Below are 115,343 nucleotides of genomic sequence, written 5' to 3' on the forward strand. Positions count from 1 at the left end.
TGAATACATTGAAATTTGGTACAACAGAAAAAGGAGACATTCTGCTTTGAATTATGCAACTATTGAAGAATTTAACAATCAAATTAATTACAAAAATGTAGCTTAACTTAATGTGCACTTTTTATTTGCATATCCACTTACCATAATTTGAATTCGCTTCCATAACGATCTTTTTTATGTATCGCTATTTCAGGACCGGACATTTCCTTTGAACCTTATCAAAGTTAGTCATGTAATTAGATTTCATAATCTTGAAAATTACAGGTTAACTCTCCTTCACTATCCATAAGATTATGTTTAGTAATATCCTCAATCATTTAATCTTTGAGTAATTTCGTTTTAAAGAACTCTAAAAAATAATTTCCTGTTTTTAGTTTTTTATCTTCTTGTAATGTTTATGTTGTTTTATGTATTTTCAATTTAATGTTTTATACATCATAGCAGTGGCAATATTTGCTGCTCTTTGTTTTATTTCCGATGCTTTTTCTCCAATAAATAATTCATCAACCGTTTCGTCGAACAAGCTATTCCAATGTTGAAAATGCGCTTTTGTCATTGTACTTTTTTGATGTAATTCCTTGTGTTTGGCCATAGGATTTCCGACAAAATTACCTGTCGAAAACATAATATTTTCCCAGAAATCATACATTTTTGGCAAATGTTTCTCCCAATTTACCTGAGCTACTTCTGTAAAAAAATACCCAATTTTGGCGTCAATTTTTATTTTATCATAAAAAGCATTTATGAGCTTTTCAATATCGGCTCTGTTTTCTATATCTGTTTTCATCTGGAGATTTTATCCTTTAAACAATAAACACAAACTGTCTTCAATAGCTTCAACCGAATGCAAAACTGCTACTGGAATATCTTTTTCATCATATAAAAAGAGTTTTTCTTGCTGATTCAATTCTTGATAAATCACTTTTCCTTTTATCACTACTAATTTAGCGGGAACATCTGTTTTATGCGCTGCTAACGTCATTCCTTTTTTGAAAGCAATAACCAATACTTTACTGCAAGTCGTATTCTGAACAACTTGCGCTACTGGATTAACAGCATTTTCCAGTTTTTGAAGAATATCTTTAAACATTATAAATCTTTGTTTTTAAATTTGATTAATGAAATGAAAAATGGAATAACAATCCACAAACACAACAGCGAAAAAGAAAGTAGCAATCCCAAAGAAGTCCCAAAAAAATCTTTGAAAATAGCTCCGGTATACCCCATCATTGCGGAAACATCCAAATGTAACAAAATTTGAATTCGGGCTAAATCTATTGGACTTAGTGCCGTAACGCCTATCATTGCTTTCTCGATTGGATAATCTGAAAATTGAAACAACAAATACAAAATTATTCCATCAAAAAGCAATGCAAAATACAACCAGCCCATTATGGCAATTCCTATTCCTTTTGCTTTGTCTCTAGTCAGTATCGAACTTAAAAATGCCAAAGCCACAAAGACTAAAGTAATGAGACAACCGATAATCAGCATCATAACTCCTATTGTATCTGGCGCATTAATTAAAAGCGGAATTCCTGCCCCAATAAAAAAGGCTAAAACCATTGACAAAGACAATCCCAAGAATAAACTAAGCCATATTTTCTTTCTTTTAATCGGCTGGCTCAACAAAAGTTCTATGAACTCGGAACTATTGTATAAATAAATGGTCGCAAAAAGGATCGAAACTAAAGGAACGGTAAATAAAATAATATTTAAAATTGTCAGTAATCCTTTGGCAGAATTATCTTCCAGGCCAAATGAACTCCAGGAAAGAATGGCTAAAATAATTGCGTATGCCAGTATAATCTTGTTTTTCAGAATGTCTAAAAAAATGATTTTAATGATTCGATTCATTGCTTTTGTTTTTTAGAATTTTAGCAATTGCTTTGGATATTTTTTGTTCGTTTGTGGATGCCAATAAATCAGCGATGGTTTGATGAAAATGTACCGTTCCATCTTGCATATAAATGATTTGGGTAATCAAATCATCCAGTTCGCTCAAAAGATGGGACGTAATCAAAATGAGTTTTCCCTTTTCTTTTTCTTTTATAATTTTATCTTTCAATATTTCGGAAGCTAATGGATCTAATCCAGCTGTAGGCTCGTCTAAGATTAACACCTCAGGATTAAATAAGAAAGCCAACGTAGCACTTACTTTTTGCGTTGTTCCACCCGAAAGTGTCCGCATTTGTTTGTTCAGTATTTTTTCGAGTTCAAATGCTTGGACTAAATCTTCATCTAAAACTTGAACCGAATTTCGAATTTTTTTAATCATTTCAATGATTTGCCCCACTGTCATATAATCCGGATAACGGCCTATTTGCGGCATGTATCCTATTTGTTCCCGATATTTAAATTGTTGTAAAATTGATTTTTCATTGAATAAAATATCTCCTTTCGAAGGAATTACCATTCCCAAAATACTTTTTATCAAAGTTGTTTTTCCACAGCCGTTTGGACCAATTAAAGCAATGCATTCTCCTTTGCGAAAGGAAAGATTAATGTCATTTAAAACCTCTAATTTTCCGAATTTTTTATATATATTTTTTATTTCAATCATAATGGTAAAGAGTGCATTAATGGCGAATTGTCTATGAAATTATCTGGAGTTATACTGGGCAACACTTTCTCGGATTTATCCAAAAGCGTTATCATGAAACTCCGGAACAACAACATCGCCGAAGGGTTATATTCAACCAAAACCGCGAATAAACTCAGCGGATGATACGGCACATCGCCAACTCCATTTTTGTCTAAATCATATCCTTCGTATTTATCCCAATAATTGGTGTCGAACGTATTTAAAACTAAACTTCCGTTAGTTCCCATATCAAAAGTATTCCCTATAAAATTATTATTCACGATTTCATTGTCTACGCAACTGGCTAGGATTTTCATCGCCCAACCGTTGGCTTCAAATACATTTTTTTCAATTCGTATTCGATTGGTTCCTTCCATGTGAATTCCAGACGTGTTTTTAGAAAATTTATTTCCAATAATATGGCTGTCTGTGATTTCCTTGAGGAACAATCCATATGCACCATCGCCCCAATTTTCTTCGAAATAGTTATTGAACATCTTAACATTTTTGGTAAACATCACCGCAACTCCAGCGCCGTTTTTCTTAAAAATGTTAGTAATGTAAGAATCGTTATGAGAGAACATAAAATGCAAGCCATAACGGATATTGTTGGTCGAAATATTTCTCCAGATGATCGAATTGGTAACAAATTCAAAATAAATCCCATCCCGATGACCGGTAATCGTGTTGGCAATAATTTGGAGATTCTCACTTTTCCAACAATGAATTCCATTGCCTATTTGCTGTTCTTCTATGCCATACGCTGCAATGGTGTTGTTTTTTAACAGGCAGTTTTTACCATTTTGGATGTAAATTCCAAAGAAGTTATCATCTAGAATATTGTTCTGAATAATAACGTTATTTTTGTTGTACACTTTAATCGCACACGGATCTTCCAGTGTAGCATAACCTGATTTTATCACTTTAAAACCTTGTACAACTACGCTATCCGCTTTAATAGAAAGTACTTCGTATTTTTTTTGACCATCTAAAATTGGATATCCCTTACCCAGAAAAACAATTCTTTTATCGATGATAATATTGCCTTCGCGATAAACTCCTTTATGAACTAAAACGGTGTCGCCTGGTTTAGCCAGACTAAGGGCTCTTTTTATTGATTTTATAGGTTTATTAGCGCCTACTTCAATCAGATGCGCATGAAGGAATGAAGAAAAAAAAAGGAATATGTAGAGAATATTTTTCATTATTTTTAAATAGAAAACCATCTGAATCTAATTTATAAACACAATGTGTAATTTCTAAATGATTCAAAAAACGACTGGTTTATTTTGTAAGTACAGTTTCCCAAGTAATGGGTTTTGCGTTTAATTTTATTCCAAATTCCGTTGCTTCATTTTCAGAAGAAAAAGCGATAATTGAGCCTCTCATAGGACTCTGAATAGTGCCTCCGGAACGAAAAAAAGCGGTTTTGGCAGGAATTAAAACATTGTCTTGCGTGTAATCATTCACATAATAGACGGCTACTTTTGTACTGGAATTTTCTTTTCCATAATTAACCATACACATGATATCATCAAATTTATAGATACGACCTTTTTCAGTAATCGTTTCTGCCCCATATTTCCCGCTGGCTATAGTCATTTTACAGAAATCGCAGTCATCCACATTTAATTTTATGGGATCAGCTTTGGTAGAATTCGAACAGGACATAAAAAATAAAGACAAAAACAGTATTAGAACTGTTGCTGTTTGATGCTTTTTAAATTTTTGTAATAGATTAGATTCTTTGACTACAATTACAAACAATAAAAATCCTGAAATAATTAACATCCATCCTCCAATATCCGGAATAGAATAAGCGCCGAAATTCAGGAGTTGCTTGTATCCTATTAATGGCGGCTGATAAGACATGCCCGGTACTCTGATTGCCGCATTCGGATCCAGATTATGTCCGTATTCATAGTTCCAGCGGTAAAAATCTACTCCTGCTAATATTCCAAAAAGAATAAATGAAATGAATAACGCATAAAGTGCTTTTTTCTTAGCAATTATTGCAACTATTAAAGAACAAAATGCGAAAAAACCAATGATATAAGGCAATATGGTAAACTCGACAAAATCCTCTTTATGCAAGGTCTTCATTCCAATGTAATGGTTCAATCCATTAATAATCTCGACATCCCCAGCGATTTTATTAGCATGCAACTGCAATACTAAACCCTCAGGATATTGAGGAGCTGACAATTCAATTCTCCACATGGGAACAAAAACAGATGACACTAATAGCACCATCACCAACAAAAGCATCACTTTTGAAAGCGTTGAAATTTTTGAATTATTCATGATTTTTTGATTAAAAAAGGGAACAAACTAAATAATTTGTTCCCTCGTGAATTTGAAGTAATTCTTATTTAGCTGGCATATTGGTTCCTAAGCTAGAGACTAGGGGAACACTACTTCCTGCAGGAGAAACTCTCAGATATCCTGACATTTCCTGGTGTAGTGCACTGCAAAAATCAGTACAGTAGAAAGGAAAAATACCTACTTTTTTTGGTATCCATTTTAAAGTGGCTGTTTCACCGGGCATGATTAATAACTCGGCATTATCAGCACCTTTTATAGCAAAACCATGTGGCACATCCCAATCTTGCTCTAAATTAGTGACATGGAAATACACCTCATCACCTAATTTTACCCCTTCAATATTATCAGAAGCAAAGTGAGATCGTATAGAGGTCATATATACATGAATTTTTTTGCCTTCTCTGACTACTTTAGTTTCTTTTTCCCCTTTGGAAACATATGGGTGATTGTTTTCTTCAATTTTATAAAATTTCAACTGACCATTGTTTCTGATTAAATCAGCTGGCGCAGATTGTGCGTAATGTGCTTCACCAATAGTTGGATAATCCAGCAGAAGCTTCATTTTATCGCCACTAATGTCAAATAACTGGGCAGCTTGCGCTAATTCCGGGCCTGTTGGCAAGTATCTGTCCTTGGTTATTTTATTGTAAACTACCATGTATTTACCATATGGTTTTTTACTGTCTCCACCAGGAATAGAAAGGTGTCCAGGAGAATAATAAACAGGTACTCTGTCTAAAATTTTCAATGATTTAATATTCCATTTCACCACTTCTGAAGATACAAAGAAAGTCGTATATGCATTTCCTTTTCCATCAAACTCAGTATGTAAGGGTCCTAATCCCGGTTTTTTAACTTCTCCGTACAAAGCTGCCTCATATTTGATAACCGGAATACCTTCATAATCGCCATCAAATTGTTTTTTGGCAATAGCATTTTTCATTTTGTCAAAACTAAAGACAGGAATTAAAGCAGCTAGTTTTCCTGAACCTACTATGTATTCACCTGTTGGATCCACATCACATCCATGAGGTGATTTTGGACAAGGAATCATATAACAAATATCTTTTAACATTTTAGAATCCAATACTAATACTTCAGTTCTCATTTCAGATTTTGCTGTATGTGTTTTTTCATCCCATGTATTATGAACATATTTAGCCTTTATTTTTTTACCTTTTCCCGCTTTGATATATTCTTCGGCTTTTTTCCAGTTTACTGCCATTATAAAATCTTTGTCATTCTTTGAGGCATTCACTTCCAGCAAAGTATTGGCTTGTTCTGAATTATAGCAAGAGAAGAAGAACCAACCGTGAGATTTGCCTTTACCAGCATGACTTAAATCCCAGTTCAAACCAGGAGTTTCAATTTGGAAAGCAATATCCATCTGACCTTCCTTACCTACTTTTACAAAACTCAAATATCCTTTAAAATTTTCTTTGTAGGTGTTAATAGGCACATCCCCGTTAGCATTATCAGTAGGAACGCTAAATCGGGTTCCAGCTACTACATATTCTGTGTTTTCAGTAATGAACGGAGAAGAGTGATTTCCAGCACTATTTGGTAATTCAAGTATTTCAACTGTTTTGAACGTTTTTAAATCAACACGGGCAATTCTGGGAGTATTATTGGCATTGGCAAAAATCCAACGACCATCTACCTCACCATTAGTTTGAGACATATCTAGATGATGCTGATCGTCCCAAGGCACATAACCATGAGAGGTATTCAACATTGGTTTTGTTTCTTCGCTGTATCCATACCCACTTTGAGGATCTTGAGAAAATATTGGAACTACTCTCAATAATCGTGCACTTGGTAAACCATAAACGCTCATTTGTCCGCTAAAACCTCCTGAAACGAAATTATAGAATTCGTCATATTTTCCTGGAGCTACATAGACTTTTTGAGCTGCATCTCCACTTACAGCATCGCCTGTATCTTTAGGTCTGCAAGAACCAAAAAATGCACTTACCAAGACTATTGAAAGACTTGTTTTTATAAAAATATTGTTCATTTTATTTGGGTTAAATTATTTTACGCCGTCATTTTTACGCATAAACTCGAGTATATTTCTTGCGTCAATATCTGTCAAAGATTGATTTGGCATACGAACCAAACAAAGTTCCAATTGTGCTTGAAGTTTTGGATCTTTATCAATCATTGGGTCTGGATTAGTGATAAAATTCATAATCCATTCTGGTTTATTTCTCTCAGTAACTCCTTTCCATCCTGGACCTACTAATTTTTCATCAGTTAATTTATGACAAGAAGAACATTTAACAGATTGAATTTTTTCTCCTTCGGCTGCCATTGCCTGATCCAATTTATCGCCTAAATCAACTGATGTATGTTTTCCCAGACCTCTGTTTGGGTCATACGTGGATGGATCACTTGAAGTTGTCGCGGATTCCTCAGTAGGCGCGGCACTGTCTTTCGAAAAATCATCGTTGGTTTTGGTTTTATCACCACATGAAGTTAACATTACGAATGCAACTACAAAAAAAGTTAATTTGTACATATAAATTGTTTTAAATTTGTTTAACAAATGTGCGATTAGATCAGGGAATTAATTATGACTATAATCATACTTAACTATTTATTTTTCTTTTTAAAATTAATTAGTGCAGTAAAATTCGGGTTCTGTAACGTTTGTAAATAAATCTGATTGATTCATTAAATTTATAATTAGCGCTATTCTCCGTACCAATAAATACTGGGAAGGAAATTATACAAATCACAGGCTTTTAATATTTCACTACAGAAGAATATAATATGTGGTCAATCAAATCCATAAATAAAAAGTATATTGGCCTCAATAAAATAATAACTGGTAACAAACAATCCCCTCAACTACAACCATAACCATGAGAAAATTTTCAATCCTGCTACTGTTTTTAATACAAATACAATCTACAGTCGCTCAAAATGGAACAGAACCTATTACTATTACAGACATGTTGAAAATCAAAACTGTTGGTAATGTAACCTTGACACACGATGGAAAAAGAGCCGCTTTTACAGTGACTGCCATTGAAGCTGATGAAAATAATAGATTAGATTACAAGTATCGCACCCAAATTTTTACTACCGCTACCTTGAACAATTCTGTACCCGTACAACTTACAACAACTACAGATGGTGCTACTCGACCGGCATGGAGTCCCGACGGTAAACAAATTGCTTTCATCCGTTCTGTAGCGGACAAAATGCAAATTTTTATATTGTCGATGGAGGGTGGAGAACCCATACAATTGACAAAACATAAGTACGGTGCTGCCAATCCAAAGTGGTCGCCAGACGGTAAAAGCATACTTTTTTCATCAAGCATCCCACTACGAGAGTTCCTTCAAGACTCTGTTTTAAACAAATTAAATACAGTTCCTACATGGAACATAGAAAAACCTGGTTTTAGTAAAAATGAAGACTTATTACCAAATAAAGAGAAACCAAATCCTAATGGAAGTTTATCAGAGATAAGAGCTTATTTAGATAAAAATGCAACAGACAAAAAAGCAATTGTCTTGAACAAATTAAACTTTCAAAGTGAATCAAATGTTTCTTCAGAAATGAATTTCAATCACTTCTTTGAAATAAATGTTTCTAATGGTACAGAACCTCGTTTAATTACTAAAGGATTTTATAGTTTTAGTACTGCTGATTATACACCAAACGGGAAACAAATACTTTTATCTGGAGATGTCGACAGCACTGAAAATCCTGATCGGTCATTAGAAAGTGAGATTTTTATGGTGGATACCAATGGCGAAAATTTTAAGATGATTCTAGGCGAAAACGGGAAAAGATACAGTGGCGCCACGATATCTCCATCAGGGAAATGGCTGGCTTTCTTGTCCAGTACTACTTCTTTTATTAGTGTTCCTTCCTTGTCCATAATGCCTATGAATGGTACCGAAAAAGATATTGTAACAATCCCTTTTGATCGAAATAAATCGAATCTTATATGGAGTAAAGATGACAAATACCTGTATTTCACCTCTCAAATGAACGGTGGCAATGTACTGCACAGAATGGACCGATTAACAAAAAAAATAGATGCTTTATCCAGCGCTGATGCTGGTATTTCTAGTTTCGACATTGCAGATAATACGATTGTATATTCTAAAACTCAGGTGACAAATCCTTCTGAACTATATTTTGCTGATGCCAATTTTAAAAAGGAAAAAAAAGTAAGTAATTTTAATGAATGGGTTACAAATAAAAAAATATCCATTCCTGAAAAGAAAACATTCATCAATGATTTAGGAATGACTGTAGAATATTGGGTAATGAAACCATCCAATTACAAACCAGATGAAAAACACCCGTTATTGTTAGAAATTCATGGCGGCCCAGCGGCAATGTGGGGTCCTGGTGAAGAAAGTATGTGGCACGAGTACCAATATTTTTGTAGTAAAGGATACGGCATCGTTTATAGTAATCCAAGAGGTTCGGGCGGATATGGTTTGGAATTTTTAAGAGGCAATATCAATGATTGGGGCAAAGGACCTGCAAGTGATGTACTGACAGCGTTAGACAAAACCGTTGAAGAAGGTTGGGTAGACAGCTCCAAGTTACTTATTACAGGAGGGTCCTATGCTGGCTACCTGACCGCTTGGATCATAAGTCATGACAATCGTTTCAAAGCGGCTTGCGCGCAACGAGGTGTATATGATCTTAATACCTTTTTTGGAGAAGGAAACGCATGGCGATTAGTGCCAAATTATTTCGGAGGGTATCCATGGGAACCAAAAGTGAAAGAAATTCTCACTCGTGAATCACCCATAACTTATGTTCAAAACATCACAACACCGTTCATTATTTTTCATGGTGGCAACGATCGCCGAACCGGTTTTATCCAGGCAGAAATGATGTTTCGTAGTCTAAAAGTTTTAGATCGCCTAGTCGAATTTGTAGTACATCCGGGTGCAACTCATGAAATTACTCGAAATGGTGACAATCGCCAACGTATGGATCAAATGCTGCGAACTTATGAGTTTTTTGAAAGATCGATTGAAAAAAAATAAAAGCAACTGATGCTTATACGTGCATCTGTTGGAATTTAAATCTTAAATTTATAAAAAGCCCTGTACATTATAAAATTACAGGGCTTTTTTTTGCGTTCGAAAGAAAGGTAATACTGGTTTTTCATTTTTATTTCTGATGTCGTATTCGATTGTAAATCTTCTGCGTTTTCAATGAAGACATCTAGTAATAATTTAATGCAACCAAAATTAAATTTCGTGTAATTCAATTATTGTTTTTTTCGTGTTCACCATTCCTAAACTGAAATAATTTTGATTATTCTTATAATTAAAAAACATGCTCTCGTCAAAACAAGTTGTTTTGACTATCTTTAAAGAACTTTAATATTCAATCATGGAAAAACAATCATATAAAAATCATATCCGGTACTACCCACCTCATCATTTTGTATATTACCCGATAATAATGACATTGCTAGCTTTCAGCGTGTATTTTAGTTGCACTTCCGAAGACAAATTGATATGGACTTTTATTAGTGGAATCTTTGTCGTTCTTTTTTGCTTAGCCTTTATGTTGCGCCAACATTACGCGTTGACTTTGCAAAACCGAATAGTTCGGCTAGAGCTTCGGTACCGCTACTTTTCTATAACAGGAAAACGATTGGAGGATTTTGAATACCAATTAAATGATGACCAATTGTTTGCCTTGCGATTTGCACCAGATGAACAGCTTCCTACTCTTGTGGAACGAGCGTTCGATGAAGCGCTTTCAGGAACAGCAATTAAAAAAGCCATTAAGAATTGGAAAGCAGATTACGACCGAGTTTAATATTTTAAGAATATTTTTCTCGAATTCTGAATTGTTTAGCTACGGAATTTTGTTTCTTTGTTGTGCAAAAAAATTGTCTTAACCTTGAATTTAAAGCCTATAAATGCCCGAATATTTTCTAGATAATGAATACAAAAACCTCATTTATAACGAAGAAGAAGTCAATTTTAAGGAATTTGAGTGCTGCACATTTACCAATTGTAATTTCTCCCAATGTATATTTCTGGCAGTAACTTTTATTGACTGTACTTTTACTGATTGTACTTTTAGTAACGCCAAAATAAATTATGTAGCCTTTAGAACTGTGACTTTCAATCGTTGTGAAATCAAAGACGTCAATTTTTCCATGTGCGATAAATTAATTTTTGAGATTGCTTTTAATAATTGTATTTTGGATTTTTCCAAATTTTATACCTTAAAACTTAAAGGGACTTCATTCACTAATTGTAGTATTATTGCAGTTGATTTTATGAGCACTGATTTAACCGAAGTTCTTTTTGATAATTGCGATTTATACCGTTCTGAATTTGCAAAAGCAATTGCCAATAAAGCCAATTTCAGAACGAGCTATAACTATACAATTGATCCAAAAACAACAAAATTAAAAAAAGCGGTCTTCGCTTTAAAAGGATTAAAAGGATTGCTTTACAAGCATGAAATTATAGTGCAGTAGTTACAGCTTTTTTTCCATTTTGTAGTCTTCCATCAAGTACCCGTTGCCAATCTCAATATTTTCTTCGACAATGATTTCGAAACCTAATTTTTGATAGAAAGCTACTGCTTTATTTAAGCGATTTACGTTTAAGGAAAGTGATGTGGACTTATTTTCTTTGGCTAATTTTTGTATCGAATCTATTAATAATGTACCCATTCCTTTTCCTTGCGCTTCTGGCAAAATATAAATTTTATGAATTCGGGTTACAGCTGCATTCTTGTAATTATGTTCGATCGCAATAAATGCTAAAACTGAAGTGTTCTCATAAGCCACATAAAACAATTGCTCTTTTTTCTGAATTTGTTTAATTAAAGATTCATCTGAATAAATCAAATCCATCATATACTCTAATTGCTCTTTAGACAAAATTTCATGATATGTTATCGGCCAAGTTTTATTAGCAACATCTTGAATTGTACTTATATCTGCTATTGAAGCTTCTTTTAATGAAATCATTGTACTGTATTTACGTAAATTATTACAATTAAAGCAAATCTCCTTTTGGAAAAAAAACATAAAATTTAGCTCCAACATTTGGTTTTGCTTTTACTTTTATAAATCCTTTGTGATTCTCTACAATTCTACTACAAATCGCCAGCCCAAGTCCAGTTCCTGCATATTTAGGGTCGGTTTCTAAGCGCTTGAACAACAGAAATACTTTATCTGAATACTCTTGTTTAAAACCAATTCCGTTATCAGAAATAACAATTTTATAGTAATCCTGTTTACTAGCAATTTTATAATCCTGCATTTCTTTATCGGTGATTTTTTTAGCACTAATACTGATTTCGGGAGCAATATTTTCTTTACTATATTTAAGAGAATTAATAATTAAATTGATAAATAGCTGTTTAATCTGAAAAGGTATCCCTTTAATTACAGGTAAATTTCCAATTGTAATGTTGGCTTTTTTATCATCAATAGTAGAAGACAAATCTTGAAGTATTTCCTCTAGGACTGTGTTTAAATTAGTTGCTACAAAAACTTTGTCGCCTTTTATTGTTCTGGAATAATTCACTAAATCAATTAATAGTGTCTGCATTCTATTCGCCGTTACACGAATTTTAGAAAAATATTCTTTTCCTTGTATTGTAAGCAAATTCAATTCTTTTTCTTCTAATCTGGAAATAAACATTTGAATCTTGCGAAGCGGTTCCTGCAAATCGTGACTTACAATATTATTAAAAGCCTCAAGTTCTGTATTGATATATTTAAGTTCTTTATTGTTCGCTTCTAATTCAAGGGTTTTCTTATATTGATTTGTAATATCATAATTCACGCCTATTTTTATCAAATCTCCATTCCCATTCTTTGTAAAACTTCCAACGCCCATAATGTATTTAACATCCCCTGTTGGAGTCAAAAATCGAAATATCATAGAAGTAGATTGATGATTTATTAACGAATCAGTGTGTACTTTAGTCACATATGCTAAATCATCCGGATGAATATAAGGTATTACATTTACAACATTAGGTTCGAAGGAATTGGGACTGACTCCCATTAACCGAAAAAGATTATCCGAAAAAGTGTATTTATTCGTCCCTACATTGACCATCCAATGTCCAAAACCTGCTGTCATTTCAGCAGTATTGTAGGATTCATTCACTAATTTTAATTGGTCATTCGCCTTTTTAAGTTCTTCAATATCAACATTCATTTTTTGGAACGAAAGCAACAATATTAAAAGAGACAGAATCACTAATAAAAAAGCGGTAATGATTGAATCTTGCAATTCAAATTGATGATTGTTATTTTCAAATTCCGTTTTTGTACTTTCAGAGAATATTATTTTAGTGACGAAGGATTTCATCTTTTCAGTAATATGGCTGCTTTCAAGTAACATTTCGTTTAATGCTGCCGGGCTAGAATATTTACTTTTTGCTAGAAGTAATGTTTTCCTGAATAGTTTAAATCTAAGATCAATAAGTTTTTTTAACTGGTCTACATCTTTACCTCTGGCGGTATTATTTACGGTTAACAACTTTAGCTTTGTAACGCTTTCTTCAATTTTACCTCTACTTAAAAATCGGTCTTGCAGGTAGGTGTCTTCTTTTGTAATGATATAACTTCGCAGGCTCGTTTCGTAATTGCTGATTACGGCCAAAAGTTTTTCTAATTCGAGTTGTGTTTGATTTGAATTTGCAATTAATTCAACCGTTGAATCAAGCTTTTTCATTTGAGAATAAAACATCGAGGCTATATAGCAAACAACGACAATTGCAATCGCTAAAGCTATTTTAAAAACTTGTGAATTTTTATACAGTCCAAGAATTTTCATTTATTCCTTATTATATGCTAAAGAAAAAAGTTTCAATATTTAAACCTGAGGTATGAAATTGCCAATTCATATTTACTACCTCCTTGATTACTTTTTTTAGTTTAGAAAAATCATTGGGTTTTTTAATGTAGATATTTGCGCCTTCAATAAAAGTATCTTCAATATCTTTTTCAGAGGAAGAGGTCGAATATATTGCAATCGAAACATCTTTAAAACGAGTGTTTGATCTAATCTCTTTCAGGCAGTCAATTCCTGTTTTTCCTGGCATATTTAAATCTAGAAATAAAACATGAGGTAACTTAATTTCAGGATGTACTAAATAATCCATTAGATCATTACCATCTTTAAATAAAGTCAACTTATTGTTCATTTTAAGCTCCTGTATAGCTTCACTAAAAAAAGTGCGATCATCTTCGTCATCGTCAGCTAAAAGAATGTGCATTGAATCTTGGTGTGTAATCATAAAATATAGGGTGTTTTTATACTTTTATTTAATCGTTATTAGATAACTCTCTTTTTTTACCTACGATTCGTTTAAACGTTGAAGGTGTTAATCCGGTTACTTTTTTAAACTGAGTTGATAAATAAGCAACACTACTATAGTTTAATTCATGAGAAATTTCGGTTAACGTGAGTTTCTCCTCTATTATCAGTTTTTTGGCTCTTTCAATTTTTTGAATAATAATAAAATTCTCGATAGATGTAAATGTATATTCCGAAAAAACATTAGTAATATACCCGTATCTATAGTTTAGTTTATCCGATAGATATTGAGAAATTGTAATGTTTGGAAACTTCTCTTTTTCATAGACAATCTCAATTATCGCGTCTTTTATTTTTTGAATTAGTTGTCCTTTTGGATTATTAATAATTTGAATGCCATACTTTGATAAACTAACTTGAAGTTCTGATAAAACATCGTCAGGAACATTATCTCCAATTTCAATTTGTCCTAAATCCAACAGTTGATATTTAATATCGAATTTTTCTAATTGATCTTGCAATATTGCCTTGCAAGCAATATTTCCATCATAATTAAAATTGAGTTTCATATCAATAAACAAGTATTAGAGTTAAAATTAATTATAAATGTAAATCAAAAAAAATTAATGTGGTAACAAATAATTTAATTTATGAACAAAACAGTATTTTTTTTGGATCCATCAAATATAAATAACTAATTATTATGGCTCTTAAATGTTTTGTTTTTTGCTGATACTTAGCCCCTAAAGTATCCTTAGTAAAAATCAGCCATGAATTGTTTCATTTTTACCGTAATTTGTTATGATATTTTCTTCAAATTTAAGCCATTCTCTCCAGCGCATTTCAACGTCAATTCCTACACCATATTTCCTTGCATAGGTAATAAAAGTAGTGTAATGCCCTGCTTCACTCTCCATCAAATCTCTATAAAATACAGATAATTCTTCATCTTGAATATTTTCCGAAAGCACTTTGAAACGCTCACAACTTCTGGCCTCAATCATTGCTGAAAATAACAACCGTTCCACTAAACTGGACACTCTGCCTCCGTTACTGCTTTTTTTCATGTTTAAATACAATTCGTTCACGTAGTCATCTTTGCGTTCTCTCCCCAATTTTAAGCCGCGTTTAATAATGATATTGTGAACTTGCTCAAAATGATCAATTTCTTCTTTGGCCAAAGCCAACAAGTCCTTCACTAAATCTTGATGCTCTGAATTGTTCGTGATAATGGTAATGGCATTTGTAGCTGCTTTTTGTTCACACCAAGCGTGATCTGTCAAGATTTCCTCAATGTTTTTTTCTACAATATTAACCCATCTCGGGTCAGTTGGTAATTTTAATCTCAGTACTGACATAATTTTAATCTTAAAGTTAGAAAGTCGAATGTCATAAAGCTAAAAGAAAAGTCATAAAATCAATAATCAAAAAAGATAGAATTTATAATTCCACTTCAAGACATTCGACTTTATGACTTTAAAAACTTTAAGACTTATTTAATATACGAAAATAGCTCTTTCGCTCATCATTTCATTTACTTCATTTGCTACGGCCTCGATAACATCCTCGTTCGTATGGTCCATTAAAACTCTGTCAATTAAAGCTACAATAGTTTCCATATCTTCTTCAACTAGACCACGAGTGGTAATAGCCGGAGTTCCTACCCGAATTCCTGAAGTTACAAATGGTGATTTATCGTCAAATGGAACCATGTTTTTATTTACGGTAATTTCTGCTTTTACCAACGCATTTTCAGCATCTTTTCCAGAAATGTTTTTGTTTCTCAAATCAATCAGCATCATGTGATTATCCGTTCCACCAGAAATAATTTCATAGCCTCTTTTTACAAAAGCATCAGCCATCGCATTAGCATTTTTTTGTAATTGTAACGCATAGGTAAAAAATTCATCTTTCAAAGCTTCACCAAAAGCTACTGCTTTAGCAGCAATAATATGCATTAACGGACCCCCTTGATTTCCGGGAAAAACAGCCAAGTCCAATAAAGACGACATCATTCTAATTTCTCCTTTTGGAGTCGTTAAACCAAACGGATTTTCAAAATCTTTACCCATCAAAATTAAACCCCCACGAGGACCACGTAACGTTTTGTGCGTTGTAGTAGTAACAATGTGACAATGAGGCAATGGATCATTCATTAATCCTTTAGCGATAAGTCCGGCAGGATGAGAAATATCAGCCAATAAAATAGCACCTACACTATCCGCAATAACTCTGAAGCGTTCAAAATCCATATCACGAGAGTAAGCCGAAGCTCCTGCAATGATTAATTTTGGTTGTTCTTTTATAGCTATCTCTTGAATTTTATCATAATTTAACCTTCCTGTTTCTTTCTCTACACCATAAAATGAAGGTGTATATAAACGTCCTGAAAAATTAACTGGTGAACCATGGGTTAAGTGTCCTCCATGTGACAAATCAAAACCTAAAATTTTATCGCCTGGTTTGATACAAGCGTGGTAAACTGCGGTATTAGCTTGTGAGCCAGAGTGCGGCTGTACATTTGCATAAGCAGCGCCAAATAATTCTTTGGCTCTGTCAATAGCAATTTGTTCAACAACATCAACAACTTCACAACCGCCATAATATCTTTTGCCAGGATATCCTTCTGCATATTTATTGGTTAAAACAGAACCGGCTGCTTCCATTACTTCGTCACTTACGAAGTTTTCCGAAGCGATAAGTTCTAATCCGTGAATTTGTCTTTCTTGTTCTTCTAGAATAAGGTCAAAAATTTGTTCGTCGCGTTGCATTTTTTTGATTTTCGTTAATTTGATGCAAAAATACAAAAAAACGTTTGGTTAATAGTTAGATTATAATATATTTGATGAGTAATTTTTTAACAAAATAATTAACAAAATATGCCAATAACAGCGAACGATACCAATAGAAAATCCTGGCTAGAAGTACCTATCAATAGTGATTTCCCTATTCAAAATATTCCTTTCGGAGTTTTTCTTACCAAAGAAAATATAGTAACCGTAGGAACAAGAATTGGTGATTTCGCAATTGATTTGGGAGCTTTACAACAATTAAATTATTTTGAAGGCATTGAACTGACCGATGATATGTTCATACAGGACACTTTGAATGATTTTATTTCGGATGGCAAAAAAACATGGCGATTGGTACGAAACCGGATTGCCGATATTTTTGATGTGAAAAATTCGAAATTACAGGATAATACTAAAGACAGAGATATCATAATTTTCAACATGGAAGATGTAGAAATGCAATTGCCGGTGCTTATTGGCGATTACACTGACTTCTACTCCAGTAAAGAGCATGCTACAAATGTAGGAAAAATGTTTCGTGACGCCGAAAATGCATTATTACCAAACTGGCTGCATATTCCTGTGGGGTACCACGGGAGAAGCTCTACCATAGTTCCATCAGGAATCCCGGTTCACAGACCAATGGGACAAATGCTACCAAATGGAGAAACGACACCGGTTTTTGGACCTTCTCGTTTGGTCGATTTTGAACTTGAAACTGCGTTTATTACTACGGATGTCAACATAATGGGCGAAAACATTCCTATAAATGAAGCCGAAGATTATATTTTCGGAATGGTTTTGCTGAATGACTGGAGTGCCCGCGACATTCAAAAATGGGAATATGTGCCTTTAGGACCATTCTTAGCAAAAAACTTTGCTACTTCAATTTCACCATGGATTGTTACGATGGATGCTTTGGAACCTTTTAGAACCAAAGGACCACAACAAGAACCTACTCCTCTTCCCTATTTACAACAAAAAGGAAAACACTCTTTCGACATCAATTTAGAAGTGGCAATTCAACCTGAAAAGGCGCAACCAACTGTCGTTTCACAGTCGAATTTTAAATATTTATATTGGTCAATGTGCCAACAATTAGCACATCACACTTCAAATGGCTGTCGTGTAAATTCTGGTGATATGATGGGCTCCGGAACTATTTCAGGTCCAACAGAAGATAGTTTTGGTTCCATGTTAGAATTGACTTGGGGCGGTAAAAACCCAATAAAAATGAGTGACGGGACAGAGCGTAAATTCATCAATGATAACGACACCGTAATCATGAAAGGTTTTTGCCAAAATGGTCAGCTTCGAATTGGTTTTGGTGAAGTTTCCAGTAAGTTGCTTCCTCCGTTCGTGAGAAAATAAAAAATTAAAAAGATACTTTTCAAAGCCTAACATTTATACTATTTTTGTTAGGTTTTTTTTTGGAATTGATTTAAAAAAACAGCTAATCTGCTTTAAAAACAGCAGAAATTGTTTCAAGAAATCATATACTTAACAGTCGCTTTTATGAAAAAAATTACTCTTTTATTATCCTTGTTTTTTCTTGTTTTCGCTTGTGGAGTGAAACAAACCCAAAATTTACTAGGCTCTGGGAATTATGATCAGGCAATTGACAATGCTGTTTTAAATTTACGAACCAATAAAGATAAAAAAGGCAAGCAAGACTATGTTTACTTGCTTGAAGAGGCTTTCGCCAAGGCAAAAGATCGTGATTTGAATGCTTTAACTTTGCTTGCGAAAGATGCCAATCCTGCTCAATTGGAAAAAATATATAACACTTATTTACATTTGAATTCCCGTCAGGAAAAAATCAAACCGGTACTTCCTTTGAAATTAATTAACGAAGGTAGAAATGCAATTTTCCCATTTGACAATTATAACGATAAAATCATTGAGAGTAAAAATGCCTTATCAGCTTATTTGTATACCAATGCAAAAAAATTAATAGGAACTCGAGATAAAATGAATTATCGAAAAGCGTATGATGATATGGACTATTTAAACCAGATAAATCCAGATTATAAAAACGTTGTACAGCTTATGGACGATGCAAAATATAGAGGTTCTGATTACGTTTGGGTTTACACCCAAAACGAAACTAATACTATAATTCCTGCTCGTCTTCAAAATGACTTATTAGATTTTAGCACTTATGGATTGAACGACAAATGGACTATTTATCACAGTAATAAACAAAAAGAGATCGACTATGATTATGGAATGATAATCAATTTTAGACATATTTATATTTCGCCTGAGCAAATAAAAGAACGAGAGTTTGTAAAAGAACGCGTTATAAAAGATGGTGTCAAAAAATTAATTGATGCCAATGGTAAAGAAGTTCTGGACGAAAAAGGAAAAGTGGTGACCGTGGATAATATGAGAAATGCAACGGTACAAATTTATGAATTCAGACAGTTTAAATCCTGTCAGATTACAGCTAAAGTTGATTACATCACTATTGCTAACAATCAGTTATTACAATCATTTCCTATTACAAGTGAATTTATTTTCGAAAATATTTATGCTACTTTTAAAGGAGATCGAGGTGCGTCTGATGAGAATTATTTCTCATATTTTGATAAAAGAGCGGTAGCTTTTCCTACCAATGAAGAGATTGTTCATGATACCGGAGAAGATTTAAAGACGAAAATAAAAGATATTATCAGCAGAAACAGTTTTAGAAATTAATCAATATCAAAGCTATAGATTTCAGTAAAATCCCTGATTATTAAATAGATCGGGAAATTTTTTAATTAAAAAAAAAAACAACAATACTTCAATATTTTGTTACAAAACACAAAAGCAGTGTTGTGTTTTAAAAATAAGTGTACTTTTGTACCAATGAATAAATCAAGTTTACATATAACTTCTTTGTCGCGGACAAACAGACTTACCACTTCTCCCGAAGTACGGATGCTATCACTATAGTACCCAAGAGCTGTTTCGTATTTTTATTCATTTTTCATTTTCTCTGTTTTGAAATTACCATTATTTTTCATTGGATTAATAAATCCAAATTCCAATACTCAGTTATTACTATGCCAGTGTAGTTCAATTTATTGCACGACCATTAATTGTTTTAATATAGTATTTGAATTTGCCAAAAATGTGTTTCAAAAACAAATACAAAAATCATTTTATAACTCAAAATTCAGCTTTTGAAATGAATATTTCTATCATTATAACTCAGGAAGAACATTATAAGTATTCGCAAGAAATATGCGATACAATAGAATTATCCGCACTATTAAGAGGTACGGGAATTGCTAAAAGAACTCCTGATTACATCCAGAAAAAAATGGAGAATAAGGATGCCATTATCGCATTAGACAATGGGAAATTTGCCGGTTTTTGCTATATTGAAAGTTGGCAACATGGTAAATTTGTAGCACATTCTGGTTTGATTGTTCATCCTGATTACAGAAATTTAGGTTTGGCTAAAAAAATCAAATCAAAGGTTTTTGATTACTCCTTAGAGAAATATCCGGAGGCTAAAGTATTTGGAATCACAACTGGTTTAGCTGTAATGAAAATCAATTCCGATCTGGGATACAAACCTGTACCGTTTTCAGAATTGACCAGCGATCCAAGTTTTTGGAAAGGATGTCAAACCTGTACCAATTATGAAATCCTAAAAAGTAAAGACAATAAAATGTGTTTGTGTACCGGAATGCTTTATGATCCAAAAGAAAAACTTAAAGACCCGCCCAAACATCCATTTAACGTTAGAGTATTAAACCGCTTGAAATCAATTAAAGAAGCATTGTTCTTAAAAAAATAATCCCCTCCCCAGCCCTCCCCAAAGGGGAGGGAGCCAAAGAGAAAAATAAAAAATAAAATAATCATAACAAAAAATTCCCCTTTGCCAATTTCGGCTCCCCCTCCTTCGGAGGGGGCTGGGGGGAGGAAAAAAACAATAATTATGAAAAAAGTTGTACTAGCTTATAGTGGAGGATTAGATACCTCCTATTGCCTAAAATATTTAAAAAACGAAAAAGGATATGAAGTTCATACCGTTCTTATAAATACAGGCGGATTTGATGAAACGGAGCTAGCCGCTATTGAAGAAAGAGCCTACGAATTAGGAAGTGCACAACATACAAATCTTACCATCGTCGATAAATATTATGACAAAGCCATTAAATATTTGATTTATGGAAATGTATTAAAAAACAATACGTACCCATTATCCGTAAGTGCTGAGCGTGTTTTTCAAGCTATCGAAGCGATTAAATATGCAAAATCAGTTGGTGCCGAAGCAATCGCTCACGGAAGTACTGGTGCAGGAAATGACCAAATTCGTTTTGATTTAATTTTTCAAACCATTGCTCCCGAAATTGAAATCATCACTCCTATTAGAGATTTAAAATTATCAAGACAGGAAGAAGTTGATTATTTATCTAAAAATGGAGTTCATTATTCTTGGGAAAAAGCACAATATTCTATCAATAAAGGATTATGGGGAACAAGCGTAGGCGGTAAAGAAACATTGACGTCCAATCAAACTTTACCAAATGAAGCATATCCTTCGCAATTGCAAAAAACCGGAGAAGAGAAAGTGACTCTACAATTTGAAAAAGGACAATTAGTAGGCATCAATGGTACATTAAACACACCCACAAAAAATATCGTTGCCTTAGAAAAATTAGCCAGCGTATATGCGATAGGCAGAGACACGCACGTGGGCGACACCATTATCGGAATTAAAGGAAGAGTTGGTTTTGAAGCCGCCGCACCTTTAATCATTATCAAAGCACACCATTTATTAGAGAAACATACGCTGGGGAAATGGCAACAATACTGGAAAGAACAACTGGGAAACTGGTACGGAATGTTGTTTCATGAAGGACAATTCTTGGATCCTGTAATGAGAAACATCGAAGCTTTTCTGGAAGATACCCAAGCCACTGTAAACGGAACCGTTATCGTTTCTTTAAAACCATATCATTTTACATTGGACGGAATTGAATCTGAAAATGATTTGATGAATACCACTTTTGGTCAATACGGGGAAATGAACAACGCTTGGACATCTGACGATGCCAAAGGATTTATCAAAATTCTTGGGAATGCCCAAAACATATTTTCATCTGTAAATCATCAGAATTATGATTAATTGAAATTCTGAATTAATCAATAAATATAAAATTTAACCACATAGAAACATAGAAAAAAGAACTACATAGACCAATTCTTGGTTACACAAAGCTACATTTTACTCCAATAAAGTGAAACGCCTTATAAAATTAATAAAATCTATGTATCTATGTGGTTAAAAAATAATACAAATCGAATTACTCCAACAAGGATTAATTCTAGTACGTTTAAAAAATAAGATTATGATTAATATTGGAATAATTGGCGGTTCAGGTTACACTGCGGGCGAACTTATCAGAATATTGATGTTTCATCCCAATGCAACACTTAATTTTGTGTACAGCACGACAAACGCTGGAAAACCACTTTCGGTTGCGCATCATGATTTGATGGGCGATATCGAAATGAATTTTACCGATACTGTAAATCCAAATGTAAATGTAGTTTTTTTGTGCTTAGGACACGGTAAATCAAAATCATTTTTAGAGCAAAACCAATTTGCGAGTCATACCAAAATCATCGATTTAGGAAATGATTTTCGATTAACAAAAGACAAAGATTTCAATGGTAAATCTTTCGTTTATGGTTTACCTGAATTGAATAAAGCGGGTATCAAAAACGCTCAATTTATCGCTAATCCAGGTTGTTTCGCCACAGCGATTCAATTGGCATTATTGCCATTGGCCAAAAACGAAATGCTTACGACTGATGTTCATATCAATGCCACAACCGGAAGCACGGGAGCAGGAGTCTCACCTTCGGAAACGACGCATTTTAGTTGGAGATCAAATAATATGTCACATTACAAAGCTTTTGAACACCAACATTTGGGCGAAATAAACCAAAGCGTCAATCAATTGCAAGCGGATTATACAAACGAATTGATTTTTGTCCCTAACAGAGGGGATTTTGCAAGAGGGATTTTCGCAACATTATACACAACAATCGAAGAAAATTTAGAAGATGTAGTGGCAAAATATGAGGCTTTTTACAAAGACCAACCTTTCGTAACAGTTACGACCACTGAAATCAACATGAAACAAGTGGTTCAAACGAATAAATGTATTATTAGTTTAATGAAAAAAGGAAACCGGTTATTGATTACTTCAGTAATTGATAATTTAACAAAAGGAGCCTCCGGACAAGCCGTACAAAACATGAACCTAATGTTTGGATTGGATGAAACCACAGGATTACATTTGAAACCAAGCGGATTTTAATCCCCTCCCCAACCCTCCCCGAAGGGGAGGGAGACGAAATGCAAAAAATAGTATAAATATAAAAACAACACCCCCCGTTGCAAGTTTTTATTCCCCCTCCTTCGGAGGGGGTTAGGGGGAGGATTATTATGAACTTATTTGACGTTTACCCATTATACAACATCACACCTGTAAAAGCACTGGATTGTACTATTACAGATGAAGAAGGAGTGGAATATTTAGATTTATATGGTGGCCATGGAGTAATTTCCATTGGACACACACAACCGAATTATGTAGCCAAATTAAAAAATCAATTGGATAATATTGGATTTTATTCGAATGCGATTCAGAATCCATTGCAAGTAGAATTAGCAGAAAAATTAGGTAAACTTTCAGGATTGGAAAACTACACTTTATTCTTGTGCAGTTCTGGAGCTGAAGCCAATGAAAACGCTTTGAAATTAGCCTCTTTTCACAATAATAAATCTCGTGTAATTGCTTTTGATAATTCCTTTCATGGAAGAACTTCGGCGGCAGTTGCGGTAACAGATAATAAAAAAATTGTGGCGCCAATCAATGCACAACAAATCGTTACTTTTTTACCCTTGAATAACATTGAGTTGGTAGAAAATGAATTGAAAAAAGGAGATGTTTCTTCTGTAATTATTGAAGGAATTCAAGGCGTTGGCGGTTTAGACCAAGGAACAACTGAATTTTTTCAGGCATTAGAAAAAATATGTGCCGCTTACGATGCCGTTTTGATTTTAGACGAAGTACAATCAGGGTACGGAAGAAGCGGAAAGTTTTTTGCACACCAACATCATGACATCAAAGCAGATATTATTTGTCTGGCGAAAGGAATGGGTAACGGATTTCCTATTGGCGGAATCTTGATTTCTCCAAAATTCACAGCGAGTTATGGATTATTAGGAACTACTTTCGGTGGAAACCATTTGGCTTGCGCCGCTGGAATAGCAGTTTTGGATGTGATTGAAAGCCAAAAATTAATGGATAACGTAACTGACGTTTACGCCTATTTTTTAGAAGCAATCAAACAAGTTCCTGAAGTGATCCAGGTAAAAGGAAGAGGATTAATGCTAGGTGTAGAATTTGATTTTGACGTAAGTGATCTTCGTAAAAAAATGATTATGGACAAACATATTTTTACAGGAAATGCGAACAATAAAAACTTATTAAGAATTCTTCCGCCACTGACAATCAAGAAAGAAGCAATTGATACCTTTATTGTAGCTTTAAAAGAAAGTTTAATTGAATTAAAATCGTAGTAAGATTATTATTTAAATGATAAAGCAAAATCATTTGGTTTTTTTTAACCATATAAGAAATATAAGGACATATAAATCAAAATTTAAATACGCTTAAATGAACTTATATTCCTTACATGGTTTAAATTTTAATTTTATTAATTCGTCATTAACCAATAACCAAAAGCAATGAACCACTTATTACCAATAGAAAAACGAAATGCCGTTTTAAGCCGTATGTCCGAACTTTTGGAAGCAGAAAGAGGCAACCTTAAAACAGTGAATCAACAGGATATCAATAATTATTCTGGGAATGATTTGGCTATGGAAAAACGTTTATTAGTTGATGATGCCAAGATTGACGGCATGATTTTATCCATGCTACAATTAACAAGTCAGGAAGATCCTATTGGCGTGGAGCGTTTTAATTTCGACCATGAAAACGGAATGAAAATCATCAATAAAACAGCGGCTTTTGGAACTATAATGATTATTTATGAATCCAGACCCGATGTTACTGTTGAAGCAGGCGGAATCGCTTTTAAATCCGGAAATAAAATTCTACTAAAAGGCGGAAAAGAATCTTTGCAATCCAACTTGAAAATTGTGGAATTGTGGCACCAAGCCTTAAAAGAAAACAATGTATCAACGGAATGGGTGGAATACTTGAATTACAATCGGGAAGAAACGCAGGCATTTTTAGAGAAACCAACACAAAAAGTGGACTTAATCGTTCCTCGTGGTGGCGATAAATTAATCGCTTTTGTAAAAAAACATGCCACATGTCCAGTTATAATTAGTGGTCGCGGAAATAATTTTGTGTATGTGAATAAAGAAGCCGATTTAAAAAAAGCACTTGACATTATTATTAACGCAAAGACCTCAAATATATCGGTTTGCAATGCTTTAGATAAAGTTTTAATTGATACTAATCTTGAAAATTGGGAAGCTTTTGCAAAAAAAATAACTGAGGAATTACAACAAAGAAACGTTACTGTTTTGGGAGATGAAAATATCTCAAGAGTAACAAATGTTCCTCAGATTGAATCCGATTTAATTTGGTACGAAGAGTTTCTAGATTATAAAATTGTTATTGGAACAACCAACTCGGATCAAGAAGCGATTGACAAAATAAATAAATATTGTGGCGGACATTCCGCTTCAATAATCACAAAAAATGATGCAATTGCCCAGGAATTCATGGAAAATGTAGATACTGCAGCCGTTTATCAAAATGCCTCTACTCGATTCACTGATGGAGGACAATTTGGTTTAGGTGGCGAATTGGCGATCAGTACAGACAAATTACACCAACGTGGGCCTATTGGATTGCAACATTTAGTTACTAATAAGTGGTATATTTACGGGAATGGACAAATGAGAAAATAGTCATAAAGTCGAAAGAATGAAAAAAAGAAGGATTTAGAATAAAGAATAAAAATGGCAAAAAAAAGAATTTTATTAAAGTTAGGAAGCAATACCTTAACCAAGGAAACCAATCACATTTCGAGAGGAAAGATTGAAGATATTGGTATGCAAATAGCCGCTTTACAAGACGATTACGAGTTTATCATTGTGAGTTCCGGTGCGATTGCTGCGGCCAAACAATTTGTAAAATTGGAAAATCAAGACAAAGATGTTTTTGTAAAACAAGCGTTGGCTTCTATTGGCCAGCCACATTTAATGCGGATTTATCATGAAAATTTCAGTGATTTAGGATTACTGATTTCGCAGTGTTTGCTTTCGTATTCTGATTTCGAAAAAGAACAATCCAAAGTAAATATTGTAAACACAATCAATGTGTTGGTCAAAAACAGTTATATTCCAATTATAAATGAAAATGATACCGTGGCAACGGATGAGATCCAGTTTGGTGATAACGATAAATTAGCCGCTTTGACCGCCGTTTTATTAAATGTTGACATTCTGATTATCGCTACCAATACGAATGGGATTTACACCAAAGCATCCATCCATGATGCCGTTCCTGAAACTATTTCTTTGGTAACCGATTTAAAAGTATTGGAAAAAGAGATTGGCGATTCTAAATCTTCGCACGGAACTGGTGGAATGCAATCTAAAATAGAAGCATCGGCAATTGCCAAAGCCGCTAATATCGAAACCTGGATTGTCAATGGCTTGGAAGACAATTTTATTTTGAAAGCTTTAAAAAACGAAATTCCTTTTACGAAAATAATTTAATTCGAATATTGATTGTTAGATTTTTAGACAATTCATAACTCATAATTCATAACTCACAATTAAAATGAACTACATCTCCATACAAAACATAGATTCGCTCAACAAATGGGTGAAAGAAGCATTGAAAATCAAGAAAAAACCACTTAAAAACAAAAAACTGGGTAAAAATAAAACCTTGGGAATGTTGTTCTTTAATTCCAGTTTAAGAACGCGTTTGAGTACCCAAAAAGCAGCTTTAAATTTAGGAATGAACGTCATGGTAATGAATTTTACCAGCGAAGGTTGGACATTAGAATTTGAAGATGAAGCCATCATGAATTCCGGTGCTTCGGAACATATTAAAGAAGCGGCTGCGGTTGTTTCTCAATATTGCGATATTATTGCCATCAGAGCTTTTGCAGGATTAGTAGACAAAGAAAAAGACAATGCCGAAACGGTTCTTATGGGTTTCTTAAAATACGCCACTGTGCCAATTGTTAATATGGAAAGTGCGACAGGACATCCATTACAATCCCTTGCCGATGCGATTACTATGGCCGAACACAAAACAGAACACCGTCCAAAAGTAGTTTTGACTTGGGCACCACACCCTAAAGCTTTACCTCAAGCGGTACCCAATTCCTTTGTGGAAATGATGCAGTTACAAGATGCTGATTTTGTAATTACGCATCCTGTAGGCTACGAATTGAATCCGGAAATCACGAAAGACTCCAAGATTGAACACGACCAAGATAAGGCTTTCGAAAATGCCGATTTTATCTATGCCAAAAACTGGAGCAATTACAACGACTACGGTCAGATTACAAATTCCGACCCAAATTGGACCGTAAATGCCGATAAAATGAAACTGACTAACAATGCTAAATTCATGCACTGTTTGCCGGTAAGACGTAACATAATTGTTACGGATGATGTGATTGACAGTGAAAATTCAATTGTTATCGAACAAGCCAATAATAGAACCTATGCCGCACAACTAGTGTTACAGAAGATTTTAGAAAGTAGAAAGTAGAGAAAATATTTTTAAAATATTAAAAATGAGTCCAAAACCCAAAACCCAGAACCTAAAATCCCTTTCAATCATAAAAATTGGTGGAAATATTATTGACAACCCAACGGAATTAGCACAGTTTTTATCTGATTTTTCTAAAATTGAAGGGCGTAAAGTACTTGTTCACGGTGGTGGCAAATCAGCTACTAAAATGGCCGAAAGTATTGGTTTAGTTCCTCAAATGATTGATGGAAGACGCATTACCGATGCCGCTATGCTTGATGTAGTTGTGATGATTTATGCAGGTCAAATCAATAAAAATATCGTTGCTCAATTACAAGCTAATTCCACCAATGCGATCGGGTTTTCTGGTGCTGATGGGAATTTAATTCAATCGGATAAAAGAAACCATCCTACAATCAATTATGGTTTTGTGGGCGATGTCAAAAAAGTGAATACAAACTTGTTGGAAATATTGCTTTCTAATGAAATAGTTCCTGTATTTTGTGCGATAACACATGATGGTAAAGGACAATTATTAAACACGAATGCGGATACTATTGCCAGCGAATTAGCAATTGCTTTATCGGAAGTTTTTGATGTCACTTTGAATTATTGCTTCGAAAAACCGGGCGTTTTATATGATGCCGAAGACGATTCTTCGGTAATTGAGAACATAAATCAAGAATTCTATTCCAAATTAAAAGCCGAAAAAGCCATACATTCCGGTATGATTCCTAAATTAGACAACTGTTTTAACAGTTTATCTAAAGGAGTTCAAAAAATAAAAATTGGTCATCACCGAATGTTGAAAGATTCAAACGCAATTTGTACACGCATCAAATTATAAAAAAAGTTAAACACAAATTTCACAGATTTGCACAAAATTTTTTATTTCAATTTAAAAAAAAATCTATGAATCCGTGGCTAAAACAAGTATGAAAAACATAGAAATCCTTACACAAGAAGCCATTGCGCTATTAAAAGCACTGATTGAAACGCCTTCATTCTCAAATGAAGAAGATAAAACAGCTCTTTTAATCGAAAATTGGTTTACACAAAATAGTATCCCTTTCGAAAGAGAGAATAATAATGTTTGGGCTTTCAATAAGCATTTTGACAAGACTAAACCAACGCTATTACTGAATTCACACCACGATACCGTAAAACCAAACCAAGGCTATACCAACAATCCATTTGAAGCCATCGTAAAAGACGGAAAGTTATTTGGATTAGGAAGCAATGATGCGGGAGGTTGTTTGGTCTCGCTTTTAGCCACTTTTGTATATTTTTATTCGAATGATAACCTGCCTTACAATATTGTGATGGTCGCTTCAGCCGAAGAAGAAAGCAGCGGAAAAAATGGATTAAACAGCGTATTAAAAGATTTACCGGAACTGGAATGTGCCATTGTGGGAGAACCTACTTTGATGCAATTGGCCGTAGCCGAAAAAGGGTTATTGGTATTGGATGTCATCGTAAAAGGCACTGCCAGTCACGCCGCACACAACAATCCTGACAATCCTATTTACAATGCGATACCCGTTATCGAATGGTTTAACAGCTATCAATTCGAAAAAATATCGGAGGTTTTAGGTCCCGTAAAAATGACCGTAACGCAAGTTATTGCTGGAAAACAACACAATGTGGTTCCCGCGGAATGTCATTTGGTCGTCGATATTCGCGTGAATGATTGTTACAGCAATCACGAAATTTTAGAAACCGTAAAAAGTCATTTGACCGCCGAAGTCAATCCGCGTTCGATGCACTTAAACGCATCATCAATTCCTGTTGCACACGGATTAGTACAAGCCGGAATCGCACTGGGAAGAACCACTTATGGCTCACCTACCCTTTCGGATCAATCGGTTTTGAGTTGTCAATCCTTGAAATTAGGACCTGGTGAAACCCTACGTTCACATTCGGCAGATGAATTTATATTTATAAATGAAATAGAAGAGGGAATTCAGTTGTATATCAAAATATTAACTGCTTTTTTCAAACAATAAAAATTATCCTGAGCGCAGTCGAAGGAGGAGCTAATCCCGCTATCCGCTATATCTTTTCCTGGCTAAAAAAGCCAGAAAAAGGATGTCGCTTCTATCGGGGCTAAAAATCGAACAGTCTAAAAATCTAATTATCCACATATGAAACTTTGGGAAAAAGGAATACCAACCGATAAACAAATCGAACATTTTACCGTTGGAAACGACAGAGAACTGGATTTAGTTCTTGCAAAATATGATGCATTAGGTTCTATTGCACATGCAAAAATGTTGGGCCAAATCGGGCTTTTAACAGACTCCGAAACTGTTTCTTTGGTTTTGGCTTTGGAAGAAATAATAAAAGCCGTTGAAAACGGAAAATTCGAAATTGAAGACAGCTTTGAAGACGTACATTCTAAAATCGAATATCTGTTAACTGTAAAATTAGGCGATGCCGGAAAAAAAATCCATACCGCTCGTTCTCGTAACGACCAAGTTTTAGTTGATGTTAATTTGTATCTGAAAGATGTCGTAAAAGAATTAAAAGAGCAAGTAAAAAGCCTTTTTGATTTACTGATGGAATCAGCAGAGAAGCACCAAAATGTATTGTTACCAGGATACACGCACCTTCAAATTGCGATGCCTTCTTCTTTCGGAATGTGGTTTTCCGCTTACGCTGAAACTTTGATTGATGATATAACGCTACTGAATGCCGCTTTGAAAATTGTAGACCAAAATCCATTAGGTTCAGCTGCAGGTTATGGAAGTTCGTTTCCTATTGACAGAACATTTACGACTAAAGAATTAGGTTTTGAAACCTTAAAATTCAATTCGGTTGCGGCACAGATGAGCCGTGGAAAATCAGAAAAAACAGTGGCTTTCGCGATGAGTAGCGTGGCTGCTACCCTATCGAAATTCTCGATGGATGTTTGTTTGTATATGAGTCAGAATTTTGATTTTATCAGTTTACCTGCCCATCTTACAACAGGTTCGAGCATCATGCCACATAAGAAAAACCCTGATGTTTTTGAGTTGATCCGTGGAAAATGCAACAAGATTCAAGCGCTTCCATATGAAATTACTTTAATTACGAATAACCTCCCAAGCGGTTATCACAGGGATTTACAATTGTTGAAAGAAGGATTGTTTCCAGCAATTCAAAACCTGAAAGCGTCTTTGGATATTGCGATTTTTGCGATTAAAGACATCAAGGTTAAAGAACATATCTTGGACGATAAAAAATACGATTATTTGTTTACGGTAGATTCCTTAAACGAAATGGTGGTAGCCGGAATACCTTTTAGAGATGCCTATAAAGCGGTTGCTGAACAACTGGAAAATGGTACATTTCAATCTCCAAAAGAAACCAAGCACACTCACGAAGGAAGCATTAATAATTTGTGTTTAAAAGAAATTAAAGAAAAAATGACAAGAGCTTATTAAAATCAATAACCTCATCATATCAAAAAGCACTATAAATAATAGTGCTTTTATTACTTCTAACTTTAGAATGAAACAAAATTTAAAGAGTTAGATTTATAGAAACAAAATTAAAATATAGTTTGACAACTTGTTTGGTCAAGCAAATAAATTCAACTTTTAAAAATTAAAACTAGATTATATTTAAACTATAAAAAGAGCTTTTCAACTTGTAAAATTTACGACTGCGTTTATCTAATGCTCCCTTTTATTTACGTTCTAAAATATAAGTAGCAAAATAAACTTTGCTGTCTGTTATTCTATTTTTAATAATGAAATCGGTTTTGCTTAAAATTGCGTTTAAGATTGTATCATTATACTTTCTAGATATTTCCATCAAAATTTTTTCACCTTCATAAAAATCAAATCTTTTATTAATTTTAGTAATGTAAACTTGTTGCGCTTTGGTACTAACTAAAAAACTTTTAGCAATTCCTTCGCTCTCCTTATATTCGGGTTGATGTTTGAAGAATTTTAAATTAAAATTAGCTCCTAATTCTTTATTTATTCTCTCAAGTAGATTTAGATTAAAGGCGGCAGTAATTCCTTGATTATCATTGTAAGCTGGAAGCACGATGGAGGCCGGTTTAATTAAATCAACACCTACGAACAACCTATCCTTCTTTTGTAAATTTGCACTTAATTTCGACATAAAATTAGTAGCAACCTCATCAGACATATTTCCAATATTTGACCCTAAAAACAGAATAACTTTAGGTTTATGATTTTCGTTTAATGATTCTAAAACCTCAAAATAATCACCTTGTTTCTTACTAATAGAAAGGCTTGGCATTTCTCTATTTAAATCTTTCGCTAAGTTGTCTAATGCATTTTGAGAAATATCAACAGGCATATAATCAAACTTATAATTTAATCGGTTTAATTCTCGTAGGAGCTCTTTAGTTTTTAAACCATCTCCAGCACCTAATTCTATTAACTCAAAATATGTGTTGGGGTTCAATTGTAAAGCGTCAATAATAGACTGACTTTTTGTTTTAAAAATTTCATGTTCTGATCGCGTTACATAATACTCAGGTAAATGCATGATTTTAACAAACAGGGCATCGCCTTTCTTATCATAAAAATACTTGGATGGCAATGACTTGTTAATATTGCTTAATCCTTCCTCAATTTCTTTTTTGAAATAATCAACCGCAGTAGTGTCGTCCTCAATTTTCTTTATCGTTTTTATTTCAGTCATCTCTATTTAATATAATGTTTCTAATTTCCATGTGTAAGCACTTTATCAGTTCCCTTCTATTTTAATTGTTGATCCTTTATTTGCAATTATATTTTTAAAAAATGTAAAAATTATGCATCCGTATAAAAAACTAAAAGGTAAAGCCATAATGATCAATAAACTGCTAACACCATTCAGGAGTTCACTAGTTCCCAGAGCGGTAAGTCCAAGAGCCGTTGAAGTAATTATACATCCCCAGCCCAGTTTATGGCTCTTAGAAGGATTTTCATTTCCATTATCGCTAAACATACCCAGAACAAATATTGCCGAATCAATAGAGTTTATAATAGAAATAAGCACCAATAATCCTGCAACAAAAAATGTAATGGAGTAAAACGGAAAATGCTCTAGAAACACAAATAATGAAATAAAAACATTATCAAACTGCGTTTTATCCCCTAAAGCAAGAATCTCAAAAGCTGAGTTTGCAAATATTGAAAACCAAATAATAGTTGCTATTGTTGGAATAAAAATCGTTGTAATTAAAAACTCTTTTATCGTTCTACCTTTAGATATTCTTGCGATAAATATTCCGGTAAATGGAACCCAAGCTAACCAAAAAGCCCAATAAAAAACGGTCCATTCTTGTGTAAAGCTGGGAGCAGTTTTGTAGCTTCCAAGTGACAAACTCATTTCTACAAAATGAATAACATAATTATAAAAAGCTGCGGCAGTTTGATACAAAAAAGTCTTAAAATTGAGAAAAAAACCAATAAACAACATAAGTATAATCGAAAAGGTGAAGTCGAAATCAGCTAAAAATTTAATGACCTTGTTTAATCCTGTCAATGCCGAATATGTTGAAACAATTCCGATAAGAACGACCATTAACAATAAAAAATTTGTTCCATAATCTACTTTAAACGCATATTCAATACCATTTACAACTTGTGCAGTTCCTAATCCTAAAGAAGCTACAACACCAGTTATTGTGATTAATACAATGAATATTGTGGCGATGTATTTTACGGTTTTATTTTTAGTATAGGGGACTATGGCATCTAATAAATTGGGCGTTTTTTTTACATAAAGATTATATGCCACAATTAAACCAAACAAACTATACATGGCCCAAGGCGTGAAACCCCAATGAAAAAAAGTATACTGCAAAGCAGTAACCTTACCATTTACTGTTGCAACGGGAGGATTGTTTAAATAGTAAGTTGGCTCTTGCACTGCACGTAACAATAATCCTGAACCCATGCCCGTGCTATATAATAGAGCAACCCAACTAAAATAAGAGAAAGCGGGTTTTTCATTACCTAAACGTTGCTTTCGCAAAGGCATAAACAAAATAACCACTGCTGCGATAACGCTTATCAATCCCACCCACAAATAATAAGTACTAAAAAAAGATAATAAAACTTTGTTCACATTGTTCCAAACTTCCGTTAAAAAAGTGGGAGCAAATAAACCAGTCAGAAAGAAGAATAAGCCAAATGACGCTCCATAAAATAGCAAGCTGCTTTGACTTGAATGACCATATAATTTTTTAATCAAAACTTTATTCTTTAGTGATTGATGTCAAATTTTCTAGCATAGTAGGTATAAGTTCACTAACAGTAGGATGCAAGTGAATGGCATCTCTTAAAACCGTGTAAGGCTGTTCAGCATACATTAAATTAGTAATTCCGCTAATAATTTCATCACCACCAACACCTAAAACACAAGCTCCTAAAAACTGATTTGTTTCTGCATCAATTACCGCTTCCATAAATCCTTTAGTTTCTCCTTTTTCTTTGGCCCGACCTACTTTATCCATAGATCTATGCCCAATTAAAACAGAAAAACCTTTCTCCTTTGCTTCTTTTTTTGTCATACCTACTCTTCCTAATGGTGGATCAATAAATAATCCATAAGTAATAATTCTGTCGCTAATTTTCCTTTTTTTAGCTCCCAGAACATAGTCTTCTACAATTTGGAAATCATTATAAGAAGTATGAGTAAACGCACCTTTTCCGTTGCAATCTCCTATCGCAAAAATACCTTCTACATTAGTTTTACAATAATTATCAACTGTAATATACCCTTTCTCATCACAAATAATTGAAGTGTTTTTTACATGTAATGTGTCTGTATTTGGTAACCGACCGATAGCCAGTAATATATGGGTACCGCTAATTTCTTTATTGGTTCCATTTATCTTTACTGAAATTAGTTTATCATTTTGAGATACACTTAATTCTTTAGCATTACATTCTATAGTTATCTGTTCTTCTTGCAAAATTTCGGCAATAGCTTTACTTACATTTTCATCTTCCTTACTAATGAGTCGATCCCCGCTTTCAATTATGGTTACTTTGCTACCAAAACGCTTAAACATTTGACCAAATTCTAATCCTATGTAGCTTCCGCCAATGATTATTAAGTGCTCCGGTAGCTTTGTCAACTGTAAAATATCGACATTTGTTAAATAATCTACCTTCAAATACTCTTTAGGAATGATCGCTCTTGCTCCCACATTTATAAAGATTTGTTTTGCATTAATTTTGCAATCATCAACTTCAATTTGATAATTTGAAATAAAATAAGCTTCCCCCCTAAAAAGAGTAATTTTATCATTTTCAGCAATACTTTTCTCAATACCTTCACGCGAAGTGTTTACTAAAATCTCTTTTCTTGCTTTTATTTTCTCAAGATTGGCTTTTGCACCAGCTGGAATTTCGATTCCCATTTCTTCACCGTGTAAGCTATCCCATATTCGCCGTGCACTGGCAACATACGCTTTTGTGGGAACACAACCAGTATTAACACAAGTTCCACCAATAAAACTTTTTTCTATCAGTGCAACTGTTCCTTTTTTAGAAAGGCTAAAAGCCAAAGGTACTCCCGCTTGCCCACTGCCAATAATGATAAAATCGAACTCTTTCATAAGTTTATTTTAAGTAAAAAATTTATTCTTCGATTGTGACATTTTTCCAAAATGCTAGGTGCTCTTTTATTCCCATAACTGCCTCTTGGTTCTTTGTAGAATTAAGCAGCGTTATCACTTATTTCATCGTCAACTTTTATAGTGCAGTAAGAAGCCTTCCCTTTCCAAGGGCAAGTTGAATGGTTATTCGTTTCTGTAAAATAATCCTAATTCACGCTTGTAAAAGGAAAATAGTAATTTCCTTCAACGACCACAGTTTCTTGACTTTCAGCGATCACTACTTTGTTAAATATTGCTTTCATACTATTGATATTTAATTATTTTGCTAGTCGCAATCCGCTAAATTGCCAACGCATATCTGGCGGGAAAAAATTACGATATGTTTTCCTGCTATGTCCCTCGGGCGTTGCAACTGAACCGCCGCGAAGAATCATTTGATTTATCATAAACTTACCATTGTATTCGCCTAACGCGCCCGGTAATTTACTGAATCCCGGATAAGCTAAATAAGCGCTGTTTGTCCATTCCCATAGTTGCCCCCACTTGAATTTATCACTTGCGATTTCCCATTCAAATTCGGTTGGTAAACGGCAACCCTTCCATTCGCTAAAGGCAAAAGCTTCATAGAAACTAAGGTGCATTACTGGTAAATCTAGATCTAATTTCTGTAAACCATTCAAAGTATAGTTCCACCATTCCTTATCTATTTTATGCCAATACAATGGCACTTCAATCTTATTGCTATTTATCCAACTCCAGCCGTCATCGTGCCAAAAATCAAAGTTTATATAACCTCCAGCCACAATAAATTCTAAATATTCACGATTTGAAACTAGCTTGTCACATATTTCAAAATCAGCAACATATACTTTGTGACTACCCAATTCATTATCAAAACAAAAACCATTTCCTTGATGCCCTATTTCATACAAGCCAGCATTAAAGGGGATAAACTGGGCTGCTTGAGTTTCAAGTTTAGTTTTCAAACTATCTTGATAGACGGGAAAAGTAGGTTGGTTTCCAAAAATATATTTAATGTCACATACTAAAAGTTCTTGATGCTGCTCTTCATGATTGATTCCGATTTCTACTACAGCTAAAATATCTTCACTTGGAAGTGTATTTAAATAAGTAACCATAGCATCAGTAACGTACTTTCTATAACTGTAAACTTCAGCTACAGAGGGCCTAGACATTAAACCTCTTAACGGGCGTAAAACTCTTTTTCCTACATTATTGTAATAGCTGTTGAATAAAAAATGATAGTCTTCATTGTAAAGAATGTAATTTGTATCATATTTTGTAAGTACAAACTCTTCCCAAAACCAAGTAGAATGCGCTAAATGCCACTTTGGAGGCGATACAAATTCACTAGCTTGAAGAGAATAATCTTCAATATATAAAGGTTTACAAAGTTGCTCTGAATTTTCTCTGATTCTTAAAAAACGATCTATCATACTAAGTTAACTTATCTATAAAATTCATATGACAAGTTACTCAATTAATTTTGCGTAAAATTATATTATTAAAGTAATTTATTATATAATTTAGATCAAATTTTATGGATTAATGAGTGTGAATTATTATTAACTATGATTTTGTCATGTAAATTTAACATACACTTTTTAAGAATTGAAAGCGATGTATCTTTGCAAATAATTGTTTAAATGGAAAGGAGTAATCAAGTTTAGAAATATAATTTTACAAGAATAATTGAAATAAAAATAGTGAGGTGAGTAGATGAAAAACGAATGTAAAATAGTTCACATCGCGTAAAACTCTTCGATATAGAATTTTAAAATGCCACGAACTCCCTTAAAATACTTTATTAAGGGCTTTCATGGCAAATTATATAGCTTACAAGAAAATTATACTTTGGTATTCAAGGACTCAGCATCAATATCACTGTGCGAAACATTGTAAATAGCTTTTCCGTCCTTAATTAAAATCAATTGTGGAGATTGATGCGTCACACCAAATCGAACCGCAATAGCATTAGAAATATCGCGATGCGCTATTAAATCTAAAAAATAAGGTGTAACTTTATCTGAACTATTGAATTCATTTTCAAACTGTTTCAGCGCCATTCTACTAACACTACATCGCGTACTGTGTTTAAAAATAGCCACCGGTTTTTCATTCGAAATAGCGATAATTTCATCCAGTTGTACCACATCAGTTAGTTCATTCCAGTTGATTTTGTTTTCTTTAAAATCCTTGTCTTCTGAACTATTAAAAATATTTTTGAAAAAACTCATAATTGTCTTTTTTTAAGACATTTTGACTTTAAAGTATGATAACAATCATGAAGTTTCCGTCAATTTGTCTGTATTATTGTATTGGAATATATATTGAATATGATTCGCAAAGTTAGGTAAAAGCATTAAAACAATATACCATCATGAACATAAATAAATTTACAATCAAATCCCAGGAAGCCATTCAGCTTTCCCAGCAATTGGCGCAGAGCCAGGGGCAACAACAAATAGAAAACGAACATATTTTCAAGGCTATTTTTGAAGTAGATGAAAATGTGGCGCCTTTTATTTTAAAAAAACTGAATGTAAATGTGCCCCTGTTTCTTCAAATATTAAGCAGTACGATTCAAAGTTTTCCAAAAGTTTCTGGTGGCGAAATTATGCTTTCCAGAACTGCAAACACTACGCTGAACGAAGCGGAAATTATTGCCAAAAAGATGAATGATGAATTCGTTTCAATTGAGCATTTAATTTTAGCAATTTTTGATTCTAAAACAAAGACGGCTCAAATATTAAAAGATCAGGGAGTCACAGGAAAAGGATTGAAAGCCGCGATAGAAGAATTACGAAAAGGAGAACGGGTAACTTCGGCATCTGCTGAAGAAACGTATAATTCCTTAAATAAATATGCCAAAAATCTTAACGAGTTAGCTCGAGCAGGGAAACTTGATCCCGTTATCGGTCGTGACGAAGAAATTCGTCGAGTGTTACAAATTCTTACCCGTAGAACTAAAAATAACCCGATGTTAGTGGGAGAACCCGGTGTTGGGAAAACCGCCATTGCCGAAGGATTAGCACACCGAATTGTAGATGGAGACGTTCCTGACAATTTGAAAGATAAAATCGTGTATTCCCTTGATATGGGAGCATTGATTGCCGGTGCCAAGTACAAAGGGGAATTTGAAGAACGATTGAAATCCGTGGTGAAAGAAGTAACTGCTGCTGAAGGTGATATTGTTTTATTCATTGACGAAATTCACACACTTGTGGGTGCCGGTGGTGGCGAAGGCGCTATGGATGCTGCCAATATTCTGAAACCAGCGTTGGCTCGTGGTGAATTACGCGCTATTGGAGCCACAACATTGGACGAATACCAAAAATATTTTGAAAAAGACAAAGCGCTCGAAAGACGTTTCCAAAAAATTGTGGTCGAAGAACCGGATACTGAAAGTGCTATTTCAATCTTGCGCGGAATCAAAGAAAAATACGAAACACACCATAAAGTCCAAATCAAAGACGATGCGATTATTGCCGCTGTCGAATTATCACAACGGTATATTACGAACCGTTTTCTTCCGGACAAAGCCATCGATTTAATGGATGAAGCCGCTTCTAAACTGCGTATGGAAATCAATTCGAAACCCGAAGAACTCGATGTTTTGGATCGAAAAATCATGCAATTGGAAATTGAAATTGAAGCCATTAAACGCGAAAAAGACGAAAGTAAGCTTAAAATCTTAGGAATGGATCTGGCCAATCTCAAAGAAGATCGCAACGAAATCTACGCCAAATGGAAATCAGAGAAAGATGTCGTTGATAACATTCAAGCCGTAAAAACGGAGATTGAAGACTTTAAATACGAAGCGGAACGTGCGGAACGGGATGGCGATTATGGAAAAGTAGCCGAAATTCGGTATGGTAAAATCAAGGAAGCACAAGAACGTTTAGCCATTTTACTCAAAGAATTACAAGAAAACCAATCTGGAACTTCGTTGATAAAAGAAGAAGTTACTCGTGAAGACATTGCCGAAGTAGTGGCTAAATGGACCGGAATTCCAGTGATGAAAATGCTGCAGGGAGAAAGAGAAAAACTATTGAAACTGGAAGATGAATTGCATCACAGAGTGGTAGGACAGGAAGAAGCAATTCAGGCCGTGAGTGATGCCGTGCGCAGAAGCCGTGCCGGATTGCAAGATATGAAAAAACCGGTGGGTACGTTTCTTTTCCTTGGAACTACGGGAGTTGGAAAAACCGAATTGGCGAAAGCCTTGGCAGAATACTTATTTGACGATGAAAATGCGATGACCCGTATTGATATGAGTGAATACCAAGAACGCCACAGCGTAAGCCGTTTGGTGGGTGCACCTCCAGGATATGTGGGTTATGATGAAGGCGGACAATTGACCGAAGCCGTACGTAGAAAACCTTATTCTGTCATCTTATTGGATGAAATTGAAAAAGCGCATCCAGACACGTTCAACATCTTGTTACAAGTCCTAGACGAAGGACGTTTGACGGATAATAAAGGACGTTTGGCTGATTTTAAAAACACCATTATCATCATGACTTCTAATATGGGAAGTCAGATAATACAAGAGAAATTCGAAAACCTCAAAGGAAGTGTGGAAGCTGCCACTGAATTGGCCAAAGTAGAAGTTCTAGGGTTACTAAAACAAATGGTGCGTCCTGAATTCATCAATCGTATTGACGAAATAGTGATGTTCACGCCATTGACTAATGAAAATATAGCCCAAATTGTAGGTTTACAACTAAAAAGCGTGACCAAAATGCTGGCGCAACAAGGCATCACGATGGACGCCACTCCGGAAGCTATTGCGTATTTATCTGAGAAAGGATACGATCCGCAATTTGGAGCGAGACCCGTGAAAAGAGTGATTCAAAGAGATGTGCTCAATGAATTATCCAAAGAAATTCTATCCGGAAAAATAACCACTGACAGCATTGTATTGATAGATGCATTTGATGGCAAATTAGTTTTTAGAAACCAAACCGAGTTAGTTTCTAGAATCTAGAACATTCAAACTTATGAAAACACTGGCCGAAAGGCTGGTGTTTTTTTATGTCTTAAAGTTTTTTAGGGGTAAACCAGCTGATTGAATTACTGTTCTGTAATCCGTATCGCAAAACAGTAAAAATACGTAACCATTTTAATCTAGAGCTACAATTTCACATATTGGAAAGTGCAGAATTGGAAAATTGCACGAATTGGCTATAAAACAGAGTCGGTTTGCTTTTTTATGCAAGCTGAGTGCCTCCTCTATTTTTTCTTTGTTAGTAATACGAACTTTTGGATTCAGTTTAATGGCTATAAAACGGCCGCTACCGTCTTCCAAAACTTCAAGAGTTGCCTCGGCTTCGTCCGTATAAGACACCACTTCGATATCATTTTGTTTACAAACATACAAGTAAGACATCATGTGACAGGAGACCACACTACTCAACAATAGGTCTTCAGGATTATACAAAACTGGATCTCCTTTGAAAGCTTTGGCAGCCGAAACATTTAAAACAGCCTTACCGTCGATAGTTATAGTATGACTTTTAGTGTACGTCGTCGATTCATTTTTGGAAAAAAGCCAATCTAATTTAGCTTTAAATAGATGTTTAAATCGCATACTTATTTTTATTTCAAAAGTAATTAAAAACAGTATTGCTACTACAGAAAGATTATGGGTGAATATTAACTAAAAATTTACCCTTTTTATAAATAGAGTAAATCAAAAAGCAGTAGCTTCGCATCTATAAACAATCAGTACGCGCAGATTAAATTTCAGTATAGCAATACCAAAATCCACGCAGTTTAAAAACAATCAAAATGGCATCAGGTTTTTTCGCACTATTAGATGATATCGCAGCAATCATGGATGATGTTGCAGTAATGAGTAAAATTGCAGCCAAAAAAACGGCGGGTATTTTAGGTGATGATTTGGCCGTAAATGCCGAAAAAGCGTCCGGATTTATTTCATCCCGAGAACTTCCTGTATTATATGCAATTGCAAAAGGTTCTTTCGTTAATAAAATAATCATTTTACCCATCGCTTTTCTATTGAGTGCTTTTTTACCTGTGGCTGTTATTATAATCTTAGTGCTAGGCGGACTGTATTTAGCGTACGAAGGTGCTGAAAAAATATACGAGTACATATTTCCTCACGAGCATTCCCAGCTCGAAATTTCGTTGGAACCGATGACCGAAGAACAAATTTTAGCGTTCGAAAAAGAAAAAATAAAATCAGCTATAGTAACCGATTTTATTTTATCCGTAGAAATCGTAATTATCGCGTTAGGTACGGTAATTGGAAAACCCATTTCATCACAGATACTTGTTGTTTCTCTCATTGCAATAATAGCAACAGTGGGTGTTTATGGCATTGTAGCCTTAATTGTCCGAATGGACGAAGCAGGTTTGAAACTGATGCAACTGAGCACTAAAGAACGTAGTTTTACAAAAACAGTAGGCAATATCTTGGTGCAAGCGCTGCCTAAAGTCATCAAAAGTTTATCCGTCATAGGTACCATTGCATTGATCTTAGTAGCAGGAGGTATATTTGTACACAACATTAATTTTTTACATGATGTTTTACCCCAATTACCCTCCATTGTAACCGAATTTATAATTGGACTCGTAGTCGGACTCCTTGTTTTGGGAGTTGTAAAACTGTTCAAAAAGATCATTGGCAAAAAGTAAGCAACAAAAAATTGAAGACATTTCAGTCCCGCTCGTGAACATTAACAAAAGTGAATAACTATAAATTTGTAGTAGGCACGAGCCGCATGCTTCTGATTCATACAAAGTACAGTTCTAAATAATTTAAGATTATGATATCCTAAAACAACTTATATATTCTGTGAATTGGAATCATCACACCTTGCTTTAAGATAACATTCTTGTCCGTAACACCCCAAACCGTGGTATCTACTATTTTTTTGGATTCGATATCTTCAAAGAAAATTTTAATTTTTGAATGCTCTAAATTACCCAATGATAAAGCCCTATTAATAGCACTTATTCTAGTTTTTATTTCGTCAACATCGCTTAGAACATCTGTTTGTGGAAATTTAAGAAAAGCTATGTCTTCTTTATCGATGATTTTGAATTCCTCTGTCATAATTGGAAAATTTAAATTATAAATTACAGTATTATTGCAAAACTTAACCAGTTTTATCGTCTATTATACTTGATACAAAAATAAACCCTCCGTGACATTGTGAGTGCCAATTATATATTAATTTTTACGCCCCTCGAAGTCTTGATAGAAATGAGAAATATTCTTTATAGCCACGAGACAAGTACGCTCCCCTTCAGTGTAGCTTTTAAAAATGCAAAACAATGGATCCCTAAACTATTTAAAATCTAAAAAACACTTAACTCCCATTTTCTACTCTTTATAAAATTCACTATTTTTGCGGTATAAAATTTTAGTCATGCCAAACAAAAAATACAAAATAGCGGTCCTTCAATTGAATCTTAATGATATTGCCGAAAACAACTTGAAAAAATGTATCAGTTGGGTTCGTGATGCCGCCAACCGTGGTGCCGAAGTAATTTTGTTGCCGGAATTATACAGCAGTCATTATTTTTGTCAAAGCGAAGATGTAGATAATTTTGCTTTGGCAGAACCATTATATAGCACTTCGTTTATTGCTTTTAGCGCTTTGGCCAAAGAACTAGGCGTGGTAATTATTGTTCCTTTCTTCGAAAAAAGAATGTCAGGAATATACCATAACAGTGCATACATCATTGACACTGATGGTTCAGAAGCAGGATTGTATCGCAAAATGCACATTCCGGATGATCCACATTTTTATGAAAAATTCTATTTCACCCCCGGTGATTTGGGCTTTAAAACAATTCCAACTAAAAAAGGAAAGGTTGGCACGCTGATTTGTTGGGACCAATGGTATCCGGAAGCGGCTCGTTTAACTGCTTTGCAAGGTGCAGAAGTGTTATTTTACCCAACAGCAATTGGCTGGCATCCAGGTGAAAAAGATGAATATGGAGTAAACCAACATGGTGCTTGGATGAGTGTGATGAAAGGTCACGCCGTTGCAAATGGCGTTTATGTGGCAGCGGCAAACAGGATCGGTTTAGAACAATACTTGCCTGATACGGCGGGAATTCAGTTTTGGGGATCTTCGTTTATTGCGGGACCACAAGGCGAAATTTTGGCGCAAGCCTCACACGATAAAGAAGAAATTCTTATTGCCGAAGTAGATTTAGACTTACAAGAAAATGTGCGTCAGAACTGGCCTTTCTTTAGAGACAGAAGAATAGACGCTTTTGGTGATATTACAAAAAGAGCGATTGACTAATTATGAAAACGAGTAACAACAGAAGATTCCCTGCTGAGTGGGAAAAGCAACAAGGAATTTTACTTTGTTTTCCACACAACGGCAAGGATTGGCCAGGAAAATATGAAGCGATTCAATGGGCTTTTGTGGAATTCATTAAAAAAGTGGCTACTTTCGAGCACGTGTTTTTAGTAGTTGCGGATGAAAACCAAAAAGAAAAAGTCAATACGATGTTAGAAACAGCTCATGTTGAATTGATTAATGTTTCGTACATTATTCATAAAACCAATAGAAGTTGGATGCGTGATTCGGGCCCAATTGTTGTAAAAAACGGAACCCATAGAGAAGCTTTGAATTTTAATTTTAATGGCTGGGCCAAATATAAAAACATTCAGCTGGACAAATTTGTTCCTGCCAAAGTAGGCGAATTTTTAAATATTCCAGTTACTCAAGTACGCTATAAAGGAAAACCAGTTACAATAGAAGGAGGAGCGATAGACACCAATGGTCAAGGTACTTTACTGACTTCCGAAGAATGCTTGATGCATCCTGATATTCAGGTTCGAAATCCAAATTTCACCAAAGCCGATTACGAAGCCGTTTTCAAAGAATACCTTGGAATTACGAATGTGATTTGGTTAGGTGACGGAATTGAAGGCGATGATACACACGGGCATATTGATGATTTATGCCGTTTTGTCAACGAAGATACAATTGTGACTATTGTGGAAACAGATCCAACCGATAAGAACTACAAACCGTTGCAAGAGAACTTAAAACGATTGCAAAACGCCAAACTGGAAAATGGAAAATCACCCGTAATTGTGGTATTACCGATGCCAAAACGTTTGGAATTTAATGGCTTGAGATTGCCTGCCAGTTATGCTAATTTCCTGATTTTGAACAATTGTATTCTGGTTCCAACTTTTAACGACAGTAATGACAGAAAAGCGCTGAATATCCTTTCAGAATGTTTTCCTGATAGAGAAATCATCGGAATTAGTGCAACTGATTTTATATGGGGTTTTGGAACATTGCACTGCTTGAGTCAGCAAATTCCGGAATAGATTTAAAATAAATAAACCCGTTGGGTGTAATTAATAAAAATTTCAATTAATCTTAAATAAAAAAATTGAACCATATAGAAACATAGAAAAAAAGAATAGGATAGCCTAATACTTGGGTTCACCTAGCTATAGTTTTCTCTAAAAAAGTGAAACGCCTTAAATAATTTTAAAATCGATGTTTCTATGTGGTTAAAAAATTAAACAAATTGAATTACACCCAACGGGTTAAATAAAATAAAAAAGACTTGTAGATTTAATTCCTACAAGTCTTTTCTTTTTTATAATATTTAGTGACTATTTATCTTTTGTAAAAGGTATTTTTTGTCCTTCGGGAACAGTCATGTCAAATCCGTTTAGATTGTCATCAAATTGAAATTTAAGTCCCGCTTGTTTCGACTCGAAACTATTTTTTCCTGTAGGTTCCACCGTGAAACTCGGATAATTCGTTATCAAAACATTTAACGCACCATTTTTTTCTGAAAAAGTAATTTTTAGTGGCGCCATTTTAGTAGAATATGTTCCTAAATAACCATCCAGAATTACATCTTTTTCAATCAAACCTTTACTTGCTGTCCAGGTGTTATTTCCTTCATTACTGTCTGGTAAAACATGATCCGGATCTAGCGTGATACTTTCAATTTCCTCCGTAGAATTATGTTTGAATGACCAAGCTTTGTTTTTTTGCCAAACTACAACCGGTAATTTAACACGAGTTATTTTTCCGCTTTTCGATTTCACATCTAAACTTACCGGCATTGCCATTTTTTCGAAGTTTTCAATCGAAATTATAACGCCTTTCTTAGGATCATTTTTTACATATTTTATCGAATTAATTCCTTGGTCTAAACGCCAATTGTATTGGAACCAACCTCTCCAAAACCAACTTAAATCCTCTCCTGCAACATTTTCAATTGTTCTGAAAAAATCGTCTGGTTGTGGATGTTTGTATGCCCAACGCTCTACATAGGTTTTCAATGCTAAATCAAAACGTTCCGATCCCAATACTTGTTCGCGCAAAATCACTAATCCCGAACTTGGTTTTGAATAGGCTAAAAGACCTATATTGCGTTCTTTCATATTATCCGGAGAACTCATTATGGTTTCAAGATTCGGACTTGTATACGCTTCAGCTCTTTGATGCATATCAACTGGCTTGTCTTTGTATTCGCCATTATTAAAATCTATGGAGCTCAATGAATTTATAAAAGTATTGAAACCTTCATCCATCCAAGCAAACAATCTTTCATTTGACCCAACAATCATAGGAAACCAAATGTGTCCAAATTCATGATCCGTAACACCCCATAAATCAGCTCCTTTAGACTCCCAACTGCAAAAAACAATTCCTGGATATTCCATTCCGCCTTCATTACCGGCAACGTTCGTAGCTGCAGGATACGGATATTCCAACCATCTTTTAGAATAATTCTCTATGGTAGCTTTCGTATATTCTGTTGAACGTCCCCATGCTGCTTCACCGGCACTTTCGATTGGATAAACTGAGATTGCAAACGATTTTTTTCCACTTGGCAAATTTATTTTTGCTGCGTCTAAAATAAATGCCGCTGACGAAGACCAAGAAAAATCTCGTGCATTTTTGATTTTATAATTCCACGTTTTAGTAGTTGCTGTAATAATTTTAGACGAATTTTCAACTTCTGCCGCAGTACGGATAAAAACTGTTTTATCACTTTGTTTCGCTTGCGCTAATCTACTTTGCTCCACAGTAGAATAAACTGTTGTAGGATTTAGCAATTCGCCGGAAGCAACCACAATATGATTCGATGGCGCCGTAATGCTCACATCGAAATCACCGTATTCCAGATAAAATTCCGAAGCTCCCAAATACGGATTCGTATTCCAACCTCTTACATCATCATACACACACATGCGCGGATACCATTGCGCAATGGTGAAAATTTTACCGTTTTTAGTTTCCAAAATTCCCATTCTATCCGAGCCTTCAAAAGGCGCAATAAAAGAAAAATCGATTTTGATTTTAACAGAACCTCCTTTAGCATTCAATCCTTGCGGAAGAAAAACCTGCATTCTGGTGTCGGTAATTACATACTTAGCTTCAACCTCAGTTGATTTTCCTTTGACTGTACTTACCAGTTTCACCGATTTTATTACATGTCCACCATTAAAAACTTGGCCTTGCGCTCCATTTCGGCTTCCTGTCAAAGGAACAATTGCATTTCCGCGGGAATCCGCTTTGAATAAATTCTGGTCTAAATTCATCCAAACAAAAGCCATTTTATCCGGGCTGTTGTTCGTATACGTGATAATTCCCGTTCCGGAGATTTCGTTATTTTTTTCATCCAGTTTCGCCGTTAATTTATAATCGGCACTGTTTTGCCAATATTCAGCTCCAGGCTGACCACTAGCTGAACGCGTACTTGTTCCATTCTTTGAATAAAAAAACGGAGCAAATGCATCATGGTAATCGTACTTTGAAATTGCGGTACCAGATACATTTACTGGGGTTTGTTGCGCCCAAATAGATGCAACTCCTAATAATAAAGTCAAATGTAAATAGACTCTGAAGCGGATATTTTTCATTTTTTATTGTATTTTATATCACAAATTAATGAAAAAAAAGAGAATTTCTAACTATTGAATTAAAATTGATTCCATTTTAAAACAATAAAATCATGCAGAAAGCCAATTAGAATTAAAAATTATAAAATATATTTACGCCATAATCCTATTAATAAATTAATTCGAAAAGATAATTTTGACAACTACGCTAACAAACTCGAATCTTTCTGCTGAAATCAAACATTTTGGTGCTGAATTAATTTCCTTAAAAACGAATCTGAATAAAGAATTCATTTGGGAAGGAAATCCAGATTTTTGGGGCAAGCACTCTCCTATTTTATTTCCAATTGTTGGTACCTTAAAAAATAATTCCTTTCATCATAATGAAATCGAATATCATCTATCGCGACACGGTTTTGCCAGAGACATGGCATTTGAATTAATCTATGCGACCGAAAATAGTGCTGCTTTCTCCCTACAATCTTCTGAAGAAACAGTAAAAGTGTATCCTTTTGAATTTGAATTGCAAATCATTTACACATTGGAAAAAAATAATTTATCTATTGCTTATAAAGTACTTAATAAAGGAAAATCTAGAATGCCATTTGCTATTGGTGCACATCCTGCTTTTGCTTTACCAAATCAATTTGAAAATTATGCTATTGCTTTTGAAAAAGAAGAATCTTTGGAATATTATCTTTTGGAGAATGATTTAATTTCTAATAAAATGAAGAAAATAGAAGCTCATAATAAACAGGTTCCGCTCGCGTATGAATTATTTGAAAACGACGCATTGATTTTTAAAACAATCAAATCCAAAGCGGTGACAATTTTAGAAAATGAAAATCCACTGTTAACCGTACATTTTGAAAATTTTCCAAGTTTAGGAATTTGGACCAAAATGAAAGCCCCTTTTATTTGTATTGAGCCTTGGTTCGGTTATTCGGATACCACTGAAAATTCCGGAAATCTATTTGAAAAAGAAGGCATTCAAATTTTAGAATCAAATGAAACTTTCCATTCAAAATTCAGTATCGAAATCCTTTAATTGTAAAATATGTTAACTATAAACTTTAGTCCATTTCCAAATTTAGAAACCGAACGCTTGCTTTTAAGAAGAGTAGACGCAAATGATATAAAAGAGATTTTTGCATTGCGATCTAATCCAGAAACCATGAAATATATTCCAAGACCTTTGCTAAAAACAGATGAAGAAGCCTTGGAACATATTGCAATGATTGATACCAAAATAGAAACTAATGAAGGTATCAATTGGGCGATTACGTTCAAAGATAATCCAAAATTAATTGGAATAATTGGTCATTACAAAATAAAACCTGAGCATTTTCGTGCCGAAATTGGCTATATGTTACTTCCGGAATATCATGGAAAAGGAATTATTTCTGAAGCAGTGAAAGTAGCGGTACAATATGGCTTTAAAACAATGAAGTTGCATTCTATTGAAGCAATTTTAGATCCTAAAAACCATGGATCTGCAAAAGTTTTAGAAAAAAATGGTTTTGTTAAAGAAGCGCATTTAAAGGAAAACGAATTTTTTGATGGTCAATTTTTGGATACCGTAATTTATTCCATTTTAAACAAATAGTCTTTTTTCTAGTCTACTTTTACAATGTTAAAATACGTTTAAACTGACATTTTTAACGTTTAACACAAAAGAAATCAAACATTATTTTTTACATTTGCGCCAAATTCGGTTCTTTTTTAATTGGATTACGCTACAAAAAAATTATGAAAAAATTATTTGCTATTACTTTTCTGTTTTTTTCCTTTTTATTACAAAGTCAAACTTATATAAAAGTGAATGCTCTAACTACTTTATTAACGGTTCCAAATGTTGGTATTGAAACTAGTATTGGAGAAAAATCTACTGTACAATTTGATGTGTTGGCTTCTTTTTGGAAATCGGTAGATGGAAAACCTAGAGAATTTTACACTTTTACACCTGAATATAGATATCATTTTAAAGAGAAACACAATGGTTTTTATGCCGGTGCGCATATTGGTATGAGTATTTTTAATTTTCAAAAATGGAATTATATCAACACTGACATGTATGAAAACGGTGTTGGATATTTTATAGGTTCAACTATTGGTTATCAAGTAAAAATCAATGACAAATTCATGTTGGATTGTTTCCTAGGTGGCGGTTGGCATCAAGGTTTTTACAAAGGCTATTTAATAAGCACAGGCGAACGTTATGAAGGAGCTGGCGATTATAACAAGAGTGGGGAATGGTTTCCTTATAGAGGTGGTTTTATGGTTTCCTATAAGCTAAACTAAAATCATTTGGAAAATTTAGCTTCTGATTTTATATACAAATCTTCTACTTGCTTTCTTGCCCAATCCGTTTTTCTTAAAAAAGTTAAACTGGATTTAATGCTTGGTTTATCTGTAAAACATTTAATTTTCACTAACTCTCCAAGAGTATCGAACCCATAATAATCCACTAATTGTTCTACAATTCTTTGAAGCGTAATTCCGTGAAGCGGATCTTTCGATTTTAAGTTTTCCATTTTGCAAATATATAAAATCGATAAATACTAATTTTACAATTTATTCAAATGAAAAAATATCTATTAATAGTCGCTTTATTTGTTTTACAAATTAGCTTTGGACAACAAAACACCACCACTTATTACTTTATACGTCATGCTGAAAAAGTAGATAATTCTCAAAATCCCGATTTATCAGAAATCGGTTTAGAAAGAGCTACTCTTTGGAAAAAAATATTCTCTGAAATTGATTTTGATGAAATATATTCCACCGATTATAAAAGAACAACACAAACAGCAACTCCTACTGCTACAGCCAAGAAGATTCAAATTAAATTATACAATCCTAAAACTATATCCATTGATTCATTTAAAAAAGAAACACTTGGTAAAAAAGTTTTGATTGTAGGTCATAGTAACACTACAGCAAATTTTGTCAATCAAATTATTAATCAAAAAAAATATGCAGCTATTGAAGACACCACTTTTGGTAATCTTTATATTGTAACTATAAAAGGCGACTCGATCACATACCAACTTTTGAAATTGCCATAAGTTATTGCTAAACCTTTAATTTTTGTTACATTTGCACTATGCTAAAAACAATAAACATATTAAACAAAAGAGCTCGATTTGACTATGAAATAATCGAGACTTTCACTGCTGGAATTGTTTTAGCCGGAACTGAAATCAAATCCATTCGATTAGGAAAAGCAAATATTACAGAGAGTTTTTGTGAATTTAGCAATAACGAACTTTTTGCGATCAATACTTATATTGAAGAGTACACTTTTGGTAATCAATTTAACCACAAAGCAAGAAGCGAACGTAAATTACTTTTAAATAAAAGAGAATTAAAAAGCTTGGCTAAAAGCGTTCAGGCAAAAGGATTAACCGTAATCCCTTTGAAATTGTTCACCAATGAAAAAGGAATGGCTAAACTACAAATTGGTCTTTGTAAAGGAAAAAAAACCTATGACAAGCGTGAATCTCTTAAAGAACAAGATACCAAACGCGATCTAGACAGAATCAAAAAATCATTTTAAATTAAAAAAATATTGAATAAATTACTTTTTGCTTTAAAAAATGACTAAATTTGTCAAGACAATTTAAAACATTTCTAAAAATGAAAACACTACTCAAAAACGCCAGAGAACAAAAAGGACTCAAAACTAGAGAAGTGGCTCAACTTTTAGGAATTGATCAAGCCTTAATCAGTAAATTTGAAAGTGGAGGCAGAAAACCTACCAGAGAACAAGTTATAAAGCTAGCTTCTTTACTGGAAATAGATTTAGGAACAATAATGGTAGTTTGGCTTAAAGAAAAAATTCTTTATGAAATTGGAGAAGATGAATTTGCGCTAAAAGCATTACTGGTTGCAGAAGAAGAAATAAGATATCAAAGCAAGCCTTCCAAGAAAAAATTATCAACTACACTTCAGAAAATTTTAGATGAAATAGATACATTAAAAACAAAACTGGATAGTTTTCGACAGTTTGACAGTTATCGTATTACACAAGCGTTAGAATTAGAATATACTTTTGAAAGTAACCGAATTGAAGGGAATACCATGACGCTGCGTGAAACTGATTTGGTTATCAATGAAGGTTTAACAATTTCAGGAAAAAGTATGCGGGAACATCTTGAAGTTATTAATCATCAAGAAGCAATCGCATACATCAAAGATTTAATGCAAAGAAATAGTTCCATAAATGAACGCGAAGTACTGTCTATCCATAATCTTATTTTGAGAGGGATTCATCCTGAAGATGCAGGTCGCTACAGGAAAGTACAAGTTATGATTCAAGGAAGCAGTTATATGCCTCCACAACCTTTTCTTGTTGCCAAAGAAATGGAGGATTTTTTTATTTGGTATGAAACTAATAAATCAATCCTTCATCCAATAGTTTTGGCTGCTGAAATACACGAGCGTTTAGTTACCATTCATCCGTTTATTGATGGGAATGGCAGAACTTCCCGCTTGGTTATGAACTTGGTTTTATTGCAACATGGCTATATCATTGCTAATATAAAAGGTGATTATGACACTCGAATGCAATATTATCAAACACTTGAAACGGCTCAAACTAAAAACAACAAAGAAGATTTTTTGCTGTTTATTGCTCAAATAGAAAAAGAAAGTTTAGAACGGTATCTAAACATTATTGGTAAATAAAAATACATCTTCAGCTCCCTTCCCTTTGCTTCGCCAGTTCGCTGTTGCTCATTGATATGGATTGGGAATGCGGTTTTAATTTTTATCTTCTAATAATGGTACGAATCGAAATTCTCCAAACTCATGTTTTTCGAATTGCGTTTCATTTTTCCTGATTAGCAAAGTCATTATTTGCACCTCTTCTCCTAATGGAATAACGAGCCTTCCTCCTATTTTTAGCTGTGCCATCAAAGCCTGCGGAATAAATGGCGCACCTGCCGTTACAATAATGCTATCAAAAGGAGCGTAACTTGGTAATCCTTTATAACCATCTCCAAAAGAAAGATGTTTGGGACGAATATTCAATTTTGGAAATAAAATAGAAGTTTGCTTAAACAACTCTTTTTGTCTTTCAACACTAAATACTTTGGCTCCTAATAAACATAAAACAGCAGTTTGATATCCAGAACCTGTTCCAATTTCTAAAATTTTATGTTCTTTTTTTACTTCTAATAATTGAGATTGAAAAGCTACAGTATACGGTTGTGATATCGTTTGGCCAGCTGCAATAGGAAATGCTTTATCTTGATACGCAAAGTCTTCAAAACTGGAATTTAAAAATAAATGTCTCGGAATCTTTTTTATGGCATCCAAAACACTTTTATCAGTAATCCCTTTTTGCTCTAAAACGCTTACTAATTGATTCCGAAGTCCTTGATGCTTGGCTGTGTCTTTCAAAATTTACTGTTTTATTTTGGTAAAAATAGAAAACAATTTCTGAATTCAAATGTTGGATTTTAAATTTTAAATAAACTGAATAATTGTCCCACATCAATAATAGATTAATCATTTTATTGCTATTTTTGTAAAAATTACATCATTATGCTGAAAATTGGAGTATTAGGTGCTGGTCATCTAGGAAAAATACATTTGCGACTATTACAACAATCTGAGAAATATGAGTTAGTCGGTTTTTATGATCCAAATCAAGAGAATGCCGAAAAGATTTCTAAAGAATTTGGATATAAACATTTTAACACAATTGCAACTCTTATTCATGCAGTTGATGTAATTGACATTGTAACACCAACCCTTTCTCATTACAAATGTGCCAAAGTAGCCATCAAATCTGGCAAGCATGTTTTTATAGAAAAACCAATTTCAAATACGGTCGAAGAAGCCGAAGAAATTATCGCTTTGGCGGCAGAATACAATGTCAAAGGTCAAGTTGGGCATGTGGAGCGTTTCAATCCTGCATTCATAGCTACTAAAAACATGATCGAAAACCCTATGTTTATTGAAACCCATCGGCTTGCGGAATTTAATCCACGTGGAACCGATGTTCCTGTAGTCTTAGATCTAATGATTCATGATATTGATGCTATATTGAGTGTAGTAAAATCTAAAGTGAAAAATATAAATGCGAGTGGGGTTTCGGTTATCAGTGATACGCCGGATATTGCCAATGCAAGAATAGAATTCGAAAATGGTTGTGTTGCTAATTTAACAGCGAGCCGAATTTCGATGAAAAACATGCGCAAATCTCGTTTTTTCCAAAAAGACGCTTACATCTCAGTGGATTTCTTAGAAAAGAAATGTGAAGTGGTAAAAATGAAAGACGCTCCGGAAGTTCCCGGTGATTTTGATATGATTTTACAAAATGCTGAAGGCGTTAAAAAACAAATCTATTTCTCCAATCCTGATGTAGAGCAAAACAACGCAATTCTTGACGAATTAGAATCATTTGCAGACGCTGTAATCAATAATACAGAACCAGTCGTAACATTAGAACAAGCTACTGAAGCGTTAAAAGTGGCGTACCAAATTATTGATTGTTTTAAAAAATAAATAAAATTTGTTTAAAGTTTAAGGTTTAAAGTTGCTCAAGAAAACTTTAAACTTTAAACTTTAAAACTTTAAACCATATAACATGAAAACAATAGCTGTAATCGGAGCAGGAACAATGGGAAATGGAATTGCCCATACCTTTGCACAAAGCGGTTTTACCGTAAAATTAATAGATGTTTCAGAGCAATCATTGGATAAAGGGATGGCTACTATCGCCGCTAATTTAGACCGAATGATTGCAAAAGGAAGCATTACTCAAGAAGACAAAGCAAAAACTATTACTAATATCATAACCTATACTGATATTAAAGATGGTGTTGTAGGTGTTGATTTAGTGGTTGAAGCGGCTACTGAAAATGTAGAATTAAAACTAAATATCTTCAAGCAATTAAATGAAGCTTGTTTTCCCGATACAATTTTGGCAACCAATACTTCTTCCATTTCAATTACTCAAATTGGAGCCGTTGTGGCCCATCCGGAACGTGTAATTGGGATGCATTTTATGAATCCGGTACCAATTATGAAACTGGTAGAAATCATTCGTGGTTACAACACTAGCGATGAAGTAACAAAAATCATTATGAATCTTTCTGAGAAATTAGGAAAAACACCCGTTGAAGTCAACGATTATCCTGGTTTTGTTGCCAATAGAATTTTGATGCCAATGATTAACGAAGCTATCGAAACCTTGTACAACAAAGTGGCCGGTGTTTATGAAATTGACACTGTTATGAAACTTGGAATGGGTCACCCAATGGGACCATTACAACTTGCTGATTTTATTGGTCTTGATGTATGTTTGGCTATTTTAAACGTACTCTACGACGGTTTCAAAAATCCAAAATATGCGCCTTGTCCATTATTAGTAAATATGGTTCGAGCCGGAAAAATGGGAGTAAAATCTGGTGAAGGTTTCTACGATTATTCTGAAAGCAAGAAAGCAGAGAAGATTTCTAAACAATTTATATAAAAGTCACCCTTCTCGGTCGCAGTTTTCAGGTTTTACGATCAGCCGAAAACTGCGACTCTGACTGAAAACTAAATCAGATGGCTAAAATAATCCCTTTTAAAGCAGTTCGTCCCACTCGCGATAAAGTTTGCCTTGTTACTTGTCGATCTTACGAAGAATATGTAAATGCTGAATTAGCGGCGCAGCTGGATTTTAATCCGCTATCGTTTTTGCATATTCTAAAACCAGCTTACACCAATCAGGAAACGGTATCTTTCGAAAAAAGATACCGCCAAGTACATCAAAAATATGTGGATTTCAAAAATGAAATCATTTTAGTAAAAGATAAAAAGCCCGCGATTTATATTCATAAAATCGTAACCAAAACGCATTCATTCACGGGCATTATTGCAGGGACAAGCATCAAAGATTACAGCAACAATATTATCAAAAAACATGAAGATATTATTGATTTTAGAGTCCGATTACTCAAAGATTATATGAAATATTCAGAGTTTAATACAGAGCCGGTTCTTATGTCGTATCCTGATAATAAAACCATCGAAAACTGGATTTATAACTGTACTCAAAAATTAGCCGATTTTGAATTTTCAACCACAAAAAAGGAGATTCATTATCTTTGGAAAATTGAAGATGCATTAGAAATTAATTGGCTACAAAATATATTTGAAAAGACAAATAATCTTTATATTGCTGACGGTCACCATCGCACCGAAGCACTGAAATTATTATCTGAGGAAAATGATGATCCAGAAAATACTGCAAAAAATCATATTCTGAGTTATTTAATTTCTGAAAATAATGTCAAAATATATGAGTTCAATCGTTTAGTAAAAGACTTAAACGGTCTCTCGAAAGAAGATTTTATAAAAGAATTAGAAAAGAATTTCATTATTGAAAATAAATTTCAGCAACCTTTTCAGCCTTCTCAAAAGCATCAATTTGGAATGTATCTGGACAATTCATTTTATAGCTTAGTGTTACGAAAGGAAAATGAAGTTTTCTTAACTGCTTTGGATGGTTTAGACACGCAAATTTTATACAAAAAAGTGTTGCTGCCGATATTAGCCATCGAAGATTTACGCAATGATGAACGAATAGAATACCTCTCAGGAAAACAATCCGTTTTAGAGGTAAAAAATAAAATTGATCAAGGAGAATTTGAAATCGGTTTTATACTATTCCCATCAAATATAGGAGAAATAAAAGCCCTGGCTGATGCCAATCTAATTATGCCTCCAAAAAGTACCTATATAGAACCGAAGTTTAGAAGCGGATTGGTAGTGTATGAACTTTAGGATTTAGAACTATTTAAAATCAAAACATTAAAATGTCAATAGCAAATAACATAGTAAAGATAAAAGCTACTTTACCGGAACAGGTAACCTTAGTTGCAGTTTCAAAAACCAAACCCATTCCAGATTTAATGGAAGCGTATGAAGCCGGTCAGCGCATTTTTGGAGAAAACAAAATCCAGGAAATGGCGGAGAAATGGCAACAAATGCCCAAAGACATTCAATGGCACATGATAGGTCACGTTCAGACAAATAAAGTCAAATTTATGGCGCAATTTGTGAACTTAATTCATGGCGTGGATAGTTTTAAATTACTACAGGAAATTAACAAACAAGCGCTAAAACACCATCGAATTATCGATTGTTTATTACAAATGCATATTGCCGAAGAAGAAACTAAATTTGGTCTTGACAAGGAAGAACTCTCTTACCTCCTATCATCAAACGAAATTCAGGAACTGAAGAATATTAGAATCGTTGGATTAATGGGAATGGCTACTTTCACAGCCAATAAAGATCAAATCAAAAAAGAATTCATTCATTTGAAATCTATTTTTGATCAATTTGCAATTCAAAATTCACAAATTACCATCCTTTCAATGGGAATGTCAGGGGATTATCAACTTGCTGTTGAATGCGGAAGCACGATGGTTCGGATTGGAAGTAGTATCTTTGGAGGAAGAAATTAGCAATAACGAAATTCAATTTCAATAAAAACGCATATAAACGAACCTAATTTTGAAAAAATATACAGTTTTGAAGACCGTTTAGTTCGATTTGCAGGTGAATGTATTTTCTTTGTTAGAAAATTAGAAAAGTCTTATGAAATTGAATATTATAAAAACCAACTGATAAGATCATCTGGAAGTTCTTCACTGAATTACGGAGAAGCTCAAGGAACAATAACAAGTAGAGATTTTATATTTAAAGTTTCCCTTTACGTAAAGGAACTCAAAGAGTCCAGAAATTCATTAAAAGTTCTTGATTATATAAAAACAGGAGATTTAGAAGAAAGAAAGTGGCTTTTGACAGAAGTTGAAGAACTTATAGCCATCGCTTCAAAAATGATAAATAACAAAAAATAAATCAATGGCAATGGCAAAAAATCAATTGCAATAGCAATAACAAAATTCAATTACAATTATCAAAAATTCATATTAGAAGTTGATAATCAAAGTTGCTTTTTTTATTGAAATTGAAAAATTGATATTGACATTGATTTTTGATATTGATATTGAAAATGTACGCAATACTCGACATAGAAACCACTGGAGGACAATTTAACGAAGAAGGAATTACTGAAATAGCCATCTATAAATTTGATGGTCACGAAGTGGTGGATCAATTCATCAGTTTAGTAAATCCAGAAATTCCAATTCAGCCATTTGTAGTGAAACTTACTGGTATCAATAATGCCATGTTACAATCTGCCCCTAAATTTTTTGAAGTAGCAAAACGCATCATCGAAATGACTAACGATTGTGTCATTGTGGCGCATAACGCTTCTTTTGATTATAGAATCCTACGAACTGAATTCCGGCGATTGGGGTATGATTTTGAAGCCCGAACGCTTTGTACGGTTGAATTATCAAAAAAACTGCTGCCAGAGCAACCTTCCCATAGTTTAGGAAAACTGGTTCGTGCTCTTGGGATCCCAATGGCAGACCGTCACAGAGCCAGTGGTGATGCATTGGCGACTGTTAAATTATTCAAAATTCTTTTAGAAAAAGATTTAGAGAAAGAGATTGTAAAAGATTTTATCAAGCTGGAAATCGAAAAAGGAATTGCGCCAAAATTACTGGATATCGTGGCTGGCTTACCCGCAAAAACAGGCATCTATTACATCCATAATGTAAAGGGCGATCTGATTTACATTGGCAAAAGCCGAAACATAAAAAAACGTATCAACCAGCATTTTACAGGCACTTCTATTAAATGTAAAAAAATTCAAGCCGAAGTTTTCACCGTAACGTATGATGAAACCGGGAGCGAATTGATTGCTTTATTAAAAGAAAGTGAAGAAATTAAAATCAATAAACCCATCTATAACAGAGCCCAACGAAAAAGTATTTTTCAACTGGCTTTGTATGCTGAAAAAGATGAAAAAGGATATATTAATTTGAAACTTCAAAAAGCGGATGGTCGAAAAAAAGAAATTACCTCCTTCACTTCCTTGCAAGAAGGCAAAAATACGTTGTTTAGCATCACTTCCCATTATAATTTGTGCCAAAAACTAACTGGTTTATATGTCTCAAAAACAAACTGTTTTCAATACAGCATAAAAGAGTGTGACGGTGCTTGTATTGGTGCCGTTTCTCCCGACGAATATAATGCAAGAGTGCTTAGTTTTATTGAGAAAAACAGTTTCGAAAATCAAAACATGATACTCATCGATCGAGGAAGAACCATTAGTGAACGATCAGCAGTTTTGATAGAAAACGGAATTTATAAAGGCTATGCTTTTTATGATTTAAATTATCAAATCAACAATATCGAAATACTGAGGAACATCATCATTCCAATGCAAAATAACCGTGATACTAAAAATATAATCCAGGGACACATCCGAAAAAATAAAACAATAAAGACCTTAAAATTCTAAACGCATAAAGTAATAACTAAATAATTATGCAAAGAACAAAGTCACTATTCACCGCTTTTAGACAAAAAACAAATATTATAATTTACGGAACCAATACCGCTTCCGGACGATTATTCGATCTTGTTCTTTTAGGTGTTATTCTTGTCAGCGTGGTGATCGTTATGCTCGAAACGGTAAAAGAGTTTGACCTACAATACCACAATGAACTTATTGTTTTGGAATGGATTATAACTATTTTTTTTACCTTAGAATATCTACTCCGAATTATATCCATCAAAAAGCCGTTGAAATACATCTTTAGTTTTTATGGAATAATTGATTTGATCGCGACTTTACCCATGTATTTTTCGCTATTCATTGTAGGAACCAGTGTTCTAACTGTTGTTAGAGCTCTTAGATTATTACGGTTATTCAAAATTTTGAAACACCCAAAATTCTCGAGCCAATCCACTCATCTTAAAGAAGCCTTGACTGCCAGCAAAGGAAAAATACTAGTTTTCATCTATTTCATGTTAATCAGCAGCATCATAATAGGATCAGTCATGTATGTTGTTGAAGGAAGTGAGGGCGGTTTCACCAGTATTCCCATAAGTATTTATTGGACAATTGTAACACTGACAACCGTGGGATATGGAGATATTTCGCCTATAACGCCTTTGGGTCAGGCCATCGCATCGGTAGTAATGATAATGGGTTACGGAATAATAGCCGTTCCTACGGGGATCGTCTCTGCTGAATTTGCAAACAGCAACCGTAAAAACAAAGTAAAGGCCGCACGAATCAATCCGTGCCCAGATTGTGGAGCCGAGGTACACGAATTTAACGCAAAATATTGCTACCATTGTGGCAAAGGACTATAATTTATTAATTAGAAGCAATTCCAGCTGTACACTGCAACTCCTCGTTATTTCAATTGTTTTTCTAAGGCATAAAAGGAGCTTCCTTTGGTCGCTCTTTTACACCAAGAAAAACTAACTTTCATAACTCCGGGGTTTCCGTTTCCATCTGGGCTAGACAACATGAAATACTTAATCACCATTATCGGACCCACGGCTATAGGAAAAACTTCTTTGAGTATCGTATTAGCCAATTATTTTAAATGCGCGATTCTTTCCTGTGACAGCCGACAGTTTTTCAAGGAAATGACCATTGGAACCGCTGTACCAAACAAAGCCGAGTTAGAAGCTGCTTCGCATCATTTTATCCAAAACAAATCGATCTTCGAGAATTATACCGTTGGTGATTTCGAGAAAGGAGCTATTGCAAAACTTGACGAATTATTTCTGAACAATGATTACGCCATTCTGGTTGGCGGTTCCGGATTGTATGTTGATGCCATTCTAAAAGGGTTTGATGAATTTCCAGAAATAGACGCATCAGTACGAACAGAAATTAATTCGAATTATGAAAAACTTGGAATTGGCTATTTACAACAAAAACTCGAAATTTTAGATCCTGATTATTACAAAACTTTAACTGCCGAGAATCCTCAAACCTTGCAAAATCCACAACGAATGATGCGTTTTGTAGAAGTATGCGTGGGTTCCGGAAAACCGTATTCTTCTTACTTAAACCAGAAAAAAAACAACCGAAACTTCACTCCTATTTTAATAGGTTTAGAAGCAGACAGAAAGATTATTTACAGCCGAATCAATCAACGCGTTGACATAATGATGAGTGAAGGTTTATTAGCAGAGGCAAAAACACTATTCCTACATAAAGAATTGAATGCGCTGCAAACTGTGGGTTACAGAGAATTATTCAGATACTTTGACAGAGAAATTTCATTGGAATTTGCCATTGAAGAAATAAAGAAGAACACTCGAAGATTTTCTAAACGCCAATTGACTTGGTTCAAAAGAAATGAAAACACCAAATGGTTTGATTTTGAAACTCCCTATAAAAATATTGTTGAATATATTAATTCAAAAAAATAAAACAAACCTATACTTATTTATATGCCCATCTCTCCTAACTTCACTTCCATTCTCAGCAAAGACTGGGAAATCAATTTTACACAATGTGCACCAAATGGATTTTTAAAATACACGGATTTGTGTACTATTTTACAATTAACGGCTGCGGAACATTCAGAAATTGGTGGAATCAGTTTTACCGATATGCAGGAATTTAACCAAGCTTGGGTTTTGAGCCGAATGCGTGTGGAAATCTCTAAATTACCAAAATGGGGAGATACTGTAACCGTAAAAACATGGATCAATTCCTTAGAGAACTCCCGTTCAGTTCGGGCCCTGGAAATGCACGTAAATGAAGAAAAAATGGTGGGTTCTGAAACTTTCTGGGCCGTATTTAATACTCAAAAACGTCGGCCGGAAGCATTAGCTTTGCCGTATCAACATTTTGAACTATTTCCCGAAAAAAGAGCTACTTTAGAGGGTTTTTCTAAAATAAATTTCAATAATGAGAAAGAAATAGTTTTTGAAAAGAAAGTTTTTTTATCCGATTTAGACATTGTAAAGCATGTCAATAATGTCAAATATCTAGAATGGTGTTTGGATCTGATTGATGAAAAACTAATCCTGCATCAAAAAATTAAAAGTTTTGAGATGAACTTCTTAAAGGAATTGTCGCTAAAGGATAAAGTGATTATCCATGAAAGTATTTCCGACAGAGAGACTGTTTTTAGCATTACAAAAGAAGACAAGACGCGTTTTGCCTTGCAACTAAACTGGAAATAAATATCTTTTTAATCCAAAAAAAAAGCCTCAAATTCTTGAGGCTTATGTCTATTTATTCTACTACTTTATTCTTTACAACTAATCTGAATCCTTCTCCGTGGATGTTTAAAATTTCTACATCTTCATCAAGTTTCAAATACTTTCTCAACTTAGCGATGTACACATCCATACTTCTTGACGTAAAATAGTTGTCATCTCTCCAGATTTTTGTCAAGGCTAATTCTCTTGGCATCAAATCATTTTCGTGAAGAATTAACATTTTCAATAATTCATTCTCTTTTGGAGATAATTTTATTGGCTCTTCATTATTGAAGGTTAAAAAACGAAGCTTTGAGTTCAAATGAAATTTACCAATATTAAATTCAAATTGTACTTGTTCCGCTTTAGTATCAGATGATTTTCTTTGGATAATTGCTTTAATTTTCATCAACAATACTTCAGAATCAAAAGGTTTATTCAAATAATCATCGGCACCTGCTTTATATCCTTTCAACACATCTTCTTTCATTGATTTGGCCGTCAAGAAAATAATGGGAACTTCATTATTTTTTTCTCTAATTTCTTTTGCCAAAGTATAACCATCTTTGTAAGGCATCATTACATCCAGAATACATAAATCGTAAGTATCCTTTTTGAATTTTTCGAATCCTTCCATTCCATTTTTGGCCAAAGTGACGTCAAAATCGTTTAGCATTAAATAATCTTTTAAAACTGCTCCAAAATTAAGGTCATCTTCAACTAAAAGTATTTTTTTATTTACATTTTCCATATTCTAATTTATTAATGGTAATTTTATTATGAAGGTACTCCCTTTTCCCTTTTCACTTTCTACATAAACTTGACCGTTATGGTCTTCAACGATTCTTTTTACGTAAGCTAAACCTAAACCGTGTCCTTTTACATTATGAATATCTCCGGTATGCTCTCTATAGAATTTTTCAAAAATTCTTTTCTGCGCTATTTTACCCATTCCTAATCCACTATCTTTTACTTTAATAATAACCATATCTTTGATATTTTCAGTAAAAATTTCAATTTCAGGAATATTAGGTGAGTATTTTACAGCATTTTCTAAAATATTTACAATGACATTGGTAAAATGAACATCATTGATTAAAACTGTGGTTCTTACCGCTTTAAAATAACAGGTAATTGTACCCTGTCTGTCTTCTAAGATCAAATTCACATGATCTATTGCATCTTCAATTATTTCATGAATATTATTTGATTCCTTAGTAATATCTAATTCTTTCTTTTCTAATTTTGAGATTCGCAACACATTTTCTACTTGTGCATGCATGCGTTTATTCTCATCCTTAATCATTTGAAGATATCGCAAAACCTTCTCTTTATCATCTATTATTTTTGGATTTCTAATTGCATCCAAAGCAAGATTTATAGTAGCAATTGGAGTTTTAAATTCATGTGTCATATTATTTATGAAATCATTTTTGATTTCAGAAATTTGGCGTTGCCGTATTAATTGATTCAGTGCACTTGAATACGCAATTAAGATTATCAGTGTAAAAACAATTGAAAGAACTGTTATACTAACAAGTTCTGACAGTAAAAATTTCTTTTTGTGAGGAAATGTAACCAACAATTGGTATTTGCTGTTTCCTTCATTATCTGAAAATATTGGAGTTGAATAAGTGGCTTCTTTGTCGTATTTAAAATTATTAGATTTTACTTTCGTAGCTAAATTACTACTGTAAACACTAAACTCAAATTTAGTATTTACACCAGATACTTCGAGCTCTTTTTTGATAAGTTTACTCAACGTTTCTTTTGAAACTCTTTCCTGAATAGGTAAAACAGAAGCGAAATCTTTATAAAATATTTCAAAGGAAGCATTGTCTAAGACATCTAAATTACCAGTTTTCTCTACTCTTACATCAGGTATTAAACTTTGCGTAACACCCGACTTATCAATAGAATTATTGTTATAAACTTCTGTAACCCGTTTAGAACTAAAACTTTTGAATTTCTCACTATCAAATTTTTTATCAAAGAACGTTGGTGAAATGTTGTAATCTTCAGAAATTATACTGTTTGAATATATAATTGTTTTATTGGTTCTTGGGTTTTTCTGAACATAATAAAATTCTAATATATCATTCTTCTTTGGTACTTTTCCTGTACTGTCTTTATAATGATTTATTTTATCGTAAAAGTTATATGCTTCCTGTTTTTGAATTTTATCCGCCACATTACCAATAACTTGCTTGACATGGAATTTAAATTGCTCATCGTTATTTTTAAAAGAGGTATTAAACCAATACACCTGAACAAGAATTATCCCAATTAAAGACAAGCTCATCAATAAAACAAGTAACCTGAAAAATAGTTTATTCATCGAAACAAATTTAGTATTTTAACAATAAATTAAATAATAGATTAACCAAACATTAACACCTATAGGGCATTTTGCCTAATCTTTAAAATTTTAAGAATTTTAACAACTTCTAATTTTGTAGTTTTTGAAGAAGTATTCTCTATGACGAAATCGCTTTTTGAGATGCGCTGTTCGTCAGTCCATTGTGCATTTATTCTTTTCAAAACAAGTTTTCGTGTCGTTTTATCACGTTCCATAACTCTCTGGATTCTTACCGCTACTGGTGCTGTGACAGTTACAATTACATCGCAATTTTTGTAACTACCGCTTTCAAATAAAATAGCAGCTTCATAAATGACATATGGGACATTTTTATGTTGCAAAAGCCATTGCTCAAAATGCTTTTTTACCGCAGGATGAACAATCTTGTTGAGTTTTTCTAATTTTTCAGGGTCATTGAATACAATTTTAGCCAGTTTTTCTCTATTCAATTTCTCGTTTTCAAAAACTGCGTCGCCAAATGTACTTTTAATGGCTTCAGTAATGATTGCAGAGTGCATGATTTTTCTGGCTTCATCATCAGCAATGTACACAGGTATTCCAAATGAATTAATATAATTTGCTACAGTGGTTTTCCCACTTCCTATACCGCCAGTTAAACCAATTATTTTTACCATGTTACACTTTAAAAAATAATTCCGGGAAAGCATCTTGAGGTTTTTGCTTCAAAATGATAATTTTATAAAATGATTTTAAAAAACCCGTACCGTAACCGTAAAATTGTTTCCAAACAGCTATCAATGATAAATACCCGATTTTTAAACTTTTATTTTGATACGAAGACACCAAAAATAGTAATACAAAATAAACAAAATACAATTGAAGCAGCAAATCAAAATTAAAAATCAACATTAATAAAAAGGAAGTAAAAAATCCAATTATGAATACCGAAGGAAAGAAGAAAGTAAGCTTGTTGTATTTTGGATACCAACTATTCAAAATTGGTCGTGCTTTGCCAAATTTATTTACCTGAATGGAAAACTTATTCCAATCAATTCTTCGCTTGTGATACACAAAAGCACTTGGAAACAGTTTAGTTTCAAAACCTAAGTTCCACAACCGAATTGACAAATCCGGATCTTCACCAGGATGGATGTTTCCAAAACCTTGCGATGCTTCAAAAGCTTTTCGCGACAATCCCATATTAAAACTTCGAGGCTGAAACTTATCTATTTTTTCCGAACCACCTCTAATTCCACCCGTAGTTAAAAAAGAAGTCATTGCGAAATTAATTGCTTTTTGAATGTCTGAAAAACTGTCTAAAGCTTTATCAGGTCCTCCAAAACAATCTACATAGTCCTGTTTTAATGCCTTGTCAACTTCTGACAAATATTGTGTTGGTATAATACAATCCGAATCGAAAATAATAAAATAATCGCCCCTGGCTTTGTGCATTCCATAATTTCTGGAATCACCAGGACCTGAATTGTCTTTGTAATAATAAGAAATATCTAATCTGTCCCCATATCTCTGCGCAACATCTTTACAAACTATAGAGGAACCATCTTCAACAATAACAATTTCAAAAATTTCGTTATAGGTCATATGAGATAAACTCTCCAAAAGTTCCTGAACTTCATCCGGACGATTGTAAACTGGTATAATTAGGGAAAATAGCATAAAATTAAAAATGTGGTATTAAAGATGTTTTTTAAACTTAAAAAATTTTAACAAATGTAATCTTTATCCATAAAAAAACCATCAACTATTAGTTGATGGTTTTATAAATAAGTTGCTGCGTTTTATTCAAACATTTCCATTACTTCCTGACTTACTCCCATATTTGAGAAACCCCCATCATGTAACAAGTTTTGCAAAGTCACTTTTCTGGTCAAATCAGAAAACAGGGTAAGGGTATAATTAGCACAATCTAAAGCAGATGCATTTCCCAGAGGTGACATTTTTTCGGCAAAATTTATAAATCCGCCAAAACCTTTTACACCTTGTCCTGCCGTTGTAGGTGTGGGGGATTGAGAAATAGTGTTGACTCTTACTTTTTTATCTCTACCAAAGAAATACCCAAAACTTCGTGCAATAGATTCTAAAAACGCTTTGTTATCTGCCATGTCGTTATAATCTGGAAACACGCGTTGTGCCGCCATATAGGATAGCGCGACAATACTTCCCCACTCGTTCATAGCATCTTTTTTATACAAAACCTGCATTACTTTATGAAAAGAAACCGCCGAAACATTCCATCCTTTTTCGGTATAATCATAGTTTTGATTGGTGTAATGATTGCCTTTTCGAACATTTACTGACATTCCGATCGAGTGTAAAACAAAATCAATTTTACCGCCTAGTATTTCCATAGCCTGATCTACTAAATACTCTAAATCAGCCACTGAGGTTGCGTCAGCAGGGATAATTTGAGCATTTGTTTTTTGCGCAAGCACATCAATTGTCCCCATTCGGATGGAAGCTGGAGCATTTGTAAGGACAAAAGTTCCTCCTTCCTCAAAAACTCTTTCTGCGGTTTTCCATGCGATAGAATTTTCATCTAAAGCGCCAAAAATGATTCCTCTTTTACCTTTTAATAAGTTATACATAATACAATTAATTTAAGTCTGTACTTTAAAAAATAATGCATCTTAATTTCGAAATGAATAAAACCATTGTGAAATTAAGATGCATTACAGAAACTAAATATTTAATTCAGTAGCAATTAAGCAATACTTTCGATGCTTACCACTTCGTCTGCATCTGCTTTATAATCAACTCCTGCTACGTCAAAGCCAAATAGATTGTAAAAATCTTTTCTATAGCCTTGTAAATCTCCTATTTCAGATAAATTTTCAGTTACAGCTTCAATCCACAATTTAGCCACTTTTTCTTGAACATCAGGACGCATTTCTAAATCGTCAATACGGATTCTACCTTTTTCATCGACTGGAACTTCATTTCCCGTGTATAATCTTTGTTGGTACAAGCGTTGAATTTGTTCGATACAACCTTCATGAATTCCTTCTTCCTTCATTATTTTGTATAATAATGAAATATAGAGTGGAATAACAGGAATTGCAGAGCTAGCTTGAGTAACCAATGCTTTATTGACCGAAACAAATGCTTTTCCATCAATTGCCGCTAAACTGTCAGTGATCGCAAAAGCAGTCGCTTCAAGATGATCTTTGGCACGACCTATTGTTCCTTTTCTATAAACGGCTTCAGTCAATGATGGCCCGATATATGAATAAGCAACAGTTGTAGCGCCCGGAGCTAATAAATTTTGAGCTTTTAATGCATCAATCCACATCGCCCAATCTTCACCTCCCATTACGGCAACTGTGTTTTCTATATCATCACCACTGCAAGGCTCAATTGATATTTCTGAAACTGTGCCCGAATGAAAATCAACGGTTTTATTGGTAAAAGTACTTCCGATAGGTTTCAACGTAGAACGATGCAAAACACCGGTAACTGGATGCATCCGAACAGGAGAAGCTAAACTATAGATTACTAAGTCTACTTGACCTAAATCAGTTTTTATAAGATCTAATGTTTGTTGTTTTACTTCATTCGAAAAAGCATCTCCATTGATACTTTTTGCATATAAACCGGCAGCATGAGCTTCCGTTTCAAAAGCTGCAGAATTATACCACCCTGGCGAAGCTGTTTTACCTTCTGCTGGAGGTTTTTCAAAAAATACACCAATAGTTCCTGCATCAGAACCAAAAGCACTTGTAATTCTAGAAGCCAAACCAAAACCGGTTGAAGCTCCAATAACCAATACTTTTTTAGCCCCGTTTATAGGTCCATTTGATTTAATATATTCAATTTGATTTTTAACATTTTGTTCGCATCCTTTTGGGTGAGATGTCGTACAAATAAATCCTCTCATTCTTGGTTCAATAATCATACTCTAGGTTATTCGTTTTTTTATTTATTCGTGTAATCGTTTTTATGCTGATGCAAAAGTCTTGCTTTTATAAGGAAACAAATATATAGTAAAAAATTAGTTCAGCAAGGCTTTAGCATGATTTAAGGCCGAATCAGAAACAACAGTTCCTGATAACATTTGAGCAATTTCGACCAGTCTTTCCTCTGCATTTAACAACTTCAATTCAGACAAGGTGTCCTCTCCTATAGTTGATTTAAACACTTTGAAATGCGCATTTCCTTTGGCCGCAATTTGAGGTAAGTGGGTAATCGCAAAAATTTGCATTTCCTGACTCATTTCTTTCATTATTTCGCCCATTCTATTGGCAATTTCGCCCGAAACACCAGTATCAATTTCATCAAAAATCAAGGTTGGTAATTTTGAATATTGTGCCAATATCGCCTTAACTGCCAGCATAATCCTAGACATTTCTCCACCGGAAGCTACTTTTTTCAATAAACCAAAATCAGTTCCTTTATTAGCAGAGAATAAAAACTGAAGCTCATCTTTTCCATTTTGGAAATACGTTTCGGTAGTAGTAATATCAATATTAAAGCGAACATTTGGCATTCCCAAAGTTTCTAAAATCGTAATTAACTTTTGAGATAAAACTGGAATAGAATCCAATCTATTAGCATGAATAGTAGTGGAAAAAACATCTAATTCAGCTGTTTTTTGTCCAATAGAAATTGTCAGTGCAGTAATTTCTTCTCCCATATTGCCTAATTCTAATACTGAATTTTCTAGATTCTCCTGAATTTTCAGTAATTCCTCTACCGAAGAAACCTGATGTTTCTTTTGCAAATTAAAAATCACCTGAAGTTTTTGGCTAATTAAATCCAGTTGTTCCGGATCATTAATCAACTTCTCTGAACAGCGAATCATTTCATCCGAAATATCATCAAACTCAATGGTTAAGCTGGTAATTCTTTCTAACAAAGTATGATATTCAATCGAAAAAGAGGCTATTTTTTGTAATGAAACCTTTATTTCATTCAAACTATGCAGCACTCCAATCTGTTCTTCATTGGCTAGAGCCAAAGATTTATCAATAGATTCTTTTATAATTTCAACATTATTCAGTTTCTCAAAATCAGTCTCAAGCGATTCTTGTTCGCCCGATTTTAATTGTGCTCCAACTAATTCATCTAATAAAAAAGTATTGTATTCTTGTTCTTTCTTAGATTCGCTTTGTTTTTTCAAAAGCGAATTTAATTTGGATTTATCCGATTTATAACTTTTTAAAAGCGTTTGATATTCCAGAATTGTTTCTTTATTATTGGCAATTGCGTCTATAATTTCGAACTGCACATTTTCATCCGAAAGTTCTTGGGTTTGCTGTTGCGAATGAATATCTATCAGGAACAAGCTTAGTTGCTGCAATTCCTGAAGATTTACAGGACTGTCATTTATAAAAGCCCTAGACTTTCCTGAAGGAAGGATTTCACGCCTAATGATGGTGTCATTTTCGTAATCTAAATCATTTTCCTCAAAAAAAGGACGTAAATTATACTTAGAAATCTCAAAATGAGCTTCAATCACACACTTTTCTTCTTTGTTTTTTAACGAAGTCAAATCGGCTCTTTTTCCTAACACCAAACCTATCGCACCTAATATTATTGATTTTCCTGCTCCGGTTTCTCCGGTAATTATTGAAAACCCTTTTGAAAAATCAATAGACAATTTTTCTATTAAGGCATAGTTTTTTATCGAAAGTGACGTTATCATTTACTATATTGTTTTGTGATGTGAAGCTTATTTAAACTAAAAATTGGAAATCAATTAATATTTTATCAGCGTCCATTTACTTGAATTCAAAGGAGAAATTTTATTCAGATTATCTGCTAAATCTGAGATTGTAATACTGGGTCCACCAGAAAATATAGAAACGATTTCATCTGATTTAGCATCAAAAAAGACACGCGTTAAAAATGCATTGGGTCTGGAAGTATTTAGATTACCCAAATCGATTAGTGATTCTTTTATTTTTTCTTTAGATGCTTTTAAATCCTGACTCATTAAGTCTAAGCCAGCGTGATATTCGAACATAGTTAAGCGCACTTGTTTAAATGCTGGGGATAAAATATCGTTTATCAAAAAGTAGCGATTTTGATTTCCATCGGATTGACTCCATCCTTTAGAACCTCCTTGTTGTGCCACATTCGAGATGTTTTGCGCCGTTTCAAAATACGAATTTCCAGATCCAGAAACAAAAGTATCAGCATCCATTCCTAAAATCATGTAACTGTAAAAAGCTATAACAGAAACTAGGTTGGAATCGAATGTAGTTGGACTGAAAATTAGATTTTCAAACTCAGTATATCTAAAATTAAAGTCTTTATCATTATAATTTAATACCGGAGAGGAATAAGAGGAATTAAAAATAGGTCTTGAAGATTGCACTTGAATAGTCGCAGTAAATTGATCTGAGTTGTTCGAAGAAACAGTAATGTACATCGAACAATTAATTTTTTCATTTTGCTTTACCGCTTGTCCAGTCCAATCCGTTTTATTAATATACTCGCTTATCGAAGTTTGCAGTGTTTTAAAAACTTGCTGATTGGTAACGCTCAATGTTTGTGAATCAACCGTAACCGTACAGTTTAGTTGTTGCGCTTGCGTAAGCCCAAAAGTAAAAAGCAGAAAAAAAATAATTATTTTATTCATCTCTAGATTTGTATTATTTCTTATCTCTTGGCTGTGTAATTCAAACAATGTATTTGAATTACAAATCCGTTACGCTCATTTCATAAAATGCATTTTCACTTTATGTAGAATATCATCTGCAACAGCTTCTTTCGATTTTAATTCCATTGGCTCAATATTGAAATACTTATCAATAAAGGTAACTTTATTTGTTGGTTTACTAAAACCAGCACCCTGATCTTGCAGCGAATTTAAAACTATCAAATCTAAGTTTTTTTTCTGAATTTTCAAGGTCGCATTCTCAATTTCATTTTCTGTTTCTAAAGCAAAACCTATCAGAAACTGATTTTTCTTCTGTTCCCCCAAAGAAGCTAAAATATCCTTTGTTTTTTCGAGCTCTATTGTAAAGTCATCCGCAGCTTTTTTTATTTTTTGTTGTGCGACATTCTTGGGTTTGTAATCTGCAACGGCAGCAGCAGCAATGGCAACATCCACATCAGCATAAAACTGATGACAAGCCACATACATTTCTTCGGCAGAAACAACATTAATTACATTTATTAAAGGATTTGAAACTTTACAATTTGTAGGTCCCGAAACTAAAATCACTGACGCACCTAGATTTGCAGCACTAATTGCTATATCAAAACCCATTTTTCCTGAAGAATGATTTCCTATAAAACGTACAGGATCTAATGCTTCGTAAGTGGGACCGGCAGTAATTAATATTTTTTTCCCCTTGAGCGGTAATTTACTATTTAAATCTGCTTCGATAAAAGTTACAATGTTCTCCGGTTCCGCCATTCTTCCTTCTCCGGATAATCCGCTTGCCAATTCACCGCTTCCAGCAGGAATTATTGTATTGCCAAACTGAGTCAAAGACGCGAAATTAGCAATTGTAGAAGGATGTTTGTACATGTCTAAATCCATTGCAGGAGCAAAATACACTGGACATTTTGCTGATAAATAAGCTGCAATCAAAAGATTGTCACAAATACCAGCGGTCATTTTAGATAAAGTATTTGCGGTTGCTGGAGCAATTAACATCAAATCAGCCCAAAGTGCTAATTCAACATGATTATTCCATTTTTCATTCTCGTCGTCTTGATTATAAAAACTGGAATGTACTGGATTTTTCGATAAGGTAGATAATGTAAGTGGAGTTACAAAATCCTTAGAAGCAGGTGTCATTATCACTTGGACATGTGCACCTGCTTTTATAAAAAGTCGTACTAATGTTGCGGTTTTATAGGCTGCAATTCCACCAGAAACACCAAGTAGAATTTTCTTACCGCTTAAAACTGACATCGTACCTATTATTTATTTGAATCTCTGTGGTAAATTTTACCATCTAACCATTCTTGAACTGCTAAAGCGTGTGGCTTAGGTAGTTTTTCGTAAAATTTAGAAACCTCAATTTGCTCTTTGTTTTCAAAAACTTCTTCAAGACTGTCATTATATGTAGCAAATTCTTCCAATTTCTCAGTCAATTCTTTTTTGATTTCAGAATTGATTTGGTTTGCTCTTTTAGCCATAATGGTTATTGCTTCATATACATTCCCAGTAGGTTCTTCAATAACAGTTTTGTTGTATGTTATTGTATTTACCGGAGCATTCGTCTTTTTTAAATCCATGACTTTATTTATTTAGTAAATTTTTGTAAATCTTTATCTATTCGCGCTAACATATCGTTAGCTACTTGCTTGTATTTAGTGTCTGCTTTAAATTTAATCAAATTCAATTGTGCTGTTTTTGCAACATTTAATCGATCTTCCATTTTTGATGGAATACTATTAATTGCCAATTGATATGCTGAATCTAACTTGTAATATAACGCATCTTCTTTGAACGGAGTTCCCGGATAATCTGCTACAAAATTATCTAAGGCAACAATTGCTGATTTATAGTCAGAAATTGTATTGTAACCTTTAGCGTTTTCGAAAACCTTTTTCTCTATTTTCTCGCTTAATACTTTTACAGCTGCATTCGCTTCTCCTAAATAGGTTGAACTGGGATAATTATCAATAAATGTTTGCAATTTATCTAATGCTTTAGTAGTATCCGCCTGATCTAAACTGTAAGCGGGTGACAACATAGAGTAGCTTTTTGCTCCTAAATAGGCTGCTTCTTCCAGTTTTTCACTTTTTGGATATCCTGAAACAAAACTCTCAAATTGATATCCTGCTAAATAATATTGCTGTGTTTTGTAATACGACTGAGCAAACATGTAAAACAATTTTTCTGCTTGAGGTTTTCCCCTGTACGCTGGAGCAATTTGTTCAAAAATACGAATCGCTTTAGAATATTTCCCTTCATCGTATAATTTTGTAGCCATTTCAAATTTAATAGCCACATCTTCGGTTTTCAATGCTTTTTGGTATTCGTTACAAGAACTGAATAAAGCTACAAAAAGCAACAGAGATAGTATTTTTTTCATTTTTTTACTTTTTTTATGATTTCTTGGCTGAAACAACCCATGAAATCATACCGAAGTTTCGGTGGCAAATTTAGTTATTAATTTAGCGACTTCAAAATATATTTTTTGTTTAAAAAAAGACTCTTTTTTTACCCTTGTTTATTGACTTTTTTGACAAATTGATCAATTCTTCCTGCTAGCGAATCGTCTACCTTTATTAAGGGCAAACGTACTGTGTTTTTTGAAATACCCAGTGATAGAAACACTTGTTTGATTCCTGCCGGATTTCCTTGCTCAAAAATCATATCAATACAATCCGCTAAAAGGTATTGAGATTTGTATGCTTCATCCACTTTCCGATTTAAACCTAATCGAATCATTTCAGAAAATTCTTTGGGAAAACCTTGCCCAATTACAGATATAACGCCTGATCCTCCTGCCAAAACCATCGGCAAAGCTATCATATCATCTCCTGAAATCACAAGAAAATCCTTTGGTTTATTTTTCAATAATTGCATCGCTTGAACGATATCTCCGGCTGCTTCTTTTATTGCAACGATGTTTTCAAAATCATTAGCCAAACGTATAACCGTTGCAGGTAACATATTGCTGGCCGTCCTTCCAGGAACATTGTATAAAATCACTGGAATTGGCGATGCTTCAGCAACTGCTTTAAAGTGTTGATAAATACCTTCCTGAGTGGGTTTATTATAATACGGAGACACTGATAATATTGCTACAAATGAAGACAAATCTCTAGTTTTTAACTCTTCAACAACTTTAAAAGTGTTATTCCCTCCTACTCCAAGTACTAATGGCAAACTTCCATTATTAGCTTCGATTACAGTACTAATAACTAATTCTTTTTCGTCTTGTGACAATGTTGCATTTTCTGCAGTTGTCCCCAACACTACGAGATATTCAATTCCTCCGTCGATTGCAAAATTTACAATTCTTTTTAATGCTTCGGTGTCAATTGAAAAATCTTCTTTAAACGGGGTTACAAGAGCAACACCGGTACCTATTAATGATTGCATATTAAATTTATATTTTGTTTAATAATTTTAAATATTTGAATAACTCACTTACAAAAAGTGTATAATTGCGAACCTCTGTTTTAATTATAAAATGATTTAATCTTTTGTCTATTGATGAAAAACCGACTTTAAAATGCGCTTTGGAATTATGAGTAATTTTTAACAATAATGCTTTTTCTAAATCGTAATAACTGATTAACAAATCAAATTTCTCACTGATAAAAGTATTAATTTTCAACGAAGAAATTTCTCCATTCCACTGCAGATTTCCTGAATTAAATACAAGATATTTTTTCTCTACTGTTTTCTTAAATAGACCTGCATAAATAATTGTTGTTATATTTTCTCGTGCAATTCCATTTGCTACTAATTGTTGAATCAATAATTCTGTTTCGACAAAACGAGTCGCATCAACCAGCAAACCAATTGTTTTTACAACCGTAACTGACTCACTATTTTTTAAATTTTGAAAGCTTTTTTTTAATGTTTTTTTAACAAAAAAATCTTTTATATAATTCAAAACATATTACTTTTACTTGATTACAAAATTAATTAATTAAGTTGCATTTAAAATGGTAAATCTAAAAAAGTATAACGATTTTTCTAAACTTTTTGTTATATTCTTAACATTTTTGTTTGTTGCTTCTTGCAGCAAACAAAATTATTACGTTACTAAGATAGAAGGGAAACGAATTCCAATCACCGAAAAGGAAAATCAAGTTCCTCAAATTGAAAATTTTATCAAACCTTACAGAGAGCACATCAATAAAGATTTAGACAGTATTCTAGCATATTGTCCGGAAACATTAGATAAAAGCACCGGTAAATGGCAAACTACCATTGGTAATTTGATGGCTGATGTTACATTAATGAGAGGAAACACTGTATTTCAAGCCCGAGAAAAAAAGAACATTGATATATGTTTGCTCAACAGCGGAGGAATTCGTTCGATACTTCCAAAAGGAAATGTGACGGCAAGAACGGCTTTTGAAATCATGCCTTTTGAAAATAGTTTGGTTGTGATTGCTTTAAAAGGAGAACAAATTCTTGAAATGGTCGATTATTTTATAGCCGAAAAAAAACCACATCCACTAGCTGGAGTAACATTTACCATTGACAAAAACAACCTTCCTAAAAACATATTAATACAAGGAAAACTCATTAAAAAAGAGACTGTTTATTATGTGGGAACGAATGATTATTTATCTAATGGCGGCGACAACATGAATTTCTTTAAAAAAGGCATTCAGAAATTTGATTTAGACTATAAATTACGAAATATTCTTATTGATTATTTTAAAGCAGTAGACACAATTCCTGTGATAAATGATATAAGAATTACGGTTGAATAAAAATAAGTGTTCAGTTTTCCGTCGCAGAATTCCGTTTTTAACAACCGTAAGTAATTTTAAAACCACAAAGCCGTAGTCCCGAGTGAAGAGGAAATCATTTTTTATCGTTTTTCACGATAAAAAATATTGCAACGAAAAGCGGGACACGAGCAAAGCGAATTGACGAAGTAAATAGCTCCAAAAAAATATAAAATGAAAAGAAGAGAATTTATAGAAAAAACAGCTGCCAGTTCAGCTTTACTAAGTTTAGGTTTATCATTAAGCAGCTTTGAATCTTCGCAAAAAAGACATTTGACAATCTTACATACTAATGATGTACACAGTTACATTGATCCATTTCCTGCAGATCATCCCAGAAATGCAAATATGGGTGGCGTGGCGCGAAGAGCAGCCCTGATTGAAACGATCCGAAAAGAGAATCCAAATGTGTTATTGCTGGACGCGGGTGATATTTTTCAAGGAACGCCCTATTTTAATTATTACGGCGGAGAACTGGAATTTAAATTGATGAGCATGATGCAATATGATGCTTCCACGATAGGAAATCACGATTTTGATAACGGTGTTGAAGGTTTGCATGCTCAAATGCCGCATGCTAAATTTGAGTTTATATCAGCCAACTACGATTTTAAAAACACCGTTATGGATGGTTTTGTAAAACCGTACAAAACATTCAACAAGAATGGTATCAAAGTGGGTGTTTTTGGACTTGGAATAGAGCTTGCCGGATTAGTTGATAAAGGAATGTATAAAGAAACGGTTTATAACAATCCGCTAGAGTCCGCTCAAGATATGGTTCGTATTTTAAAGCAAGAACTAAAGTGTGATTTAGTAATTTGTTTGTCTCATTTAGGGTATAAATATAAAGATGAACCTAATAAAATATGTGATTTGAAATTAGCCGAACTTACGCAAGACATTGACTTAATCATTGGTGGACATACACACACTTTTCTAGACAAACCTACCATTGTAAAAAACCTTGCCGGTAAAGAAGTCCTGGTTAATCAAGTGGGTTGTTATGGTATAAATCTAGGAAGAATTGATTTTTATCTGGATAACAATAAGGCTAACGCTTTTGAGGGGAAATCGATTATTGTATGATAATAATCGATTTCTTTTTAGCATTTATCGTTTCTGTATCGATAATAAATCGATAAAAAGAATAATAACTTGTAACATACAAAATCATTGCCAATGGCCTGAAATAAGTGGGTGGCAGCGTAGATAAAAAACATTTCTCAACAAAAACTGTAAAATAGAGCGCTACTGATAATAACCCGAATATCCCCAGCCATGGCGTATATTCAGTCTCATTCATAAAATAGTTAGACAAAACAATCCCACCAAGTATTGATACCAGAACATTTTGAATGATAAGAGAATAATAACTACTTTCTGAAATTTCATCTGACAGGGTAAGCATATAAGAGAAAATAAAAATGAAAGGTATAAAGCCAATCAATATTGGCACAAAATCAGTAACCTTACTCAATTTTATTATAAAAAAAATGACCAACAATCGATGCGCCAAAACAGTAATCAATCCAATTATCAAAGCCGTTTCCGAATCTGATAAAATAAAAAAAATAGTCATTAATAAAAATAACATCGTTATAAAAAAAAATGAGTTTCTTTCTTTAGAAGTAATCCAATAAAGATACATTATCAAAATAGCTACAACCGGTCTAAAAGCAAACAAAATTGCTTTGAATGAAAATAACTCGGCGATAACTTCCAGCATAACAAAAGAAAATAACAACAGACAAATTCCGTTTTCTAGTAAAAATTTATTTTTTTTAAGTAGCATCAGAATCGCTTTTTAATTGATATTGAATAGATTTATAAAATCATCCTCAGTGATTATAGGTATGTTTAGCTTTGTAGCTTTGTCCAGTTTAGCGGGGCCCATATTATCTCCGGCAACAACATAATCTGTTTTGGCAGAAATAGAACTCCCTACTTTCCCCCCGTTATCTTCGATTGCCTTTTTTAGATCATCCCTGGAAAATTTCTCAAAGACCCCTGAAACAACAAAGGTTTTTCCGGAAAGTTTCTCTGTGGCATTTGGATTTAATTTTTCGATACTTTCAAATTGAACGCCAAAACCCGCGAGCTTTTTAATTATAATTTTATTTTCTTGATTTTCGAAAAAGTCAATTACACTCTGTGCAATTCGTTCACCAATTTCGTCCACTAAAATCAAATCAGTTAATGTGGCCTTGCTCAATGCATCTATATTTTTATAATGTTTCGCTAATTTCTTAGCGACCGTTTCACCTACAAATCGGATTCCAAGCGCAAACAAAACGCGCTCAAAAGGAACACTTTTTGAATTCTCTACACCTTTCACTAAATTCTCAGCAGATTTTTGAGCCATTCGTTCCAAAGGAAGAATTTGACTTACAGTTAATTCATATAAATCGGCATAGTTATGCACTAATCCGTTATTGAAAAGCAAGGTCACTGTTTCGCCTCCCAGACCTTCAATATCCATTGCTTTTCGAGAAATATAATGCTGAATTCTTCCTATAATCTGCGGCGGACAACCGTAAAAATTAGGGCAATAATGATTTGCTTCCCCTTCACTTCTGACCAATTCTGTATTGCATTCCGGGCAATGTGTAATGTATTTTGTAGGCTCCGACTTTTCAGAGCGCTTTGTAAAATCAACGGCAATAATTTTAGGAATTATCTCCCCTCCTTTTTCCACAAAAACAGTATCACTGACACGAATATCTAGTTTCTCCATTTGATCAGCGTTATGTAAAGAAGCACGTTTTACAATGGTTCCTGCTAACTGTACCGGCGCTAAGTTGGCCACAGGAGTTATAGATCCTGTCCGTCCTACTTGATACGAAATGTAATTTAATTTTGTCGAAACTTGTTCTGACTTGAACTTATAGGCAATTGCCCAACGAGGTGATTTCGCAGTAAATCCTAATTCATCCTGATAGTAAAACGAATTTACTTTTACCACAACACCGTCTGTTTCATACGGTAGGGTATGTCTATGAATGTCCCAATAATCAATAAAGTCGAAAACCTCCGCTAAATTATTGGCTAATTTTGCTTCTTTTGGCACTTTAAACCCCCAATTTCTTGCCGTTTCTAATCCTTCAAATTGAGATTTGAAAGGAAGATTATTTCCAATTAAAAAATACAACAGACAATCCAAAGGCCTTTTTGCAACTTCACCGCTATCTTGTAATTTTAAGCTTCCTGAAGCTGTATTTCTAGGATTTGAATACGGTAGTTCGCCAATTTCAATTAAATCCTGATTCATTTTTTCGAAACCGGCAAAAGGTAAAACAATCTCACCACGTACATCAAATGTAGAAGGGAAATTTCCTTTTAATTGTAACGGAATGGATTTTATGGTTTTGATATTATTAGTCACATCGTCGCCTTGAAAACCATCTCCACGAGTAACAGCACGTTTTAGTTTTCCATTTTCATAAGTAATGCTAATTGAGGCGCCATCATATTTTAGTTCGCAAGTGTAAGCTAAAGGAACATCGCCTAAAACTTTTTGAACACGTTTCTCCCAATCGATCAATTCCTCCTTAGAATAGGAATTATCCAAAGAATACATTCGATGCTCATGAGTCACTGTTTGAAAGTTTTTGGAAATCGTACCGCCTACACGTTGAGAAGGTGAATTATCATCAAAGTATTCTGGATATTTATTTTCTAATTCCTGAAGTTGTTTTAATTGTAAATCAAAATCAAAATCGGAAATTATGGGTGTATCCAACACATAATAGTTATAATTGTGTTGATTTAATTCATCCCTTAATTTTTGAATCGTATTTTGAATATCCATAGAAAATAAAAATTGGCTATTTTAGTTTTAAAAAAGTGTACTAAAATAACCAATTAAAAATAAATAGCAATACAATTACGATGCTATAATCGTATTTATTTGTTGGTATAAAAGACCATCGCTCAAAAACGAACCTTGCTGTATTAATTCAAAAATAGAGGTGTTACGGTCTTCTGTAAACTCTTTTTTTCCTACTTTCATTTCGATAGTATCCGTAAACATATTATCGCTAAGCCATTGCAGTCCTTCTTTGGTTAAAAAATCAACTTCGGGAACCAATGATTTTAAAACAATCGATTGTACATCGGTATCAAAACAGTGAAAAAGAAAAATATGATTTTTAGAAAAATGCTCTAAATAGGTTGCTTTTGAAAGAACGCCTTCCCAAATTAAATCAGAAAAAACATCTAATTCTTGTTCAGCAACTTCTGGTGTAGTAGCTTTTATTTTATCCCACTCGGCCTTATCAATTGCTTGAGTTGCTAAAAAAGTACTGAATTCCTGATTCAATTCCTCAAATTGTTCTTTTGTTAATCTTGAGTATTTCATTTATACTGAATTTATTTCAGCACATAAAAAGTGCCTAATATGTTATAATTTAGAGTAAATAATCTGAAACGAGTTCAGATTAAACAAAAAAAATCCCGACTTCCATCGGGATTTAACTGTATAAATTTAAAAAATTTATGCTTTTTCAGCAACAATTTCGTAATCTAATTCAACGACAACATCTCTGTGTAAACGAACACTAGCAGTATATTTACCAGTACGTTTAACGATTCCGCTTGTGATGAATTTTCTTTCGATTTGTTGTCCACCTTTAGCCAAAGCTCCAGCGATATCAATATTCGTGATTGAACCGAATAATTTTTCACCACCTGCTTTTGCAAAGATTTTAATTTCAATAGCTTTCAAAGCTTCAGCCAATGCTTTAGCATCTGCTACAACTTTAGCTTCTTTGTGTGCTCTTTGTTTTAGGTTTTCAGCTAACACTTTCTTTGCAGAAGAAGTTGCTAAATGCGCGTGACCTTGAGGGATCAAAAAGTTACGACCGTAACCATTTTTTACCGTTACAACGTCATCTTTAAAGCCTAAATTTTGTACGTCTTGTCTAAGTATAAGTTCCATGTTGTTGTCCTTTGTTATAGAAGTTAGGTTTCATGTTTCAGAAAACCAACAACTGAGTTTAATTTTTATTTTAGTAAATCCGCCACATATGGCATTAAAGCTAAGTGACGCGCTCTTTTTACTGCAACTGACACTTTTCTTTGGTATTTCAATGAAGTTCCTGTTAAACGACGAGGAAGTATTTTTCCTTGCTCATTAACGAATTTCAATAAGAAATCAGCATCTTTATAGTCGATATATTTGATACCTGATTTTTTGAAACGACAATATTTTTTTTGTTTGTTTGTTTCTATGTTCAAAGGCGTAAGATATCTGATATCTCCGTCTTTTTTTCCTGAAGCCGATTGTTGTAATGTTGCCATGATAATTAAGCTTTTGTAGATTTTAATTTAGTTCTTCTTCTTTCAGCCCAAGAAATAGCGTGTTTATCAAGACTTACCGTCAAGAAACGCATTATTCTTTCGTCACGTCTAAATTCAGTCTCAAAAGCAATAAGAACTTCTCCAGCTACTTTGAATTCGAATAAATGGTAAAAACCACTTTTTTTGTTTTGAATTTCGTAAGCCATTTTTTTAAGGCCCCAGTCTTCTTTCGACACCATTTCTGCTCCTCTACTAGTAAGAAAATCTTCAAATTTGCTTACTGTTTCCTTTACCTGAACTTCAGATAAAACGGGATTTAAAATGAAAACAGTTTCATAATGATTCATAAATATATATTTATTTGTTATTTTGGCTGCAAAAGTAATTAATTATTTTAATTAAACAAGTCTTATTTCTTTTAATTCGACGTATGGTAAAAAAAACTCGGCTTACTTAGTTTTTTTTAATAAAAAAAGTAATATATTTACTCTACCAAATCTAAAATTTAAAATCATGAAACTAAACTGTGTTGTAGTAGATGATAGTTCTATCCAGAGAATGATTATTGCAAAGCTAGTTAATAATCATCAAAATTTACATTTAATTGGTAATTTTTCTAATGCAATTGAAGCTAGAAGCTGCATGTCAATACACAATGTAGATCTTATCTTTTTAGATATCGAGATGCCCGTAATTAGTGGCTTTGATTTTTTGGATGGTTTAAAAATAAAACCGCAAATTGTTTTCATAACGTCTAAAGCGGAGTATGCTATGAAAGCATTTGATTATGATGCTACGGATTACCTTCAAAAACCAATTGCGATAGACAGATTTAACGCTTCAGTTAAAAGAGCGATTGATTTATACCAACTTAAAAAAGAAAACAAGGAAGAAGAAGGAGAACATATTTTCATTAAAAGCAACTTAAAAAAATTAAAAATATTTACTTCAAAAATAAAATGGATTGAAGCTTTTGGTGATTATGTTAGAGTAGTTACGGAAGAAGACAGCAATCTTGTACTTTCTACCATGAAATCTTTTGAAAATGATCTGTCAAAAGAGAAATTTGTACGAGTACATAAATCCTATATTATCAACATTGACAAAGTAGAACGTTTTAATAGTAAGTTTGCTGAAATTGGCGTTACAAAAATTCCTTTGAGCCGACATAAAAAAGAAGATTTAGTAAAAGCATTAGCCTTTTCCTAGACAACAGAATTTTAATAAAAATCAACATTTGCCGTAACTTTTATTGCTCTGTATTGCGCCACAGCTTCAAAACTATTCAACATTTTCTGGATAATTTTTTTTGTATTTACAATTGATGTATTCTGAGGGATTTTAATTATGATTGTACGTATATATTCGTTTCTTATTCTGCTGATAGCAGGCTCTTCAGGTCCAAGTACCGGCATATTCAGGTTCTGACTCATCACTTGATACAACCACATCGAACCTTCTTTTAATTTATCAAAATCACGCTGTTTTAAAGTAAGTTTTATAATCCTGAAATACGGCGGATATTTATATATTTGACGGTCATACAACTGTTCCTTGTACATGCCCAAATAATCATTGTTAGTAACTTGCTGTATTGTATTATGACTGGGATTATATGTCTGGATCACTACTTTTCCTTGTTTCTCTGAACGTCCTGCCCTTCCCGCAACTTGAGTCATCATTTGGAAACTTCTCTCGAAAGCCCTAAAATCAGGATGATACAACATATTATCTGCATTCATGATTCCTACCAAACTCACATTATCAAAATCCAATCCCTTGGCCAGCATCTGCGTTCCTACTAAAATATCCATTTCTCTATTCTTGAAGCTATCAATAATTTTTTCGAATCCAAATTTTCCTCTGGTGGTATCCTGATCCATTCTTCCAATTTTTGCATGGGGAAAAATAGCGACCAACTCTTGTTCTATTTGTTCGGTTCCAAAGCCTTTAGTAGTCAAATCAACACTAGAACAAGAATGACAATGTGTAGGTTTCGCCGTTGTGTATCCACAATAATGACAACGCAACTGATTTTTATGTTTATGATACGTCAAACTCACATCGCACTGCTGGCATTGTGGTACGTGACCGCAAGTGATGCATTCTATCACTGGAGAATATCCGCGTCTGTTTTGAAATAAAATTACTTGTTCACCTAGTGATAAAGCAATATTGATTTCTTCAATTAAAACATCACTAAAATGTCCCGTCATTTTTTTTCGAAAGTATTTGTCTTTCAAATCGACCAATTCAATACGAGGCATCATAACATTTCCAAATCGTTCCGAAATTTCGACTAAACCAAATTTATCTGATTTCGCATTGAAATACGTTTCAATACTTGGCGTAGCCGAACCCAAAAGTACTTTTGCTTTATGCGAATGAGCCAAAACTATGGCCGAATCGCGAGCATGATAACGCGGCGCCGGATCTACTTGTTTAAAAGTTGATTCGTGCTCTTCATCGACAATTATAAATCCCAGATTATAAAATGGTAAAAATAAAGATGACCTCGCTCCGATCACCACTTGTGCTTTTTCAGAATTTATTAGAACTTGATTCCAAACTTCGATGCGCTCATTATTATTATATTTCGAATGAAAAACAGCTACTTTATTACCAAAATAAGTTCGCAATCTACCAACCAATTGAGTAGTCAAAGCTATTTCCGGCAATAAATACAAGATTTGTTTTCCCGTTTCCAGATATTCCTCGATGAGTTTAATATAGATTTCTGTTTTTCCGCTCGAAGTTACGCCATGTAATAAACATACTTCTTTTTGAGTGAAACTCGTTTTGATTTCTTCAAAAGCTTTTTGCTGGGCTAAACTCAACTGCAATTGATCTTCTCGTATTTTTCCGGTAAAATTCACTCGGTCTTCTTCAAGAAAATAATCTTCAAATATCTCTTTTTCAATTAATGCCTTTATAATTGCCGAAGAAGAATTCGCTGCTTCAATCAATTTTTTAACAGCAATAGGTTTAGCTCCGCTCCGTTCGGCTTCGCCTCGGGTCTTTTCCACAGCGCTTAATTGAAAATAATTCAATACGATTTCTTTCTGCTTATGGGCACTTTTTAGTGTTTCTAATAACGCGCTCAATCCTTCGTTTGATTCATATTTAGCATGCAAACGAACATAACGAACTAACTTAGGTTTATACGTTTCCTGTATTTCTTCTTGAAGTACTACTATATTTCTATCTATCAATTTTTGAATAACAGGAAAGATATTCTTCTTGTTTAAAATAGCCATAATGTCCTGCACTTTTAGAGAACTTTGTTGTTGCAAAGCTTCGTAAACCAAAAACTCATCATCCGAAAGCAGGCCTGTATCTACAGCTAAATCGGTTTTTTGAGAAATTACGGTTTCGCTTTCCAGCAAAAGTGCACTTGGCATGGCACCGCGATAGACATCACCAATAGCGCACATATAATAGGAAGCAATCCATTGCCAATGTGCAATTTGGATTTCAGTTACAATAGGTTTTTCATCCAGAATTTGATGAATCTCCTTGGCTTCGTATAAATTGGGTTTGTTTTGATGAATTTCAATTACTAATGCCGTGTAAATTTTACTTTTACCAAAAGGAACCGCCAGACGCATTCCTATTTTTAGGTAATGGTACTCCGCTTCAGAGACGCTATAGGTAAAGGTTTTGGCTAGAGAAAGTGGTAAAATTACTTCGACGAAATGCATTTATTTTAGTATGAGTCTTGAGTTATGCTGTTCTTTTCTTTGAACTCATAACTCACAATTTATAATTATTTTACTCGAATCCAAGTTTGGGTTCTTCCAAATAATGGTACACCGATATATCCGCGCACTTTTAATTTGTCATTTCCCTCAAGAGCCAAAAAGCATTTGTATAATTTTCCTGAGGTTGGGTCAAGAATTTTTCCTGAATTATATTCATTACCATCTTTTGTAAGGCCTTTAATAATAACAAGACCCAGGACAGGTTTGTTTTTTTCGTCGCCGGGACAATTTACACACAAGTTCTTTTTCTTTTCAGCATCAAATATATCGATGATTTTTCCATAAATTTTTCCGGAACGCTCGTAGATTTCTACGATTGCTTTGGCTTTGCCGGACTGATCGTCAATAGTCTTCCATTTCCCGATAACGGAATGATTTTGACCATAGAAAACCATTGAAAAGAATAATGCGAGTACTGTTATGCTTTTTTTCATTGTTGTTTTTTTTTCAGCCCTGTGAATACTAACATTGCACGTAACGAAACAATCAAATCGTAAGATTGTTTTGTTCCTCGCAATGCCAAATTACAACGAATAACAGGAAACAGCTCCTAATTTGAAACTATTTTGTTGTAAATAATTATATTTTTTTTGCTTTTAATTTGTTTACTGTGGCATTCAATTCGAAACCCAACAACAATATCATGCAGTTAATCCAAATATAAAACATCAAAATTAATAATGTTCCTATCGACCCATATAATTCATTGTATTTAGAAAACTTTACCACCCATATCCCAAAAACATACGAATCCAAAAGAATCAATATGGTCGTAAATACAGATCCTATTGATATAAATGCTCTATTTTTGTCGTGTTTTGTTCCAAACTTGAAAAGTATGGACGTTATTCCTAAAATCATTAAAATTACAAATGCGTATCTTCCCAATATAATTAACGCAATTTGATCACTTAGTATTGTTTTTTGAATAAAAACTTCGAAAACTACTATTGTTGCCACGGTCACAATTAACAAAAAGGACAACAATAAGGACATTCCCAAAGCAACGATATATTGCCTGATAAACCCTCTTTTTATGAGAACATGACGGGAAGATTCAAATCCACCAAGGATTCCATTCAAACCGTTTGCCATCAATAAAATCGACAATAAAAACCCATAAGACACTAATCCTGAATGACTATTATTAAGTATATCAGTAATGATTTTATAAATAGCATCATACGTATTAGGTGGCACTCCTTCCTTAACAAACAATAAAAAATCATCCTGAAAACCTGTAATAGGAATGTATGGAATAAGGTTCAAAATAAACAATGCAAAAGGGAATAATGCCATGAAAAAACTAAATGCAATCGCACTGGCATGATATGTTAATGCGCTTTCGACAATTCCTAACCCGTATAATTCCAACAAATCATATAACGAAAGTCCTTGTAACCAAGGAAGCTTTATCTTTTTTAACACATTAACCAGATTCCGTAGGATTGGAATTCTTTGTAATTTAATTTCTATTGATTTACTCATATCGCTTTTAAGCTCAGATCCATGTTATAAATAGAATGTGTCAAGGCTCCTGATGAAATATAATCCACACCACATTCTGCATAATGGCGAAGAGTGTTTTCATTGATATTTCCAGAGGATTCCGTTTGGCATTTATCCCCAATCAAAGCTACCGCTTTTTCAGTATCGTTATAATTAAAATTATCAATTAAAATTCTAAAAATGCCGTCACTTTTCAATATTTCTTTGATTTCATCTAAATTTCTGGCTTCAACAATAATTTTTAAATCCAGATTATTTTCTTTTAAAAAAGCTTTGGTTTTGGCTATAGCCAAAGTGATTCCACCTGCAAAATCATGGTGATTATCTTTGAGCATAATCATGTCATACAAAGCAAAACGATGGTTTTCACCTCCGCCAATTTTTACTGCCCATTTCTCACAAGCTCTGAATCCTGGTGTAGTTTTACGCGTATCGAGAATTTTAGTTTTGGTCCCAGCCAATAAACGAACGTATTCTTTAGTTTTAGTTGCAATGGCTGACATTCTTTGCATTGAATTCAACACCACACGTTCCGCTTTCAAAATAGATTGTGAACTTCCCGAAACGTGAAAAACAATATCTCCTTTTTTTACCGGAGTACCATCCTCGATAAAAGTTTCTATTTGCAAATTAGCGTCTACATACTCAAAAACCATTTTGGCGAAAGCCACACCTGCAATAATTCCGTCCTCTTTTACAAGCAACTTCGCGTTTCCATTTGCTGTAGCTGGAATACAAGCCATGGAGCTATAATCGCCAGAACCTACATCTTCCCGAATGGCATTTTGTATCAGTATCTCTAACTCGTTTTTAAACTGTATATCGCTAATCATTTTATAGGAAATTTATGGAATGCTAAAGTAAGATTTATTTTGTGGATTTGAAAATATGTACGCTTTGTTCTTTGAAAAAAAGAGGTAACCCTATGTCTTTCAACACCGTACTATATCTTGATTCCGATAAGAATACTATTGCTATCTAGCATTGTCATCCTGTATTCTGTCTAATTGATTTAATAAAATCAATTTTTATATGATGTGCTGTATTATTTAAAATCTTATATTTGAACGAGTAACTAAAAAACTGATTATGAAAACTTTTTTAAGCCTTCTTTTTGTATCCTCGATACTATTGACTTCTTGCAAAAAAGAAGTTCAACCACGAAATAACGCAGTGCCAACAAATGTAGTACCTTTTACTGAAGTAGGTAAACAAATGAAGAGTGAAGCGGCGGCGACAACTCAAGTTCAGCAAGCAACCAACACGGTAAATCCTAATAATGCCACAGCAACTTCTGGTCCTATAGCTGCTGGAATGAATCCAGCTCACGGCCAGCCATCACATCGTTGTGATATTCCTGTAGGAGCTCCACTGAATTCTCCGCCAGCCGCGACGACAGCCAAACCAATAGTTCAGCAACAAAGTCAACCCGTTCCTGCAGCTGCTGTCACCACAACATCAACGCCAACGGCAACGGCACAAGGAATGAACCCACCACATGGTCAAACAAATCACCGATGTGATATTGCTGTAGGTGCACCATTGCCTAAATCATAATAAAAAATGATTTCTCAAAATAAAAACTGGCGTAAATTCAAAAAAGTTTATGCCAGTTTTAGTTTTTTGAATCGATGCCATTTTATAAAGTAAAACAGAACTTTGTAGAAAAAAATAATTCATAAACCGAACAACAATGCATCCCATAAAAATTTTTGATTTTAATTTAAAAAGCGACCTTGCCAATTGGAAAATTATAAATGATGCTGTGATGGGCGGTGTATCCGCAAGTAAATTCTACCTGAATACAAATGGAAACGGGACTTTTGAAGGTAACATTTCGCTAGAAAATAATGGCGGATTTTGCGCTGTAAAACATGTTTTTGAGCCATTAATTTTAAAAAGTGTTACACATTTTTCCATTCGGCTAAAAGGAGACGGTAAAAAATACCAATTTAGAGTTAAGACACACCGCATGGATTCCCATTCGTATATATTTCCTTTTCCAACTACCACAGATTGGCAAACGATTGAAATTCCAATCACGGAATTATATCCTGCTTTCAGAGGACAAAAATTAAATCTGCCTAATTATGACGGTTCTAATTTAGAAGAAATCACTTTCCTAATAGGCAATAAAAAAGAAGAAACATTTCGATTTCTAATTGATAGCATTGAAGCAAAATAAATATCACCCTACCTTTTTACTTACAATTTTAAAGCCAGAATATTAATTTCCATCAAAAAGAATATGCTTTAAAACTGTCAATTTTCTATATTTACGCCTCCGAAAATTAACAAAGATGAACATCAAATTAATTGCTATCGGTAAAACCGATAACAAAGCCTTACAATCTTTAATAGACGATTATACTAAGCGGTTGTCTTTTTATATCAAGTTTGATTTAGATATTATTCCTGATATCAAGAACGTAAAAAACTTGTCCGAAAGTCAGCAAAAAGAGAAAGAAGGCGATTTGATTTTGGCAAAAATTACGCCGACAGACCAACTTATTCTGTTGGACGAAAACGGAAAAAACTTTTCCAGCGTAGCTTTTTCAGAAGAATTACAAAAAAAAATGAACTCTGGAGTAAAAACTCTGGTTTTCGTTATTGGCGGTCCGTATGGTTTTTCGGATACCGTTTATGCCAAAGCTCAAGGAAAAATATCGTTATCTGTAATGACTTTCTCCCATCAAATGGTACGATTATTTTTTATCGAACAATTGTACCGTGGATTCACCATTTTGAAAAACGAACCCTACCATCACCAATAAAGTAGTGTTCGGTCACAGAATTTCATTCAATAAATGAACTCCAAATTATTTTTCAGCATTCAAAAAGTACCAGTTTAAAAGCCAAATTAAATGTAATGGTTTCTTCTGTCATTATAGTAAAATCACATCAAATAAAACCAATAATTTACAATCAAAATCTTTTGAATTTTAAAAATAAAACGATAACTTTATTGACTTGTAAATCAATTTCTTACGTCAGGAAATAATATACACCTTTACTAATCGAAAAACTTTCTAACTCTGGTGAAAATTATTTTTTTTAATCTTTAAAAAAATTTATTATGAAACATTTATTTAAATTTTTAGCAATTCCGTTTTTTATATTAAGCGTAGCATCTTGCAGTGATAGCTACGATAATCCAAATCCAAATCCGAATACAAACTTGATAACTTTTAAAGCAGACTTAAATGGCTCAAGTGAAGTCCCTGCTCCTGGAACTCCTACAACGGCAACAGGAAAGGCGACACTTGTATTCGATAATACTACAAAAATATTTAAACTTACGGTAACACACGATGTTGTAAATCCTACAATGGCACATATCCATAAAGGTGCTGTAGGAGTAAGTGGATCTCCAGTTTTTCCTTCACCCACTTCAAGTTTTACTTTTCCAATAACCAACTACACAAGTTCTGTTTTGACCCAATTACAGGAAGACGACCTTAGAGCTGGGCTTTATTATGTAAACATACACAGTGACACATATAAAGCTGGAGAAATAAGAGGACAACTTATTAAAGAGACTACCTCTGGAGGAGGAACTTATTAAACAATTTATTTTGTTAGTAAATAAACTCCTGATTGTCCGCACCTAATTCCGAAGTTTGGAGCTTTAGACTTTGTATCAAAATTTCATTTTGCAAATAGCTTCCAAAAGACATGTCTTTTGCAAAACAAAACAGGTATTTATAAGGTTCGTCACTTGACAGTGCATTGAGATACTGTTGCAGTTCTTCTCTTTTTACGGCTATATTATTGACTAGAATTTGATTATTTTTAGTAAAAAAAATAATCATTGCAGATTTCGGTTTTTCGATTCTGTAGTAGATTTTTGTAAAAGGAATAAAAGCCAAATTTTTTCCTATTGTATCAGCGTAAGAATAATAATTTTCGGCCTTTTCATTCTTATGTGCTTTTTCCTGTCGTTTTTTTTGTTGCAACTTCATGATTTCTGGAATGGCAATTCGCAACGGCAAGCGTTTGTCAATATTTAGAATCCAATTGGTAGAAATAATACTGTTTTTCCGATTTACTTCTGCCAGTGTATCTTTGTTTTTGATTCTAAAAAAAATATAGATTGGCGAAAGATCACCTACATTTTTGACAATTGTTGTATTGGCTTTTGGCAATAAAACAGCTTCTTTGTTTCCACAAGAAACTAAAGTAAAAAGAACAATCAGCGTAAAATATTTCATTTTTATAAATTAATTTTATTGAATAATGTAACGCATTCCACGGCTTCTTTTACATTGTGAACACGAATTATTTTTGCTCCTTTGGACAGTGCCAACGTATTTAAAACCGTAGTTCCGTTTAATGCATTTTCTATTGTAGTTTCAAGCGTTTTATAAATCATTGATTTTCTGGAAACCCCAATCAAAATGGGCAGTTCCAACATGTTAAACAATTCCATTTTTTGGAAAACTTCGTAATTTTGAGCTATTGTTTTGGCAAAGCCAAAGCCCGGATCGATAATTAAATCATTGATTCCAAAACTTCTTGCTTTAGCTATTCGTTCCGAAAAATAGAACAGCATTTCTTGTACAATATCATCATAATTCGTGAGGGTTTGCATAGTTTGAGGCGTTCCTCGCATGTGCATCATAATGTAAGGAACATTATATTTACCAATTACCGCCAGCATTTTATCATCCAAATTTCCTGCTGCAATATCGTTGATGATAGCTGCGCCACTTTCAATCGAAGCTGTTGCCACTCCACTTCTAAAGGTGTCAATCGAGAGTATTGTTTCTGGTAAATGTTTCAAAATCAAATCTACAACAGGAATTATTCTCGAAATTTCTTCTTTTTCCAAGACAAATTCTGCGTTTGGTTTGCTGGAATAAGCGCCAATATCTATAAAATCCGCACCATCAAGTAGCATTTTTTCGACTTGAGAAACAATTTCGGTTTCATTTTTATACTTTCCACCATCAAAAAAAGAGTTGGGCGTCACATTCAAAATCCCCATTACTTTGGGAGTTGATAAGTCAATAAGTATTCCTTTGCAGTTAATGATCATTTGTTTACAGTTTTAAAGACTCCAAAATTCTACATTCAAAAAAATTATCTTATTTTTGAAAAAATTTGAATACAAATATACACCAATAATGAAGAATACTTCAAAGGAATATGATACTGTGATAGCGACTTGTCGTGCGCTGTTTATCAACAAAATGAAAGATTACGGATGTGCTTGGCGAATTTTAAGACTGCCTTCATTAACGGATCAAATCTACATTAAAGCCCAAAGAATTAGAAGCTTGCAAGAAAACGAAGTACGCAAAATTGCTGAAGATGAAACGGGTGAATTCATTGGGATTATCAATTATTCTATTATGGCATTGATTCAATTGGAATTAGGCGTTGTAGAGCAACCCGATTTAAGTGTCGAAAAAGCGACCGCATTATACGATGCCAAAGTTAAAATGACCAAAGATTTAATGCTAGATAAAAATCATGATTATGGGGAGGCCTGGCGTGACATGCGAGTTAGTTCACTAACGGATTTGATTTTACAAAAACTACTTCGTGTTAAACAAATTGAAGATAATAAAGGAAAAACATTAGTTTCTGAAGGAATCGATGCTAATTATCAGGATATGATAAACTATTCGGTTTTTGCCTTGATTTTAATGGATTTTGGAAATAAATATTAAAAGCAACCCTAAATATGAAAAATATAATTACACAATTTTCTAGAATTTTCGTTGGAATCTTATTCATCGTCTCTGGATTAATCAAGCTGAATGACCCTATTGGGTTCTCCTATAAATTAGCGGAGTATTTCAGCGAACCCGTTTTCAATGTGCCATTTTTTGTTCCATTTGCATTAGGAATCGCTTTGTTTTTGGTTATTCTAGAAGTGGTTTTAGGTATTATGTTGCTCATTGGTTACAAAACCAAATTCACTGTTTGGAGTTTATTGATCCTGATTGTCCTATTTACTTTCTTAACTTTTTATTCCGCGTATTTTAATGTGGTAAAAGATTGTGGTTGTTTTGGAGACGCTTTAAAACTCACGCCTTGGCAATCCTTCAGTAAGGATATCATTTTACTTTTCTTTATTTTGATATTATTTTTAAATAAAAAAATGATGAAACCGCTGTTTAGCAATAACGTCCAAAACATAGTCATTTACGCCAGTATCGTTTTATCTTCACTGATGGGAGTTTGGGTTTTAAACCATTTACCGTTTATTGATTTCAGACCTTATAAAGTAGGAAACAATATTCAAAAAGGAATGCGAATTCCTGATGGAGCACAAAAATCAGTTGTAGAAATGGTCTTTATTTACAAAGTTGGTGGTGTTGATAAAGAATTTACCGAAAAAGATTTGATGTCTATTCCTGAAGGTGCCGTATTTGTAGATCGAAAAGACAAAGTTATCACAGAAGGTTACGTTCCTCCCATTCATGATTTTACAATGGAAAAGGACGGTTCAGATTATAAAGAGGAGTTTTTAGATGAACCTAAATTGATGTTGATTACGGCTTACGATTTGGATAAATCCGACTACAGTGGAATGTTAAAATTAGAAAAACTGAATCAGGATGCTACAGCAAAAGGTTATAAAGTGGTTGCAATGACTGCTTCTTCACCAGAAGAAATAGCTTCTGCACAAAAACAATTCGGATTAACATTTGACTTTTATTTTTGTGATGCGATAACGGTCAAAACAATTGAAAGAGCCAATCCAAGCATTGTATTACTTGAAAAAGGAACAATCCTACAAAAGGTACATCACAACGATATTGCCGATTTAAAATTCTAAAATAAAATATAAAAATATAGAGTCGTAAAGTCAGCGTAGAAAACTTTACGACTTTATACATGGAAGAATAACAACTATTTTTCAGACAACCTTGTATCATATCAAGCAAGTATTTTAAACTATATCGATATTGCTTTGACATTTACTAAAAATACTTCCATAATTCCTTGTTGTATATTATGTATTCAATTTGTTTGTTTAACTTTGTTAAAAACAATACTATAATGAAAAGAATAATAACATTACTAATTGCGTTTGTGACACTCTCTTGCACTTCAAATTCGCAAAAAACTGAATTCTCCAAAGAAGCTTTATCTGAAACCCTTTTAGCCACTGATGGAAGTCAAGTTGCTTTTAAGGATATTTTGGAAAAACACAAAGGGAAAACATTGGTAATAGAAGTGTGGGCTTCCTGGTGTGGCGATTGTGTAAAAGCAATGCCTAAACTAAAAGAATTACAAGCTAACAATCCGGATGTTGGTTACCTATTTATTTCAATGGACAAAACTGCCGATAAATGGAAAGCTGGAATTGAAAAACACGAACTGAAAGGAGATCATTTCATGGCAAATGACCAAATGAAAGGTGTATTTGCAAAAGCTGTTGATCTTGATTGGATTCCCAGATACATTGTTGTAGACAAAAATGGAAAGATTGTTTTATACCGTGCCATAGAAACTGATTTTGATAAAATCAACGAGACTCTTAAAAATTTAAAATAATACACTGCACTGATCAATCGCAATATTGATAAACTATAACCAAAACTAATATAATACAACTAAGATGAGGAAGAAGATCGTTGCCGGAAACTGGAAAATGCATAAAAATGCAGAGCAAACTGAAGATTTACTGAATGAATTAATAGCAAAAATTCCAACTGATACAATAGCACAAGTAATTGTAGCTCCTACATTTGTAAACTTGGCTTCAGCTGTTGATCATTTAGAGTTCACAAATATCGATGTTGCTGCACAAAACGTACATCAAACAGAAAGCGGTGCTTTTACAGGCGAAATTTCAGCTGATATGTTAAAAAGTGTTGGTGTAGATATTGTAATTCTGGGGCACTCAGAACGCAGAGCAATTTTTCATGAAACGGATGTTTTGATTGCTAATAAGGTAAACACTGCTTTGGAACATGATATGATGGTTATTTTTTGCTTCGGAGAAGAGTTAAAAGACCGTCAATCAAAAAATCATTTTAATGTGGTAGAAAACCAATTGCGAGATGGTTTATTCCATATTGAATCAAAAGATTGGGATAGTGTAGTTTTGGCCTATGAGCCCGTTTGGGCAATAGGAACAGGAGAAACAGCTTCTCCGGAACAAGTGCAAGAAATGCATGCATTCATCAGAGAAACAGTTCGTAAAGCTTTTGGAAGTGAAATTGCTGAAAGCGTATCGATACTTTACGGCGGAAGCGTAAAACCTGAAAATGCAAAGGAAATATTCTCAAAACCAGATGTAGACGGTGGTCTTATTGGTGGTGCAGCTTTAAAAGCAGATGATTTTGTAGCAATTGTAAATGCTATCTAAATACCATTTTTAGATTATGCCTAGTCCTGAAAAAATCTGACACTCATAAGATTTTAAATTAGGACTATTCTTGAAAAAATTATAAAGTTTTTACATAAAATAAAAGTGCAATTATTAAAACAAAAAAAGAAAAAACTTCAAAGGTTTTTTCTTTTTTTGTTTTAATAACTTGCTTGAGTCAAGCCTCATTTACAGTTAAATTCTAAAAACTTAAGTGAGGCTTATTTTTATTAAAAATAGTAATTGATTCCCTCCCTCCGTTTGACACCAATACAATCCTACCGATTCTAAGCTCAAGAGATTATGTACATGATTTTGCACATAACCCAATCATACTCTTTGTGTGTTCCTTAGAATTTATGCTGACTCTTCGACGGTCCGCCAGTCTAAAAACATGCAGTGTTGCAGACATGAGAGAAATCGTACCTAACGAACAACTACACTTTTTTCACTTACCTAATCGGCACAAATCATCGACATTCGTTAACCATAGCTTAAACTCATTTCGAATTCCAACCACCTAAAATTGACTTCATTTGTAGCAACTACAAAAGAATGAAAACATCACTATTACTATTATCGGATACAGAACTGCAAAAAAAACTACAGTGCCAAGATCAGCTTGCCTTTGAAGTCTTGTTTGACCGTTATTGGAAAAGATTGTATTGCTTTGCTTTTAAAATCTATAAAGAAGAAGCCATTTGCGAAGATATTGTACAGGAAATATTTATCAGTCTCTGGGAAAAATCCACTAACACCACCATTGACAATTTAGAAGGCTATTTACTCCGAGCCGTCAAATACAAAGTAGCCAACCACATTCGGGATTTAAAATTTGATTCTGGACACCTTGAAATACTTCAAAACATTCCGCATCCTACGAAAACGGACAAGCACTTAGTATACCAAGAATTTGAAGCTGGAATTTTTAGAGAAATTAAAAAATTGCCCCCCAGAAGTCAGGAAGTATTAATCCTTAGCCGATTGGAGCATTACACCAATATTGAAATAGCCCAAAAATTAGGTCTCTCAGTCCGCACCGTAGAAAAGCATATCAGTGATGCTTTAAAATTGCTTAAAATGAAGATCGACCCCTATCAATTCTCGGTTTTCATTACCGGAATGTTGCTGCAATGTTAATCTGCCTACACTTTTGTTAACAAATCTTTAAGACTAAATTTTCTACTACGTAAAAAGTATACAAGCGGGTACTTATAGTAAAAAGACCCATTTTGCAAAAAGAAGACTTCATCGCATTAGCTCAAAAATATGCCCAAAGTAAATGTTCCTTATCCGAAAAAGAAGCAGTGGAAAACTTCTTCTTAAAACAAATAGAGAAAGAACAAAATACCATTATCCTTTCGTTAACCGAAGAAAAAGGGAATGCAATACTGCATAAAGTAAATACTAAAATAAATAAGCCAAAAGGGAAACTTCGGGCTTTGTATTTTAAAACGGCTAAAATCGCAGCAATTGCACTTGTTTTACTTGGGATTACTTTTTTGATAAACCAATCAACAAATAAAAATCTCATAACCCAATCTGCTGCTAAAGGAGAAATAAAAACACTTTTTTTACCCGATGGGAGCGAGTTAATTTTAAATGCCAATAGCAGTGTTACGTACTCGACTGACTTCAAAGACAACCGAGCGCTAATCCTCAAAGGAGAGGCCTATTTTAAAGTGGTACGAAATCCAAAAAGTCCTTTTACGGTAGAGACCCCACAATTCAAAATCAAAGTTTTAGGAACTTCTTTTACCATCAAAGCGCATGCAAATTACCCCAGCACCATCAGTGTTCTTTCGGGTAAAGTGGAAGTGAATTCAAAAGAGAATCCGAGTCAAAACGTTTTCTTAACCAAAAATCAACAACTACGCTTTACAAAATTACAATTGCCGCAGCTTTCAAACGATTCTCGTGAAGACTTCTTGGCTTGGACAAAAAACATTGTGATACTCCAAAATACAAGCCTTGGTGAAACTGCCGAAATTTTGAGAAATAAATTTAATGTTACCATTCTTTTTGACAATCCGAAATTACAACAACTCCGGATCTCCGGAAAATTTAAAGACGAAAACATCACTACGATCCTCAAAAGTATTGCAGAGGTAAAACAATTAGAAATCGATTTTCAAACCCCAAATAAAATTTTTATACGAGAAAAACCAAAGAAATAATTACTGGAATTCGCTATTAAAATCAAGATTAAGTTGCATTCGAAATGAGATCCTATTAAAAAATTAAACACTTAAAAATCATTAAAATGAATTTGAAAATCCAATTTCTTTTTTCCATGAAATTAAAAAAATACCTGTATCTGTTCAGTTTCCTCTTTCTATTTTCTGAAACCTATGCCATTAGTGCTGTAAAATATGAGGAAAAAAATCTCTCTATCAATATAAAAGAAGTCCAAATTATAGAAGTATTTGATATCTTGGAGCAAAAGACCAATTACACCTTTGTTTTTGATGAAAAAATATCCTCTTCAAAACAACGTTTAACTTTATTGGCAAACAAGGAAAGTATAAATACTATTTTAAATAAAATTACAGCCCAAACAGGTTTCCAATTTAATCGAATCAACAATACTATTTCTGTTACGAAATCCACTTCGACCCAGCAACTTATCCGCGGTAAAGTGAACGACTCTCAAGGGATGCCACTACCAGGCGCAACCGTTTTAGAAAAAGGAACTACAAATAGCACCACAACTGATTTTGACGGAAATTTTAGTCTAAACACAAGCGCTGCTACTACGGTATTAGTGATTTCCTACATGGGTTTTGATGACAAAGAAGTACCTGCGAATAATTCAGCCCTACTAGTAATACGCTTAATAGAGAACACTAATGCGCTTAACGAGGTGGTGGTAACCGCATTAGGAATTAAAAGAAAAGAAAAACAATTGGGTTTTTCGCAACAAACCATTAGTGCTGATAAACTGGCACAAACAGCTCCGAACAACTGGTCTTCCGGTTTAAAAGGAAAGGTGGCCGGTTTAAATATCGTTTCCTCAGGATCCGGTCCTTTAAATTCACAACAAATTACCTTGAGAGGAAATAATTCGCTGAACCCCAATGGAAATAATGCTTTAATCGTTGTAGATGGCGTTCCCATCAACAGTAAAATAACTAGTTCAGGATCAAACAGCGCTTATATGGGCAGCGATTCTCCTGTTGATTTTGGTAACGGAATTTCAGACCTTAACTTGGACGATATTGAAAATGTAACCGTCTTAAAAGGTCCTGGAGCAACGGCACTTTATGGTAGCCGTGCTGCGAATGGCGCTTTAATCATTACGACCAAATCCGGTAAAAAAAATAAAGGGCTTGGAATTACTTATAACTCAGGAATCACTTTTGATGTAATTCAGCGTTGGCCTGATTACCAATATGAATATGGTCAGGGTACCGGAAAATCATTTGACAAAAATAAAAATCCGTATTATTCCTATTTAAGTTCTGCCGACGGAAATAATACCGGGTCAACCAGCAGCGCCTGGGGTCCAAAATTTGACGGACAATCTTACTTCCAATACGATCCTTTGACAGAAACACAGGGAGTAGAAAGAACACCTTGGATTCCTTACAAAAATAATATTAAAGATTTCTGGCGTACCGGAACCACTATAAACAATAGCATTACGCTTCAGGGCGGGGACGAGAATGGCTCTATGAGAATGTCTATTGGCCATTCAAAAAATGAATGGATTATGCCCAATACCGGATTTGAAAGAATAACGGCTTCTGTAAATGCTGATTATAAAATATCGGATAAAATTAAAATTACTTCGGTGATTAATTACAATAACAGAGACAGTGACAATTTACCAAGCACCGGATATAATAATGGTTCTATTGGCTACTTTACTATTTTCCAAAATCCAAATGTTGATCTCGATTGGTACAAACCTATTTGGAAACAAGGTCAGACCCAAATTCAACAGCTGCAACCTTTCAGCAGTTATATTGACAATCCCTATCTGATTGCCAATCAAGCGACAAATTCTTTAGCGAGTAACCAAATCGTGGGTAATTTAAATGCTACAATCCAGTTGGCTCCTAATTTAGATCTTTTACTGAGAACCGCATTAAACACTTACCACCAGGATCGGGAACAAAAAAGACCCTTTAGCATCAATCGCTACGCAAAAGGATTCTTTAGAACTCAAGATGTTTTTATGCAGGAAGTAAATTCTGATTTTTTATTGACCTATAAAAATAAACTATCTAAAGATTTTTCTTTTTCTGCTTCGGCGGGAGGAAATGCCATGAGCTATAAATACCAGAGAATGGATGCGGCTATTGAAGGCTTGGTCGTTCCTGATGTTTACAAATTGGCCAACGGCATCAGCAATCCCATCATTAGTGTAAATGACAGTTATAAAAAAGTCAACAGTTTATACGGACTGTTCTCTTTCTCTTTTAAAGATCAAATTTTCTTGGATCTAACGGGCAGAAATGACTGGTCCAGCACTTTACCGGTACAAAATAACTCTTTCTTTTACCCATCAGTGAATACCAGTTTTATTCTTTCTGAAATTTTCAACTTACCTAAATCTTTAGAATATTTTAAATACCGATTATCCCTTGCCCAGGTAGGTAACGATACTGATCCGTACAGAACTAGTAAATACTACGATCAATCTGCCTTCGCAAGCTCGGCAGTAGCACCGTCAACGCTGTACAACGCGAATTTTAAACCGGAAATCACCACCAGTATTGAAACTGGTTTTGAAGGGCGATTATTCAAAAACCGAATCAATTTTGATGCAACGGTATATCAAACAACGACAAAAAACCAAATCATTTCTGTTCCCTTAGACATCACAACGGGATTCAGCTCAGGGGTTATGAATTCAGGCGAAGTTCGAAATCGAGGTATTGAACTTACCCTGACCGGAAAAATAATCAACCTAAATAAATTCAAGTGGTCTACAACGCTAACCTGGTCTAAAAACTGGAATCGCGTTATGGAACTTGCCGATGGTATTCAAGGCCAACAAACCATTGGATCAGGAGGATCAGCAACTTTAATTGCCAAAGAGGGCGGGACAACAACCGCAATTTATGGTTATGGTTTTGTACGATCTCCTGACGGACAAATTGTATATGATAAGGCGGGCTTGCCAGCTTATCCAGATGAAATTCAGTATATAGGCGATGCAACACCCGATTGGAGAGCAGGATTATACAACAGTTTTAAATTTGGAAATCTAGGTTTAAATGTCATGCTCGATGGTCAACTTGGCGGTATTATCTATTCGCAAACGCACCATAAACTTACCCAAATGGGAAAACTAATGTCCACAATGAAAGGACGTGAAGAAGGAGTGATTGTAGGAGAAGGAGTGGTTTTAAATTCAGACGATACGTATTCCCAAAACACCACTAAAGCATTGACGCCAGACTGGTACAATCGGTATTACCGCAGAGCCAATGTCGAGTCCAACTCTTTTGAAGCTTCCTATGTAAAATTGAGAGAAGTAAGTCTTCAATACAGCATATCATCTGAGTGGCTGAAAAATACCGGCATTACAAGCTTAGATCTATCCGTTTTCGGTAGAGACTTAGCGGTTCTTTCTGACTTTCCTATTTTCGATCCGGAAACGGCAGCATTAAATGGAGATACTATTTTACCGGGTATCGAAATGGGTCAAATGCCTACACCAGCTACCTACGGTTTTAACTTAAAAGTAAATTTCTAAACTATTATTTAAAGATGAAAAAGATAAAAAATTTTACTGCAACTTTAGCCTTAGTCCTGCTAAATTTTGCTTGCACGGGCGACTTTAGTGAACTCAATGAAGATCCAAATCGGATTGCCCAAATAAGTCCGGGAACTTTAATAAACCCCATCATTTATGGTTTGGCTACACACAATGCCAACCGGAGTGCCAGTGTAACTTTCGATTTGATGCAGGTATCGACGCCCTTCCCCAGCGTTTCTGGAGGGCTTCACCGCTATGATTTAAGTCAGGAAATAGGGTATTCGTCTTGGGCAAATTATTACAAATGGCTCAATAATATTAAGGAAATGAAGGCCGAAGCCATACGAGCAGAAGATCGCAATTATGAAGCGATTGCACTGACGTTAAATGCTTGGGTTTATGCCAATCTTACTGATATTTTTGGACCGGTTCCCATGACCGAAGCCGTAAACGGAGAGGAAGGCAACCTCTACCCTGCATTTGATTCGCAAGAATTGATCTACACAACTATTTTAGCTGATTTAGAACGAGCAAATACACTGTATAATACCGCTACTCCAATGATTTATGCCAGTGACATCCTCTTTCAGAACAATGTCACGAAATGGAGAAAATTTACTAATTCCCTACAAATGCGTTTGTTGCTGAGAATATCCAACCGTACGGAAACCAATTCTTTTCAGAAATTGGCAACGATGATTCAAAATCCAACACAATACCCTGTTTTTGAAAATACTTCCGAATCTGCGATCCTGAAAGTGACTGGAGTAACCCCGAACGTTTCTCCGTGGGGAAGACCGCAGGATTTTAGTTTAAACACAAAAATAGCCTCCTTTTTCATTGACAATCTCAACACCATGGCAGATTCCCGAAGACCTGTTATCGCTAGTGTTGCCCGAGACTTGAACAATGTTTCCATCGGTTACAAAGGTATTCCCAGTGCCTATGCCGGTGCTGAATCTCAGTTTACCTACAATGCTTCTACTTTTAATGCCGCTCAAATCACCAATCCCATGAATATTTTCTTGATGACTTATGCCGAAGTAGCATTTATAAAAGCCGAAATGGCACAAAGAGGATTCACTACGGGTGCCGAATTGCATTATAAAAAAGGAGTTCAGGCAGCAATGGAGCAATTGGGAGCCCAAATACCCACTACTTATTTCGAAAATTCGCCAGCAGCGTATGATGGCACCTTAGAAAAAATCATGCTTCAAAAGTATTATGCCCTCTATTTTATTGATTACCAACAATGGTTTGAATACCGTAGAACAGGATTTCCTGTACTTCCAAAAACGACTGCTATGGAGAATAATGGACTTATGCCGTCCCGTTTTTACTATCCGACGAGTATTCAAATCAACAACCAGCAAAATTACCTCAAAGCGGTCGAAATGTTGGGCGCAGATGATATTAACACTAAAGTATGGTGGGATAAATAAAAAATCTTAATTAAAAATAAATAAACGATGAAAAAAATATTTCTGTCCGTATGTACTCTTTTGTGTTCGATCCCTTTTATGGCACAAACCAATGTTCAGGGTTTTGTTTTCGAAGACAACAATGAAAACGGTAAAAAAGAACGAAAAGAAAAAGGAATTGCTAATGTTTCCGTAACCAATGGTCTGGAAGTGGTCCTTACCGATGAAAAAGGAAAATACATCCTTCCGATTAATGATGATGCGATCATAGCCGTTATAAAACCTGCCAATTATAAAGTCGGCGTGAATGAAAATAATCTGCCGCAGTTTTTTTACAATCACAAACCTAAAGGTTCTCCAGAATTAAAATTCAAAGGAGTAGACCCAAGTGGAAAACTACCGAAATCAGTCGATTTTGGTTTAGTTCCGCAACAGGAAAACCAAGAATTTACAGCCCTTATTTTTGGTGATCCGCAACCCTACACACAGGCTGAAGTCGACTTTTTTGCCAAAGGGATTGTAGCTGAAGTAGAAGGAATTAAAAATGTTCCTTTCGGATTGAGTTTGGGCGATTTGGTGGGGAATGACCTTGCTCTTTTTAATCCTTATATAAAAGCGGTAAAAAAAGCAGGAATTCCGTGGTACAATTTACTGGGCAATCATGATCTTAATTTTGATGCAACCACAGATGAAATGGCCGATGAAACTTATGAAGCACATTTTGGCCCAGCCAATTACGCCTTCAATTACGGGAAAGTGCATTTTATCGTAATGGATAATGTGCTTTATCCCGATCCTCGAAATCAAAAAGGATATTGGGGTGGTTTTACACCAAATCAGTTGCAGTTTATTGCCAATGATTTAAAACTGGTACCAAAAGAGCATTTAATAGTGCTGGCTTTTCATATTCCAATAAGTGAAACCGAGGGAGATTCATTCAGAGATGCGGATAGAGCAAAACTATTCGAACTTTTAAAAGATTTTCCAAATACCCTTTCTCTTTCTGCTCATACCCACATTCAACGTCAGGATTACTTTGGCAAAACCGAAGGCTGGTTACAGGAAAAACCGCACCATCATTACAATGTTGGAACCACTTCCGGAGACTGGTATTCCGGAAAACTGAATTCCGAAGGAGTTCCGGTTTCGACCATGCGCGATGGAACACCAAAGGGATACGCTTTTATTAATTTTAACGGAAATCAATACAGTTTGGAGTATAAAGTTGCGGGTAAACCCAAAACATACCAAATGGACGTTTTCGCGCCCAAAGTTGTCGAAAAAGGCCGTTCTAGCCGATCCGGAATTTATGTGAATTTCTTTATGGGAAGTAAAAACGACAGCCTCGAATACCGTGTAGACCAAGGCGAATGGAAAACGATGTTGTATGTAGAGGAAATAGATCCATCTTATGCGACTGAGGTTTATGAATGGGATTTAACCGAAGAATTAATTCCCGGAAGACGCTCATCTAATCCTATCGAAAGCAAGCACCTTTGGAGAGGAAAAATTCCAACGAATCTTGAAATAGGATCGCATCGCATCGAAATTAAAGCAACAGATCAATTTGGAAAAACATATTCCGAAACAACTTCTTACCGTTTAGAGAATCAGAAATAAGTTTTTTTTTTTTTTAAGGCTCGCTAAAGATTTTAATCTAGGCGGGCTTTTTTTATAACTACATAGGAGTAGTCCTGAAAGATCAAAAAACCCCAATAAAAATTGGGGTTTTTTATGATTTTATCGCAGTATCCGTGCTATATTACCATTAAAAATGCCAATTAAAAAAAAGTAAACCAAAAAACAAACACGATTCCCTTTTCCGTTAGTGTCTATGCAAACCAAACATATAAATAGTATTTTTACAGCAAAAATATATAAATCTATGTTATTTCTAATTTTAAGTATTATTTGCAGTGTGACCGTGGGCGTTGTATTTAAAGTGTCTCGTAAATACACCGTTAGCCACACCCAAATAATCACTTGGAATTATGTGTTTGCAGGTATACTTTGCTACATTTCTTTCCGTCCAGATTTAAATACCGTTAAAACTGCAGCACCATGGTGGCTTTTTATTGCAATAGGTGTTTTATTACCTTCTATATTTCTTTTTTTGGCTGCATCCATAAAGCACATGGGAATTGTAAAAACCGACGCTGCCCAGCGACTCTCCCTGTTTATTCCTATCCTTGCAGCTTGGCTACTATTTAAAGAAGAATTCAGTATCCTTAAAATTTCGGCTTTCTTATTGGCAATTCCTGCGCTGTTGCTTATTCTCACTAAAAACAGAGAAAATACTAAAAACAAATGGGGGTATCCAGCTGCAGTTTTGATTGGCTTTGGAGTTATAGACATTCTGTTCAAACAAATCGCTGCACATACCAGTTTACCTTATACTACCTCCCTATTTGTAATCTTAGGAATTGCAATGACAATAATGATTATTGTGGTTGCATATGAAGTTATTGTAAAAAAAGTACCATTAAAGATCAATAACATACTTTTTGGCGGTTTAGTAGGTATTTTTAATTTTGGAAATATTCTATTCTACCTTAAAGCACATCAGGAATTTTCAAACACTCCCTCAACCGTTTTTGCCGGTATGAATATGGGCGTGATTATTATGGGGAGTCTTGTAGGTGTTTTAATTTTTAAAGAAAAACTGAGCAAAATGAACCTGATTGGTCTGTTTTTAGCTTTAGTAGCGATTGTTTTAATCGTACGGTCGCAGCTCTAAAAAGCAAAATTTGCAACCGTTTGCCTCACTGCATTCAACTTCTTTAAATCGACATGCAAGCAATATCAAACCTACCTAACGTTGAGAATCAATCTTAAATAAATATTATTTTGGGCTCCATAGCATTTTTTAATACTTGCCTAAAAATCACAAAAAAACCGTCGAGTTTGTTAACGCGACGGTTTTTTATGAACAACGTATTACTTTTTTAAATTACCTGTTAAGATTCAATTTACTGTTTTTATATCCGTAACTAAAGTAGAACACTAATCCGATCAATAACCAAATACCAAACCATTTCCAGTTAGAAACTGCCATCCCAGTCAGTAAATAACAGCACGAAATTAAACCCAATAAAGGTATTAAAGACAGGTTTTTGAGAAAAGCTAGAACCGCCATTGCTATACAGAGTATAAAAAAGATGATCATTGTGCTATTTGTTCCAACATTATCCGACGAGAAATCAAAGGTATCCGAAAAGAATGTTGGAAATAGATACTGTATTAAAACGGCTGAAACTATCACAATAGCTGGGAAAATAAACTTTGAGTTGATATATGGAATTTTAAATTTTCCATTAGTCTGACGTTCCGCAATTTCAGCTTCACTTTGAGGAGATAACATTAAAACTCCACCACACACTAATACAAAGGCGAATAAGGTACCAATACTAGTAAAGTCCAATACGAAGTTTTCATCGGTGAAAAATATTGGAATCCCAACCACTAGACCAGTTATAATAGTTGCAAAACCCGGTGTTTTATATTTTGGATGAATTTTTCCAAATTTCTTTGGCATCAGTCCATCACGACTCATCGTCATCCAGATACGTGGCTGTCCCATTTGAAAAACCAACATTACACTGGTCATAGCTACTACAGCGGCAATGGAAACTATAAACAACATCCATTTCACGCCTTTTAAAGCAAATATTTCAGCTAGCGGATCGCTAACACCCAGCAATGTATACGAAACCATTCCTGTAATTATCAAAGCTAAAATGATATAAACAACGGTACAAACCAGTAAGGAATAAATCATGCCGCGCGGCAAATCACGTTGTGGATTTTTACTTTCTTCTGCCAATGTTGAAACGGCATCAAAGCCGATATAGGCAAAGAAGACTGCCGAAACACCACCCATAACGCCTTTGAACCCATTTGGCATAAATGGACTCCAATTGTCAATATCTACATAAAAAGCGCCGACAATAATTATCAAAACAATTATTACCAACTTGATCATTACCATCACATTGCTGATATTCCTGGACTCCCGCGTGCCTCTGTAAACCAAAGAAGTGATTAATAAATTGATTACAACAGCTGGCATATCAAAAATAATTTTCAAGCTGCCCAACATTGGTGCGTTTTGCCATGCATTAAGCCCCTCTCCAGTTTTATTTTCCAAAAAGGCGGAATGTGCCGATTGATAATTTATCGTGAGCCATTCGGGCAAATAAATATGAAAAATTTCCAATAAATTCGTAAAATAACCACTCCATGAAAAAGCAATATAAATGTTCCCGATAGAATATTCCATTATCAATGCCCATCCGATAATCCATGCAAATAATTCCCCAAAAGAAACATATGCATATGTATACGCACTCCCTGAAACTGGAACTCGTGAAGCAAATTCAGCATAGCACATAGCGGTAAATCCACAAGCAATCGCACAAATAATGTAGAGAATTACTACTCCGGGGCCTCCTGAAAAACACGCATTTCCTATGGCGCTAAAAGTTCCTCCACCAATAATTGCAGCAATCCCGAAAAAAGTAAGATCTCTAACAGTCAATACTTTATGAAGTTCCGTATGCTCACCATCACCACCTTGCTGTAGTATTGTTGTTGTTGATTTTCTTCTAAATAAATCTAAAAATGCCATATTGTAAATTTTATCATTAAAAATTAATATTCTGTAAATAATATGTTTTTATGTTAGATATTATGCAAATTATCTTCAAAAATCAAAAGTATAAAACAAATTGAACTAATGTCGCTTCTGTAACTATTTTTTTTATTATTTTTTAATACGAATAAAATGATTTATTTTGCGATTAAAAAAGTCAAATAAAACAATTTTAGACTTAAAAAAAGAAAATTTACTAAACCAAAAAATAATTTTTTAATTGCTTTATGGTGTATTGTGATTTACTAATTATATCAAGCATTCCCTTAAAATTGTCACCGGATGTAATGCTTTTCTGCGGGTTCCGTCAAAAATCTGGTGACGACAGCTAGTCCCCGCTGCAGCGATAATTACAGTCGCTTCGGTTGCTCTAATTTTTGGAAACAACGTATCTTCACCCATTTGCATGCTGATATCATAATGTTCTTTTTCATATCCAAAAGAACCTGCCATTCCGCAACAACCCGAATTATAAATGGTAACCGAACTATTTTTGGGTACATTCAACATCGCAAAAGTCGCTTCCATGGTGCTCAATGACTTTTGATGGCAGTGTCCGTGAATTTTTATTGTTTTCTCCTGATTAGAAAATTGTTCTGCATGAATTTTACCTTCTGTAATTTCATTTTTAAAAAACTCTTCAATCGTAAATACATTTTTAGCTAATTTTGCAGCACCTACTTTATCGTCTGCCAATCGAATGTATTCGTCTCTAAAGGTCAATATCGCCGAAGGTTCGATTCCTATTAACGGACAATCCGCAGTAATATAACCCGAAAAAACGGCAACATTTATATTTGCAATTGCTTTTGCTTCTTCCAGAAAACCTTTTGAAATAAAAGCTCTTCCACTTTCTTCATGATCTACCAAAATAACTTCATATCCTAAGGCTGTCAATAACTCATACGCATCAATTCCCACCGAAACATCATAGAAATTAGTAAATTCATCACAAAACAAACATACTTTTCCGTTTACAAAAGAATCACTTGGCTCCTGATTCCAATTTTTCTCGTACCATTTTCTAAACGTCATGGGAGCCAAAAGCGGCACTTTTCGTTTTGAGGCTATTCCCATGCTCTTTTTCACCAAAGGTAAATTAACCATGAAATTAGTAAACTTGGGAGTAATACTTCCCAGACCATTCAATTTAGCATTAAACGCAAATACTTTATTGCGCCATGAAAATCCATTAGCTTTTTGGTAGTGGTACAAAAACTCCGATTTTAACGCTGCCACGTCCACGTTACTGGGACATTCGCTGGCACAAGCTTTACAACTCACACACAAGTCAAATACTTTATACAATTCCTCGTGGTCGAACTTGTTGTCTTTTTCGGAATGTGTCAAATATTCTCTTAGCGCATTGGCTCTGGCACGCGTCGTATCTTTTTCATTTCGGGTCGCGCGGTAACTGGGACATAAAGTCCCGCCTGCCGAAGGTAATTTTCTGCAATCGCCTGAACCATTGCATTTTTCCGCTGCACGCAAAATTCCCATACTATCCGAAAAATCCTGAATTGTTTGTATATCCGGTTCTGCTCTCCCCGCTTCCACCCGAAGGTTTTCATCCATTTTGAACGCATTTACGATTTTCCCAACGTTCAGGATAGTGTTAGGATCAAAAGCATGTTTGATTCTTTTCAACAATTCATAATTCTGGTCGCCTATCATAAAAGGCAAAAACTCGCCGCGAACAATTCCGTCTCCATGTTCTCCACTTAGCGAACCTCTATATTTTTTTACCAAAATGGCTACTTCAGTTGCGATGTTTCTAAATTGATGCAGCCCTTCTTTTGTTTTCAAATTCAAAACCGGCCGCAAGTGAATTTCTCCGGCTCCGGCATGTGCATAATAAATGGCACTTTGTCCATGACGTTCCATCATAGCGGAGAATCCGGCAATGTAATTGGGTAAATCGCTCAACTCAACAGCGGTATCTTCAATAGAATCAGCCGCTTTATTATCGCCAACAATACTTCCTAAAAGCCCAAGTCCAGCTTTTCGCAACTCATTTATTTTATCAATATCAGCTCCGTAAATTTTTGGCAAAGCATACCCGAAATTATTTCTTTCCAAATCAGCAATTAAATCATCAGCTTGTCTTTCGGCATCTTCCATACTGTAATGCGACGCCACTTCGAGCATGATAACCGCTTTTGGTTCGCCTTGAATGAAAAATCTGTTTTTAGCTTGTTCCCGGTTGGTTTTGGTACAATCCAATATCGTATCATCCATCATTTCACAAGTGTACAAATGATGTTTCATAGCAGTAACAACAGCTTCTAAACTTTCCTGAATGGTATGAAAATGCGCCACTACCATCACATTATTCGTTGGTGGCAACTCGTCTACTTTCAACGTAATTTCGGTGGTAAAAGCCAACGTTCCTTCGCTTCCGCAAAGGAGTTTTCCTAAATTTATCGTGTTTTCTGTTCCTCCAAAAAGGTCCGATTTTAATAATAAATCAATCGCATATCCGGTATTTCTTCGGTGAATTTCCGGTTTTGGAAATTCCTTTATAATCTCTTTTTGGTTTTCTGTATTCGAAAGTTCCTCATAAATGGCCCTATAAATAGAACTCTCAAGCGTATTTCCCTTTGTTTTTTCAAGGAATTCTGCCGAACTCATTTCTTTAAATACTACTGAACTTCCATCACTCAAAACTGCTTTAATTTCCACTATTTTATCTCGGGTAACTCCGTACCGAATTGATGTGGTTCCAGATGAGTTATTGCCGACCATTCCTCCTATCATACAGCGATTTGATGTTGAAGTATTGGGCCCAAAAAACAATCCGTGTTCTTTTAAATATAAATTCAGTTCATCCCGAATTACTCCCGGCTGTACGGTAACCGTTTTTTTTACGGAATCAAAAGCGACAATTTTCGTAAAATGTTTCGAAACATCTACGATTATTCCGTTGCCTACCGTTTGTCCTGCTAAGGAAGTTCCAGCAGTTCGGGGCGTAATTGAAATTTTATTTTTTGCTGCAAAGCGAATAATATTTATAATATCTTCCTCTGATTTTGGAATCGCAACAGCAAGTGGTACAATTCGGTAAGCAGAGGCATCTGTGGCATACAGTGTTTTATGGAGATCATCGTATAAAAGTGTTCCTTCTAATGATTGAGATAATTGTTCTAGGTGAGGCGTGATTGACATTTAATGTAGTAAATTGATATTATTTTCAAAAATATAAATATATACCTTATTATAAGATAAAAAATCAAATAAGAAAAATTCAAAACATTTAAAATCCTTTTATTGTTTGTCAGAAACGGCATTCAAACAACTTTAGAAAAAATTGGCAAAGAAATTGCGCTGTTAAAATAAGTCAAATTTTAAAACCATTTTGAATGGTAGATTTCACTAAAAAAACTATTTTTGAATACTTTTTAAACAAGACTCTAATGAAAAATTGCAAGTACACCCTATTGCTTATTATGTTCCTTTTACTATCTTTTTGGAATGGTAACGCACAAGCAATAGCCACAAATCCAAAAAATGAATTTAGAGCCGTTTGGATTGCTACCGTGGTAAATATTGACTGGCCAAAAACCAGTACTGATAACGTTGCCAAACAAAAAGCGGATTATATTGAGATCTTAGAAACTTATAAAAAACTTAATTATAATGCCGTTATCGTTCAGATTAGAAGCGTTGGCGATGCTTTTTACCCAACAAAATTAGCGCCTTGGTCCCGTTTTTTGACCGGAAAAGAAGGACAGGCTCCCAAACCTTATTTTGATACATTAGCATGGATGATTGCTGAAACCCATGCCCGAGGTTTTGAATTTCATGCGTGGATGAATCCGTACAGAGCTACAATGGATTACAATACCTCGCTTTTAAGTCCGGAACATGATTTTTTTAAATATCCGGAATGGATGATAAAATACGGTGGAAAATATTATTACAATCCGGCATTGCCCGAAGTTCAAAATCATTTATTGACCGTTGTTAAAGAAGTTGTTCAAAATTATGATATTGATGCCATTCATTTTGATGATTATTTTTATCCGTACCGAATTAAAGGAGAAGCATTTAATGATACTGATTCTTTTACAAAATATGGAAACGGAATGAGTTTAGAAGATTGGCGGCGTGATAATGTGAATACTTTTGTAAAAGATGTTTCGGTTTCTATCAAAAATATAAAACCTTGGGTACAATTTGGTATCAGCCCGTTTGGAGTTTGGAGAAATAAATCAGTGGATCCGAAAGGTTCAGATACAGAAGCAGGACAAACGAATTACGATGATTTATTTGCTGATCCGTTAGCGTGGATGGAAAATAAATGGATTGATTACCTCGTTCCGCAATTGTACTGGAGTATGGATCATCCTAAAGCATCCTATTCCAAATTATTGCGTTGGTGGTCTGAAAACTCAACGAATACCGCAATTTACATTGGAAACGGAACATATAAAATAAATACCGATTCTGATAAAAGATGGAATAATCCATATGAAATTCCGAATCAGATTGACATCACCAGATCCTACAAGAACATTCAAGGAAATGCTTTTTTTAGTGCCAAATCATTTTTGAACAAAAATCAAAGTGTGACTCGATTACTGGAAAATAACCAATACAAATATCCTGCTCTTCCTTACGTTGTTCCTAATTTTGTCAAAAAAGTAGCAGCTGTCCCTACGGTAAATTCACTTGTCAAAAACCCGATTTCATCCAGTTTTAATGTCAATTATCCTGAGAACAGCCAAGTGCGTTATGTAATGGTTTATGGATCTACACTCAAAACTCAAATTGATGTAAATGATCCGAGTCAAATCATCAACAAAATTGCCTTTACTGAAAAAACGGCAGTTGAAGTTGTAATTCCAACATACAAATTAGATAAAAATAATTCCTGCGCCATTACATTCATTGATTTTTATGGTAATGAAAGTGAAGCAACATTTGTCAACTTTACACTATAAAATTGAATTGAATATGTTAAAAATGAAAACAGACAATAGACCTTGGTATTGGATCCCCGTTTTAAACTTTGCTTCCGGATTGCCTTATGCCATCATTATTTCGGTATCGGTAATTATGTATAAAAACCTCGGAATCAACAATGAAGATATTGGAATTTATACCAGTTTACTGTATTTACCGTGGGTAATTAAACCGTTGTGGAGCCCATTTATTGATCTCTATTCGACTAAAAGGAAATGGTTTTTAACGATGCAATTACTCATTTCTGTTGCTTTTTTAGTGGTGGGTTTAACTATTCCTTTAAGTAATTTTTTCGTTATTAGTTTAGCCGTTTTTTGGGTTGCTGCATTTGCTTCCGCTTCTAATGATGTTGCCAGCGATGGATTCTATATGCTGGCATTACAGAAAGACCAACAATCCTTTTTCCTTGGAATTAGAAGCACTTTTTATAGACTTTCCATGCTGACCGGCAATGGATTAATCGTGTTTATTGCGGGTTATTTAGAACAAGAATATGGCGATAAGCAAAAAGCATGGTCCTACACGATGGTAATTGTAGGTGTCATTATGACTGTAATTACCATTTATAATTATTTTTCGACTCCAAAAATTGAAGCAAAAATCGTGGAAACAAAAACGGAATCACCTGCAGATAAGAGTTTCGGAGCCGTTTTCGCTACTTTTTTTCAAAAGAAACAAATTGGTTTAGTTTTGGCTTTCATTTTATTGTTTAGATTAGGGGAATCTCAATTATTAAAAATGTTAACGCCTTTTTTAATCGATCCTATAACTTCCGGCGGAATGGGATTATCCACACAGGATGTTGGCGTTATTTACGGCACCTTCGGGGTTATTTCATTAACTGTTGGTGGTATTTTGGGCGGTATTGTCATATCTAGAGATGGATTAGGAAAATGGATGCTTCCCATGATTTTAGCGATGCACTTACCCATAATAGGATTCATATTGCTCTCCCATTTTCATCCGAGTTCGGTTTTCTATATTTATGCAACGGTAATTGTGGAACAATTTGGTTATGGATTTGGTTTTGCCGCGTTCATGATGTATTTAATTTATGTGGCTGATGGCGAATCAAAAACGTCCCACTACTCTATCGCAACCGGATTTATGGCTTTAGGAATGATGCTGCCGGGAATGTTGAGCGGTTTTATTCAAGAATATTTGGGTTATGGAAATTTCTTTATTTGGGTATTTTGCGCCACCATACCAGGATTGCTATTATCACGCTTTTTGATATTTCCTGCCGATTTCGGAAAAAAGACCGAATGACAGAATGTACGTGAAGAATACCGATATACTTCGAAACACCGATAAAAACAGATTCTTAAAATTAAAATTTAAACAAATAAAAAAAGCACTTGCGTTAAACCGATAAAAACAGTTTTACAAAATTCGTTTTTATCTGCATTTTCGCAATAGCAAATCCGTCGAATCCGCAGACTATAAAAGCATAAAATTCTAACTAATGACATTAGAACAAAAAATAGGTCAGTTTTTTTTTCCCGCCGTTTTTATCAATGATACCGAAGAAAACGTTCAAGCTACTGAACGATTAATTAGAGAACACAATATAGGTGGATTGACTTTTTTTCACAGTCGAGCCAGCGCTGCGACGAATTATGAAACCAAGAAAAAAGTAGTTTTAAATAGTGATAGTTTTCAACGATTAAAGGAACTGATTGTCAGGTTTCAAAAGTGTGCTACGACTCCTTTATTAATGAGTATTGATGCAGAATGGGGATTAGCCATGCGCGTCGAAAAAACACCTCAATACTCCTATAGCATAACACTGGGTGCTTTGCCTGACAGTGAAAAACATCTGGTTTACGAAGTTGGGAAACAGATAGGATTAGACTTAAAATCCGTTGGAATTCATTATAATTTAGCGCCGTTAGCGGACATCAATAACAATCCTAACAATCCTGTAATTGGTTACCGTTCTTTTGGTCAAAACAAAGAAAAAGTAGCTGATTTTGCTCTTGAATATCTCAGAGGAATGAATGATGTGGGTATTTTAGGTTGTCTGAAACATTTTCCCGGACACGGAAATACGAATGTCGATTCGCATTTAGGACTACCCGTTTTAAAAGAAACACTTGAAGAATTATTAGATAACGAACTATATCCTTTTATAAAAGGAATTGAAAATAATGTCGATTCGATTATGATTGGCCATTTGGCAGTTCCCGCTTTAAACGAAGGGAAAGACACTTCGGCGACATTATCAAAATCAGTAATCGAAACGCTTTTGCGCAAGCAATTAGGCTATGATGGCTTAGTGATTTCGGATGCGTTGAATATGCATAGTGTTTCTAAATTATACGATAAAAAAGGACAACTGGAATGGGAAGCTTTCAATGCCGGAAATGATGTATTGTGCTTTGCAGAAAATGTTCCCGAAGGAATTCAGGAAATCCTAAAAAATGCAACCTCCGAAAGAATTGAGGCCAGTTTTCAGCGCATCTGGAAATGCAAAGAAAAAGCAGGAATTGTAGAAGAAAAACTATGTTTGCCAAACCTTTCAGGGAATGACTTTGATTTTGAAACTACTTCGGAATTAAATCTTAAAATTGCTCAAAACTGCATTACAAAAATAAAGGACAATTACAATACCGGGACCGTTTTTGACGCAAAGAACAGAGGAGGTCTCGCCAAAATCAGCATCTATAAAAATACCGATACTGTATTTTTCAATACCTTAAATAACGCTTTGCCGTCACCAGAATTTAGTTACGAAACGGGCGGTAATTCCGCTCTGAATGATTTGAAAAAAGAACTGAACAAATTTGACACATTAATCATTTCTTTATTTGTTCCAAAAGCAAAACCTTTGAACAATTTTGATATTGACGACGCCGTACTTCAATTTTTAGGCGATTTATTTAATACCAAAAAATGTGTTTTGTATGTTTTTGGAAATCCATATGCATTGCAATTAATCCCAAATTTGGAACATGCTTCAGGAATTGTAGCAATGTACCAAGATTTTCCAGAATTTCAAGTAGCGGCCGCCGCGCAACTTTTAGAAAACACAGAATGTAAGGGAACGCTACCTGTAGAGGTTAGTGGTATATAGCTTACCGTTTGCATTTCGCAAAAAATAAGCATAAGAAATTCTTATTTTAAAATAAATATTTATAATCATAATTTATACCGATTACCTTTAGTTTGCGCTACTTTTGCACTAACAAAAAAACAATTTAAAAAAGTAAATAAAATGTCATTAGTAGGTAAAAAATTTCCAAATATAGCAGTAGACGCAATCTCTGAAATGGGTGATAATTTAAAAATCAATATTTTCGAAGAAGCAACAAAAAACAACAAGAAAGTACTTTTGTTTTGGTACCCAAAAGATTTTACTTTTGTTTGCCCAACTGAATTACACGCTTTTCAAGCAGTTTTATCGGAATTCGAACAAAGAAACACAATTGTTATAGGTGCTTCTTGTGACACAAACGAAGTACACTTTGCTTGGTTAAATACGGCGAAAAACAATGGTGGAATTGAAGGAGTTACCTACCCAATTCTTGCTGATACAAACAGAAATTTATCTAATATTTTAGGAATTCTTGATGTTGAATCAACGAGCTACAGCGAAGAAACTGATTCTATCATTATCGAAGGTTCAAATGTTACTTACAGAGCTACTTACCTTATTGATGAAACTGGTAAAATTTTCCACGAAAGTGTAAACGATATGCCATTAGGTCGTAATGTAAATGAGTATTTACGTATGGTTGATGCTTACACACACATTCAGGAAAAAGGAGAAGTTTGTCCTGCAAACTGGGAAGCTGGAAAAGAAGCCATGACCGCTGACAGAGAAAGCACTGCTGAATACTTAAGTTTAAACTAAATCAATAACAATGTCAATTGCAATATCAAATTTCAAGTATAAATATTGAATATTGGTACTGCAATTGACTTTTTAAATTTAAAAAATATGTTAATCGAATTAACTGAAGATACATTACAAGATTTAATTGCAAAAGACGAAAAAGTAGTGGTTCAATTTTCGGCATCATGGTGCGGGAATTGCCGAATTATGAAGCCAAAATTCAAAAAATTAGCGTCTGAAAATGAAACAATCACTTTTGCTCTTGTCGATGCTGAAAATTTTCCAGAATCCAGAAAATTAGCGAATGTGAGTAATTTGCCGACTTTTGCCACTTTTGTGAATGGTAAATTGGTAAACGAAACTCAAACAAATAAACAAGAAGTGTTAATTGAATTAGTAAACGAAATCGTTTAATTTGGTTATTCGTTAATTCGGTTAATCGTTTAAAATTAACGATTCCCTTTTTAAATAAACATATCAACGAATAACCAAATAAACAACAAGAAAATGAAATTACCCGTAATTAAGCATTTAACCCAGTTTATAGAAGAAAATGATGAAGATTACATCATCGAAACAATCGAGGTTCTGGAAGCAATGACTGAAATTTCGTCATTGAAAGATGAAGAATTGGATGTTATTGGGGAATTAATTTCTAATATGTACGGCGCTTTAGAAGTAAATAAGCTGATAAAAACCGGAACTGATAAAAAAGATGCATTAAACACTTTCATGAAACGTGTTATGGGTTCTATCGATAAATAAAGTGATTTTCTAATTCCAAATTTCTAAAACGCACTCCG

At 34.2% G+C, this 115,343-nt stretch carries 108 protein-coding genes and 1 pseudogene; 57 read left to right on the forward strand and 52 right to left on the reverse strand.

Annotation, left to right across the window (positions count from 1 at the left end):
- Nucleotides 1-415: 415 nt before the first annotated feature.
- The 8 genes from ACNQGJ_RS14215 to ACNQGJ_RS14250 form a co-directional block, all read right to left on the reverse strand.
- Nucleotides 416-787 (reverse strand): group III truncated hemoglobin, encoded by a 372-nt coding sequence (locus tag ACNQGJ_RS14215; RefSeq protein WP_417974337.1) that lies wholly within the window; start codon nt 785-787, stop codon nt 416-418.
- 9 nt (nt 788-796) lie between these two features.
- The gene (locus tag ACNQGJ_RS14220) at nt 797-1,090 is read right to left on the reverse strand and encodes a cupin domain-containing protein (protein ID WP_417974335.1); all 294 of its coding nucleotides are present in this window, start codon (nt 1,088-1,090) and stop codon (nt 797-799) included.
- A complete protein-coding gene (locus ACNQGJ_RS14225; protein ID WP_417974333.1) occupies nt 1,090-1,857 on the reverse strand; it encodes an ABC transporter permease subunit in 768 nt (255 codons plus the stop codon). Before ACNQGJ_RS14225 ends, ACNQGJ_RS14220 begins: the two co-directional genes overlap by 1 nt.
- On the reverse strand, nt 1,841-2,563 hold the full coding sequence (locus ACNQGJ_RS14230) for an ABC transporter ATP-binding protein (protein WP_417974331.1): 723 nt from the start codon (nt 2,561-2,563) through the stop codon (nt 1,841-1,843). The genes ACNQGJ_RS14225 and ACNQGJ_RS14230 overlap by 17 nt, the downstream gene beginning before the upstream one ends.
- Complete coding sequence (locus ACNQGJ_RS14235; RefSeq protein WP_417974329.1) at nt 2,560-3,789, reverse strand: nitrous oxide reductase family maturation protein NosD; 1,230 nt, start codon at nt 3,787-3,789, stop codon at nt 2,560-2,562. Before ACNQGJ_RS14235 ends, ACNQGJ_RS14230 begins: the two co-directional genes overlap by 4 nt.
- Nucleotides 3,790-3,868: 79 nt before the next feature.
- Nucleotides 3,869-4,888 (reverse strand): nitrous oxide reductase accessory protein NosL, encoded by a 1,020-nt coding sequence (locus tag ACNQGJ_RS14240; RefSeq protein WP_417974327.1) that lies wholly within the window; start codon nt 4,886-4,888, stop codon nt 3,869-3,871.
- A gap of 64 nt (nt 4,889-4,952) precedes the next feature.
- Nucleotides 4,953-6,926: a Sec-dependent nitrous-oxide reductase gene (nosZ, locus tag ACNQGJ_RS14245; RefSeq protein WP_417974325.1), complete on the reverse strand. Its 1,974-nt coding sequence runs from the start codon at nt 6,924-6,926 to the stop codon at nt 4,953-4,955.
- A 15-nt stretch (nt 6,927-6,941) separates the two neighbouring features.
- Nucleotides 6,942-7,430 carry a c-type cytochrome gene (locus tag ACNQGJ_RS14250; RefSeq protein ID WP_417974323.1) on the reverse strand — a complete coding sequence of 163 codons (489 nt, stop codon included), beginning with the start codon at nt 7,428-7,430 and terminating at the stop codon, nt 6,942-6,944.
- 346 nt (nt 7,431-7,776) lie between these two features.
- Here ACNQGJ_RS14250 and ACNQGJ_RS14255 point away from each other — a divergent pair, with 346 nt between their 5' ends.
- The 3 genes from ACNQGJ_RS14255 to ACNQGJ_RS14265 all read left to right on the forward strand — a co-directional run bounded on the left by ACNQGJ_RS14255 (nt 7,777) and on the right by ACNQGJ_RS14265 (nt 11,396).
- On the forward strand, nt 7,777-9,936 hold the full coding sequence (locus ACNQGJ_RS14255; protein ID WP_417974321.1) for a S9 family peptidase: 2,160 nt from the start codon (nt 7,777-7,779) through the stop codon (nt 9,934-9,936).
- Nucleotides 9,937-10,288: 352 nt separating this feature from the next.
- Complete coding sequence (locus ACNQGJ_RS14260) at nt 10,289-10,723, forward strand: DUF6526 family protein (protein WP_417974319.1); 435 nt, start codon at nt 10,289-10,291, stop codon at nt 10,721-10,723.
- Between the two features lie 103 nt (nt 10,724-10,826).
- Nucleotides 10,827-11,396, forward strand: coding sequence for a pentapeptide repeat-containing protein (locus ACNQGJ_RS14265; RefSeq protein ID WP_417974317.1), 570 nt, complete (start codon nt 10,827-10,829; stop codon nt 11,394-11,396).
- Here the strand turns inward: ACNQGJ_RS14265 and ACNQGJ_RS14270 are convergent, their stop codons facing one another.
- From ACNQGJ_RS14270 to glyA, 6 genes are all read right to left on the reverse strand, one after another.
- A complete protein-coding gene (locus ACNQGJ_RS14270) occupies nt 11,397-11,894 on the reverse strand; it encodes a GNAT family N-acetyltransferase (RefSeq protein ID WP_417974315.1) in 498 nt (165 codons plus the stop codon). It abuts the gene before it with no gap.
- Nucleotides 11,895-11,922: 28 nt separating this feature from the next.
- Nucleotides 11,923-13,719, reverse strand: a complete 1,797-nt coding sequence (locus ACNQGJ_RS14275; RefSeq protein ID WP_417974313.1) for an ATP-binding protein — start codon at nt 13,717-13,719, stop codon at nt 11,923-11,925.
- A gap of 10 nt (nt 13,720-13,729) precedes the next feature.
- Entirely contained in the window at nt 13,730-14,182 is a 453-nt protein-coding gene (locus ACNQGJ_RS14280) for a response regulator (RefSeq protein ID WP_233206883.1), read from the reverse strand.
- Nucleotides 14,183-14,210: 28 nt separating this feature from the next.
- A complete protein-coding gene (locus tag ACNQGJ_RS14285) occupies nt 14,211-14,771 on the reverse strand; it encodes a helix-turn-helix domain-containing protein (RefSeq protein WP_417974310.1) in 561 nt (186 codons plus the stop codon).
- Between the two features lie 195 nt (nt 14,772-14,966).
- Nucleotides 14,967-15,560, reverse strand: coding sequence for a MiaE family protein (locus ACNQGJ_RS14290; RefSeq protein WP_417974308.1), 594 nt, complete (start codon nt 15,558-15,560; stop codon nt 14,967-14,969).
- Between the two features lie 138 nt (nt 15,561-15,698).
- Entirely contained in the window at nt 15,699-16,973 is a 1,275-nt protein-coding gene (glyA, locus tag ACNQGJ_RS14295) for a serine hydroxymethyltransferase (protein ID WP_417974306.1), read from the reverse strand.
- A gap of 108 nt (nt 16,974-17,081) precedes the next feature.
- On the opposite strand from glyA, the gene fahA reads away from it, so the two are divergent.
- The 12 genes from fahA (at nt 17,082) to argH (ending at nt 31,191) form a co-directional block, all read left to right on the forward strand.
- Nucleotides 17,082-18,365 carry a fumarylacetoacetase gene (gene fahA, locus ACNQGJ_RS14300; protein ID WP_417974304.1) on the forward strand — a complete coding sequence of 428 codons (1,284 nt, stop codon included), beginning with the start codon at nt 17,082-17,084 and terminating at the stop codon, nt 18,363-18,365.
- Nucleotides 18,366-18,509: 144 nt separating this feature from the next.
- Nucleotides 18,510-19,694 (forward strand): hypothetical protein, encoded by a 1,185-nt coding sequence (locus ACNQGJ_RS14305; RefSeq protein ID WP_417974302.1) that lies wholly within the window; start codon nt 18,510-18,512, stop codon nt 19,692-19,694.
- Nucleotides 19,695-20,169: 475 nt separating this feature from the next.
- Complete coding sequence (locus ACNQGJ_RS14310) at nt 20,170-20,787, forward strand: GNAT family N-acetyltransferase (RefSeq protein ID WP_417974300.1); 618 nt, start codon at nt 20,170-20,172, stop codon at nt 20,785-20,787.
- Between the two features lie 141 nt (nt 20,788-20,928).
- The gene (locus ACNQGJ_RS14315; RefSeq protein ID WP_417974299.1) at nt 20,929-22,122 is read left to right on the forward strand and encodes an argininosuccinate synthase; all 1,194 of its coding nucleotides are present in this window, start codon (nt 20,929-20,931) and stop codon (nt 22,120-22,122) included.
- A 223-nt stretch (nt 22,123-22,345) separates the two neighbouring features.
- Nucleotides 22,346-23,323 carry an N-acetyl-gamma-glutamyl-phosphate reductase gene (argC, locus tag ACNQGJ_RS14320; protein ID WP_417974297.1) on the forward strand — a complete coding sequence of 326 codons (978 nt, stop codon included), beginning with the start codon at nt 22,346-22,348 and terminating at the stop codon, nt 23,321-23,323.
- 128 nt (nt 23,324-23,451) lie between these two features.
- Complete coding sequence (locus tag ACNQGJ_RS14325) at nt 23,452-24,591, forward strand: aspartate aminotransferase family protein (protein ID WP_417974296.1); 1,140 nt, start codon at nt 23,452-23,454, stop codon at nt 24,589-24,591.
- Between the two features lie 168 nt (nt 24,592-24,759).
- A complete protein-coding gene (locus ACNQGJ_RS14330) occupies nt 24,760-25,959 on the forward strand; it encodes a glutamate-5-semialdehyde dehydrogenase (RefSeq protein ID WP_417974294.1) in 1,200 nt (399 codons plus the stop codon).
- 51 nt (nt 25,960-26,010) lie between these two features.
- Complete coding sequence (gene proB, locus ACNQGJ_RS14335; RefSeq protein ID WP_417974292.1) at nt 26,011-26,772, forward strand: glutamate 5-kinase; 762 nt, start codon at nt 26,011-26,013, stop codon at nt 26,770-26,772.
- A 64-nt stretch (nt 26,773-26,836) separates the two neighbouring features.
- The gene (locus ACNQGJ_RS14340) at nt 26,837-27,784 is read left to right on the forward strand and encodes an N-acetylornithine carbamoyltransferase (protein ID WP_417974290.1); all 948 of its coding nucleotides are present in this window, start codon (nt 26,837-26,839) and stop codon (nt 27,782-27,784) included.
- 25 nt (nt 27,785-27,809) lie between these two features.
- Nucleotides 27,810-28,613 carry an acetylglutamate kinase gene (gene argB / locus ACNQGJ_RS14345; RefSeq protein WP_417974288.1) on the forward strand — a complete coding sequence of 268 codons (804 nt, stop codon included), beginning with the start codon at nt 27,810-27,812 and terminating at the stop codon, nt 28,611-28,613.
- A gap of 88 nt (nt 28,614-28,701) precedes the next feature.
- Nucleotides 28,702-29,772, forward strand: a complete 1,071-nt coding sequence (locus ACNQGJ_RS14350; protein WP_417974286.1) for a M20 family metallo-hydrolase — start codon at nt 28,702-28,704, stop codon at nt 29,770-29,772.
- A gap of 138 nt (nt 29,773-29,910) precedes the next feature.
- A complete protein-coding gene (gene argH / locus ACNQGJ_RS14355; RefSeq protein ID WP_417974284.1) occupies nt 29,911-31,191 on the forward strand; it encodes an argininosuccinate lyase in 1,281 nt (426 codons plus the stop codon).
- A gap of 244 nt (nt 31,192-31,435) precedes the next feature.
- Here argH and ACNQGJ_RS14360 read toward each other — a convergent pair whose 3' ends face one another.
- From ACNQGJ_RS14360 to ytxJ, 6 genes and pseudogenes are all read right to left on the reverse strand, one after another.
- Nucleotides 31,436-32,428 carry an L-histidine N(alpha)-methyltransferase gene (locus ACNQGJ_RS14360; protein WP_417974282.1) on the reverse strand — a complete coding sequence of 331 codons (993 nt, stop codon included), beginning with the start codon at nt 32,426-32,428 and terminating at the stop codon, nt 31,436-31,438.
- A gap of 45 nt (nt 32,429-32,473) precedes the next feature.
- On the reverse strand, nt 32,474-33,967 hold the full coding sequence (locus ACNQGJ_RS14365) for a BCCT family transporter (protein ID WP_417974280.1): 1,494 nt from the start codon (nt 33,965-33,967) through the stop codon (nt 32,474-32,476).
- A 4-nt stretch (nt 33,968-33,971) separates the two neighbouring features.
- Nucleotides 33,972-35,339 (reverse strand): mercuric reductase, encoded by a 1,368-nt coding sequence (locus tag ACNQGJ_RS14370; RefSeq protein ID WP_417974278.1) that lies wholly within the window; start codon nt 35,337-35,339, stop codon nt 33,972-33,974.
- A gap of 101 nt (nt 35,340-35,440) precedes the next feature.
- Nucleotides 35,441-35,641, reverse strand: a pseudogene (locus ACNQGJ_RS14375) (DUF427 domain-containing protein).
- 15 nt (nt 35,642-35,656) lie between these two features.
- Nucleotides 35,657-36,796 (reverse strand): ergothioneine biosynthesis protein EgtB, encoded by a 1,140-nt coding sequence (gene egtB / locus ACNQGJ_RS14380; protein WP_417974276.1) that lies wholly within the window; start codon nt 36,794-36,796, stop codon nt 35,657-35,659.
- A gap of 411 nt (nt 36,797-37,207) precedes the next feature.
- The gene (ytxJ, locus tag ACNQGJ_RS14385) at nt 37,208-37,597 is read right to left on the reverse strand and encodes a bacillithiol system redox-active protein YtxJ (protein ID WP_417974274.1); all 390 of its coding nucleotides are present in this window, start codon (nt 37,595-37,597) and stop codon (nt 37,208-37,210) included.
- Nucleotides 37,598-37,740: 143 nt separating this feature from the next.
- Between ytxJ and clpB the strand changes: the two genes are divergently transcribed.
- On the forward strand, nt 37,741-40,350 hold the full coding sequence (clpB, locus tag ACNQGJ_RS14390; RefSeq protein WP_417974272.1) for an ATP-dependent chaperone ClpB: 2,610 nt from the start codon (nt 37,741-37,743) through the stop codon (nt 40,348-40,350).
- Between the two features lie 135 nt (nt 40,351-40,485).
- Here the strand turns inward: clpB and ACNQGJ_RS14395 are convergent, their stop codons facing one another.
- Nucleotides 40,486-40,953 (reverse strand): OsmC family protein, encoded by a 468-nt coding sequence (locus tag ACNQGJ_RS14395; RefSeq protein ID WP_417974270.1) that lies wholly within the window; start codon nt 40,951-40,953, stop codon nt 40,486-40,488.
- A 200-nt stretch (nt 40,954-41,153) separates the two neighbouring features.
- Between ACNQGJ_RS14395 and ACNQGJ_RS14400 the strand changes: the two genes are divergently transcribed.
- On the forward strand, nt 41,154-42,023 hold the full coding sequence (locus tag ACNQGJ_RS14400; protein ID WP_417974268.1) for a DUF808 domain-containing protein: 870 nt from the start codon (nt 41,154-41,156) through the stop codon (nt 42,021-42,023).
- Nucleotides 42,024-42,162: 139 nt separating this feature from the next.
- On the opposite strand, the gene ACNQGJ_RS14405 is transcribed toward ACNQGJ_RS14400, so the two are convergent.
- Entirely contained in the window at nt 42,163-42,444 is a 282-nt protein-coding gene (locus ACNQGJ_RS14405; RefSeq protein WP_417974266.1) for a hypothetical protein, read from the reverse strand.
- A gap of 316 nt (nt 42,445-42,760) precedes the next feature.
- Here ACNQGJ_RS14405 and ACNQGJ_RS14410 point away from each other — a divergent pair, with 316 nt between their 5' ends.
- Both ACNQGJ_RS14410 and ACNQGJ_RS14415 read left to right on the forward strand, forming a co-directional pair.
- Nucleotides 42,761-43,648: a carbon-nitrogen hydrolase gene (locus tag ACNQGJ_RS14410; RefSeq protein WP_417974264.1), complete on the forward strand. Its 888-nt coding sequence runs from the start codon at nt 42,761-42,763 to the stop codon at nt 43,646-43,648.
- A 2-nt stretch (nt 43,649-43,650) separates the two neighbouring features.
- On the forward strand, nt 43,651-44,694 hold the full coding sequence (locus ACNQGJ_RS14415) for an agmatine deiminase family protein (RefSeq protein ID WP_417974262.1): 1,044 nt from the start codon (nt 43,651-43,653) through the stop codon (nt 44,692-44,694).
- A gap of 294 nt (nt 44,695-44,988) precedes the next feature.
- Here ACNQGJ_RS14415 and ACNQGJ_RS14420 read toward each other — a convergent pair whose 3' ends face one another.
- Nucleotides 44,989-47,256, reverse strand: a complete 2,268-nt coding sequence (locus ACNQGJ_RS14420; RefSeq protein ID WP_417974260.1) for a M1 family metallopeptidase — start codon at nt 47,254-47,256, stop codon at nt 44,989-44,991.
- Between the two features lie 175 nt (nt 47,257-47,431).
- On the opposite strand from ACNQGJ_RS14420, the gene ACNQGJ_RS14425 reads away from it, so the two are divergent.
- The 3 genes from ACNQGJ_RS14425 to ACNQGJ_RS14435 all read left to right on the forward strand — a co-directional run bounded on the left by ACNQGJ_RS14425 (nt 47,432) and on the right by ACNQGJ_RS14435 (nt 49,536).
- Nucleotides 47,432-48,283, forward strand: coding sequence for an aldose 1-epimerase family protein (locus ACNQGJ_RS14425; RefSeq protein ID WP_417974258.1), 852 nt, complete (start codon nt 47,432-47,434; stop codon nt 48,281-48,283).
- A gap of 9 nt (nt 48,284-48,292) precedes the next feature.
- Nucleotides 48,293-48,841 (forward strand): GNAT family N-acetyltransferase, encoded by a 549-nt coding sequence (locus tag ACNQGJ_RS14430; protein ID WP_417974256.1) that lies wholly within the window; start codon nt 48,293-48,295, stop codon nt 48,839-48,841.
- A gap of 143 nt (nt 48,842-48,984) precedes the next feature.
- Complete coding sequence (locus tag ACNQGJ_RS14435) at nt 48,985-49,536, forward strand: DUF3575 domain-containing protein (RefSeq protein WP_417974254.1); 552 nt, start codon at nt 48,985-48,987, stop codon at nt 49,534-49,536.
- 2 nt (nt 49,537-49,538) lie between these two features.
- Here ACNQGJ_RS14435 and ACNQGJ_RS14440 read toward each other — a convergent pair whose 3' ends face one another.
- Nucleotides 49,539-49,769, reverse strand: a complete 231-nt coding sequence (locus ACNQGJ_RS14440) for a VF530 family protein (protein WP_417974252.1) — start codon at nt 49,767-49,769, stop codon at nt 49,539-49,541.
- 48 nt (nt 49,770-49,817) lie between these two features.
- On the opposite strand from ACNQGJ_RS14440, the gene ACNQGJ_RS14445 reads away from it, so the two are divergent.
- The 3 genes from ACNQGJ_RS14445 (at nt 49,818) to ACNQGJ_RS14455 (ending at nt 51,924) form a co-directional block, all read left to right on the forward strand.
- Nucleotides 49,818-50,303 (forward strand): histidine phosphatase family protein, encoded by a 486-nt coding sequence (locus tag ACNQGJ_RS14445; protein ID WP_417974250.1) that lies wholly within the window; start codon nt 49,818-49,820, stop codon nt 50,301-50,303.
- Between the two features lie 38 nt (nt 50,304-50,341).
- On the forward strand, nt 50,342-50,794 hold the full coding sequence (smpB, locus tag ACNQGJ_RS14450; RefSeq protein WP_417974248.1) for an SsrA-binding protein SmpB: 453 nt from the start codon (nt 50,342-50,344) through the stop codon (nt 50,792-50,794).
- 80 nt (nt 50,795-50,874) lie between these two features.
- Nucleotides 50,875-51,924: a Fic family protein gene (locus ACNQGJ_RS14455; RefSeq protein WP_417974246.1), complete on the forward strand. Its 1,050-nt coding sequence runs from the start codon at nt 50,875-50,877 to the stop codon at nt 51,922-51,924.
- A 75-nt stretch (nt 51,925-51,999) separates the two neighbouring features.
- Here the strand turns inward: ACNQGJ_RS14455 and ACNQGJ_RS14460 are convergent, their stop codons facing one another.
- A complete protein-coding gene (locus ACNQGJ_RS14460; RefSeq protein WP_417974244.1) occupies nt 52,000-52,641 on the reverse strand; it encodes a protein-L-isoaspartate(D-aspartate) O-methyltransferase in 642 nt (213 codons plus the stop codon).
- A gap of 144 nt (nt 52,642-52,785) precedes the next feature.
- On the opposite strand from ACNQGJ_RS14460, the gene ACNQGJ_RS14465 reads away from it, so the two are divergent.
- The 9 genes from ACNQGJ_RS14465 to ACNQGJ_RS14505 all read left to right on the forward strand — a co-directional run bounded on the left by ACNQGJ_RS14465 (nt 52,786) and on the right by ACNQGJ_RS14505 (nt 61,317).
- The gene (locus ACNQGJ_RS14465; RefSeq protein ID WP_417974242.1) at nt 52,786-53,751 is read left to right on the forward strand and encodes a Gfo/Idh/MocA family protein; all 966 of its coding nucleotides are present in this window, start codon (nt 52,786-52,788) and stop codon (nt 53,749-53,751) included.
- Nucleotides 53,752-53,833: 82 nt separating this feature from the next.
- Nucleotides 53,834-54,721: a 3-hydroxyacyl-CoA dehydrogenase family protein gene (locus ACNQGJ_RS14470; protein WP_417974240.1), complete on the forward strand. Its 888-nt coding sequence runs from the start codon at nt 53,834-53,836 to the stop codon at nt 54,719-54,721.
- Between the two features lie 77 nt (nt 54,722-54,798).
- Nucleotides 54,799-56,019 carry a DUF1015 domain-containing protein gene (locus tag ACNQGJ_RS14475; RefSeq protein WP_417974238.1) on the forward strand — a complete coding sequence of 407 codons (1,221 nt, stop codon included), beginning with the start codon at nt 54,799-54,801 and terminating at the stop codon, nt 56,017-56,019.
- Nucleotides 56,020-56,051: 32 nt separating this feature from the next.
- On the forward strand, nt 56,052-56,705 hold the full coding sequence (locus ACNQGJ_RS14480; protein WP_417974236.1) for a YggS family pyridoxal phosphate-dependent enzyme: 654 nt from the start codon (nt 56,052-56,054) through the stop codon (nt 56,703-56,705).
- A gap of 57 nt (nt 56,706-56,762) precedes the next feature.
- On the forward strand, nt 56,763-57,101 hold the full coding sequence (locus ACNQGJ_RS14485) for a four helix bundle protein (protein WP_417980383.1): 339 nt from the start codon (nt 56,763-56,765) through the stop codon (nt 57,099-57,101).
- 155 nt (nt 57,102-57,256) lie between these two features.
- Nucleotides 57,257-58,618 (forward strand): exonuclease domain-containing protein, encoded by a 1,362-nt coding sequence (locus ACNQGJ_RS14490; RefSeq protein ID WP_417974234.1) that lies wholly within the window; start codon nt 57,257-57,259, stop codon nt 58,616-58,618.
- A gap of 26 nt (nt 58,619-58,644) precedes the next feature.
- Nucleotides 58,645-59,478: an ion transporter gene (locus tag ACNQGJ_RS14495; protein WP_417974232.1), complete on the forward strand. Its 834-nt coding sequence runs from the start codon at nt 58,645-58,647 to the stop codon at nt 59,476-59,478.
- Nucleotides 59,479-59,637: 159 nt separating this feature from the next.
- Nucleotides 59,638-60,555: a tRNA (adenosine(37)-N6)-dimethylallyltransferase MiaA gene (miaA, locus tag ACNQGJ_RS14500; RefSeq protein WP_417974230.1), complete on the forward strand. Its 918-nt coding sequence runs from the start codon at nt 59,638-59,640 to the stop codon at nt 60,553-60,555.
- Between the two features lie 21 nt (nt 60,556-60,576).
- The gene (locus ACNQGJ_RS14505) at nt 60,577-61,317 is read left to right on the forward strand and encodes an acyl-[acyl-carrier-protein] thioesterase (protein WP_417974228.1); all 741 of its coding nucleotides are present in this window, start codon (nt 60,577-60,579) and stop codon (nt 61,315-61,317) included.
- Between the two features lie 52 nt (nt 61,318-61,369).
- Here the strand turns inward: ACNQGJ_RS14505 and ACNQGJ_RS14510 are convergent, their stop codons facing one another.
- From ACNQGJ_RS14510 to ACNQGJ_RS14570, 13 genes are all read right to left on the reverse strand, one after another.
- Nucleotides 61,370-62,086, reverse strand: coding sequence for a response regulator transcription factor (locus ACNQGJ_RS14510; RefSeq protein ID WP_417974226.1), 717 nt, complete (start codon nt 62,084-62,086; stop codon nt 61,370-61,372).
- 3 nt (nt 62,087-62,089) lie between these two features.
- Nucleotides 62,090-63,673: a sensor histidine kinase gene (locus ACNQGJ_RS14515; RefSeq protein ID WP_417974224.1), complete on the reverse strand. Its 1,584-nt coding sequence runs from the start codon at nt 63,671-63,673 to the stop codon at nt 62,090-62,092.
- A 59-nt stretch (nt 63,674-63,732) separates the two neighbouring features.
- Nucleotides 63,733-64,329, reverse strand: a complete 597-nt coding sequence (gene coaE / locus ACNQGJ_RS14520; protein ID WP_417974222.1) for a dephospho-CoA kinase — start codon at nt 64,327-64,329, stop codon at nt 63,733-63,735.
- A 1-nt stretch (nt 64,330) separates the two neighbouring features.
- The gene (locus tag ACNQGJ_RS14525; RefSeq protein WP_417974221.1) at nt 64,331-65,332 is read right to left on the reverse strand and encodes a glycosyltransferase family 2 protein; all 1,002 of its coding nucleotides are present in this window, start codon (nt 65,330-65,332) and stop codon (nt 64,331-64,333) included.
- A gap of 122 nt (nt 65,333-65,454) precedes the next feature.
- A complete protein-coding gene (locus tag ACNQGJ_RS14530; RefSeq protein WP_417974338.1) occupies nt 65,455-66,264 on the reverse strand; it encodes an enoyl-ACP reductase FabI in 810 nt (269 codons plus the stop codon).
- 113 nt (nt 66,265-66,377) lie between these two features.
- Nucleotides 66,378-67,568, reverse strand: a complete 1,191-nt coding sequence (gene fabV, locus ACNQGJ_RS14535; protein WP_417974219.1) for an enoyl-ACP reductase FabV — start codon at nt 67,566-67,568, stop codon at nt 66,378-66,380.
- Nucleotides 67,569-67,664: 96 nt separating this feature from the next.
- Nucleotides 67,665-69,317, reverse strand: a complete 1,653-nt coding sequence (recN, locus tag ACNQGJ_RS14540; RefSeq protein ID WP_417974217.1) for a DNA repair protein RecN — start codon at nt 69,315-69,317, stop codon at nt 67,665-67,667.
- Between the two features lie 54 nt (nt 69,318-69,371).
- Complete coding sequence (gene porD / locus ACNQGJ_RS14545; RefSeq protein WP_417974215.1) at nt 69,372-70,256, reverse strand: type IX secretion system protein PorD; 885 nt, start codon at nt 70,254-70,256, stop codon at nt 69,372-69,374.
- Nucleotides 70,257-70,331: 75 nt separating this feature from the next.
- Entirely contained in the window at nt 70,332-71,543 is a 1,212-nt protein-coding gene (gene coaBC / locus ACNQGJ_RS14550; RefSeq protein ID WP_417974213.1) for a bifunctional phosphopantothenoylcysteine decarboxylase/phosphopantothenate--cysteine ligase CoaBC, read from the reverse strand.
- Nucleotides 71,544-71,551: 8 nt separating this feature from the next.
- Entirely contained in the window at nt 71,552-71,869 is a 318-nt protein-coding gene (locus ACNQGJ_RS14555; RefSeq protein WP_026709525.1) for a DNA-directed RNA polymerase subunit omega, read from the reverse strand.
- A gap of 8 nt (nt 71,870-71,877) precedes the next feature.
- Nucleotides 71,878-72,672 carry an outer membrane protein assembly factor BamD gene (locus ACNQGJ_RS14560; protein ID WP_417974211.1) on the reverse strand — a complete coding sequence of 265 codons (795 nt, stop codon included), beginning with the start codon at nt 72,670-72,672 and terminating at the stop codon, nt 71,878-71,880.
- 128 nt (nt 72,673-72,800) lie between these two features.
- Complete coding sequence (gene dapA, locus ACNQGJ_RS14565) at nt 72,801-73,688, reverse strand: 4-hydroxy-tetrahydrodipicolinate synthase (RefSeq protein ID WP_417974209.1); 888 nt, start codon at nt 73,686-73,688, stop codon at nt 72,801-72,803.
- Between the two features lie 7 nt (nt 73,689-73,695).
- Complete coding sequence (locus ACNQGJ_RS14570) at nt 73,696-74,208, reverse strand: DUF6913 domain-containing protein (protein ID WP_417974207.1); 513 nt, start codon at nt 74,206-74,208, stop codon at nt 73,696-73,698.
- Nucleotides 74,209-74,260: 52 nt separating this feature from the next.
- Between ACNQGJ_RS14570 and ACNQGJ_RS14575 the strand changes: the two genes are divergently transcribed.
- Nucleotides 74,261-75,040: a 5'-nucleotidase C-terminal domain-containing protein gene (locus ACNQGJ_RS14575; RefSeq protein ID WP_417974204.1), complete on the forward strand. Its 780-nt coding sequence runs from the start codon at nt 74,261-74,263 to the stop codon at nt 75,038-75,040.
- Nucleotides 75,041-75,232: 192 nt separating this feature from the next.
- Nucleotides 75,233-76,144, forward strand: a complete 912-nt coding sequence (locus ACNQGJ_RS14580; protein WP_417974202.1) for a bifunctional metallophosphatase/5'-nucleotidase — start codon at nt 75,233-75,235, stop codon at nt 76,142-76,144.
- On the opposite strand, the gene ACNQGJ_RS14585 is transcribed toward ACNQGJ_RS14580, so the two are convergent.
- The 6 genes from ACNQGJ_RS14585 to rpsF form a co-directional block, all read right to left on the reverse strand.
- The gene (locus ACNQGJ_RS14585; protein WP_417974200.1) at nt 76,134-76,850 is read right to left on the reverse strand and encodes a hypothetical protein; all 717 of its coding nucleotides are present in this window, start codon (nt 76,848-76,850) and stop codon (nt 76,134-76,136) included. The two genes, ACNQGJ_RS14580 and ACNQGJ_RS14585, sit on opposite strands and share 11 nt — an antisense overlap.
- A 12-nt stretch (nt 76,851-76,862) precedes the next feature.
- The gene (ligA, locus tag ACNQGJ_RS14590; RefSeq protein ID WP_417974198.1) at nt 76,863-78,866 is read right to left on the reverse strand and encodes an NAD-dependent DNA ligase LigA; all 2,004 of its coding nucleotides are present in this window, start codon (nt 78,864-78,866) and stop codon (nt 76,863-76,865) included.
- Nucleotides 78,867-78,941: 75 nt separating this feature from the next.
- Entirely contained in the window at nt 78,942-79,415 is a 474-nt protein-coding gene (locus tag ACNQGJ_RS14595) for a DUF6495 family protein (RefSeq protein WP_417974196.1), read from the reverse strand.
- A gap of 135 nt (nt 79,416-79,550) precedes the next feature.
- The gene (gene rplI, locus ACNQGJ_RS14600) at nt 79,551-79,994 is read right to left on the reverse strand and encodes a 50S ribosomal protein L9 (protein WP_417974194.1); all 444 of its coding nucleotides are present in this window, start codon (nt 79,992-79,994) and stop codon (nt 79,551-79,553) included.
- A gap of 65 nt (nt 79,995-80,059) precedes the next feature.
- Nucleotides 80,060-80,356, reverse strand: a complete 297-nt coding sequence (gene rpsR, locus ACNQGJ_RS14605) for a 30S ribosomal protein S18 (protein ID WP_066077030.1) — start codon at nt 80,354-80,356, stop codon at nt 80,060-80,062.
- Nucleotides 80,357-80,361: 5 nt separating this feature from the next.
- Complete coding sequence (rpsF, locus tag ACNQGJ_RS14610; protein WP_248903299.1) at nt 80,362-80,703, reverse strand: 30S ribosomal protein S6; 342 nt, start codon at nt 80,701-80,703, stop codon at nt 80,362-80,364.
- Between the two features lie 166 nt (nt 80,704-80,869).
- On the opposite strand from rpsF, the gene ACNQGJ_RS14615 reads away from it, so the two are divergent.
- Entirely contained in the window at nt 80,870-81,565 is a 696-nt protein-coding gene (locus ACNQGJ_RS14615) for a LytR/AlgR family response regulator transcription factor (RefSeq protein WP_417974192.1), read from the forward strand.
- Nucleotides 81,566-81,576: 11 nt separating this feature from the next.
- Here ACNQGJ_RS14615 and priA read toward each other — a convergent pair whose 3' ends face one another.
- From priA to nadC, 4 genes are all read right to left on the reverse strand, one after another.
- Nucleotides 81,577-84,057, reverse strand: coding sequence for a replication restart helicase PriA (gene priA, locus ACNQGJ_RS14620; RefSeq protein WP_417974190.1), 2,481 nt, complete (start codon nt 84,055-84,057; stop codon nt 81,577-81,579).
- A 65-nt stretch (nt 84,058-84,122) separates the two neighbouring features.
- On the reverse strand, nt 84,123-84,551 hold the full coding sequence (locus ACNQGJ_RS14625; protein ID WP_417974188.1) for a DUF2147 domain-containing protein: 429 nt from the start codon (nt 84,549-84,551) through the stop codon (nt 84,123-84,125).
- A 145-nt stretch (nt 84,552-84,696) separates the two neighbouring features.
- The gene (locus ACNQGJ_RS14630; RefSeq protein ID WP_417974186.1) at nt 84,697-85,605 is read right to left on the reverse strand and encodes a YihY/virulence factor BrkB family protein; all 909 of its coding nucleotides are present in this window, start codon (nt 85,603-85,605) and stop codon (nt 84,697-84,699) included.
- Nucleotides 85,602-86,459: a carboxylating nicotinate-nucleotide diphosphorylase gene (nadC, locus tag ACNQGJ_RS14635; RefSeq protein WP_417974184.1), complete on the reverse strand. Its 858-nt coding sequence runs from the start codon at nt 86,457-86,459 to the stop codon at nt 85,602-85,604. The genes ACNQGJ_RS14630 and nadC overlap by 4 nt, the downstream gene beginning before the upstream one ends.
- Nucleotides 86,460-86,715: 256 nt before the next feature.
- Between nadC and ACNQGJ_RS14640 the strand changes: the two genes are divergently transcribed.
- From ACNQGJ_RS14640 to ACNQGJ_RS14655, 4 genes are all read left to right on the forward strand, one after another.
- The gene (locus ACNQGJ_RS14640; RefSeq protein ID WP_417974182.1) at nt 86,716-87,183 is read left to right on the forward strand and encodes a hypothetical protein; all 468 of its coding nucleotides are present in this window, start codon (nt 86,716-86,718) and stop codon (nt 87,181-87,183) included.
- A gap of 136 nt (nt 87,184-87,319) precedes the next feature.
- Nucleotides 87,320-87,811, forward strand: a complete 492-nt coding sequence (locus ACNQGJ_RS14645; RefSeq protein WP_417974180.1) for a CIA30 family protein — start codon at nt 87,320-87,322, stop codon at nt 87,809-87,811.
- A gap of 115 nt (nt 87,812-87,926) precedes the next feature.
- Nucleotides 87,927-88,400 carry a 23S rRNA (pseudouridine(1915)-N(3))-methyltransferase RlmH gene (gene rlmH / locus ACNQGJ_RS14650; RefSeq protein ID WP_417974178.1) on the forward strand — a complete coding sequence of 158 codons (474 nt, stop codon included), beginning with the start codon at nt 87,927-87,929 and terminating at the stop codon, nt 88,398-88,400.
- A 302-nt stretch (nt 88,401-88,702) separates the two neighbouring features.
- Nucleotides 88,703-89,191 (forward strand): CHRD domain-containing protein, encoded by a 489-nt coding sequence (locus tag ACNQGJ_RS14655; RefSeq protein ID WP_417974176.1) that lies wholly within the window; start codon nt 88,703-88,705, stop codon nt 89,189-89,191.
- 13 nt (nt 89,192-89,204) lie between these two features.
- Here ACNQGJ_RS14655 and ACNQGJ_RS14660 read toward each other — a convergent pair whose 3' ends face one another.
- Both ACNQGJ_RS14660 and folP read right to left on the reverse strand, forming a co-directional pair.
- Nucleotides 89,205-89,837 (reverse strand): hypothetical protein, encoded by a 633-nt coding sequence (locus ACNQGJ_RS14660; protein WP_417974174.1) that lies wholly within the window; start codon nt 89,835-89,837, stop codon nt 89,205-89,207.
- A 2-nt stretch (nt 89,838-89,839) separates the two neighbouring features.
- Entirely contained in the window at nt 89,840-90,664 is an 825-nt protein-coding gene (folP, locus tag ACNQGJ_RS14665; RefSeq protein ID WP_417974172.1) for a dihydropteroate synthase, read from the reverse strand.
- Between the two features lie 88 nt (nt 90,665-90,752).
- Here folP and ACNQGJ_RS14670 point away from each other — a divergent pair, with 88 nt between their 5' ends.
- The 10 genes from ACNQGJ_RS14670 (at nt 90,753) to ACNQGJ_RS14715 (ending at nt 103,823) form a co-directional block, all read left to right on the forward strand.
- Entirely contained in the window at nt 90,753-91,301 is a 549-nt protein-coding gene (locus tag ACNQGJ_RS14670) for a DUF1599 domain-containing protein (RefSeq protein ID WP_417974170.1), read from the forward strand.
- Between the two features lie 14 nt (nt 91,302-91,315).
- Complete coding sequence (locus ACNQGJ_RS14675) at nt 91,316-92,416, forward strand: BT_3928 family protein (RefSeq protein WP_417974168.1); 1,101 nt, start codon at nt 91,316-91,318, stop codon at nt 92,414-92,416.
- Nucleotides 92,417-92,640: 224 nt separating this feature from the next.
- The gene (locus tag ACNQGJ_RS14680) at nt 92,641-93,138 is read left to right on the forward strand and encodes a TlpA family protein disulfide reductase (RefSeq protein ID WP_417974166.1); all 498 of its coding nucleotides are present in this window, start codon (nt 92,641-92,643) and stop codon (nt 93,136-93,138) included.
- Nucleotides 93,139-93,202: 64 nt separating this feature from the next.
- Nucleotides 93,203-93,955, forward strand: coding sequence for a triose-phosphate isomerase (gene tpiA / locus ACNQGJ_RS14685; protein ID WP_417974164.1), 753 nt, complete (start codon nt 93,203-93,205; stop codon nt 93,953-93,955).
- A 555-nt stretch (nt 93,956-94,510) separates the two neighbouring features.
- Entirely contained in the window at nt 94,511-95,095 is a 585-nt protein-coding gene (locus tag ACNQGJ_RS14690; RefSeq protein WP_417974162.1) for an RNA polymerase sigma factor, read from the forward strand.
- A gap of 92 nt (nt 95,096-95,187) precedes the next feature.
- Nucleotides 95,188-96,132: a FecR family protein gene (locus tag ACNQGJ_RS14695; RefSeq protein ID WP_417974160.1), complete on the forward strand. Its 945-nt coding sequence runs from the start codon at nt 95,188-95,190 to the stop codon at nt 96,130-96,132.
- Between the two features lie 86 nt (nt 96,133-96,218).
- Nucleotides 96,219-99,662, forward strand: a complete 3,444-nt coding sequence (locus ACNQGJ_RS14700; protein WP_417974158.1) for a SusC/RagA family TonB-linked outer membrane protein — start codon at nt 96,219-96,221, stop codon at nt 99,660-99,662.
- A 14-nt stretch (nt 99,663-99,676) separates the two neighbouring features.
- Nucleotides 99,677-101,107, forward strand: a complete 1,431-nt coding sequence (locus ACNQGJ_RS14705; protein ID WP_417974156.1) for a SusD/RagB family nutrient-binding outer membrane lipoprotein — start codon at nt 99,677-99,679, stop codon at nt 101,105-101,107.
- A gap of 27 nt (nt 101,108-101,134) precedes the next feature.
- Entirely contained in the window at nt 101,135-102,706 is a 1,572-nt protein-coding gene (locus ACNQGJ_RS14710; RefSeq protein ID WP_417974154.1) for a calcineurin-like phosphoesterase C-terminal domain-containing protein, read from the forward strand.
- 265 nt (nt 102,707-102,971) lie between these two features.
- The gene (locus ACNQGJ_RS14715; protein ID WP_417974152.1) at nt 102,972-103,823 is read left to right on the forward strand and encodes an EamA family transporter; all 852 of its coding nucleotides are present in this window, start codon (nt 102,972-102,974) and stop codon (nt 103,821-103,823) included.
- A 213-nt stretch (nt 103,824-104,036) separates the two neighbouring features.
- On the opposite strand, the gene ACNQGJ_RS14720 is transcribed toward ACNQGJ_RS14715, so the two are convergent.
- Together ACNQGJ_RS14720 and ACNQGJ_RS14725 are read right to left on the reverse strand one after the other, a co-directional pair.
- On the reverse strand, nt 104,037-105,713 hold the full coding sequence (locus ACNQGJ_RS14720; protein WP_417974150.1) for an amino acid permease: 1,677 nt from the start codon (nt 105,711-105,713) through the stop codon (nt 104,037-104,039).
- 273 nt (nt 105,714-105,986) lie between these two features.
- Nucleotides 105,987-108,902 carry an FAD-binding and (Fe-S)-binding domain-containing protein gene (locus tag ACNQGJ_RS14725; protein ID WP_417974148.1) on the reverse strand — a complete coding sequence of 972 codons (2,916 nt, stop codon included), beginning with the start codon at nt 108,900-108,902 and terminating at the stop codon, nt 105,987-105,989.
- Nucleotides 108,903-109,150: 248 nt separating this feature from the next.
- Between ACNQGJ_RS14725 and ACNQGJ_RS14730 the strand changes: the two genes are divergently transcribed.
- The 6 genes from ACNQGJ_RS14730 (at nt 109,151) to ACNQGJ_RS14755 (ending at nt 115,305) form a co-directional block, all read left to right on the forward strand.
- Complete coding sequence (locus ACNQGJ_RS14730; RefSeq protein ID WP_417974146.1) at nt 109,151-110,680, forward strand: glycoside hydrolase family 10-like protein; 1,530 nt, start codon at nt 109,151-109,153, stop codon at nt 110,678-110,680.
- 22 nt (nt 110,681-110,702) lie between these two features.
- Nucleotides 110,703-111,971: an AmpG family muropeptide MFS transporter gene (locus tag ACNQGJ_RS14735; RefSeq protein ID WP_417974144.1), complete on the forward strand. Its 1,269-nt coding sequence runs from the start codon at nt 110,703-110,705 to the stop codon at nt 111,969-111,971.
- Between the two features lie 196 nt (nt 111,972-112,167).
- Complete coding sequence (locus ACNQGJ_RS14740; protein ID WP_417974142.1) at nt 112,168-113,778, forward strand: glycoside hydrolase family 3 protein; 1,611 nt, start codon at nt 112,168-112,170, stop codon at nt 113,776-113,778.
- Nucleotides 113,779-113,919: 141 nt separating this feature from the next.
- Complete coding sequence (locus tag ACNQGJ_RS14745; RefSeq protein WP_417974140.1) at nt 113,920-114,558, forward strand: peroxiredoxin; 639 nt, start codon at nt 113,920-113,922, stop codon at nt 114,556-114,558.
- A gap of 87 nt (nt 114,559-114,645) precedes the next feature.
- Nucleotides 114,646-114,954 carry a thioredoxin family protein gene (locus ACNQGJ_RS14750; RefSeq protein WP_091172170.1) on the forward strand — a complete coding sequence of 103 codons (309 nt, stop codon included), beginning with the start codon at nt 114,646-114,648 and terminating at the stop codon, nt 114,952-114,954.
- Nucleotides 114,955-115,047: 93 nt separating this feature from the next.
- Nucleotides 115,048-115,305, forward strand: a complete 258-nt coding sequence (locus tag ACNQGJ_RS14755) for a DUF6952 family protein (RefSeq protein WP_417974138.1) — start codon at nt 115,048-115,050, stop codon at nt 115,303-115,305.
- The last annotated feature ends 38 nt before the right edge of the window (nt 115,306-115,343 follow it).

The organism is Flavobacterium cryophilum (assembly GCF_048286555.1).
Classification (GTDB): Bacteria; Bacteroidota; Bacteroidia; order Flavobacteriales; family Flavobacteriaceae; genus Flavobacterium.

Coding starts and splice junctions, on each gene's coding strand:
- ACNQGJ_RS14310 (WP_417974300.1), top strand. CDS start 20,170: ATGAATATTTCTATCATTATAACTCAGGAAGAACATTATAAGTATTCG.
- ACNQGJ_RS14625 (WP_417974188.1), bottom strand. CDS start 84,551: ATGAAAAAAAGCATAACAGTACTCGCATTATTCTTTTCAATGGTTTTC.
- ACNQGJ_RS14275 (WP_417974313.1), bottom strand. CDS start 13,719: ATGAAAATTCTTGGACTGTATAAAAATTCACAAGTTTTTAAAATAGCT.
- rpsR (WP_066077030.1), bottom strand. CDS start 80,356: ATGGCAACATTACAACAATCGGCTTCAGGAAAAAAAGACGGAGATATC.
- ACNQGJ_RS14475 (WP_417974238.1), top strand. CDS start 54,799: ATGGCTAAAATAATCCCTTTTAAAGCAGTTCGTCCCACTCGCGATAAA.
- ACNQGJ_RS14660 (WP_417974174.1), bottom strand. CDS start 89,837: ATGAAATATTTTACGCTGATTGTTCTTTTTACTTTAGTTTCTTGTGGA.
- ACNQGJ_RS14740 (WP_417974142.1), top strand. CDS start 112,168: ATGACATTAGAACAAAAAATAGGTCAGTTTTTTTTTCCCGCCGTTTTT.
- argB (WP_417974288.1), top strand. CDS start 27,810: ATGAGTCCAAAACCCAAAACCCAGAACCTAAAATCCCTTTCAATCATA.
- ACNQGJ_RS14745 (WP_417974140.1), top strand. CDS start 113,920: ATGTCATTAGTAGGTAAAAAATTTCCAAATATAGCAGTAGACGCAATC.
- ACNQGJ_RS14315 (WP_417974299.1), top strand. CDS start 20,929: ATGAAAAAAGTTGTACTAGCTTATAGTGGAGGATTAGATACCTCCTAT.
- ACNQGJ_RS14350 (WP_417974286.1), top strand. CDS start 28,702: ATGAAAAACATAGAAATCCTTACACAAGAAGCCATTGCGCTATTAAAA.
- ACNQGJ_RS14525 (WP_417974221.1), bottom strand. CDS start 65,332: ATGCTATTTTCCCTAATTATACCAGTTTACAATCGTCCGGATGAAGTT.
- ACNQGJ_RS14615 (WP_417974192.1), top strand. CDS start 80,870: ATGAAACTAAACTGTGTTGTAGTAGATGATAGTTCTATCCAGAGAATG.
- tpiA (WP_417974164.1), top strand. CDS start 93,203: ATGAGGAAGAAGATCGTTGCCGGAAACTGGAAAATGCATAAAAATGCA.
- ACNQGJ_RS14555 (WP_026709525.1), bottom strand. CDS start 71,869: ATGGATTTAAAAAAGACGAATGCTCCGGTAAATACAATAACATACAAC.
- glyA (WP_417974306.1), bottom strand. CDS start 16,973: ATGCAACGCGACGAACAAATTTTTGACCTTATTCTAGAAGAACAAGAA.
- ACNQGJ_RS14225 (WP_417974333.1), bottom strand. CDS start 1,857: ATGAATCGAATCATTAAAATCATTTTTTTAGACATTCTGAAAAACAAG.
- ligA (WP_417974198.1), bottom strand. CDS start 78,866: ATGGATATTCAAAATACGATTCAAAAATTAAGGGATGAATTAAATCAA.
- ACNQGJ_RS14290 (WP_417974308.1), bottom strand. CDS start 15,560: ATGTCAGTACTGAGATTAAAATTACCAACTGACCCGAGATGGGTTAAT.
- ACNQGJ_RS14360 (WP_417974282.1), bottom strand. CDS start 32,428: ATGACTGAAATAAAAACGATAAAGAAAATTGAGGACGACACTACTGCG.
- ACNQGJ_RS14680 (WP_417974166.1), top strand. CDS start 92,641: ATGAAAAGAATAATAACATTACTAATTGCGTTTGTGACACTCTCTTGC.
- ACNQGJ_RS14455 (WP_417974246.1), top strand. CDS start 50,875: ATGAAAACACTACTCAAAAACGCCAGAGAACAAAAAGGACTCAAAACT.
- ACNQGJ_RS14405 (WP_417974266.1), bottom strand. CDS start 42,444: ATGACAGAGGAATTCAAAATCATCGATAAAGAAGACATAGCTTTTCTT.
- ACNQGJ_RS14410 (WP_417974264.1), top strand. CDS start 42,761: ATGCCAAACAAAAAATACAAAATAGCGGTCCTTCAATTGAATCTTAAT.
- ACNQGJ_RS14270 (WP_417974315.1), bottom strand. CDS start 11,894: ATGATTTCATTAAAAGAAGCTTCAATAGCAGATATAAGTACAATTCAA.
- ACNQGJ_RS14470 (WP_417974240.1), top strand. CDS start 53,834: ATGAAAACAATAGCTGTAATCGGAGCAGGAACAATGGGAAATGGAATT.
- folP (WP_417974172.1), bottom strand. CDS start 90,664: ATGATCATTAACTGCAAAGGAATACTTATTGACTTATCAACTCCCAAA.
- ACNQGJ_RS14420 (WP_417974260.1), bottom strand. CDS start 47,256: ATGAAAAATATCCGCTTCAGAGTCTATTTACATTTGACTTTATTATTA.
- fahA (WP_417974304.1), top strand. CDS start 17,082: ATGCCAATAACAGCGAACGATACCAATAGAAAATCCTGGCTAGAAGTA.
- clpB (WP_417974272.1), top strand. CDS start 37,741: ATGAACATAAATAAATTTACAATCAAATCCCAGGAAGCCATTCAGCTT.
- ACNQGJ_RS14705 (WP_417974156.1), top strand. CDS start 99,677: ATGAAAAAGATAAAAAATTTTACTGCAACTTTAGCCTTAGTCCTGCTA.
- recN (WP_417974217.1), bottom strand. CDS start 69,317: ATGATAACGTCACTTTCGATAAAAAACTATGCCTTAATAGAAAAATTG.
- ACNQGJ_RS14340 (WP_417974290.1), top strand. CDS start 26,837: ATGAACTACATCTCCATACAAAACATAGATTCGCTCAACAAATGGGTG.
- porD (WP_417974215.1), bottom strand. CDS start 70,256: ATGAATAAAATAATTATTTTTTTTCTGCTTTTTACTTTTGGGCTTACG.
- rpsF (WP_248903299.1), bottom strand. CDS start 80,703: ATGAATCATTATGAAACTGTTTTCATTTTAAATCCCGTTTTATCTGAA.
- ACNQGJ_RS14640 (WP_417974182.1), top strand. CDS start 86,716: ATGAAAACTTTTTTAAGCCTTCTTTTTGTATCCTCGATACTATTGACT.
- argH (WP_417974284.1), top strand. CDS start 29,911: ATGAAACTTTGGGAAAAAGGAATACCAACCGATAAACAAATCGAACAT.
- ACNQGJ_RS14505 (WP_417974228.1), top strand. CDS start 60,577: ATGCCCATCTCTCCTAACTTCACTTCCATTCTCAGCAAAGACTGGGAA.
- ACNQGJ_RS14710 (WP_417974154.1), top strand. CDS start 101,135: ATGAAAAAAATATTTCTGTCCGTATGTACTCTTTTGTGTTCGATCCCT.
- ACNQGJ_RS14580 (WP_417974202.1), top strand. CDS start 75,233: ATGAAAAGAAGAGAATTTATAGAAAAAACAGCTGCCAGTTCAGCTTTA.
- ACNQGJ_RS14215 (WP_417974337.1), bottom strand. CDS start 787: ATGAAAACAGATATAGAAAACAGAGCCGATATTGAAAAGCTCATAAAT.
- ACNQGJ_RS14435 (WP_417974254.1), top strand. CDS start 48,985: ATGAAAAAATTATTTGCTATTACTTTTCTGTTTTTTTCCTTTTTATTA.
- ACNQGJ_RS14560 (WP_417974211.1), bottom strand. CDS start 72,672: ATGAAAAAAATACTATCTCTGTTGCTTTTTGTAGCTTTATTCAGTTCT.
- ACNQGJ_RS14325 (WP_417974296.1), top strand. CDS start 23,452: ATGAACTTATTTGACGTTTACCCATTATACAACATCACACCTGTAAAA.
- ACNQGJ_RS14670 (WP_417974170.1), top strand. CDS start 90,753: ATGAAGAATACTTCAAAGGAATATGATACTGTGATAGCGACTTGTCGT.
- ACNQGJ_RS14415 (WP_417974262.1), top strand. CDS start 43,651: ATGAAAACGAGTAACAACAGAAGATTCCCTGCTGAGTGGGAAAAGCAA.
- ACNQGJ_RS14395 (WP_417974270.1), bottom strand. CDS start 40,953: ATGCGATTTAAACATCTATTTAAAGCTAAATTAGATTGGCTTTTTTCC.
- ACNQGJ_RS14260 (WP_417974319.1), top strand. CDS start 10,289: ATGGAAAAACAATCATATAAAAATCATATCCGGTACTACCCACCTCAT.
- ACNQGJ_RS14725 (WP_417974148.1), bottom strand. CDS start 108,902: ATGTCAATCACGCCTCACCTAGAACAATTATCTCAATCATTAGAAGGA.
- ACNQGJ_RS14595 (WP_417974196.1), bottom strand. CDS start 79,415: ATGAAATACTCAAGATTAACAAAAGAACAATTTGAGGAATTGAATCAG.
- ACNQGJ_RS14480 (WP_417974236.1), top strand. CDS start 56,052: ATGTCAATAGCAAATAACATAGTAAAGATAAAAGCTACTTTACCGGAA.
- argC (WP_417974297.1), top strand. CDS start 22,346: ATGATTAATATTGGAATAATTGGCGGTTCAGGTTACACTGCGGGCGAA.
- ACNQGJ_RS14265 (WP_417974317.1), top strand. CDS start 10,827: ATGCCCGAATATTTTCTAGATAATGAATACAAAAACCTCATTTATAAC.
- ACNQGJ_RS14445 (WP_417974250.1), top strand. CDS start 49,818: ATGAAAAAATATCTATTAATAGTCGCTTTATTTGTTTTACAAATTAGC.
- ACNQGJ_RS14585 (WP_417974200.1), bottom strand. CDS start 76,850: ATGCTACTTAAAAAAAATAAATTTTTACTAGAAAACGGAATTTGTCTG.
- ACNQGJ_RS14730 (WP_417974146.1), top strand. CDS start 109,151: ATGAAAAATTGCAAGTACACCCTATTGCTTATTATGTTCCTTTTACTA.
- miaA (WP_417974230.1), top strand. CDS start 59,638: ATGAAATACTTAATCACCATTATCGGACCCACGGCTATAGGAAAAACT.
- coaBC (WP_417974213.1), bottom strand. CDS start 71,543: ATGTCAGTTTTAAGCGGTAAGAAAATTCTACTTGGTGTTTCTGGTGGA.
- rlmH (WP_417974178.1), top strand. CDS start 87,927: ATGAACATCAAATTAATTGCTATCGGTAAAACCGATAACAAAGCCTTA.
- ACNQGJ_RS14400 (WP_417974268.1), top strand. CDS start 41,154: ATGGCATCAGGTTTTTTCGCACTATTAGATGATATCGCAGCAATCATG.
- rplI (WP_417974194.1), bottom strand. CDS start 79,994: ATGGAACTTATACTTAGACAAGACGTACAAAATTTAGGCTTTAAAGAT.
- ACNQGJ_RS14220 (WP_417974335.1), bottom strand. CDS start 1,090: ATGTTTAAAGATATTCTTCAAAAACTGGAAAATGCTGTTAATCCAGTA.
- ACNQGJ_RS14735 (WP_417974144.1), top strand. CDS start 110,703: ATGAAAACAGACAATAGACCTTGGTATTGGATCCCCGTTTTAAACTTT.
- ACNQGJ_RS14490 (WP_417974234.1), top strand. CDS start 57,257: ATGTACGCAATACTCGACATAGAAACCACTGGAGGACAATTTAACGAA.
- ACNQGJ_RS14250 (WP_417974323.1), bottom strand. CDS start 7,430: ATGTACAAATTAACTTTTTTTGTAGTTGCATTCGTAATGTTAACTTCA.
- ACNQGJ_RS14465 (WP_417974242.1), top strand. CDS start 52,786: ATGCTGAAAATTGGAGTATTAGGTGCTGGTCATCTAGGAAAAATACAT.
- ACNQGJ_RS14255 (WP_417974321.1), top strand. CDS start 7,777: ATGAGAAAATTTTCAATCCTGCTACTGTTTTTAATACAAATACAATCT.
- ACNQGJ_RS14690 (WP_417974162.1), top strand. CDS start 94,511: ATGAAAACATCACTATTACTATTATCGGATACAGAACTGCAAAAAAAA.
- dapA (WP_417974209.1), bottom strand. CDS start 73,688: ATGCAATCATTAATAGGTACCGGTGTTGCTCTTGTAACCCCGTTTAAA.
- ACNQGJ_RS14630 (WP_417974186.1), bottom strand. CDS start 85,605: ATGAGTAAATCAATAGAAATTAAATTACAAAGAATTCCAATCCTACGG.
- fabV (WP_417974219.1), bottom strand. CDS start 67,568: ATGATTATTGAACCAAGAATGAGAGGATTTATTTGTACGACATCTCAC.
- ACNQGJ_RS14655 (WP_417974176.1), top strand. CDS start 88,703: ATGAAACATTTATTTAAATTTTTAGCAATTCCGTTTTTTATATTAAGC.
- ACNQGJ_RS14715 (WP_417974152.1), top strand. CDS start 102,972: ATGTTATTTCTAATTTTAAGTATTATTTGCAGTGTGACCGTGGGCGTT.
- ACNQGJ_RS14645 (WP_417974180.1), top strand. CDS start 87,320: ATGCATCCCATAAAAATTTTTGATTTTAATTTAAAAAGCGACCTTGCC.
- ACNQGJ_RS14285 (WP_417974310.1), bottom strand. CDS start 14,771: ATGAAACTCAATTTTAATTATGATGGAAATATTGCTTGCAAGGCAATA.
- ACNQGJ_RS14750 (WP_091172170.1), top strand. CDS start 114,646: ATGTTAATCGAATTAACTGAAGATACATTACAAGATTTAATTGCAAAA.
- ACNQGJ_RS14230 (WP_417974331.1), bottom strand. CDS start 2,563: ATGATTGAAATAAAAAATATATATAAAAAATTCGGAAAATTAGAGGTT.
- ACNQGJ_RS14495 (WP_417974232.1), top strand. CDS start 58,645: ATGCAAAGAACAAAGTCACTATTCACCGCTTTTAGACAAAAAACAAAT.
- ACNQGJ_RS14305 (WP_417974302.1), top strand. CDS start 18,510: ATGAAAAAAATTACTCTTTTATTATCCTTGTTTTTTCTTGTTTTCGCT.
- ACNQGJ_RS14370 (WP_417974278.1), bottom strand. CDS start 35,339: ATGAAAGAGTTCGATTTTATCATTATTGGCAGTGGGCAAGCGGGAGTA.
- ACNQGJ_RS14720 (WP_417974150.1), bottom strand. CDS start 105,713: ATGGCATTTTTAGATTTATTTAGAAGAAAATCAACAACAACAATACTA.
- ACNQGJ_RS14515 (WP_417974224.1), bottom strand. CDS start 63,673: ATGAATAAACTATTTTTCAGGTTACTTGTTTTATTGATGAGCTTGTCT.
- ACNQGJ_RS14235 (WP_417974329.1), bottom strand. CDS start 3,789: ATGAAAAATATTCTCTACATATTCCTTTTTTTTTCTTCATTCCTTCAT.
- priA (WP_417974190.1), bottom strand. CDS start 84,057: ATGCATTTCGTCGAAGTAATTTTACCACTTTCTCTAGCCAAAACCTTT.
- coaE (WP_417974222.1), bottom strand. CDS start 64,329: ATGGTAAAAATAATTGGTTTAACTGGCGGTATAGGAAGTGGGAAAACC.
- ACNQGJ_RS14510 (WP_417974226.1), bottom strand. CDS start 62,086: ATGGAAAATGTAAATAAAAAAATACTTTTAGTTGAAGATGACCTTAAT.
- ACNQGJ_RS14700 (WP_417974158.1), top strand. CDS start 96,219: ATGAATTTGAAAATCCAATTTCTTTTTTCCATGAAATTAAAAAAATAC.
- smpB (WP_417974248.1), top strand. CDS start 50,342: ATGCTAAAAACAATAAACATATTAAACAAAAGAGCTCGATTTGACTAT.
- ACNQGJ_RS14240 (WP_417974327.1), bottom strand. CDS start 4,888: ATGAATAATTCAAAAATTTCAACGCTTTCAAAAGTGATGCTTTTGTTG.
- ACNQGJ_RS14330 (WP_417974294.1), top strand. CDS start 24,760: ATGAACCACTTATTACCAATAGAAAAACGAAATGCCGTTTTAAGCCGT.
- ACNQGJ_RS14755 (WP_417974138.1), top strand. CDS start 115,048: ATGAAATTACCCGTAATTAAGCATTTAACCCAGTTTATAGAAGAAAAT.
- ACNQGJ_RS14675 (WP_417974168.1), top strand. CDS start 91,316: ATGAAAAATATAATTACACAATTTTCTAGAATTTTCGTTGGAATCTTA.
- proB (WP_417974292.1), top strand. CDS start 26,011: ATGGCAAAAAAAAGAATTTTATTAAAGTTAGGAAGCAATACCTTAACC.
- ACNQGJ_RS14280 (WP_233206883.1), bottom strand. CDS start 14,182: ATGATTACACACCAAGATTCAATGCACATTCTTTTAGCTGACGATGAC.
- ACNQGJ_RS14575 (WP_417974204.1), top strand. CDS start 74,261: ATGGTAAATCTAAAAAAGTATAACGATTTTTCTAAACTTTTTGTTATA.
- egtB (WP_417974276.1), bottom strand. CDS start 36,796: ATGATAGATCGTTTTTTAAGAATCAGAGAAAATTCAGAGCAACTTTGT.
- nosZ (WP_417974325.1), bottom strand. CDS start 6,926: ATGAACAATATTTTTATAAAAACAAGTCTTTCAATAGTCTTGGTAAGT.
- ACNQGJ_RS14430 (WP_417974256.1), top strand. CDS start 48,293: ATGTTAACTATAAACTTTAGTCCATTTCCAAATTTAGAAACCGAACGC.
- ACNQGJ_RS14440 (WP_417974252.1), bottom strand. CDS start 49,769: ATGGAAAACTTAAAATCGAAAGATCCGCTTCACGGAATTACGCTTCAA.
- ytxJ (WP_417974274.1), bottom strand. CDS start 37,597: ATGAGTTTTTTCAAAAATATTTTTAATAGTTCAGAAGACAAGGATTTT.
- nadC (WP_417974184.1), bottom strand. CDS start 86,459: ATGATTAGCGATATACAGTTTAAAAACGAGTTAGAGATACTGATACAA.